The organism is Alteromonas nitratireducens, from assembly GCF_040812025.1.
In the GTDB taxonomy this organism is placed as follows: Bacteria; Pseudomonadota; Gammaproteobacteria; order Enterobacterales; family Alteromonadaceae; genus Alteromonas; species Alteromonas nitratireducens.
On record NZ_JBFNPK010000004.1, the window covers coordinates 1 to 115,343 of the forward strand.

The 115,343-nt window shown below is 52.5% G+C and carries 107 protein-coding genes, 3 tRNA genes and 1 other RNA gene (1 of these 111 running past the window's edge); 20 read left to right on the top strand and 91 right to left on the bottom strand.

All coding sequences use genetic code 11. The features are described 5' to 3' along the window. Positions 1-174 precede the first annotated feature (174 nt). Together AB1N33_RS04965 and AB1N33_RS04970 are read right to left on the bottom strand one after the other, a co-directional pair. Entirely contained in the window at positions 175-3,054 is a 2,880-nt protein-coding gene (locus tag AB1N33_RS04965) for a TonB-dependent receptor domain-containing protein (protein WP_411270439.1), read from the bottom strand. Positions 3,055-3,354: 300 nt separating this feature from the next. Next, positions 3,355-4,473 (bottom strand): tryptophan 2,3-dioxygenase family protein, encoded by a 1,119-nt coding sequence (locus tag AB1N33_RS04970; RefSeq protein ID WP_411270440.1) that lies wholly within the window; start codon positions 4,471-4,473, stop codon positions 3,355-3,357. Positions 4,474-4,604: 131 nt separating this feature from the next. On the opposite strand from AB1N33_RS04970, the gene AB1N33_RS04975 reads away from it, so the two are divergent. Further along, a complete protein-coding gene (locus AB1N33_RS04975) occupies positions 4,605-4,877 on the top strand; it encodes a late competence development ComFB family protein (protein WP_411270441.1) in 273 nt (90 codons plus the stop codon). 21 nt (positions 4,878-4,898) lie between these two features. Here the strand turns inward: AB1N33_RS04975 and ffs are convergent. Both ffs and AB1N33_RS04985 read right to left on the bottom strand, forming a co-directional pair. Beyond that, positions 4,899-4,995, bottom strand: an RNA gene (gene ffs, locus AB1N33_RS04980) — signal recognition particle sRNA small type. An 82-nt stretch (positions 4,996-5,077) separates the two neighbouring features. Then, the gene (locus tag AB1N33_RS04985) at positions 5,078-6,136 is read right to left on the bottom strand and encodes a Glu/Leu/Phe/Val dehydrogenase dimerization domain-containing protein (RefSeq protein WP_411270442.1); all 1,059 of its coding nucleotides are present in this window, start codon (positions 6,134-6,136) and stop codon (positions 5,078-5,080) included. 190 nt (positions 6,137-6,326) lie between these two features. On the opposite strand from AB1N33_RS04985, the gene AB1N33_RS04990 reads away from it, so the two are divergent. Then, positions 6,327-6,794: an Lrp/AsnC family transcriptional regulator gene (locus AB1N33_RS04990; RefSeq protein WP_411270443.1), complete on the top strand. Its 468-nt coding sequence runs from the start codon at positions 6,327-6,329 to the stop codon at positions 6,792-6,794. A gap of 31 nt (positions 6,795-6,825) precedes the next feature. Here AB1N33_RS04990 and maiA read toward each other — a convergent pair whose 3' ends face one another. From maiA to pspA, 7 genes are all read right to left on the bottom strand, one after another. After that, complete coding sequence (gene maiA, locus AB1N33_RS04995; RefSeq protein WP_411270444.1) at positions 6,826-7,482, bottom strand: maleylacetoacetate isomerase; 657 nt, start codon at positions 7,480-7,482, stop codon at positions 6,826-6,828. 27 nt (positions 7,483-7,509) lie between these two features. After that, positions 7,510-8,520 carry a fumarylacetoacetate hydrolase family protein gene (locus AB1N33_RS05000; RefSeq protein WP_411270445.1) on the bottom strand — a complete coding sequence of 337 codons (1,011 nt, stop codon included), beginning with the start codon at positions 8,518-8,520 and terminating at the stop codon, positions 7,510-7,512. Positions 8,521-8,714: 194 nt separating this feature from the next. Then, a complete protein-coding gene (tyrR, locus tag AB1N33_RS05005) occupies positions 8,715-10,271 on the bottom strand; it encodes a transcriptional regulator TyrR (protein ID WP_411270446.1) in 1,557 nt (518 codons plus the stop codon). A 157-nt stretch (positions 10,272-10,428) separates the two neighbouring features. Then, positions 10,429-11,229 carry a phenylalanine 4-monooxygenase gene (gene phhA, locus AB1N33_RS05010; protein WP_411270447.1) on the bottom strand — a complete coding sequence of 267 codons (801 nt, stop codon included), beginning with the start codon at positions 11,227-11,229 and terminating at the stop codon, positions 10,429-10,431. A 162-nt stretch (positions 11,230-11,391) separates the two neighbouring features. After that, complete coding sequence (gene pspC, locus AB1N33_RS05015; protein WP_411270448.1) at positions 11,392-11,847, bottom strand: envelope stress response membrane protein PspC; 456 nt, start codon at positions 11,845-11,847, stop codon at positions 11,392-11,394. Continuing rightward, complete coding sequence (gene pspB / locus AB1N33_RS05020) at positions 11,844-12,083, bottom strand: envelope stress response membrane protein PspB (RefSeq protein ID WP_411270449.1); 240 nt, start codon at positions 12,081-12,083, stop codon at positions 11,844-11,846. The genes pspC and pspB overlap by 4 nt, the downstream gene beginning before the upstream one ends. 82 nt (positions 12,084-12,165) lie before the next feature. Then, the gene (pspA, locus tag AB1N33_RS05025) at positions 12,166-12,867 is read right to left on the bottom strand and encodes a phage shock protein PspA (protein WP_411270450.1); all 702 of its coding nucleotides are present in this window, start codon (positions 12,865-12,867) and stop codon (positions 12,166-12,168) included. Positions 12,868-13,069: 202 nt separating this feature from the next. Here pspA and pspF point away from each other — a divergent pair, with 202 nt between their 5' ends. Genes pspF through AB1N33_RS05055 form a run of 6 tightly spaced genes read left to right on the top strand, consistent with a single transcriptional unit; the run spans position 13,070 to position 19,515 of the window. Further along, on the top strand, positions 13,070-14,182 hold the full coding sequence (pspF, locus tag AB1N33_RS05030) for a phage shock protein operon transcriptional activator (RefSeq protein ID WP_411270451.1): 1,113 nt from the start codon (positions 13,070-13,072) through the stop codon (positions 14,180-14,182). A gap of 8 nt (positions 14,183-14,190) precedes the next feature. Continuing rightward, the gene (locus tag AB1N33_RS05035) at positions 14,191-15,810 is read left to right on the top strand and encodes an ABC transporter substrate-binding protein (protein WP_411270452.1); all 1,620 of its coding nucleotides are present in this window, start codon (positions 14,191-14,193) and stop codon (positions 15,808-15,810) included. Beyond that, a complete protein-coding gene (locus AB1N33_RS05040) occupies positions 15,803-16,834 on the top strand; it encodes an ABC transporter permease subunit (RefSeq protein ID WP_411270453.1) in 1,032 nt (343 codons plus the stop codon). Before AB1N33_RS05035 ends, AB1N33_RS05040 begins: the two co-directional genes overlap by 8 nt. Next, positions 16,821-17,714, top strand: coding sequence for an ABC transporter permease subunit (locus tag AB1N33_RS05045; protein ID WP_411270454.1), 894 nt, complete (start codon positions 16,821-16,823; stop codon positions 17,712-17,714). The genes AB1N33_RS05040 and AB1N33_RS05045 overlap by 14 nt, the downstream gene beginning before the upstream one ends. Next, positions 17,714-18,709, top strand: a complete 996-nt coding sequence (locus AB1N33_RS05050; protein ID WP_411270455.1) for a peptide ABC transporter ATP-binding protein — start codon at positions 17,714-17,716, stop codon at positions 18,707-18,709. The genes AB1N33_RS05045 and AB1N33_RS05050 overlap by 1 nt, the downstream gene beginning before the upstream one ends. Continuing rightward, positions 18,706-19,515 (top strand): ATP-binding cassette domain-containing protein, encoded by an 810-nt coding sequence (locus AB1N33_RS05055; protein ID WP_411270456.1) that lies wholly within the window; start codon positions 18,706-18,708, stop codon positions 19,513-19,515. The genes AB1N33_RS05050 and AB1N33_RS05055 overlap by 4 nt, the downstream gene beginning before the upstream one ends. A 75-nt stretch (positions 19,516-19,590) precedes the next feature. Here AB1N33_RS05055 and AB1N33_RS05060 read toward each other — a convergent pair whose 3' ends face one another. From AB1N33_RS05060 to AB1N33_RS05100, 9 genes are all read right to left on the bottom strand, one after another. Then, a complete protein-coding gene (locus AB1N33_RS05060) occupies positions 19,591-20,721 on the bottom strand; it encodes a sodium ion-translocating decarboxylase subunit beta (RefSeq protein ID WP_411270457.1) in 1,131 nt (376 codons plus the stop codon). Between the two features lie 4 nt (positions 20,722-20,725). Next, positions 20,726-22,537, bottom strand: coding sequence for a sodium-extruding oxaloacetate decarboxylase subunit alpha (gene oadA / locus AB1N33_RS05065; protein WP_411270458.1), 1,812 nt, complete (start codon positions 22,535-22,537; stop codon positions 20,726-20,728). Positions 22,538-22,548: 11 nt separating this feature from the next. Further along, positions 22,549-22,803 carry an OadG family protein gene (locus tag AB1N33_RS05070; RefSeq protein WP_411270459.1) on the bottom strand — a complete coding sequence of 85 codons (255 nt, stop codon included), beginning with the start codon at positions 22,801-22,803 and terminating at the stop codon, positions 22,549-22,551. Between the two features lie 454 nt (positions 22,804-23,257). Beyond that, positions 23,258-23,334: transfer RNA gene (locus AB1N33_RS05075), tRNA-Arg, on the bottom strand. A 51-nt stretch (positions 23,335-23,385) separates the two neighbouring features. Further along, positions 23,386-23,462 (bottom strand) — tRNA-Arg (locus AB1N33_RS05080). Between the two features lie 38 nt (positions 23,463-23,500). Beyond that, positions 23,501-23,591, bottom strand: a tRNA-Ser gene (locus AB1N33_RS05085). A 169-nt stretch (positions 23,592-23,760) separates the two neighbouring features. Beyond that, positions 23,761-23,958, bottom strand: a complete 198-nt coding sequence (gene csrA / locus AB1N33_RS05090) for a carbon storage regulator CsrA (protein WP_411270460.1) — start codon at positions 23,956-23,958, stop codon at positions 23,761-23,763. Positions 23,959-24,094: 136 nt separating this feature from the next. Beyond that, a complete protein-coding gene (gene alaS / locus AB1N33_RS05095; protein WP_411270461.1) occupies positions 24,095-26,692 on the bottom strand; it encodes an alanine--tRNA ligase in 2,598 nt (865 codons plus the stop codon). A gap of 129 nt (positions 26,693-26,821) precedes the next feature. Then, positions 26,822-27,271 (bottom strand): regulatory protein RecX, encoded by a 450-nt coding sequence (locus AB1N33_RS05100; RefSeq protein ID WP_411270462.1) that lies wholly within the window; start codon positions 27,269-27,271, stop codon positions 26,822-26,824. Positions 27,272-27,352: 81 nt separating this feature from the next. Between AB1N33_RS05100 and AB1N33_RS05105 the strand changes: the two genes are divergently transcribed. Next, positions 27,353-28,555: a GNAT family N-acetyltransferase gene (locus tag AB1N33_RS05105; RefSeq protein WP_411270463.1), complete on the top strand. Its 1,203-nt coding sequence runs from the start codon at positions 27,353-27,355 to the stop codon at positions 28,553-28,555. Further along, positions 28,552-30,633: a M13 family metallopeptidase gene (locus AB1N33_RS05110; RefSeq protein WP_411270464.1), complete on the top strand. Its 2,082-nt coding sequence runs from the start codon at positions 28,552-28,554 to the stop codon at positions 30,631-30,633. Before AB1N33_RS05105 ends, AB1N33_RS05110 begins: the two co-directional genes overlap by 4 nt. Before the next feature lie 93 nt (positions 30,634-30,726). On the opposite strand, the gene AB1N33_RS05115 is transcribed toward AB1N33_RS05110, so the two are convergent. The 4 genes from AB1N33_RS05115 to AB1N33_RS05130 form a co-directional block, all read right to left on the bottom strand. After that, positions 30,727-32,340 carry a SulP family inorganic anion transporter gene (locus tag AB1N33_RS05115; RefSeq protein ID WP_411270465.1) on the bottom strand — a complete coding sequence of 538 codons (1,614 nt, stop codon included), beginning with the start codon at positions 32,338-32,340 and terminating at the stop codon, positions 30,727-30,729. 21 nt (positions 32,341-32,361) lie between these two features. Next, positions 32,362-33,006: a carbonic anhydrase gene (locus AB1N33_RS05120; protein WP_411270466.1), complete on the bottom strand. Its 645-nt coding sequence runs from the start codon at positions 33,004-33,006 to the stop codon at positions 32,362-32,364. Between the two features lie 167 nt (positions 33,007-33,173). Next, positions 33,174-34,700, bottom strand: a complete 1,527-nt coding sequence (locus AB1N33_RS05125; protein ID WP_411270467.1) for a SulP family inorganic anion transporter — start codon at positions 34,698-34,700, stop codon at positions 33,174-33,176. Positions 34,701-34,724: 24 nt separating this feature from the next. Next, positions 34,725-35,369 (bottom strand): carbonic anhydrase, encoded by a 645-nt coding sequence (locus AB1N33_RS05130; protein ID WP_411270468.1) that lies wholly within the window; start codon positions 35,367-35,369, stop codon positions 34,725-34,727. A 413-nt stretch (positions 35,370-35,782) separates the two neighbouring features. Here AB1N33_RS05130 and AB1N33_RS05135 point away from each other — a divergent pair, with 413 nt between their 5' ends. Next, the gene (locus AB1N33_RS05135) at positions 35,783-36,736 is read left to right on the top strand and encodes a hydrogen peroxide-inducible genes activator (RefSeq protein WP_411270469.1); all 954 of its coding nucleotides are present in this window, start codon (positions 35,783-35,785) and stop codon (positions 36,734-36,736) included. A 26-nt stretch (positions 36,737-36,762) separates the two neighbouring features. Here AB1N33_RS05135 and AB1N33_RS05140 read toward each other — a convergent pair whose 3' ends face one another. The 17 genes from AB1N33_RS05140 to flhA all read right to left on the bottom strand — a co-directional run bounded on the left by AB1N33_RS05140 (position 36,763) and on the right by flhA (position 56,677). Beyond that, positions 36,763-38,784 (bottom strand): methyl-accepting chemotaxis protein, encoded by a 2,022-nt coding sequence (locus AB1N33_RS05140; protein WP_411270470.1) that lies wholly within the window; start codon positions 38,782-38,784, stop codon positions 36,763-36,765. Positions 38,785-39,096: 312 nt separating this feature from the next. Beyond that, complete coding sequence (locus AB1N33_RS05145; RefSeq protein WP_411270471.1) at positions 39,097-39,687, bottom strand: DUF938 domain-containing protein; 591 nt, start codon at positions 39,685-39,687, stop codon at positions 39,097-39,099. Beyond that, positions 39,677-42,301, bottom strand: coding sequence for a methionine synthase (gene metH, locus AB1N33_RS05150; protein WP_411270472.1), 2,625 nt, complete (start codon positions 42,299-42,301; stop codon positions 39,677-39,679). The genes AB1N33_RS05145 and metH overlap by 11 nt, the downstream gene beginning before the upstream one ends. A gap of 8 nt (positions 42,302-42,309) precedes the next feature. Beyond that, positions 42,310-43,362, bottom strand: coding sequence for a homocysteine S-methyltransferase family protein (locus AB1N33_RS05155; RefSeq protein WP_411270473.1), 1,053 nt, complete (start codon positions 43,360-43,362; stop codon positions 42,310-42,312). Continuing rightward, positions 43,355-44,305, bottom strand: a complete 951-nt coding sequence (gene metA, locus AB1N33_RS05160) for a homoserine O-succinyltransferase MetA (RefSeq protein ID WP_411270474.1) — start codon at positions 44,303-44,305, stop codon at positions 43,355-43,357. The genes AB1N33_RS05155 and metA overlap by 8 nt, the downstream gene beginning before the upstream one ends. A gap of 90 nt (positions 44,306-44,395) precedes the next feature. Continuing rightward, entirely contained in the window at positions 44,396-44,818 is a 423-nt protein-coding gene (locus tag AB1N33_RS05165) for a DUF2802 domain-containing protein (RefSeq protein ID WP_411270475.1), read from the bottom strand. 79 nt (positions 44,819-44,897) lie between these two features. Continuing rightward, entirely contained in the window at positions 44,898-45,389 is a 492-nt protein-coding gene (locus tag AB1N33_RS05170) for a chemotaxis protein CheW (protein ID WP_411270476.1), read from the bottom strand. An 18-nt stretch (positions 45,390-45,407) separates the two neighbouring features. Continuing rightward, positions 45,408-46,175, bottom strand: coding sequence for a chemotaxis protein CheW (locus AB1N33_RS05175; RefSeq protein ID WP_411270477.1), 768 nt, complete (start codon positions 46,173-46,175; stop codon positions 45,408-45,410). Positions 46,176-46,178: 3 nt separating this feature from the next. Further along, positions 46,179-46,946 carry a ParA family protein gene (locus tag AB1N33_RS05180; RefSeq protein WP_411270478.1) on the bottom strand — a complete coding sequence of 256 codons (768 nt, stop codon included), beginning with the start codon at positions 46,944-46,946 and terminating at the stop codon, positions 46,179-46,181. A 34-nt stretch (positions 46,947-46,980) separates the two neighbouring features. After that, positions 46,981-48,108 carry a protein-glutamate methylesterase/protein-glutamine glutaminase gene (locus tag AB1N33_RS05185; protein ID WP_411270479.1) on the bottom strand — a complete coding sequence of 376 codons (1,128 nt, stop codon included), beginning with the start codon at positions 48,106-48,108 and terminating at the stop codon, positions 46,981-46,983. A gap of 30 nt (positions 48,109-48,138) precedes the next feature. Next, positions 48,139-50,403, bottom strand: coding sequence for a chemotaxis protein CheW (locus AB1N33_RS05190; protein WP_411270480.1), 2,265 nt, complete (start codon positions 50,401-50,403; stop codon positions 48,139-48,141). Between the two features lie 12 nt (positions 50,404-50,415). Further along, on the bottom strand, positions 50,416-51,162 hold the full coding sequence (locus AB1N33_RS05195) for a protein phosphatase CheZ (protein WP_411270481.1): 747 nt from the start codon (positions 51,160-51,162) through the stop codon (positions 50,416-50,418). Between the two features lie 34 nt (positions 51,163-51,196). Continuing rightward, positions 51,197-51,580, bottom strand: a complete 384-nt coding sequence (gene cheY / locus AB1N33_RS05200) for a chemotaxis response regulator CheY (RefSeq protein ID WP_262994295.1) — start codon at positions 51,578-51,580, stop codon at positions 51,197-51,199. Positions 51,581-51,619: 39 nt separating this feature from the next. Further along, on the bottom strand, positions 51,620-52,348 hold the full coding sequence (locus tag AB1N33_RS05205) for an RNA polymerase sigma factor FliA (RefSeq protein ID WP_411270482.1): 729 nt from the start codon (positions 52,346-52,348) through the stop codon (positions 51,620-51,622). After that, a complete protein-coding gene (locus AB1N33_RS05210) occupies positions 52,345-53,211 on the bottom strand; it encodes a MinD/ParA family protein (protein ID WP_411270483.1) in 867 nt (288 codons plus the stop codon). The genes AB1N33_RS05205 and AB1N33_RS05210 overlap by 4 nt, the downstream gene beginning before the upstream one ends. Then, on the bottom strand, positions 53,208-54,548 hold the full coding sequence (gene flhF / locus AB1N33_RS05215; RefSeq protein WP_411270484.1) for a flagellar biosynthesis GTPase FlhF: 1,341 nt from the start codon (positions 54,546-54,548) through the stop codon (positions 53,208-53,210). The genes AB1N33_RS05210 and flhF overlap by 4 nt, the downstream gene beginning before the upstream one ends. 29 nt (positions 54,549-54,577) lie before the next feature. Beyond that, entirely contained in the window at positions 54,578-56,677 is a 2,100-nt protein-coding gene (flhA, locus tag AB1N33_RS05220; RefSeq protein ID WP_411270485.1) for a flagellar biosynthesis protein FlhA, read from the bottom strand. 270 nt (positions 56,678-56,947) lie between these two features. On the opposite strand from flhA, the gene nhaD reads away from it, so the two are divergent. Further along, positions 56,948-58,198: a sodium:proton antiporter NhaD gene (gene nhaD, locus AB1N33_RS05225; RefSeq protein WP_411270486.1), complete on the top strand. Its 1,251-nt coding sequence runs from the start codon at positions 56,948-56,950 to the stop codon at positions 58,196-58,198. A gap of 43 nt (positions 58,199-58,241) precedes the next feature. Here the strand turns inward: nhaD and flhB are convergent, their stop codons facing one another. The 21 genes from flhB to AB1N33_RS05330 form a co-directional block, all read right to left on the bottom strand. After that, entirely contained in the window at positions 58,242-59,366 is a 1,125-nt protein-coding gene (gene flhB, locus AB1N33_RS05230) for a flagellar biosynthesis protein FlhB (RefSeq protein WP_411270487.1), read from the bottom strand. A gap of 9 nt (positions 59,367-59,375) precedes the next feature. Next, positions 59,376-60,158 (bottom strand): flagellar biosynthetic protein FliR, encoded by a 783-nt coding sequence (gene fliR, locus AB1N33_RS05235; RefSeq protein WP_411270488.1) that lies wholly within the window; start codon positions 60,156-60,158, stop codon positions 59,376-59,378. Between the two features lie 5 nt (positions 60,159-60,163). Then, positions 60,164-60,433 (bottom strand): flagellar biosynthesis protein FliQ, encoded by a 270-nt coding sequence (fliQ, locus tag AB1N33_RS05240; protein ID WP_411270489.1) that lies wholly within the window; start codon positions 60,431-60,433, stop codon positions 60,164-60,166. Positions 60,434-60,442: 9 nt separating this feature from the next. After that, positions 60,443-61,204: a flagellar type III secretion system pore protein FliP gene (gene fliP / locus AB1N33_RS05245; protein WP_411270490.1), complete on the bottom strand. Its 762-nt coding sequence runs from the start codon at positions 61,202-61,204 to the stop codon at positions 60,443-60,445. 1 nt (position 61,205) lies between these two features. Further along, positions 61,206-61,685 (bottom strand): flagellar biosynthetic protein FliO, encoded by a 480-nt coding sequence (gene fliO, locus AB1N33_RS05250; protein WP_411270491.1) that lies wholly within the window; start codon positions 61,683-61,685, stop codon positions 61,206-61,208. Further along, positions 61,645-62,055: a flagellar motor switch protein FliN gene (gene fliN / locus AB1N33_RS05255; RefSeq protein WP_411270492.1), complete on the bottom strand. Its 411-nt coding sequence runs from the start codon at positions 62,053-62,055 to the stop codon at positions 61,645-61,647. The genes fliO and fliN overlap by 41 nt, the downstream gene beginning before the upstream one ends. A 26-nt stretch (positions 62,056-62,081) precedes the next feature. Next, positions 62,082-63,140, bottom strand: coding sequence for a flagellar motor switch protein FliM (gene fliM / locus AB1N33_RS05260; protein WP_411270493.1), 1,059 nt, complete (start codon positions 63,138-63,140; stop codon positions 62,082-62,084). A gap of 12 nt (positions 63,141-63,152) precedes the next feature. After that, complete coding sequence (gene fliL, locus AB1N33_RS05265; RefSeq protein WP_411270494.1) at positions 63,153-63,671, bottom strand: flagellar basal body-associated protein FliL; 519 nt, start codon at positions 63,669-63,671, stop codon at positions 63,153-63,155. An 86-nt stretch (positions 63,672-63,757) separates the two neighbouring features. Then, a complete protein-coding gene (locus tag AB1N33_RS05270; protein ID WP_411270495.1) occupies positions 63,758-65,713 on the bottom strand; it encodes a flagellar hook-length control protein FliK in 1,956 nt (651 codons plus the stop codon). Between the two features lie 186 nt (positions 65,714-65,899). Next, on the bottom strand, positions 65,900-66,346 hold the full coding sequence (fliJ, locus tag AB1N33_RS05275) for a flagellar export protein FliJ (protein ID WP_411270496.1): 447 nt from the start codon (positions 66,344-66,346) through the stop codon (positions 65,900-65,902). A gap of 5 nt (positions 66,347-66,351) precedes the next feature. Continuing rightward, positions 66,352-67,686 (bottom strand): flagellar protein export ATPase FliI, encoded by a 1,335-nt coding sequence (gene fliI, locus AB1N33_RS05280; RefSeq protein WP_411270497.1) that lies wholly within the window; start codon positions 67,684-67,686, stop codon positions 66,352-66,354. After that, positions 67,679-68,461 (bottom strand): flagellar assembly protein FliH, encoded by a 783-nt coding sequence (fliH, locus tag AB1N33_RS05285; protein WP_411270629.1) that lies wholly within the window; start codon positions 68,459-68,461, stop codon positions 67,679-67,681. The genes fliI and fliH overlap by 8 nt, the downstream gene beginning before the upstream one ends. 20 nt (positions 68,462-68,481) lie before the next feature. Then, a complete protein-coding gene (gene fliG / locus AB1N33_RS05290; RefSeq protein ID WP_411270498.1) occupies positions 68,482-69,522 on the bottom strand; it encodes a flagellar motor switch protein FliG in 1,041 nt (346 codons plus the stop codon). Between the two features lie 11 nt (positions 69,523-69,533). Next, positions 69,534-71,228, bottom strand: a complete 1,695-nt coding sequence (gene fliF, locus AB1N33_RS05295) for a flagellar basal-body MS-ring/collar protein FliF (protein ID WP_411270499.1) — start codon at positions 71,226-71,228, stop codon at positions 69,534-69,536. A 12-nt stretch (positions 71,229-71,240) separates the two neighbouring features. Further along, positions 71,241-71,528 (bottom strand): flagellar hook-basal body complex protein FliE, encoded by a 288-nt coding sequence (gene fliE, locus AB1N33_RS05300; protein WP_411270630.1) that lies wholly within the window; start codon positions 71,526-71,528, stop codon positions 71,241-71,243. 259 nt (positions 71,529-71,787) lie between these two features. Then, positions 71,788-73,131 carry a sigma-54-dependent transcriptional regulator gene (locus AB1N33_RS05305; RefSeq protein WP_411270500.1) on the bottom strand — a complete coding sequence of 448 codons (1,344 nt, stop codon included), beginning with the start codon at positions 73,129-73,131 and terminating at the stop codon, positions 71,788-71,790. Beyond that, entirely contained in the window at positions 73,128-74,258 is a 1,131-nt protein-coding gene (locus AB1N33_RS05310) for a sensor histidine kinase (protein ID WP_411270501.1), read from the bottom strand. Before AB1N33_RS05310 ends, AB1N33_RS05305 begins: the two co-directional genes overlap by 4 nt. Positions 74,259-74,395: 137 nt before the next feature. Next, positions 74,396-75,844, bottom strand: coding sequence for a sigma-54 dependent transcriptional regulator (locus tag AB1N33_RS05315; protein ID WP_411270502.1), 1,449 nt, complete (start codon positions 75,842-75,844; stop codon positions 74,396-74,398). A 141-nt stretch (positions 75,845-75,985) separates the two neighbouring features. Continuing rightward, entirely contained in the window at positions 75,986-76,540 is a 555-nt protein-coding gene (locus AB1N33_RS05320; RefSeq protein WP_411270503.1) for a D-glycero-alpha-D-manno-heptose-1,7-bisphosphate 7-phosphatase, read from the bottom strand. 114 nt (positions 76,541-76,654) lie between these two features. After that, positions 76,655-77,461, bottom strand: coding sequence for a flagellin (locus AB1N33_RS05325; RefSeq protein WP_411270504.1), 807 nt, complete (start codon positions 77,459-77,461; stop codon positions 76,655-76,657). Positions 77,462-77,564: 103 nt separating this feature from the next. Further along, entirely contained in the window at positions 77,565-78,947 is a 1,383-nt protein-coding gene (locus AB1N33_RS05330) for a CDP-glycerol glycerophosphotransferase family protein (protein ID WP_411270505.1), read from the bottom strand. A gap of 86 nt (positions 78,948-79,033) precedes the next feature. Here AB1N33_RS05330 and AB1N33_RS05335 point away from each other — a divergent pair, with 86 nt between their 5' ends. Beyond that, entirely contained in the window at positions 79,034-79,543 is a 510-nt protein-coding gene (locus AB1N33_RS05335; RefSeq protein WP_411270506.1) for a GNAT family N-acetyltransferase, read from the top strand. On the opposite strand, the gene AB1N33_RS05340 is transcribed toward AB1N33_RS05335, so the two are convergent. From AB1N33_RS05340 to AB1N33_RS05360, 5 genes are read right to left on the bottom strand one after another with little or no spacing between them, the layout of a single operon-like run. Then, a complete protein-coding gene (locus AB1N33_RS05340; protein ID WP_411270507.1) occupies positions 79,503-80,741 on the bottom strand; it encodes an HAD-IIIA family hydrolase in 1,239 nt (412 codons plus the stop codon). The two genes, AB1N33_RS05335 and AB1N33_RS05340, sit on opposite strands and share 41 nt — an antisense overlap. Continuing rightward, positions 80,725-81,561: an NAD-dependent epimerase/dehydratase family protein gene (locus AB1N33_RS05345; RefSeq protein ID WP_411270508.1), complete on the bottom strand. Its 837-nt coding sequence runs from the start codon at positions 81,559-81,561 to the stop codon at positions 80,725-80,727. Before AB1N33_RS05345 ends, AB1N33_RS05340 begins: the two co-directional genes overlap by 17 nt. Next, complete coding sequence (locus tag AB1N33_RS05350) at positions 81,558-82,103, bottom strand: dTDP-4-dehydrorhamnose 3,5-epimerase family protein (protein ID WP_411270509.1); 546 nt, start codon at positions 82,101-82,103, stop codon at positions 81,558-81,560. Before AB1N33_RS05350 ends, AB1N33_RS05345 begins: the two co-directional genes overlap by 4 nt. After that, positions 82,094-83,335, bottom strand: a complete 1,242-nt coding sequence (locus AB1N33_RS05355) for a methyltransferase domain-containing protein (protein ID WP_411270510.1) — start codon at positions 83,333-83,335, stop codon at positions 82,094-82,096. Before AB1N33_RS05355 ends, AB1N33_RS05350 begins: the two co-directional genes overlap by 10 nt. 2 nt (positions 83,336-83,337) lie before the next feature. Further along, positions 83,338-84,378 (bottom strand): NAD-dependent epimerase/dehydratase family protein, encoded by a 1,041-nt coding sequence (locus AB1N33_RS05360; RefSeq protein WP_411270511.1) that lies wholly within the window; start codon positions 84,376-84,378, stop codon positions 83,338-83,340. 180 nt (positions 84,379-84,558) lie between these two features. Here AB1N33_RS05360 and AB1N33_RS05365 point away from each other — a divergent pair, with 180 nt between their 5' ends. The 6 genes from AB1N33_RS05365 to AB1N33_RS05390 are packed head-to-tail and all read left to right on the top strand — an operon-like array spanning position 84,559 to position 90,125. Next, positions 84,559-85,482: a GHMP family kinase ATP-binding protein gene (locus AB1N33_RS05365; RefSeq protein WP_411270512.1), complete on the top strand. Its 924-nt coding sequence runs from the start codon at positions 84,559-84,561 to the stop codon at positions 85,480-85,482. A gap of 13 nt (positions 85,483-85,495) precedes the next feature. After that, complete coding sequence (locus AB1N33_RS05370; RefSeq protein WP_411270513.1) at positions 85,496-86,272, top strand: cephalosporin hydroxylase family protein; 777 nt, start codon at positions 85,496-85,498, stop codon at positions 86,270-86,272. Continuing rightward, entirely contained in the window at positions 86,272-87,351 is a 1,080-nt protein-coding gene (locus AB1N33_RS05375; RefSeq protein WP_411270514.1) for an NAD-dependent epimerase/dehydratase family protein, read from the top strand. Before AB1N33_RS05370 ends, AB1N33_RS05375 begins: the two co-directional genes overlap by 1 nt. Before the next feature lie 11 nt (positions 87,352-87,362). Next, positions 87,363-88,523: a DegT/DnrJ/EryC1/StrS family aminotransferase gene (locus tag AB1N33_RS05380; RefSeq protein WP_411270515.1), complete on the top strand. Its 1,161-nt coding sequence runs from the start codon at positions 87,363-87,365 to the stop codon at positions 88,521-88,523. A 1-nt stretch (position 88,524) separates the two neighbouring features. Next, positions 88,525-89,511: a TIGR00180 family glycosyltransferase gene (locus tag AB1N33_RS05385; RefSeq protein ID WP_411270516.1), complete on the top strand. Its 987-nt coding sequence runs from the start codon at positions 88,525-88,527 to the stop codon at positions 89,509-89,511. Positions 89,512-89,525: 14 nt separating this feature from the next. Continuing rightward, the gene (locus tag AB1N33_RS05390) at positions 89,526-90,125 is read left to right on the top strand and encodes an SIS domain-containing protein (RefSeq protein WP_411270517.1); all 600 of its coding nucleotides are present in this window, start codon (positions 89,526-89,528) and stop codon (positions 90,123-90,125) included. Positions 90,126-90,131: 6 nt separating this feature from the next. Here AB1N33_RS05390 and AB1N33_RS05395 read toward each other — a convergent pair whose 3' ends face one another. The 7 genes from AB1N33_RS05395 to neuB form a co-directional block, all read right to left on the bottom strand. Continuing rightward, positions 90,132-91,178 (bottom strand): hypothetical protein, encoded by a 1,047-nt coding sequence (locus AB1N33_RS05395; RefSeq protein ID WP_411270518.1) that lies wholly within the window; start codon positions 91,176-91,178, stop codon positions 90,132-90,134. Continuing rightward, positions 91,179-92,138 carry a Gfo/Idh/MocA family oxidoreductase gene (locus tag AB1N33_RS05400; RefSeq protein WP_411270519.1) on the bottom strand — a complete coding sequence of 320 codons (960 nt, stop codon included), beginning with the start codon at positions 92,136-92,138 and terminating at the stop codon, positions 91,179-91,181. A gap of 8 nt (positions 92,139-92,146) precedes the next feature. After that, positions 92,147-93,112, bottom strand: a complete 966-nt coding sequence (locus AB1N33_RS05405; RefSeq protein WP_411270520.1) for a Gfo/Idh/MocA family oxidoreductase — start codon at positions 93,110-93,112, stop codon at positions 92,147-92,149. 3 nt (positions 93,113-93,115) lie between these two features. After that, positions 93,116-94,183: a nucleotidyltransferase family protein gene (locus AB1N33_RS05410; protein ID WP_411270521.1), complete on the bottom strand. Its 1,068-nt coding sequence runs from the start codon at positions 94,181-94,183 to the stop codon at positions 93,116-93,118. Positions 94,184-94,309: 126 nt separating this feature from the next. Further along, positions 94,310-95,515, bottom strand: coding sequence for a UDP-N-acetylglucosamine 2-epimerase (gene neuC / locus AB1N33_RS05415; RefSeq protein WP_411270522.1), 1,206 nt, complete (start codon positions 95,513-95,515; stop codon positions 94,310-94,312). Beyond that, positions 95,500-96,315: an NAD-dependent epimerase/dehydratase family protein gene (locus AB1N33_RS05420; RefSeq protein ID WP_411270523.1), complete on the bottom strand. Its 816-nt coding sequence runs from the start codon at positions 96,313-96,315 to the stop codon at positions 95,500-95,502. The genes neuC and AB1N33_RS05420 overlap by 16 nt, the downstream gene beginning before the upstream one ends. After that, positions 96,312-97,361, bottom strand: a complete 1,050-nt coding sequence (gene neuB, locus AB1N33_RS05425) for an N-acetylneuraminate synthase (RefSeq protein ID WP_411270524.1) — start codon at positions 97,359-97,361, stop codon at positions 96,312-96,314. Before neuB ends, AB1N33_RS05420 begins: the two co-directional genes overlap by 4 nt. Before the next feature lie 206 nt (positions 97,362-97,567). Between neuB and AB1N33_RS05430 the strand changes: the two genes are divergently transcribed. Further along, a complete protein-coding gene (locus tag AB1N33_RS05430) occupies positions 97,568-98,473 on the top strand; it encodes a hypothetical protein (protein WP_411270525.1) in 906 nt (301 codons plus the stop codon). Between the two features lie 4 nt (positions 98,474-98,477). Here the strand turns inward: AB1N33_RS05430 and AB1N33_RS05435 are convergent, their stop codons facing one another. The 17 genes in view from AB1N33_RS05435 to AB1N33_RS05515 are tightly spaced (at most 34 nt apart) and all read right to left on the bottom strand, a layout consistent with a single transcriptional unit that may run on beyond the window. Next, positions 98,478-99,302 (bottom strand): SDR family oxidoreductase, encoded by an 825-nt coding sequence (locus AB1N33_RS05435; protein WP_411270526.1) that lies wholly within the window; start codon positions 99,300-99,302, stop codon positions 98,478-98,480. Beyond that, complete coding sequence (locus tag AB1N33_RS05440) at positions 99,295-100,002, bottom strand: acylneuraminate cytidylyltransferase family protein (protein WP_411270527.1); 708 nt, start codon at positions 100,000-100,002, stop codon at positions 99,295-99,297. The genes AB1N33_RS05435 and AB1N33_RS05440 overlap by 8 nt, the downstream gene beginning before the upstream one ends. Then, on the bottom strand, positions 99,999-101,033 hold the full coding sequence (locus AB1N33_RS05445; protein ID WP_411270528.1) for a Gfo/Idh/MocA family protein: 1,035 nt from the start codon (positions 101,031-101,033) through the stop codon (positions 99,999-100,001). Before AB1N33_RS05445 ends, AB1N33_RS05440 begins: the two co-directional genes overlap by 4 nt. 12 nt (positions 101,034-101,045) lie before the next feature. Continuing rightward, positions 101,046-102,020: an NAD-dependent 4,6-dehydratase LegB gene (locus tag AB1N33_RS05450; RefSeq protein WP_411270529.1), complete on the bottom strand. Its 975-nt coding sequence runs from the start codon at positions 102,018-102,020 to the stop codon at positions 101,046-101,048. 34 nt (positions 102,021-102,054) lie between these two features. After that, on the bottom strand, positions 102,055-103,242 hold the full coding sequence (locus tag AB1N33_RS05455; RefSeq protein WP_411270530.1) for an acyl-CoA reductase: 1,188 nt from the start codon (positions 103,240-103,242) through the stop codon (positions 102,055-102,057). Beyond that, positions 103,239-104,315 (bottom strand): LuxE/PaaK family acyltransferase, encoded by a 1,077-nt coding sequence (locus tag AB1N33_RS05460; RefSeq protein ID WP_411270531.1) that lies wholly within the window; start codon positions 104,313-104,315, stop codon positions 103,239-103,241. The genes AB1N33_RS05455 and AB1N33_RS05460 overlap by 4 nt, the downstream gene beginning before the upstream one ends. Beyond that, the gene (locus tag AB1N33_RS05465) at positions 104,308-105,708 is read right to left on the bottom strand and encodes an AMP-binding protein (protein ID WP_411270532.1); all 1,401 of its coding nucleotides are present in this window, start codon (positions 105,706-105,708) and stop codon (positions 104,308-104,310) included. The genes AB1N33_RS05460 and AB1N33_RS05465 overlap by 8 nt, the downstream gene beginning before the upstream one ends. Further along, on the bottom strand, positions 105,705-106,472 hold the full coding sequence (locus AB1N33_RS05470; RefSeq protein WP_411270533.1) for an SDR family NAD(P)-dependent oxidoreductase: 768 nt from the start codon (positions 106,470-106,472) through the stop codon (positions 105,705-105,707). The genes AB1N33_RS05465 and AB1N33_RS05470 overlap by 4 nt, the downstream gene beginning before the upstream one ends. Next, positions 106,456-106,695: an acyl carrier protein gene (locus AB1N33_RS05475; RefSeq protein ID WP_411270534.1), complete on the bottom strand. Its 240-nt coding sequence runs from the start codon at positions 106,693-106,695 to the stop codon at positions 106,456-106,458. Before AB1N33_RS05475 ends, AB1N33_RS05470 begins: the two co-directional genes overlap by 17 nt. A gap of 1 nt (position 106,696) precedes the next feature. Then, positions 106,697-107,290, bottom strand: a complete 594-nt coding sequence (locus AB1N33_RS05480; protein WP_411270535.1) for a GNAT family N-acetyltransferase — start codon at positions 107,288-107,290, stop codon at positions 106,697-106,699. Then, complete coding sequence (gene pseG / locus AB1N33_RS05485) at positions 107,287-108,306, bottom strand: UDP-2,4-diacetamido-2,4,6-trideoxy-beta-L-altropyranose hydrolase (RefSeq protein WP_411270536.1); 1,020 nt, start codon at positions 108,304-108,306, stop codon at positions 107,287-107,289. The genes AB1N33_RS05480 and pseG overlap by 4 nt, the downstream gene beginning before the upstream one ends. Before the next feature lie 5 nt (positions 108,307-108,311). Next, a complete protein-coding gene (gene pseI / locus AB1N33_RS05490) occupies positions 108,312-109,370 on the bottom strand; it encodes a pseudaminic acid synthase (RefSeq protein ID WP_411270537.1) in 1,059 nt (352 codons plus the stop codon). Continuing rightward, on the bottom strand, positions 109,360-110,268 hold the full coding sequence (locus tag AB1N33_RS05495; RefSeq protein WP_411270538.1) for a hypothetical protein: 909 nt from the start codon (positions 110,266-110,268) through the stop codon (positions 109,360-109,362). The genes pseI and AB1N33_RS05495 overlap by 11 nt, the downstream gene beginning before the upstream one ends. A 19-nt stretch (positions 110,269-110,287) precedes the next feature. After that, complete coding sequence (gene pseF / locus AB1N33_RS05500) at positions 110,288-111,001, bottom strand: pseudaminic acid cytidylyltransferase (RefSeq protein ID WP_411270539.1); 714 nt, start codon at positions 110,999-111,001, stop codon at positions 110,288-110,290. Continuing rightward, positions 110,998-112,143, bottom strand: a complete 1,146-nt coding sequence (pseC, locus tag AB1N33_RS05505) for a UDP-4-amino-4,6-dideoxy-N-acetyl-beta-L-altrosamine transaminase (protein ID WP_411270540.1) — start codon at positions 112,141-112,143, stop codon at positions 110,998-111,000. The genes pseF and pseC overlap by 4 nt, the downstream gene beginning before the upstream one ends. After that, positions 112,140-113,144: a UDP-N-acetylglucosamine 4,6-dehydratase (inverting) gene (pseB, locus tag AB1N33_RS05510; protein ID WP_411270541.1), complete on the bottom strand. Its 1,005-nt coding sequence runs from the start codon at positions 113,142-113,144 to the stop codon at positions 112,140-112,142. The genes pseC and pseB overlap by 4 nt, the downstream gene beginning before the upstream one ends. 13 nt (positions 113,145-113,157) lie before the next feature. After that, positions 113,158-115,343, bottom strand: the 3' portion of a protein-coding gene (locus AB1N33_RS05515; RefSeq protein WP_411270542.1) for a 6-hydroxymethylpterin diphosphokinase MptE-like protein. The gene runs 1,279 nt beyond the window's last position; 2,186 of the gene's 3,465 nt are visible here — the last part of the coding sequence; the start codon falls outside the window, past its right edge; it ends in the stop codon at positions 113,158-113,160.

The following is a 115,343-nucleotide window of genomic DNA, read 5'->3' on the forward strand; positions in this document are numbered from 1 at the left end:
GTCGACAACCGCCAGTTTAAAGGCCAGTGAATAATCCCGCTGAGTTCGTTTAGTACTTGTATTCATTACACTCTCCAAAAAGAAGCTGGAAAGTGTCAACTTTATTTAGGACGGGTCATGGCGCAAAAAAAAGCCCGGCGTATGCCGGGCTTTTCACTGTAAGACTAGGTCGTCTTAGAACGTTACTGATACGTTAGTAAACAGATAACGACCCAGAGTGTCGTAGAAACCAGCAATGGTGTTCGCATTAGTTGACAGCGAACCACCTACCATTGGAGGCTCTTTGTCAAGGATGTTGTTCACACCAACGCTAACCATTACGTTCTCATTAACGATGTAGTTACCAGTCAGGTCGAAGAATGAGTAAGAAGAAATGTCTCCGGTTACCTCTTCACCAGCACCCTGACCAGTTACAACATCAACACCACCATAATATCTCCAGCGGGCAATTGCCGTCCAGTCGCCAACCTTGTAGTTAGCGGTCAGAGTATGACGCCACTCAGGCTGAGCGAAACAGGCAACAGATACTTTACCAGAACAGTCGTAATCCAGTGACGGATCAGCAAGCAGTGGCTTGAACGTCTTATCCAGGTTCAGTGAACCTACATAGTTCAGTTTCAGGTCACCCGGGCCTACTTCCATGCCGTAAGACATGTCAACGTCGATACCTTCCCAGTTACGGCCACCGATGTTGTCAGACAGGTTGGTGATGAACGCGTTCTGGCTGATCCACAGTGAACCCGCTGCACTACGATTCACATTTTCACAGAACTGACCGGTTTCAGCACACAGGTTCAGGATAGTCTGCGCACCAACTGTACCGATAACTTCTTCCATCTCAATCATCCACCAGTCAATGGCGAAGTTGAAACCTTCAAATGGAGATGCTACCAGCCCTACAGTCAGCGTATCTGCTTCTTCCGGATCCAGGTTCGGGTTACCACCACCGAACTGGTTGTACTGGTCAGCTGGGTTAGGCGTGATGCTACCGTACTGCGCTGCAGTTACACCAGTGTTCGCACACTGTGCCTGAGTGAAGCTTGGTGTTGCAGTCGCACACCCATCAACACCAGACCACAGACCAATGCTCTGTGCTGCGAACAGTTCACCTACGTTAGGTGCACGAATCGCACGGTTGAAGCTTGCACGGAATTTGTAATCTTCAGTGATTACCCAGTCAGCTGCTACTTTGAACGTAGTTGCGTTACCTGACGTGTTGTAGTCAGACAGACGCAGTGCCAGGTCAACAGTCAGGCTATCAACACCTTCCATGTCTTCCAGCAGAGGCACGCTGATCTCCGTGAAGAATTCGTTTACGTCGATAGAACCAGACAGACTTTCTGTTGGGCCACCTTGACCAACCAGAGAACCTTCCTGGTATACCGTATCAGACAGACGCTCGAAGTCAGTTTCACGACGCTCAAGACCGAATACTGCCGCTACCGGAGTAGACGCACCAGGCATTGAGAAGTCGAATTCACCAGTGATAAAACCGTTGTAAACGATGAGTGACGTATTACCAGTCAGTACCGCAGTACCAGACAGCTGCGCCGCCATTTCAGGGGTTACACCAAATGGAGTGTAAACCTGATACAACAGACAGTCACCAGTACATGCACCGGCTCCGCCTGAACGCAGGTCACCAACGCGTGGACCGATTGAAGGCAGGAACAGGTCGTTAACGTATGCAGATGAAGAGCTAGTCTGTGAATACATGTAGCTCACGTCATATGACCAGTAGTCATTGATCGAACCTTCAACACCCGCAACCATACGGAACGAGTTGTGCTCCAGGTTATCGGCACGAGGACCACCTTCTACGTTACGTTTACCGATGTAAGCAACGAACTGATCTGCGTCAGTGTGACCGAACGCTTGCTGGATTTGAGCCAACTGCGCATCAGTCATAACTGGGTTATCGTAATCAAACAGGTATTCTGCACCGTAGAATGTACCAGATTCTGCAATCTGACCCGCAGTGCGGTCGTTCATGTAGTTAGTTTCAAGATAAAAACGTGTATCGTCGTTAATATCGTAATCAACAAATGCACCCACCGAGAAACGTTCGTTTGGACGCATGAAGTGGTTGATTGGCGCGAAGTTGTACAGATTCGTTCCATTGTATGGAGAGAAAGAACCATCAGGGTTCAGGCTCCAGAACAGTTCATTACTGTAATCTACAGCACCAGTTGCTGGATCTACTGGATAGAAGAATGAGTTTGGCAGAACTGCGGTAGATGAGCCACCGCAAGCAGTACCGTTTGAGTTCAGAGCACAAGAAGAGTAGTCACGCTCACCCTGCAACATTTCGTTGTTACGACGCCATGTAGCATAGACCGTTGCGTGGCCTTTACCGCCTTCGAAATCACCACCAGCTGTTACGCTGATGTTGTATGACTCACCGCCGATGCCGTTGCTACCGTCTGGGTAATCGAAACCGCGCGCATCCATCAGGTCCTGGATGTATTCGTTACGGTTGTTATGTTGATATCCAGCCGCACCAGCTTGAATCTGAAGACCAGTGAAGTCAGTATCCATGATGAAGTTAACAACACCCGCTACCGCGTCAGCACCGTAAGTGGTAGAAGCACCACCAGTCAGTACGTCAACACGCTTAACCAGTGCTGCAGGAATTTGGTTTACGTCAGGTGCCTGGCTGTATACACCACCTGGCTGCAGACGACGGCCGTTTACCAGTACCAGTGTACGGTTTGCACCCAGACCACGAAGGTCAAGAGTTGCAACACCTGATGCACCGTTCGCCTGGAATGAAGTCTGTGCTGCTTCGATTTGAGGAAGCGTGTTCATTACGTCTTCGATACGGGTGAAACCAGTAGACTGAATCACTTCTGCATCGATGGTAAGAACCGGGCTGGCAGATTCAAGCGTAGTACGTTTGATACGTGAACCTGTTACCGAGATTTTCTCAATCGGCTCGTCAGTTGCTTCGTCTTCCTGTGCAAATGCAGAAGAAGGTGCGAACGCTGTTGCGGATAATGCTCCGAAGGCACAAGCCAGCTTGACTGACTTTGCCAGTTTAGAGTTCATAAACATGTATTGTCTCCCTGGACCACTAAAACTCTTTAGTGTGTGTTTTTTTAAATCGCTTGGAACGACTTATTATTTGTAAGGTCTAAGCCTCAGAAATGATAATAACCATATCCTGAGCGGGGGGTCAACTGAGATCAGACGAGGTTGTTTGAAAAGTTCAATTTTTTTTCGGTATTCAGACAAATTTTTGTAAAAATTAACTTACAAGCAACAAATTACCGCCCTTTCATTTACAAAAAACACGGCTTTTGCCGTGTTTTTTGCTTATAACTGCCTATTATTTGAGCGCTTTTAGAAAAAACGCTATTTTTGCAGATTATTTTCCTGTTCACTCTCGCTCAGGTAAAAACCTAACTTTTTTGACACCGATTCTGGTAGCGGTGGCAACAGTGATTTTGGCAGCAAAAATGTGGCCATATTAAAAAAGTCCAGAAATACCCGGTTCGATTCTGTTGTCTTTTTCAGATAGTGATGTCCTGACGAACCGCCCGTGCCTATCTTGGTTCCCAGCATCCGCTGAACCATCATGGCATGACGATATCGCCAGATGGTCAGCTTCTCATCGATTTCCGTCAGCGCAGTAATAAGCTGGAATGGCAGATTAAAAATCGGCGCCTCGGAATACTGTTTAATGAAGAGTGCTGACAGCATTGCTTTATGACTCAGGCGAAACGTATCCTGCTGACGCAGCGTCTCGTATTGCTGTGGGTCAAACAGCGCATCAAAGTTTTCCCGTGTTGTCTGCCAGTCATTCAGTTCCTGGCGGCGTTCTTTCTCCGACAGCGTGGTATTGGTTTCTATGGTTTTCCGGTCTTCGCCAAGCAGCGTGTCTGTCGCTTCCTTATAATGCTGCCAGAAATCAAAATCTGCGGTTTTTAATAAAGGCAGACGCGCCAGCCAGCGATCAATCAGGTCGAACAGGCTCGGTTTCTGCTCAAGGCCTTCAAGCAGTTCTCTGTCCTCTTTGGTCAGGCGCTGATAAAAACTTTGTTTGTCGAAGTCGATGCGATACTGACGCTTCAGTCCCAGTGAAATCTCCAGCCGTTTAAACTGAATACTCTGAAAGCCCGACGCGGGTACAAGGTAATCTCTGAAAGCCAGGAATTGCTGAGGCGTCATGGTTTCCATCACACTAATCTGGTCATTCATCAGTTGCTGTATCTGAATGATGCGATTTAAGCGGTGAACAACACCAATCAGGTCGGTATCACTGACTCTGTCCGGCGTGAAGGTGTCAATGACGGCGTTCAGTTCATGCAGCACCTGTTTAAACCAAAGCTCATACACCTGATGAACAATGATAAACAGCATTTCGTCGTGCGCCGCTTCACCATAACGCGCACTCTGCAGCTTTTGCGCCCCCAGAATTTTGTCCAGGTTCAGGTAGTCACCGTAATAGCAGGGTTCTATATTTTTCTTCATAGTTATCAGACTTTCTTTTTTCCCGGGATTCTACCATGCTTATGACGTTGATGCGCGAGCAGCACATCACATGCTGGCATTGCCTGCGTAAAGCACACACTCCGTTATTGAATGCAGATGGGAAGTCTTTAATGAAGCTTGATGATGATATCCACAATTATTATGAACACCTTGTTATTGAGCGCATAAGCGAACTGGAACTGGATAAAACCAAGTCGGCCGATTACATCGCCGATTTATGCTGTCTTGCATTAAACCAGGTGCCGCCCCGCTACATTCGCTTTGAAGTGGACATGGCGTTTTATCTTCCACAAAGCGAACGAAAGCAGATGGAAATGAATGTAGAACACGCCGTCGCGAAAGCGATGAAATATCTTGACCAGGGAAAAGGGAAGAAAAAATAATAACCTAGGAATTGGGTGGCAGGCCCCCAGCCACATCCCGGCACATGAGTCGTCTGCTGCGGCTGCTCCCTTCCGGGCCTGACCGGGTTCACAGAGTATCATTGCGGGAGGACCAGGAGCCCACCATTGAAGCGTGTCGGGTAACCTTTCAGCAGGTGACCCGAGCGCGCGGCGCATTATGACGGGTCACCCTTTAAGTTTCAACCCTTTGCTGAAAAACGTTCTTCCGCAATCATATTTGCAACGCGGTTAGTTGCCGCACGTTCTTTTTCCGCACGAACGAAAATTTCGTTCAGGGTATCCCCAATCCTTTCAAGGTGGGCGCGCATTGCTTCGTTAGACGATGACGGCATGCGCTGATGGAAGATATCAATAACGCCACCTGCGTTAATCACATAGTCAGGTGCATACAGAATACCGCGCTGTTGCAGCAACTCGCCCATCTCTTCGCGTGCCAGCTGGTTATTGGCTGCACCGGCGATCACTTTAGCCTTAATGGTTGGCAGCGTTTCATCATTAATTGACGCGCCCATGGCACACGGTGCAATAACGTCCACATCCAGGCTATAGATATCTTCCGGCGCAACAGCGGTTGCGCCCAGTTCGCTAACGGCCCGCTCAACCCCTTCCGGATAGATATCGGTCACGAAAAGTTCTGCGCCGGCTTCTTTCAGATGTGTCGCCAGGCGGTAACCAACGTGCCCCATCCCCTGAATAGCTACCCGAACACCTTTGAGTGACGAATTCAGTGCATATTCAACAGATGCCTTGAGTCCAACGAATACGCCATACGCAGTTGACGGTGCAGGGTTGCCATCAGCCTCTCCTCCGGCAAAGTGGTACTTGGCGTTAATACCCGCTATGTAGTCTGACTGTGTCGCCATGGTTTTCAGATCGGTGACAGAAATACCCGAATCTTCCGCGGTAAAATACGTGCCGTTGAAGGTGTCGACAAACCGCCCCATCGCTTCCATCATTTCAGGGGTTTTCTGCTTGCGCGGGTCGCCAATAATCACCGACTTACCGCCACCAAGCTCAAGGTTGGCCATCGCCGACTTGTAGGTCATACCTTTTGACAGACGAAGTACATCGGTCAATGCTTCCGCGCTGTTGATGTAAGGCCACATGCGGCATCCGCCTAGTGCAGGACCGAGGTTGGTATTATGAACCGCAATAATTGCGCTGAGGCCAGCCTTCTCGTCATGATAAAAAGATACGTGCTCGTGATTATCAAACTCTGGGTGATCGAATACTGACATTTAACGCCTCTAAACTAGTTAATTTTGCCTTATTTTAGTTCACTCTTCTGAGGACACGCCTTGCAAAGTATTGTTAACAGAATTAACAAAACGGATTAAGAATAAATTGCCTGCCAATTATCTAGGACATATATCCTATAAAGCTTTTTAATATATAATAGCCATCATCATTTTTTCGGAACACTGTGTAATGAAGCTGGACAAATTTGATCGCGAAATCCTCCGGGTACTGCAACAGGACGCCACTGTCTCTATGGCTGATCTCAGCCAGCGTGTCGGACTGTCGCACACACCATGCTGGCGGCGCGTAAAGCGAATGGAATCCGAAGGCATCATCCTGCGGAAAGTGACGCTGCTAAACGCAAAGAAACTCAACCTTGGGGTGTCGGTGTTTATTTACGTGACGCTGAAAAACCATGACGGCGATTCACTCACCGACTTTGAAAATGCGGTACAGAGTATTGACGAGATTGTGGAGTGTCATACTACCAGCGGCGAAAAAGACTATTTGCTGAAAGTGATTGTTGAAAGCATTGAAGAATACGAGTACCTGCTTAAAACCAAACTGACGCACCTGCCACTGGTTGATCACCTGAGTTCGACCTTTGCACTGAAACAGGTGAAAAACACCACGGAATTACCGATCAAAAACCAATAATAAGAAAGCCGCCTTTGAGGCGGCTTTTTTATTACTGTGCATCAGACTGATTTTCAGGCCGGGCCCGGATAAACGCATCGAGCTCCTCGCAGTTATCCGCGATTTTACTGATCAACGGATATCGGGACATATCGACGTTGAACCGGCGCGCGTTATAGACCTGAGGAACCAGGCAGACATCCGCCATGGTAACGTCAAAATCAAAACAATAACGCCCCGCCTGCGTCTGCAACCGTTGTTCGATACCATCAAAGCCTTTTTCAATCCACATCGCCGCCCACCTGGCAACGTCTTCCTGTGACGCGCCAAAGGTCGACTTTAACGCATTCAGAACCCGCAGATTACCTACCGGCTGGATGTCACAGGCGATGTCCTGCGACAGCGCCCTGACACGTGCGCGCTCCAGCGAATGGGCAGGCATAAGGGAAACACCACTGTCCTGATAGCGCTCATCAAGATACTCGATAATGCTGAGCGACTGATTCAGAATGATGTCTTCGTCTTCATCAACCAGGGTCGGCACCAGTCTTGACGGGTTAATCCGCAAATATTCATCCTGGTGTTGCTCACCACCGTCTTTAACAAGATGAACGGGCACGTACTCATACTCAACCTGCTTGAGGTTCAGCGCGATGCGCACGCGGTAGCTGGCAGTAGAACGCCAATAGCCATAAAGCTTGATACTCATTGTCTTACTCCGCCCGTCCGGCCAGCCTTAGGCCAGCGGCTTCACCTGCTGGTCAATTGCGCCAAAAATGCTGTTACCATCAGCATCCAGCATCTCAATGCGAATACGGTCACCAAACTGCATGAATGGCGTGGTAGGCTTGCCATCGCGAATGGTTTCGATCATACGAATTTCAGCAATGCAGGAATAGCCTTTACCGCCCTCGCTTATCGCCGACCCATGCTCGGTCCCCTGTTTATTCGATACCGTACCGGAACCGACGATAGCACCTGCACCAAGGTTGCGGGATTTCGCGGCATGTGCGACCAGTTGACCGAAATTAAAGGTCATGTCTTCACCGGCTTCTGGCTGACCAAACAGCTCACCATTGTAGGTAGAGCGCAGGGGCAGATGGACTTTGCTGTCTTTCCACGCGTCACCCAGCTCATCGGGGGTCACCGCAACAGGAGAGAAGCTTGAGGCCGGTTTGGACTGGAAAAAACCAAACCCTTTTGCCAGCTCACCGGGGATCAGACCGCGTAATGAAACGTCATTCACCAGCATCACCAGGCGAATGCGTTCAGCAGCTTGTTCAGGGGAACAGGCCATAGGCACATCATCGGTTACCACCGCAACCTCACCCTCGAAGTCGATGCCCCAGTCATCGCTTGGCAGAATAATATCGTCACGCGGTCCGATGAAGTCGTCCGAGCCGCCCTGATACATCAGCGGATCGGTCCAGAATGTTTCCGGCATTTCTGCGCCACGGGCCTTTCTCACCAGCTCAACGTGGTTAACGTATGCGCTGCCATCCGCCCACTGATAAGCACGAGGTAACGGAGACTCGCAACGGGTTTCGTCAAATGCTTCTGACTCAACGTCCTGATTGTTCAGGGCCTGATAGCGTCGTTCCATCTGACCAGACAGCGTATGCCAGTTGTCCAGGAGCTGCTGCATGGTTTCGGCAATATCCGCAACACGGCAAGCGCGTGATAAATCTTTAGACACCAGCATCAGCTGGCCGTCACGTGTATCATTTTTATAAGTCGCAAACTTCACTTTCGTCTCCGCTCTTTTGTATTTCTCATCGTGGCGTCATACTAGACACTCTCGCCCACCGGTTGAATAGCCAGCCATCCGTAATACTTACCTGCATGTAAGCTGCCTTGTACAGGTTAACCCGGCGAACCGGCTGTGACCACTGATGCCACGTGTGATGCACCCTGTGTAACGAATTATTAACACAGGCAAAATCAGAGTTTTACCGTAGCCTTATTGATCCCATACTCGCGCAATTTATTGGCAATCGCCGTATGACTAAGACCGAGCTTTTTGGCCAACTGACGGGTGCTTGGGTACGACGGGTAAAGGCGACGAAGCAAATCCTTCTCAAACTTTTTGACTTCTTCGTCGAGCGTCCCCTCAAAGTTTTCATCGATGTAGGTGACACTGGGGGCGCAACTGGGTAACTGAATATCTTCTTTGGTGATTTCGTTACCATCGAGCAACGATAATGCACGATACAAGGCGTTCTGCAATTGCCTGACGTTACCCGGCCACGGGTACTGCTGTAAAAATTCTACACAGGATTTGCTGAGTTTCGCTGGCCGCCTTCCAAGTTTGCTGCTGTGCTGCACAATGAAACTTTCCGACAACGGCACAATATCCGGGCGACGCTCACGCAATGATGGCATCACCAGACTCAGCACGTTCAGGCGATAGTACAGTTCTTTTCTGAAACGCCCCTCTTCCACAAGCTGGCCAAGATCCCGGCAGGTTGTGCAGATAAAACGCACATCCACTTTCACAGGGTCGCGCTCACCGACGCGCCGGAATTCACCATCCTCAAGCACGCGCAATAACTTGGCCTGTAGCTGCGACGACATATCAGCCACTTCATCGAGCAGCAGCGTACCGCCGCGTGCCTGTTCAAGCAGCCCGGGACGCGCGGCCTGCTGACTATAGCTGTCAGCTGCGTAACCAAAAAGCTCGGTTTCAGCCACACTGTCCGGCAGTGAGGCACAATTGAGCGCAAGAAACTCACCACTCTGGCGACGACTGGCCTGATGACAGGCTCTGGCAATCATTTCCTTACCTGTCCCGGTCTCACCGAAAATCAGAATCGGCGCATCCAGGTCGGCAATTTGCTTGGCTTCTTTTACCGTCTTGCCCATTGCTGCTGAGAGGGTAACAAAGCGGTCAAAACTGTCAGTCTGGGGTTGATGGAATGCACTGAATTGCTGACCCAGTCTGATTTCCGACTTCAGCATAATGACCGCGCCCGCCATGATCGTATTGTTGTCTTCATCCGGTACCAGAATGGGCAGCATATCGGCCAGGTAATCCTGTTGAATGAATTTGACTTTAGCTGAAGTGGGTTTGACGTCGTCGCTGTCCATCCAGCGATAAAAATTGAAGCCTTTTACCACATCGCTGATTTCAGTCGATTCAATCTCACTGAACGGCAACTCGAGCCCACTGGTTACAGCCTCGTTACACATCAGGATGTGACCTTTGGTATCGACTGAAAATACCGGATCAGGCAAGGTTCGCAGAATAGCTGACAACTGATTTTTTTCTCGTTCGCCGGGCATAAACAATGTCGTTTTTACGTCATCTATCCCCTGTATACGGCGGATTTTTGGCATCAAATGCTGAAAGTCGGCAAATTCGATATTTGGAAAATTAAGGAATATCTTGCCCGCCGGGTCTATCTCTATTCCCCGAAGGTCGATTTCGTGCTCAACGAGTATATCCAACACGTCCTGAGTAATACCCAGGCGATCCTGACAGCTGATTTCTAACCGCATAACCGATTCACTTGTAAACTAATATTTACAGTCTATCACACTTTGGTAACAAGGAAACTAAATTTTAACTGGTACGCGTGGGAAGCAAGACGGGTTTAGTTACAGAAAAGGCCGCTCGTGTCCGACACGAACGGCCCTGAAGAAGGCGCTGTCAGGATTAGCTGGCTTTTTTCTCTTTAGGTGGAAACAGCGGTTCGAAAAGTCCCAGTTTTTTCGCCTCAGACACCATATGCATAATGTCCATTTCAGCGAGTGAAAACAGATCATCGAACTGATCGAGGATGTAATAGAGTGGCTGCATAATATCGATACGATACGGTGTACGCAGCGCGTCCATTGGATTAAGCGGCTTTCGTACCGGCTTATCGCTGTCCAGCGCGTAGACGGTTTCTCCCGGAGATGACAGGATCCCACCACCGTAGATTTTCAGTTCATCATTGCATCGTACCAGGCCAAACTCCACGGTAAACCAGTAGAGGCGAGCCAGATAGACGCGGTCTTCCTTACTCGCATTGAGCCCAAGCTTCCCATACGTGTGCGTGAAGTGTGCAAACGCGTCATTGGTCAGTAACGGACAGTGACCAAAAACCTCATGGAAGATATCCGGTTCCTGAAGGTAATCAAACTCTTCGCGGGTACGAATGAACGTGGCGACCGGAAATTGCTTGCTGGCGAGCAGGCCGAAAAACTCAGAGAAGTTAATCAGCGCCGGCACCTCGGCGGTTTTCCACCCGGTGGCTGCCAATAACTGGCGATCCAAGTCAGGCAATTGAGGAATACGATCCGGTGACAGGCCAATACGATCAAGCCCTTCGAGAAACTGCGGGCAGGCACGGGATTCAACCAGCGGTAATTGTCTGGCGTACAGCTCTGACCAAATTTGATTTTCCTCATCACTCCAGTGAATGATGCCATTTTCATCTGACGTTCTGGATTGATACTGCGTGGACTTCGCCATAACCTGTCGGCCTCTTTGCTAAACACACCGTGTAGTCTAATGAAAATTGCTGCCGACAAAAGATGTCACTGCTAACGGCCTGTTCAAAGCCGCGTAACAATAAATTTACAAGCAACAAAAAAGGCAGCGCGTGCTGCCTTTTTCAAACCGACCCGGATGGTCTTATAACCGACTGATTTCCCGGTTTAACTCAAATTCCCGCGAAGTGACATACGTTTCCATTTTGCGCAACCGCTGTTCAGCCGCGTTAAACCGCTTAGCAATGTCATGCAGTGCCTGACGGGGTGGCTCACCGGCCTGCCACACCTTGGTTTTCACCTCAACTTTATGACTGCCGGTATTCTGCGGATCCGAGGAGGCATTTCTCCATCCTTTGCCGGGTGCTGAGCTATACAGGGTTTGCGTTACCTCCCCCTCGCCCAGTGGCTTTTTATCCAAAATGAACCAGGCTGCGACGTAAGCTACCAGAACAAACGGCCCTGCCAGCAAAAAGAACCCCGTCACAACCAGGATACGAACCAGCCAGGTCTCGAGCCCGAAGTAGTTGGCGATGCCGGCACATACACCGGCTATGCGGGCATGCTCGGTGTCGCGATAGAGCGTACGTTGAACTTTCATGCGCGATTCCTCCACTCCGGCGCCTCGCTATCCAGAATGGCTTCGAGGGTCTGAATGCGGTCTGACATTTTTTCTGCTTTATCAGCCAGCTCCTGCAGCGACGCATACTCTTCTGCGCTCAGTCCCTGGCTGACCTGTTTCTTACTCCGATAATGGAGAATCAGCCAGATCGGTGCTACAAAAATCATAAAAATGATAAAGGGTGCAATGACCAGTGCTAAAATTCCCTCTTCCATAACCGTACCTCCGGATTCGTTCGTTATGATTTTTGCCTGCACTGATACCGACAGGCAGCAATCTCTTAACTATAGTTGACGCTTACTTTTTCGCTTTAGCAGATGACTTAGGTGCAGCCTTTTTACCGGCGCCCTGAACCTTTGCTTTCAGCGCAGCCAGTTCCTCGTCAACTTTGTCACCGGCTTCCAGCTCTGCAAACTCGTCATGCAGTGTCTTTTTACCCAGGTCGTAGGCTTCTACCTGAGATTCTAAATCATCAATCTTGCGTTCGTACTGTTCGAAGCGGCCCATGGCGGCGTCGACTTTACTGCTGTCCAGCGTCTTTTTGACCTCCAGTCGTGAGCTGGCCGTTTTCTGGCGCATGATAATGGCTTTCTGTCGGCTCTTCGCATCGGCCAGCTTTTCCTGGAGCTGTCCGATTTCATCCTGCAGCTTGGCAATTTGCTCTTCCACAATTGCCAGTTCTTTTGACAGGGCTTCAGCCGCCTCGACACACTTTTTCTTTTCCTGCAGCGCAGCGCGCGCCAGGTCTTCGCGGTCTTTACTCAATGCCAGCTCGGCTTTTGCTTCCCAGTCACTGGCGTCGTGTTCGTATTTGGCAATCTGCGCCACAATTTCCTTTTTGCTGGCTAATGTTTTCGCCGAAGCAGAACGAACCTCAACCAGTGTATCTTCCATCTCCTGGATGATCAGCCGGACCATTTTTTCCGGATCTTCCGCTTTGTCCAGCAAAGCGTTTATATTCGAATTCACGATATCGGTGAAACGCGAGAAGATACCCATAATCTTTACCTCTAGCTCGTTAGATTACTATGCCCGTTGGCATACCATACGGTTGCTTCATACAAATTGCTTGCCAACCTACACATTACCTTTAACAAGCTGTTTTCTCGATACTTTTTTAATTTCTAAATAGTTATCGAATCTGCTTCTTTTTTCCACTACACTACATATTGGTCGAAATGACTAACATTTGAGGGATTTAATGAGCAGATATCGCCAACAGGATAATTTACTGGGACAGGCCAACAGCTTTCTGGAGACACTCGAGCAGATCTCGCAGATAGCACCACTGGATAAACCTGTGCTGGTAATTGGTGAGCGCGGTACCGGTAAAGAACTGATTGCCGCCCGTTTGCACTACCTGTCCAAGCGCTGGGACCAGAACTACATTAAGCTGAACTGTGCGGCACTTAACGAGAGTCTGCTTGAAAGTGAATTGTTCGGGTATGAGGCCGGCGCGTTTACCGGCGCAGCGAAACGGCGCGAAGGCCGTTTCGAAGTAGCCCACAACGGCACCCTGTTTCTGGATGAAATGGCTAACACCTCAGGGCTTATTCAGGAAAAACTGCTCCGGGTCATTGAATATGGTGAGTTCGAGCGGGTTGGCGGTAATAAAACCCTTAAAGTGGATGTCAGGCTAATTGCCGCTACCAATGAAGATTTGCCCAGTCTGGCAGATGCCGGCGAGTTCAGAGCTGACTTACTCGATCGTCTGGCCTTTGACGTCATTACCATTCCGCCGCTGCGTGAACGTCGTGAAGACATTCTCATGCTGGCTGAACATTTCGCCATCAATATGGCGCGTGAACTGGAAATGGAGCTGTTCAGCGGCTTCACCGAAAAGGCCAAACGCACCCTGCTTGATTACCACTGGCCAGGTAATATCCGGGAACTGAAAAACGTCGTGGAGCGGGCGGTTTACCGTACCAACAATCCACATTTGCCGGTTCATGAAATCGTGCTGGATCCTTTTGAATCAGCCTTTCGCCCAACATCCCGGATCAAAACCCGTGACCGCGTGCCTGCCAGCGCGGTGTCGGCACCACCGGTTAAAGAAGCCACTGTGACTGACGCCATCGAGACGGCATCGGAACCTGTTCAGCCAGAACCGCAGAAAGAGAAATTTGACTACCCGATTAATCTCAAAGAGCGCTCTCAGCAGTATGAAATTGATATGATCAGGCAGGCACTGGAAGACAGTCAGTTTAATCAGAAGAAAACCGCTGATAAGCTTAGCCTGACTTACCACCAGTTACGTGGTTACCTGAAAAAGTACAATTTGCTGGATTCGTCTGACGAATCTTCAGAGGCCTGATTTTCGCTATGTTAAATCGCTGTCAGACACTGCTGTTTGCTCTAACTGGCCTGCTGGTCACAGGCTGTTCGCCTGCGCCACAGAATGCTTTTTATCAGTCTGGTGTGATTTACTGTTCCGAGAGTAATCCGGTCTATTTTAATCCTCAGTTAGACACCTCCAGCACGACGACCGATGCAACCTCACACCAGGTTTATGACCGCTTGCTGGATTTTGATCCCGACACCGGTCGCATCGTGCCCGGACTGGCAAGCAGCTGGCTGGTATCAGACGACGGCCTGACCTATACCTTCCAGCTAAGAAAGAATGTCGCGTTTCACAGCACGTCGTATTTCACGCCGAGCCGCGACTTTAATGCCGATGATGTTCTGTTCAGTATTAACCGGTGGCGGCTGCCTTCGCATCCGTACCATGGTGTGTCGGGCGGACGTTATCCCTATTTTGAAAGCCTTGGTCTTGCCGGGAATATTGCCTCAGTTGAACGGATCAACGGATACCGGGTAGAAATCACCCTGCGCCATCGCGACAGTTCGTTCCTGGCCAACCTTGCCACCGACTTTTCCGTTATCCTGTCTGAGGAATATGCTGAACAGCTGATGACAAAAGGCATGCCCGAACGCATTGACCATTATCCGGTTGGCACCGGACCGTTTAAGTTCATTGATCATCGCAAAGACCATTTCATACGCTACCAGCGCCATGACGCCTACTGGCAGCACACGGACTCGGCACAGCGCCTTATTTATGACATTACGCCGCGCAGTTCACTGCGACTGGCTAAGCTGATTACCGGCGAATGTGATGCCAGTGCGTTCCCTGCGCAGACTGAACTGGATGTTATTCGAAACCGCGATAACCTGTTGCTGGCCGAAAAACCAGGCCTGAACATTGGCTTCTGGGCATTTAATACGCAGCGTCCGCCTTTTGATAACCCTGACGTACGCCGCGCGTTAGCCTTTGCGATTGATAAAAACACGCTGCTCGAAGCGGTGTACTTTGGCAGTGCGACACGGGCGAAAACAGTTCTGCCAACTGCCAGCTGGGCATTTCAGGAAGACGCCGACGACACCGCCTATAACCCGGTGCTGGCGCGTAAACTGCTTGATTCGGCCGGCGTAGAGCCGGGATTCAGAATGACGATCTGGGCCATGCCCGTGGAGCGGGCCTACAATCCCAATGCAGCGAAAATGGCCGAACTTATCCAGCGTTATCTTGCTGATGTGGGGATCCAGGCAACGATTGTCACCTACGACTGGACCACCTTCCGTCGTCACCTGCGCGATGGCCTGCATGATTCTGTTCTGATTGGCTGGTCTGCAGACAATGGCGATCCGGATAACTTCTACCGGCCACTGCTTAGCTGCAGCGCCATCCCCTCAGGCACCAACCGTGCGATGTGGTGTAACAGCGACTATGACCGGCTGATCAACGAGGCGCTGCAGACCGAAGACATAGAAAAACGCAAACGTATTTATCAGCAGGCAAACCGGTTGCTGTACGAACAACTGCCTCTGGTTCCGATTGCTCATGCCTACCGCTATCAGGCTTACCGCGACGTACTGACCGGCATGGCGATTAACCCATACGGCGGCGTCAGGTTCAGCGGAGTGAGTAAAACCAGTGATTAGAATTATATTCCGCTACACCGTCCTGTTTGTACTGACACTGCTGGTGCTGGCCGCCTTGTCATTCTTTCTGGCATACCTGTTTCCGGGCGACGTACTGACTAATCTGACCGGACTGGTGCCTGAGAATGAGGCACAACGAGATGCCCTGATACGGCACTACCGACTTGATGCCTCTTACCTGGTGCAGTTTATTCACTATCTGCAACTGCTCGCCAGTGGTGACTGGGGGTACAGCTTTACGTCCGGTCTGCCGCTGCGTGAGGAAATTGGCATCGCTCTGCCTGCGACCATTGAATTGAGCGCCTATGCCATGCTGATGGCGCTGATTGTGGGTATTCCCACCGGGTATTATTCCGGCATGAAGAGTTATTCGGTCAGCGATCACACCATTAACTCGGTCAGTCTGATTTCGTACTCTGTACCGGTTTTCTGGCTGGCTCTGGTATTGATTCTGGTATTCAGTCTGGAGATGGGTGTGGCACCGCTGTCTGGCCGTCTGAGTCTGATGTTTGACGTGCCACGTACAACCGGGTTCGTACTGATTGATATTCTGCTTAGTGAGACGGTGGATACCCGCCTCGCACTGAAAGATGCGCTGCATCACCTGGTGCTGCCAACGCTGGCGATTGGCACAATCACCACCGCAGCGGTTATCCGCATCACCCGCCGCTCTGTAATAGACGTGTTGAATAAGCCGTACATTGCGGCGGCGCGGTCCCGCGGTCTGTCGCGCATCCAGATATTTTTCCGCCATTTGTTGCGTAATGCCCTGCTGCCCATTTTGCCTTTGATGGCATTTCAGATTACTACGCTGATCACCAATGCGATGATTGTCGAAACCTTGTTTTCCTGGCCGGGAATTGGTAACTGGCTGATCCAGGCTATTTACCAGCGCGACTATCCGGCCTTGCGCGTGGGTATGCTGGCGGTATCTACGCTGGTTATTACCCTGACTATCACCATTGATTTGTTTAATCGGATCATCGATCCCAGCAGGGAGAAATTCGAACGTGGCACAATTTAGTCTTTACGACGAAGAATTTCACCCGTCTCCGTGGCAGCGCACATGGCGGGAGTTTCGTAGCAGCCACATCGCCTCACTGGGTCTGATTGTACTGGCGATATTTATTGTATTTTGTTTATTCGCACCGCTGCTGACACCTTATGATCCACTTGAACAGAATATCGACGGCCTCCTTATTCCGCCCGCCTGGGAGGTCAACGGCAGTGTCAGTCACCTGTTTGGCACCGATGCACTGGGCCGCGACGTATTTTCCCGTATCGTTTACGGCTGTAGGGTGACCCTTGGCAGCGCCTTTTTACTGGTTCTGCTGGCCATGACCATCGGTGTTGCGATTGGCGTATTTGCCGGGATCATGACCGGTGTAAAATCCAGTATCCTGAATCATCTGCTGGATGCGCTGATGGCGATCCCGACCCTGCTTATTGCCATCATTATTGTGGCGATTCTTGGCACGGGTCTGGTTAACAGCATGTGGGCCATTACGCTTGCGCTGATCCCTCAGTTTATCCATCACACCCGTAACTTTGTCCGCCAGGCCATGGAAAAAGATTACATTCTGGCCTCACGACTCGACGGCGCAAGCCACTGGCAATTGTTTTATCATTCCATTTTGCCAAACATGACAGAAATGCTGGTAGTTCAGGGTACCCTGTCGCTTTCTGTCGCTGTACTGGACGTTTCGGCGCTGGGCTTTCTCAACCTCGGTGCACAGCCACCGGTTGCTGAACTTGGCGCCATTCTTGCCGACGGTCTGGATGTCGCCTACATCGCGCCGTGGAATGTGGCACTGCCCGGTCTCACTATTTTCCTGTTGGTGCTGGCGATTAATATCGTTGGTGATGGCCTGCGCTCCGCACTCAGAAAAAGGGTACTGCACTAATGCCAATGCTCGATATAAAAAATCTGACCATCGAGATAGACACCGGCGACACCGTCATAAAAGCGCTGGATAAAGTGTCATTGAGCGTGAGCAGCGGTGAAATTCGTGCGCTGGTTGGTGAATCAGGCTCAGGGAAAAGTTTGATTGTCTCTGCCATCTCCGGGGCGCTTCCCCCGCAATGGCGTGTCACAGCAGACCGGATGAGCTGGGAGGGCGACAATCTGCTCAGCATGTCGGTGCCGCAGCGACGTGAAGTGATGCGACGTGACATTGCGGTCGTTTTTCAGGATCCCCTCGGCGCTCTCGACCCTTCCGCCACACTGGGAGAACAGCTAAGAGAGTCCATTCCGGAAGAGTTTGTTGAAGGCAGTTGGTTCTGGCAGCGTAACCAGCACCGCCAGCGCATTGCCATCAGTACATTGCATAAAGTGGGCATTAAGCGCCACGAGCACTACCTGAATGCCTATCCTCATCAAATCAGTGCGGACGTCGCACAAAAGTTCATGATTGCGATGGCGCTGGTTTCTCAGCCCAAACTGCTGATTGCCGATGATCCGACACGCGGCATGGAAACAACGACCAAAACCCAGGTACTCAAACTGTTTACCCGTCTCAATCAGACCCGGGCATTGTCGATTTTGTTTATCAGTCATGACTTACTGGCCATTGCCAGCATGTCGCACACCATGACCGTGCTGTATGCCGGCCAGACTGTCGAATCCGGCAAAATGAAGCATCTTCGTAAGCGGCCATTGCATCCGTACACCAAGGCGTTACTGGACAGCGCGCCGAGTTTTCGGGCAAACCTGCCGCCCAAGTCCACCCTGCCAACACTGGATGGCTCCATTCCGACCCTCCAGCATATGCCCATTGGCTGCCGGCTTGGCCCACGCTGTCCGCGTGCGCAGCGTGCATGCGTATCCACCCCAACGGTGCGACGCATCCATGACCATACGTACAGTTGCCATTATCCGCTGCACATGGAGAAGTTATGAGCGATATCATGCAGGTGCGGGGACTGACATTCCGCCGGGAAAAGAAGAAATACTGGTTCAGTAAACCTCAGGTGTTTACGCTGGGGCCCATTGAACTGAATGTCGGCCGTGGAGAAACCGTGGCAATCATCGGTGAAAACCGCTCTGGGAAGTCCCTGCTTGCGAAATTACTGGTTGGGGCGGTGGAAGCATCAAGTGGTGAGATAATCCTGAATAACACGACGTACGATGCGCGTTACAACAAAACCAGCAAGCGCGCGAGCAGAACGTCGGATATCCGCATGATTTTCCAGCACAGCAGTGATTCGCTGAATCCGGCACTGACGGTTGGCAAAATTCTGGACGAGCCACTCAGACTGAATACTGAGGCCAGTGAAACCGAGCGCAAGAAAATCATTGAAGACACGCTGATTAAAGTCGGTTTGCTGCGCGAACACTACTATTTTTATCAGCACATGCTGTCAGACGGACAGCAACAGCGCGTAGCGCTGGCACGCTCCATCATGCTCCAGCCGAAAGTACTTGTTGCCGATGAGCCCTTCGCGGCACTCGATCCGTCCATCCGATCTCAAACCGTGAATCTGATTCTGCAGTTGCAGCAGGAAATGGGACTGGCGTTTATCTTTATCAGCCACAACTTAGGCATTGTACGTCATATCGCAGATAAACTGATTGTGATGCAGGATGGCAACATTGTTGAGGCAGGAAAAACAGAAACCCTGTTCCGCTGGCCACAGCACGAATTAACCAAAAAGCTTATCCTGGCTTACCAGTCACTGGTTCCCCAGCAAACCCTCAGTGGCTAGCACTGCACTCTGCGGAACGGGGCCGTGTGAATCACAACTTGACGTGACCCCGTCCGTCTGACACGTCGTCGCCTGTTAGCCGACCAGTGCGAGCAGGATCCCGGCGGCAACAGCTGAGCCAAGCACCCCAGCCACATTCGGCCCCATGGCGTGCATGAGCAGAAAGTTATGCGGATTGGCCTCAAGGCCCACTTTGTTAACCACACGCGCAGCCATGGGTACAGCAGACACACCGGCGGCACCAATCAGCGGGTTGATATTGCCGCCGGACAGGCGATTCATCAGCTTCGCCATGAGCACGCCCGCCGCGGTGCCGATGGCAAACGCAATGGCACCTAATGCCAGGATCCCAAGTGTTTCCACCGTGAGGAATTTGTCTGAGGAGAGTTTGGAGCCGACAGACAAGCCAAGAAAAATCGTCACAATATTAATAAGCTCGTTCTGCGCGGTTTTGCTCAGGCGTTCTACCACACCACACTCGCGCATCAGATTGCCAAAACAAAACATGCCCACCAATGGGGTTGCTGATGGCAGGAAGAGAATGGTCAGAAGCAGCACCGCTAACGGGAAAATAATTTTTTCCCGGGAGGTCACGGGCCGTAACTGGGCCATTTCTATCTGACGTTCTTCCTGGGTAGTGAGGGCTTTCATGATTGGCGGCTGAATAATCGGTACCAGCGCCATGTAAGAATACGCGGCAACCGCAATGGCCCCCAGTAAATCCGGTGCCAGACGGGACGCCAGGAAAATAGCCGTCGGTCCGTCGGCGCCACCAATGATGGCAATGGCGCTGGCATCCTTAAGGGTGAAGTCAAATCCGGGCAGAAAGTTCAGTGCAATCGCACCAAACAGGGTGGCAAAAATACCAAACTGCGCCGCCGCACCAAGCAACAGCATTCTGGGGTTCGCAATGAGTGCACCGAAGTCGGTCATCGCCCCGACCCCCATAAAAATCAGCAACGGGAAGACCCCGGTATCAATGCCGACCTTGTAGATGTAGTACAGCAGCCCGCCCGCTTCGCTGAACCCGGCGAGCGGAATGTTGGTCAGCAGTGCACCAAACCCGATAGGTATCAGCAGCAGCGGCTCAAACTTCTTTACAATCGCCAGATAGAGCAACAGCAGCCCCACCAGCATCATCAAAATTTGTCCCGCCTCAAAATGCGCCAGTGCAGTACTGTTCCAGAGCACGCCCAGTTTTTCCATGCGGCTATCCTAATGCAATCAGCGATTGTCCGGATGCCACTGCATCCCCTTCCTTCACCAGAATACCGGTGACGGTTCCTGCGTTGGCACTGCGAATTTCGGTCTCCATTTTCATCGCTTCCAGAATGATAACCACATCGCCTTTGGCAACCTGATCCCCCTCTTTGACCAGCACTTTAAAAACATTTCCCGCCAGCGGCGCATTAACACTGACACTGGCAGCGTCATTCGCTGGTGTGGGTGCAGCCGGCGATGGCGCAGCACCACCTGCGTCGACCGCTGGCGTAATCGAGGTCAGCTCACCTGATGTGGCAACCTCCACCCGATAGACTTTGCCATCTACCCGAACATCATAACTGGCTGGCGCAGCGGCGCGGCTGACCGACGTAGCCGCAGATGAATCCACCGCCTTGCTGTCTTTGGGCTCAGCATGAGGCCGCGGCTCAAAGGCCTCTGAATTGCCCCGGTTCTGCAGAAATTTAAGACCGATTTGAGGGAACAGCGCATAGGTGAGTACATCGTCGATAAGGTCATCTGCCAATCCGATGTTCTTCTCCTTCGCAATCGCTTGCAGCGACTCAGTCAGCGAGGCGAGCTCCGGTTCGAGATTATCTGCGGGCCGGCAGGTCACCGGCTCCGCTCCATCAAGTACCCGTGCCTGCAGCGCCTCGTTCACCGGTGCCGCTGTTGCGCCATATTCGCCTTTCAGTACCCCCGCGGTTTCCTTGGTAATGCTTTTGTAGCGTTCGCCGGTCAGGACATTCAGCACCGCCTGTGTACCCACAATCTGCGATGTCGGGGTGACCAGCGGGATAAAACCTAAATCTTCCCTTACCCGCGGAATTTCTTTCAGTACGTCATCAAACCGGTCCTGTGCTCCCTGCTCCTTTAGCTGGCTCTCCATATTCGTGAGCATGCCCCCCGGGACCTGTGCCAGCAGGATCCTGGCATCCACCCCTTTCAGGCTGCCCTCAAAGCGCGCGTATTTTTTACGCACCTCTCGGAAGTAACTGGCAATCGCTTCAAGCGCCGGCAGGGATAATCCGGTATCCCGGTCGGTCCCCTCTACAATCGCGGCAATCGTTTCGGTTGCCGTATGGCCGTATGTCATACTCATTGATGAGATTGCCGTGTCGAGCATATCAATGCCAGCATCAATGGCTTTCTGATAGGTCGCCGTGCTCAGCCCTGTGGTCGCATGGCACTGCATGGCAATAGGAATGTCGATAGTCTCTTTCAGACCGCGGATCAGTGCTTCACAGTCATAAGGTTTGAGCAGCCCCGCCATGTCTTTAATACACAAGGAGTGGCATCCCATATCTTCAATTCGCTTCGCCATATCCAGCCACAAGGTAAGGTTATGGACCGGGCTGACGGTGTAGGACAGGGTGCCCTGCGCATGTGCACCACAGTCCACCGCAGCCTTCACTGCGGTTTCCAGATTACGCACATCATTCATGGCATCAAAAATACGAAATACGTCAACGCCGTTCTCGTGGGCGCGCTCAACAAATTTTCTCACCACATCGTCTGCGTAGTGGCGATAGCCCAACAAATTTTGTCCACGAAGCAGCATTTGCTGACGGGTTTTTGGCATCGCCGCTTTAAGCTGACGAATACGTTCCCAGGGATCTTCGCCGAGATAACGGATACAGGCGTCAAACGTTGCTCCGCCCCATGATTCAACCGACCAGAAACCGGCATCATCCAGTTGCTTTGCAATCGGCAACATATCTTCGGTTCGCATGCGGGTAGCAAGCAGTGACTGATGCGCGTCCCGTAACACCAATTCGGTTATTGCCAGCGGTTTGGCCATAAACTCTCCTGTTACTCTCGGTTAGACTGGCGGTGCGTATGGATAGCAGCCGCGATAGCAGCAACAATGGCAGGCTCAACGTTGGCCGCGGCTGTCTGGCCAGTGGAGGCCGGAGACGGTGTGTGACCCGGAAAGCGTGCGCAGAATCGGGCGATCAGTGAGACACCAAAAATTAGCAAGGTGAGAAACGCAAATACAAACACCATACCCACCAGCATCAGTGTGGCGGCCTCTGCTAACAAACTCTGGATTGCACCGGAACTCATCACCAGCCCTGAATTAGAAATGATGAAAAAGATGTACCACGGGTATGGGCAAAAAACAACCGCGACATCAGTATGATACTGCGGGGTGACGGAGAAAGAAAAAACCCACCGAATGGTGGGTTTTCTTGTATGGCGCGTGTGGAAGGATTACTCGGGCTCCTGCCCTCGCCCCTGCGGGGCCGCGCTGACGCGCGTTCGACATCGTTCCCGACGATGTCGTCGAACCTCTTGTCGGTTCTCATCCTGCATCAAAGACATATAAAAAAACCCACCGAATGGTGGGTTTTCTTATATGGCGCGTGTGGAAGGATTACTCGGGCTCCTGCCCTCGCCCCTGCGGGGCCGCGCTGACGCGCGTTCGACATCGTTCCGACGATGTCGTCGAACCTCTTGTCGGTTCTCATCCTCCATCAAAGACATATAAAAAACCCACCGAATGGTGGGTTTTCATATATGGCGCGTGTGGAAGGATTCGAACCTCCGACCGCCTGGTTCGTAGCCAGGTACTCTATCCAGCTGAGCTACACACGCGTAAACTGTTTCATCTGTAGTTTACTACAAACAATGGCAATGTAAATTAAGTGGCGCGTGTGGAAGGATTCGAACCTCCGACCGCCTGGTTCGTAGCCAGGTACTCTATCCAGCTGAGCTACACACGCGCAATTCTTTTTGTTGGCTGCCACCACCAACGAATTAGTGGCGGAGAGGGAGGGATTCGAACCCTCGATACGCGTAATGCGTATGGTTCCTTAGCAGGGAACTGGTTTCAGCCACTCACCCACCTCTCCGTAAGTGGGGCTGCATTTTACGGATTCACCGAAAGGAGTCAAACCTTTTTTAGCAAAATCCAAACGCATGCAGAGATTTTAATCAAATTGATGAAAAAGCGATTACTTTCTGACTAACCGCTTCTTTTTTAGTCAAAAAAAAGGCCAGCACCATGCTGACCTCCTTGCTTTATGCTTTTTCAGCAGAGTCGGGTTGTCCGCCCTTTTCAGCCTGTATACGCATATAGATTTCTTCACGGTGCACAGACACTTCTTTTGGCGCATTCACACCAATACGTACCTGATTGCCTTTCACTCCGAGTACAGTGACGGTCACATCATCACCTACCATGAGTGTCTCACCCACACGACGAGTCAAAATAAGCATTCTGTTGCTCCTGTTCCTTAAACCTGAACCTGTCCCTGACCACACGTTCCTTGCATTGGCACGACCCAATCAAGGTGTCAGCGATTCCGTGTTTTTGTGTCACCGCAAAAACCCGCTGAATATTACACTTTGCTAATTATAGCTTATCTGTTAACCAGTCGGTAACGGAATCTAACGCAGATTCAAGGTATTGTGGCTTATCACCGCCAGCTTGTGCCATATCCGGACGCCCACCGCCCTTGCCACCAACCTGTGCGGCGACATGGTTAACCAGTTCGCCGGCCTTTACTTTACCGGTCAGATCGTCGGTTACCCCGGCGATAAGATTCACCTTGGCATCTCCCGCCAGTCCTAATACTACGATGCCAGAGCTCATACGGTTCTTAAGTTCGTCAACCATGTTGCGCAGTGCTTTTGGCTCAACGCCTTCCAGCTTCGCCACCAGCACGCGGACACCATTGATATCCTGAGCCTGCTGCAGCAGGTCAGCGCCCTGCTGACTGGCGAGTTTTTGTTTGGCCGCTGTCAGCGCTTTTTCCAGTTCTTTATTCTGGCTCTGCAGGGCTGACAAACGCTCGCCCACATGTGTCACGTCGGTTTTCAGTGTGGCTGCTATATCCTGAAGCAGGCGCTGCTGCTGCTGAACATAGTCAAGTGCCGCACTGCCGGTAACCGCCTCAATGCGTCGGACACCAGATGCGATTCCGCTTTCTGCAGTAATTTTAAACAGACCAATGTCACCCGTACGGTTGACGTGCGTACCGCCACATAACTCTATGGAGAATGGCCCCATCGACACGACGCGCACTTCGTCGTCATATTTCTCGCCAAACAGTGCCATCGCGCCGGCAGCTTTGGCTTCCTCTAACCCCATTAACCGGGTGGTCAGCGCGTGGTTTGCCTGAATTTCTTCGTTTACCCGTTTTTCAATGGTCTGCAACTGCTGCGCGGTTACCGCCTCAAAGTGTGAAAAGTCAAAGCGCATGCGCTGTGCCTCAACCAGCGAGCCTTTCTGATTTACATGCTCACCCAGCACCTCTTTCAGTGCAGCGTGCAGCAGGTGCGTCGCACTGTGGTTTTTACGGATTGCATCGCGCTTTTCTGCGTCAATTTTTGCGCTGGCCTTGTCACCTTTTTTCACCGACCCGGACGCTTTGCCGTAGTGAGCGAACGCGTTGCCCATTTTTTGGGTATCGCGAACAATAAACTCACCATTAGCAACTTTCAGCACCCCGGTATCCCCTACCTGGCCGCCGGACTCTGCATAAAACGGCGTACTGTCCAGAATAACCACACCTTCCTGACCATCTGTCAGTTCATCGGTAAAGGCGTCGTTTGCAATCAGCTCAATGACATTCGCGTCACCATCCGTTTGTGCGTACCCGGTGAATGCGGTCTCATGTTCTACGTTCAGACGGCTGTTGTAGTCGGTACCAAACTGACTGGCCTGCTGCGCCCGCTCACGCTGCGCCTGCATGGCAACATCAAAACCGTCCATGTCAATTTTTACGTCATGTTCGCGAGCCACGTCATTGGTCAGGTCCGTCGGGAACCCGTAGGTATCGTACAGCTTAAACACGATGTCACCGGGCAGCGTGTCGCCCTCCAGCGATGACAGGGTCTCTGTCAACATCGTCATACCGCGAGCGAGTGTTTTACTGAATTGCTCTTCTTCTACTTTCAGTACTTTTTCAATCACCGGCTGCTGCTCTACCAGCTCCGGATAGGCGTCGCCCATTTCCTTTGCCAGCGCCCCCACCAGTTTGTAGAAAAAGATCGTGTCCGCACCCAACTGATAACCGTGACGGACCGCACGGCGAATAATCCGGCGCAGCACATAACCCCGGCCTTCGTTCGACGGCATCACACCATCGCAAATCAGGAAGCTGCACGAGCGGATATGGTCGGCAATAACGCGCAGTGATTTGTTTTCCAAATCCTGCGTACCAACGATCTCTGCCGCCGCTTTAATCAGGCTCTGGAACAGATCAATCTCGTAGTTGCTGTGAACATGCTGCAGAATGGCAGAGATACGCTCAAGGCCCATACCGGTATCAATAGACGGTTTCGGCAATGGCTCCATGGTGCCGTCTGACTGCTTGTTGTACTGCATGAAGACCAGGTTCCAAATCTCGATAAACCGGTCGCCATCTTCTTCAGGTGATCCCGGTGGACCACCCCAGATGTGTTCGCCATGATCATAGAAAATTTCGGAGCAGGGACCGCACGGGCCAGTGTCACCCATTGACCAGAAGTTATCTGAGGTATTAATCCGGATAATTTTTTCCTTCGGTACACCAATGTGGTTTTCCCAGATAGCAAACGCTTCGTCGTCCTCTGAATAAACGGTCACCAGCAGTTTGTCTTTTGGCAGCTTTAACTCTTCGGTCAGGAAGTTCCAGGCAAATTCAATCGCTTCTTTTTTGAAGTAGTCACCAAAACTGAAGTTACCCAGCATTTCGAAAAACGTATGGTGACGCGCGGTATATCCGACATTCTCCAGATCGTTATGTTTTCCGCCGGCACGCACGCAGCGTTGTGAGGAAACGGCACGCGTATAGCTACGCTTTTCTGTCCCCAGAAAAACGTCCTTGAACTGGTTCATCCCTGCATTAGTGAAAAGAAGTGTCGGATCATCTGCCGGTACCAGTGAAGAACTCGCCACCTGTTGATGACCATGGCGCTTGAAATAATCAAAAAATTTCTGACGAATATCAGCAGTTGAAAATGTCATTGAATTCCTAACTTCCTATTCTGGTTAATGGAAACACTGATGTGCAGAGATAAGGCTGCCTGGCGCAGTCGCGCATGTGTGCGAAAGATACCACGGAACACGAAGCCTTGTTAAGCGACGGGCCTAAAATTAGTCACCGCTGACAGCATAGTTTATATGACTCATTTCAAAGCCCCGGTACTGAAGAAACTGCATTTGCCTGACCCGCTTTTCGTAGGTTTGTGGCAATGCGCGCCCAAATTTCTTTATCCTGACCTCGCAAGCCAGCGCATACCAGTCAACCTCCAAGTCTTCAAAGGCGCTCTCAATGTCCCGTTCGCTGACGCCTCGCTGCATCAGATCAGCGCGTATTTTTGCCGGGCCACTGCCCTTATTGGCCAGGCTTCTGGCGCGGGATTCTGCGTAGCGCTCATTGCTCTGAACCCGTGCTTCCACAAACTGGTTTAGTACAGGTAAAAACGCCTCGTCGGGGATCCCTTTTGCCTGTAGTTTACGTTTAATCTCATCAATACTGTGCTCTCGCCTCGCCAGCATGCGGGTGATCGCATCAATGATGACCTTCTCTTCAAATTCTGACATGGTTTTAATTCGACACAGATTATGGTTCGCAAGTAGCCTGTAACTTTTGTTGCATGTTGCCAGCGCACAGACTGATAACCCATGAGTATAACAATACGATTCACTTCACGTCTTTGTGATCTGCAACAAGACTGGCCTCAACTCAGTCAGGGGGCCGGGCCGTTTGTTGACTATCGTTTTCTGCATGCCCTGGAGGCGTGTGACTGTGTGGGTGAGGATACCGCATGGCAACCTCATCATCTTATCGTGGAGGAAAACGACAAGATCATTGCTGTGATGCCCGGGTATCTGAAATACGACAGCATGGGGGAATACATCTTCGATCATGGCTGGGCCGATGCCTACCATCGGCATGGTCTGCCGTACTATCCTAAATGGATAAGCGCGATTCCGTTTACGCCGGTAACAACACAAAAGTTGCTGGGGATGACGGAGCCTGTCGTTGCCAACCAGGCAGTGAAACTGGCGCTGTCGGCACTTGAGCAACAAGGCGTGTCGTCTGCACATCTTCTTTTCACCGCCAATGAGCACCGTACACTGTCGCAACCAGACTTTCATTCTCGCCTGTCGGTGCAGTTTCAGTGGCACAATTATGATTACGCCACGTTCGACGACTTTCTCAATGCGCTGACCTCACGCAAACGTAAAGATATTCGTAAATCCTATCGACAACTGGCCGCGGCAGATGTCACCGTGCACGCGATGCGTGATAACCAGATAACACCCGACGATATGGCATTTTTCTATCGTTGCTATCAGCAGACCTATCTGAAGCGCAGCGGCCATACCGGGTATTTGTCAGCCGCGTTTTTTGACTACCTCTGTGAGACCTTCAGAGACAGGATGCTGCTGGTGCGCGCCGACCTCAGCGGCACCCCGGTTGCCAGCGCGCTGTTTTTCTATGACGACACCGGGCTGTACGGACGCTACTGGGGCAGTCTCACCGATATCGATGGCCTGCATTTCATTTGCTGTTATCTGGAAGGCATTAAGTTCGCCATCGCAAACAATCTGCCCTTATTTAATCCCGGAACCCAGGGCGAACATAAAATTCTGCGCGGATTCGAACCGATGTATTGTTACTCCATGCACCGGTTGTTTTCTGCCCCTTTTCATGACGCAGTCGGAAATTTTCTAAATCAGGAGCGCCCAATGCTGATTGATTATTTCAATCGGGCACGGGATGCTTTACCTTTTAACAGTCAGTTTACATCACAACTAAAAACCACGTCCGTTACCCAGCCTGAGGCTGGACCGGACACTTACACGAGACAGGAAAAATGAAGTATACGTTACTGGCGACCATGATCGCCGCCACACTGGGCGTAACCGCCTGTAGTCAGCCTCAGCAGACATCAGAACAAGCCAGCACTGAACAGCAACAGGTTCAGAGCGAACAGGGTAAAGCCGAGCTGGGTTCATTTGGCGTCGATTTGAGCGCGCGCGATGAATCTGTGAAACCGGGCGATGACTTCTTCATGTATGCAAGCGGCACCTGGTATCAGAATTACGAACTACCGGCAGATAAAACCCGCTACGGTGCATTCAGTGCCCTTGCGGATCGCAGTGAAGAGCAGGTTAAAACCATCATCGATGAGCTGATGACCAAAGAAAACCTGAATGCAGAAGAAAAGCTGGTTCATGACTTTTACAAAGCGTACATGGACACAGAAGCCGTTAATGCCAAGGGGCTGACCCCGATTCAGGACGTACTGACCACCATCAGTGAGGCAAAAGACGTCACCGACCTGACCCGCATTTTTGGTAATGCCTGGCTGACCGACGCCATTTCACCAATTTGGGGAGGGCTGTGGTACAACCGTCTCAATCCCGACGAGTATCAGTTAAATGTTGGTGTTGGTGGTCTGGGTCTGCCCGACCGCGATTACTACCTCACCGACAGTGAGCGTTTTCAGGGAATACGCGACGCGTACGTCAAGCATATTGAAGAAATGCTGACCCTGGCCGGTGAAGACAATGCCGCAGAAAAAGCCGCCGCTATTCTGGCACTGGAGACCCGAATTGCCGAGGCGCAGTGGCCTCGTGAGAAACGCCGTAACCGTGATTTAACGCTGAACCAGATTGCCCGCGACGACCTGGCAGACAGCTATCCCAATTTTGACTGGGACACCTTCTTTGCACCGTCAGGACTTAAGGTACCGACACTGAATATTGCTCAGCCAGAGCCGGTTAACGATGTTATCGCCATTATCAATGACGCACCGCTGGACGACTGGAAAGCGTATCTGACGTATCACACGGTCAGTAATAACGCCGATCTGCTGTCTGAAAACCTCTATCAGGCTAACTTTGATTTTTATGGGCGTACGTTAAGCGGCCAGCAGGAACCACGTCCGCGCTGGAAGCGTGCAGTCAGCCAGATGTCGGGCACTGAGTCGTTAGGGTTTGCGATTGGTAAGATTTACGTTGACCGCTATTTCCCTGAAAGCTCCAAACAGCAAATGAGTGAACTGGTAGAGAACCTGAGAACAGCGCTGCGTGAGCGCATCACTAACCTTGACTGGATGAGTGAAGACACCAAGAAAAATGCGCTGGCAAAACTGGAGGCATTCCGCCCTAAAATTGGCTATCCGGACGAGTGGCAGTCGTTTGAGGGACTGACCATTACCGACAGTGATCTGGTTACCAACGTAAGAAACCTACGCCAGTTCTTCCAGAATCAGGACGTAGAGCGCGAGCTGCAACCTACTGATCGTGAGCGCTGGGGCATGACACCACAGAGAGTGAACGCTTACTACAATAGTTCGTTCAATGAAATCGTGTTTCCTGCTGCCATTCTGCAGCCTCCGTTCTTCGATCCTAATGCCGATCCTGCGGTGAACTATGGCGCAATTGGTGCCGTAATCGGTCATGAGATGGGCCATGGTTTTGACGACCAGGGTTCAAAGTCTGACGCCAATGGCATTCAGCGTAACTGGTGGACCGATGAAGACCGTGCAGCGTTTGAGAAAAAAGCGGACATGCTGGCGGCGCAATACAGCGAGTATGAGCCAATCGAAGGCAACTTTGTTAATGGTCAAAACAGCCTGGGCGAAAACATCGGTGACGTCGGCGGTCTGTCGATGGCCTACCATGCCTATAAGCTCAGCCTGAACGGAAAAGAAGCGCCGGTTATTGACGGCCTGACCGGCGACCAGCGCTTCTTCCTGGCCTGGGCTCAGGTCTGGAAAGAGAAACGTACCGAGCAAAGCATGCTGAACCAGCTGCGCGCAGGCACGCATGCGCCGGGTCGGTTCCGTGCCCTGGCACCGCGTAACCACGACGCCTGGTACGAGGCGTTCGATGTACAGCCGGGAGACGCACTGTATCTTGCACCAGAAGAGCGTGTACGGATCTGGTAAATACTGAGCCTGCAGAGCAGGCTCATGTTACAGACAGCAAAAAGCCTGCAGAAGCAGGCTTTTTTTCTGACGGCTGGCACGTCATTCCGTTGGTTAAGCCGTCTTTTCAGCAGACTGCCCGCTCAATACCTGCTGAACATGACGCAACGCATCAAGCCGGTTAGTGAACACCGGAATATCCGGGTGATGCTGGTAAAAATCAGCCAGCACTTTTTCAACTCTCTCATTAACACCACAGATAATCAGCTGTCGGCCAGCTGCCTGCGCATCCGATGTGACAGTTTCCACCGCCATGGCAGCGGACACGTCCAGTGTGGGTACACGGGTGAAATCCATAACCATATACAGTGATTTGGGTTTGACTTTCTCTCTGACGCGATGCCCCAAATCGGCCGCCGCCCCGAAGCTCAACGGCCCGCCAAAGCTGAACAGCGTAACGTGCTTCTTGATGGTATCAAACAGGGCCTTTTCTTCGTCGTTGCCCATATCGTCAGGTAACCGGTTTAGCTCTTCAATTTGGATCTGCGCAATCTGACGGACATACGCGAGAGAAGCAAACACCACGCCCACACCAACGGCGGTGATAAGGTCAACGAAAACCGTCAGACCAAGCACCGTCAGCATCAGCACAAAGTCCCAGCGCGGCCCTTTGTGCGCACGCTTCAGGTAACTCCAGTCAATAATATCCAGGCCGACTTTAACCAGAATACCCGCCAGCACCGCATGGGGAATTTTAGCGGCGAGTGGGCCGAGTCCCAGTACAATCGCCAGCAGGATCAGGGCATGTACCATGCCGGACAAACGGGTTTTGCCGCCACTGCGAATATTGACCACAGTCCGCATGGTGGCCCCTGCACCGGCAATCCCGCCAAGTAAACCGGACACCGTGTTACCTATGCCCTGTCCTATCAGCTCTTTATTACTGTCATGCCGGCTACGGGTCATATTGTCAGCGACCAGTGACGTCAGTAATGAGTCAATCGCGCCAAGAAAGGCCAGTATCATCGCGGCTTCCACAATCAGCCACATGTTTGCCTTGTCAAAGACAGGAATGTGGATAGCCGGCAATCCGGTTGGAATATTCCCCAGTACCGGGGTTGTCAGACTCAGACTGACCAGCGTGCCGATGATAAGCGCTGCCAGTGCGCCAGGCACTACTTTACCCAGCGCCGGCGGCCAATTATAGGCAATCACCAGGGTACCCAAACCAAGCGCGAGCGTGACAAAATCGATATCCGCCAGCGCGGTGGGAATATAAGCAAGCGCCCCAATGGTCCCGCCTGGCGGTTCGTGCCCCATCAGCCGACCAATCTGCAAAATAATGATAATGGCACCGATGCCCGTCATAAACCCTGAGATCACCGGATATGGCACAAGCCGGATGTATTGCCCCACCCCGGTCAGACCCAGCAGTATCTGGAAGACTCCTGCCAGCATAACCGCCGTAAAAATAAGGCCAACGTCACCTGACAGACTGGCGGCAAGCCCCGCCAGCACTACTACCATAGGGCCTGTCGGCCCGGATATCTGTGAAGGCGTACCACCGAACAACGCAGCAAAGAAGCCGACGGCGATAGCGCCATACAAACCCGCCATCGGGCCTACGCCAGAGGCCACGCCAAGCGCCAGTGCCAGCGGCAACGCCACAATACCGGCGGTCAGACCGCCCGTGATGTCACCGCGCAGGTGACTTAAGTCAAATTTCATACCGATTCCCTGCTCTCCGGCTTACTCTGCCGCCGACGCCTTGTCCGAATAGACCTTGTCCATCGACGCCCATTGCCCGGCATCATCGTCATAGCAGATCACTTCGCCACGTTCGATGTCATACACCCAGCCATGCAACAGCACCTGACCGGTAGCAATTTTCGCCGCTACCGAAGGATGGGTGCGTAAATGCTGAATTTGCTGCAGCACGTTTTCTTTAGTGACATCGGCAAGCTGCGCCTGACCAAGTTCGCCACAGCGTTCGCGCACCACCTCGGTAGCCGAACGGCAGTGACCCAGCCACTCGCGAACATGTGGCAACCCATCAAGGGCATCGGGATCAAGCGCTCCTTTCATTGCCCCACAATCTGTATGCCCGCAGATAACAACGTGAGCCACACCCAGTGCTGCAACCGCAAATTCAATTGATGCCGTCATGCCGCCGGTCTGGTTACTGTGCGGCGGAACAATGTTGCCCGCGTTGCGACAAATGAACAGGTCACCCGGGTCGGTTTGTGTGACCAGATTCGGATCAATCCGAGAATCTGAACAGGTAATAAATAACACTTCCGGATTCTGGCCGTTGGCCAGCTTTTTGAATGTTGCTTTTTTGTCGGGGTAAATTTCGCGCTGAAACTTTGCCACACCTTTAATGAGATGCTTCATAACCACTCCGGGGTCTAAAAATTACATTATTGTAATTTTTTACACGACATTAACGAAGGGGCTAATAGAAAAATACGTGATGTGATGATAAAAAAAAGCTATCAGCAGTCAGCCTGCCGATAGCTCAACGGAAGAGATAGCGGCAGAACCTGCCGCTGTAGTAGTGTTTACGACTGGAATTTAATCGTCTCGACCTGGATGTTTTTGGACTTGGCGTTATTGATAAAATCTGACACCAGCTCCTTCACATCATAGGCCAGCGCGCGGGTATTCGAGAAATCCAGCACGACCCGGGTATTTTCTGGGATCGCATTCAGTTTTCTCAGAATCACAGGCTTATTGAAGAACGACACTTCTTCAGCCAGCACGATACGGTGTGTGGTCTCACCATTTTCCTCAACCACTTCGTCAGTCACATTAAAGCTGTTTCGGTAGCTGTGTTTCAGCGTGAAGAACACACTGACACCCAGTCCGACCATGACACCTGTCAGCAGGTCGGTAAACAACATCACCAGGATGGTTGTGACAAACGGTAAAAACTGCTCCATGCCGTTTTTATACATCAGCTTGAACATGACCGGTTTAGCCAGCTTATAGCCAACCACGATAAGGATCGCAGCCAGTGAGGCCAGCGGGATCATATTCAGCACACCAGGCAACACCAGAATAGCGGCAAGCAGGAAGCAGCCATGCATGACAGCAGACAGCTTGGTTTTCGCTCCGAATGCGATATTGGCAGAACTGCGCACAATAACCTGGGTTACCGGCAGACCGCCTACCAGACCAGACAAAATGTTACCCACACCCTGCGCCTTCAGTTCACGATTGGTGGGCGTGACGTTACGGGCAGGATCCAGTTTATCCGTGGCCTCGACACACAGCAGCGTCTCGATACTGGCAACGGCAGCCATAACCAGCGCAACCGTGAACACCTCAACCGAGAACATCTGAGAGAATGCCGGGAAAGACAGCTCGTTAGCCAGTCCTGACAGTGACTCCATTGCCGGTAAGGCTACCAGTTGGTCTGCTGCCAGCGGTGAACCCGCCTGCTCAAGGAACAACGACGCCAGAATACCCAGTACCACCACCACCAGTGGCCCCTGGATCAGCTGGAAAATCTTATGTGCCTTAGACAGGTACGCGTCCCACAGGATGAGCAGTCCCAGCGACACCATAGAAATCGTCACCACGACCGGCGACATTGACGTGAAAGCATGCTCTATGGCGGAGAAAGTGTTTTCCCCGTTGACCTGAGAGAACGCTTCTTCACCAAGAAAGTCGGCGTGCCAGCCAAACAGGTACGGCAGCTGTTTCAGCACGATAAGCAGGCCGATACCCGCCAGCATACCGGTGATCACCGACGTCGGGAAAAAATAGGCGATAAATCCCGCTCTGGCATAGCCAAGAATAAGCTGAAATACCCCGGCCAGTACTACCGCAGCCAGAAATACTTCCCAGCTTCCCAGCGTCGCAATGGCATCGAAGACGATGACCGCGAGACCAGCGGCAGGACCACTCACACCAAGTCGCGATCCGCTTAAGCTACCAACAACGATACCGCCGATAATACCGGCGATAATACCCGAAAACAGCGGCGCGCCGGATGCCAGGGCAATACCCAGGCACAGCGGCAACGCCACAAAGAACACCACGATACTGGCGGGCAGATCGTGTTTCAGTTCACTAAACGTCATATCGAATTTCATAAGTAAAGTCCGTTATGCCGATTTAAGATTGTCTGAATAGGCTTTATCCAGCTCGACAAATTCACCCTTGTTATTGTCGTAGCAAAGCACTTTACCCAGCTCGATGTCATACACCCACCCGTGCAGCTCAACCTGACCGGTTGCCAGCTTTGCTGCCACCGCAGGGTGAGTACGCAGATGCTGCAGCTGCTGCAGTACGTTTTCTTTGGTCACTTCGGAAAGATGCTCGGCACCCAGTTCACCGCCGTGCTTTTCCTTCACTACTTCGGTAGCGCAGCGGCAGTGGCCAAGCCATTCCTTAACGTGTGGCAGACTGCTCAATTTCTCCGGGGCCAGTGCGCCTTTCATTGCGCCGCAATCAGTATGTCCGCAGACAACGATATGGCTGACACCCAGCGCTGCGACCGCAAATTCGATTGACGCAGTCATACCGCCGGTCTGGTTGCTGTGTGGCGGCACGATGTTGCCCGCATTACGGCAGATGAACAGCTCACCCGGCTCGGTTTGTGTCACCAGGTTTGGATCGATGCGCGAGTCTGCGCACGTGATAAACAGCACTTCAGGGTTCTGGCCATTTGCCAGTTTTTGGAAAATCCCTTTTTTCTCCGGATAAACTTCCTTCTGAAATTTCGCTACACCAGAAATTACATGTTCCATACATCACCCTCGTTTAAAAAAAATTGAATGGTACCTTTTATAAAATACAACGTTACTGATTAGCTTAATAGAAAGTAATTTCCAGTGGCGATAGCCAACAACTATCAAGAGACCACATATGCCGTTGTCCTGACCATCCCTAAGCCCTTGTAAAACTTTGGTTTACCCACGTCATTCAAGGGTATTCCCGGGTCTTAATTAAAGATTATTCATTCTGTTGTTTTCGTGCGCTTTTGGGGGATTCACGCCAAATAACGGCGGTCAGCTGCATTTTTGCGTCACAGGAATGCGACAAAATTGTTTCTATATTGTTGATACGTAATGAAAAAACAAACAATTTGATAGTTTTATAGAAAATAATCAATATTGGCGATAGGATATGACTATCAAAAGCCTGTTTCTGTGAGTTCCGCATGCAAAATAACGGTAAATATCCTTCTATTAACCAGTTGCGTTACTTCGTCACGGTATCGCGGATGCTGAATTTTCGACGTGCAGCCCAGGCGCTGGGGATCAGTCAGCCGACATTAACCAGTCAAATCAGTGCGCTGGAATCGAATCTTGGCTTAATTCTGTTTGAACGTAGTCGCTCTGGCACGCTGCTATCAGCACAGGGGAAAGCCCTGCTTGAGTACGCGGAAAATGTACTCAAATCCGTTATGCAGTTTTCCGAAATGGCGCAGGCGCTGTCAGAAGGGGAGAAAACCACCTATCGACTCGGGATCCCGCCGACCCTGGGGCCTTATCTGCTGCCTCACATCCTGCCGGATATCCACAGAGCCCGCCCTGGGCTGAAGTTCTATGTTCGTGAAGCGGCGCCAAAACAGTTGCAGGAAGGGTTGCTGTCGGGCGAGTTTGACCTGATTCTGTCGCCAATGTCGAACAAAGATTCGCAAATTCAGGTACAGCCGCTGTTTCTTGAGCCGCTGAAATTTGTGGTGCCCGCAGACCACCCGCTTGCTGGCGAGGCCTTTATCAGTCCCGACGCCATTCGGGGCCATAAAGTGCTGACTCTGGAGGAGCGTCATCACTTTCATTCACAGGTACAGGATGTCTGTTCCCGCCTGGGTGCGGTGATTGACAGTGACTATGAAGGGACCAGTCTCGATACGCTGCGTCAAATGGTTGTAATGGGCATGGGGATGGCATTTCTGCCCGGCTTATATGTGCACAGTGAACTGCACGACCCCGATGCACTGCATGTGGCAGAAATACTGGATATGCCGATTGTACGTCAGCACATGCTGGCGTGGCGCAACACCTCGCCTGCACGCGCGGTATTTCGTGAACTTTCCACCCTCATCCGCTCGGTGATACAGCATCGTCTTGCCAACGCAGTCTCCGTCACCGACAGTCAGACCGTATAAAAAAGGGCGCATTATGCGCCCTGTCTTTATATTTTGAACTGATTAACCAGTTCTCGCAGCTCACTGGCGACGCCGCTAAGCTGCGTCGCCTCCGCTGCCAGAGATTCGGCATGCTGACTTGTTGTGTCGCTCAGGTTAGTAATCGTGACCAGCGACTGATTGATATCTTCGGCCACTACCGTCTGTTGTTCAGTGGCCCGGGCGATATGTTCACTCTGCGACTGCACGGTACCAATCGCACGATTGATATTCTCAAGCGAAGTCACGACCAGCTCGGTTTTTTCCACCCCTCGCTGAGACTTTTCCTTGCCCTGCTGCATCACGGTATCGGTTTGTTCAGCCATGTTCTGCAGTCGTTCGACCATACGACGAATGTCATCAGTTGAATCCTGTGTCCGGCTCGCCAGCGACCTGACCTCATCGGCAACCACCGCAAAACCACGTCCCTGCTCACCCGCTCGCGCCGCCTCAATGGCCGCATTCAGTGCCAACAGATTGGTTTGCTCTGCGATACCGTTGATCACGTCAATCACCGCACCAATATTGTCAGACTCCTGGCTTAAGCCACTCACCACTTTCACGCCCTCATCGATAGACGCTGCCAGAGACCGGATATCTGCCATCGCATCCTCAGCCTGAGCTTTACCCTGACTGACCAGCATATCCGCCTCATTGGCTGCATCACTGGACTGCGCCGCATTTTTAGAAATCTCGACCACGGTGGTCGCCATTTCGGTCACCGCAGTTGACACACTGTCTACCTGATTACGTTCTTTATTCATCTGCGTACTGGTGTCCTGTGACACGTCGCGCAAATGGGCAGCCGCATCAGCGACGGCACTGGTGTGGGTTGCGGTTTGCTGTAGCAAATCACGCAGTTTGTCGGTAAAGCGGTTGAATTCGCCGGCCAGTTCGCCAATTTCATCATTGCTTTCGATGTCGAGGCGCTTGGTCAGGTCGCCGTCCCCATTCGCAATCTCGGCCATAGCCGCTTTCATTTTAATGATAGGACGGGTAATGCGGGACCCGGCCAGGTAAGTGATCAACGCAATAATGGCAATAATAACGACCGATACCAGCGTGGCAGTGGTAATGGCACTGTTGATGGGATCGGTGATCAATGACTCAGGAATAAGGATCCCCAGCGTCCAGTCCATTTTGGGGTTGTCCAGCGACGCATGGCGAAACACCGCAATATAAGACTCGCCACGCCAGGTTACCGGCACCATCCCTTTTGAACTGCGCTTGATGGCCGAGGCCAGGCTGCCAAAACCGGTCGTTTCATCGAATACAGTGTCGAACGATGACACGGCAGAGCTCAGTGGCAGGTCTTTCTCCTGCTTGGGGAAGTAAACAATATTCTGCGCATCGTCGAGCAGAAACGCGGTTCCTTTATCATTATAACGAATGTCGTCGATGACATCTCCCACTGTGCTGATCAGAATATCAACACCGCCGACCCCAATCAGCTTTCCTCGGTGGGTAACGGGGGTCTGAATAACCGCAGAAACACTGCCATCCTGGGAATCGACTGCCGGCGGCGTTACGTAAAGCTTGCCTTGTTTTACCGCGGTCTGATACCAGGGACGCTGCGTGGCAAAATAGCCCTTAGCCGGATTGCCGGCATCCGGGCCTTCCGTATCAACCCCGACCCGGCCAGCTTCATAAAAGTATTCACCGGTATTGGCTGAGCCAAAGAACGCAGACTTAATGTTACTGTCATCATTACTGATGTTACGAAACAGCTGATAGATTTCTTCAGCATTCCTTACCCGCGACTCCGGGGCGCCACGATCGTTATAATCGTGAAAGAAGTCACGCAAAAAAGGACTGCTCAGAAACGCTCTGGCGACGCCGCCATAAACAGAAAAGAAACTTTCCACCGAACTGGCTTCCAGTTCCACCAGCGCGGCCACTTCCTGTTCAACACTCTCGCGGGTTTTGTCACCGATATAGCCAACGACCACAAAGGCGGAAATAAACAGCATGACGGCAATACTGCCGCCCATGATCAACATAAATTTTTTCTGGAGAGACATAGCGCTCATAGTACTTCTCATTATTATTGTGCGTTTAAAAACGCGATGCGTACCTTCACCGCCAGCTTTGGCTTCCAGACAAACTCGCCGGTCTTTTTTGATGAAGTTGCTCGCTGTGGGAGACGACTGTCGCCACACTCCCTGCTAGTCGCCTGCCCCCGAATGCATCCGGGCGTCAGGCATGTTGCTCTTACTTACCTGATATCGACAAGATAACGAATTTTTGAAGCCCGTTATCTGTACTCCTGTTATACCAAACTCATGGCGTTTTAAAAGTGCTGATAACGACAGACGCGACAGGCAACTGCCACACTGGCGTTGTCAGCCAGACTTTTTCCAGACCAGCAGCAGATTATTGGCGGGCATGTCGTGAATTGCATTAAGTACCAGCTTTCCGCGCCATGCCTGCAATTCAGTAATGTCGCGATAGCCTCCCAGCCCCCGCTCGAGCAATGACTGATGAAAGTCACGGTTACTGTCTGACGAAAACACACCATTTTGGGTAAACGGGCCATACTGGCAGAACACACCGCCGTCGGGTAATGCGGTGCTCACGTCGTGCATCAGCCGCTGCACCTCTTCTTTTTGCATAATATGCGCGGTATTGGCAGTAAACACGCCATCAAACTGTGCCTGCGGTATCGCTTCCTCACCAATCGTCAGTGTCAGGGGTAACCGCAGATTTGCCAGACGCGCTTCCTCTGCCCACGCGGTGATCCCTGCGTGATAGTGAGGCTGATCACTGGTCTGCCATGTAAGATGTGGCAGGTGCGCAGCAAAATGCACAGCATGCTGGCCGGTACCGCTGCCTATTTCCAGTACCCGTGTTGTGCGCGCAAATTCGCGTGCCAGATGGGAGAGTATCGGCCCTTTGTTATTCTCACATGCCTGGCTGAAGGGTTTATCTGTCATTGAGGTTCGGCGCTAACCATTTTGCCGCCTCCTCAACAGGCCAGCCTTTGCGGCGGGCGTAATCTTCAAGCTGATCCTGCTGGATACCTGCCACCGCAAAGTACCGGCTCTCCGGATGCGCAAAGTACCAGCCCGACACTGAGGCGCCCGGCCACATCGCATAGCTTTCGGTCAGGCGCATCCCGGTGTGTTGCCCGACGTCAAGCAAATCCCAGATAAGTTGCTTCTCTGTGTGTTCAGGACAGGCGGGATACCCCGGCGCAGGACGAATACCCTGATACTGTTCGCGAATAAGCGCCGTGTTATCCAGCGACTCATCCGGTGCATAACCCCAGTACACTTTTCGGACCTGTTCATGCAGATACTCTGCGAACGCTTCTGCCAGCCGATCTGCGATGGCCTTGACCATAATTGCATTATAATCGTCGCCCTGCTGCAGATAGCTGTCTGCGAGTTCATCCTCACCAATGCCGCCGGTAACCGCAAACGCACCAAAATAATCTGCAATACCAGACTGTTTATCGGCAACGAAGTCTGCCAGACAGTAATTAGGCGCACCCTGTTTGAGCGTTTGCTGTCGCAGAAACCGGGCTACACCAAGGATGTCAGTGCGCGACTCATCACGGTAAATCTCAACGTCATCGCCAATGCGATTGGCAGGAAACAGGCCTATCACGCCTTTGGCGGTCAGCTTACCGCTGTTGATAATGTCATCAAGCATCCGGTTGGCGTCATTAAACAGGGTTGTCGCCTGCTCTCCGACCACCTCATCCTTAAGGATGCGCGGAAATTTGCCGGCCAGTGACCAGGTCATAAAAAACGGTGTCCAGTCGATATATTCGCGCAGTGTCGAAAGCGACACGCTAACCGGTGTAACGCCGGGTTGCGCCGGCGTCACTGGCGAGTAAGTACTGGCCTTGAATGCATTTTCACGCGCTTCGGTCAGCGTTACCGGACGAGACCGGGGCTGCTTTCTGGCGTGCTGGGCGCGAACCGTCTCATACTCTTTGTCTAACTGGCGGGCAAACACATCTCGGGACTCTCGATTAAGCAGCTTCTGACATACACCCACAGCGCGGCTGGCATTAGGCACATACACAACCGGCGCATGGTAATTCTGTTCAATTTTAACCGCCGTGTGGGCTTTAGAGGTAGTCGCTCCGCCGATTAACAGCGGGATATCAAAACCCAGTCGCTCCATTTCCCTGGCAACATGCACCATTTCATCCAGAGACGGTGTAATCAGTCCCGACAGGCCGATCATATCGACATTTTCCTCCCGGGCTGTCTGCAAAATCTTAGCGGCGGGCACCATCACGCCAAGGTCAATGACCTCAAAGTTATTGCATTGCAGTACGACCCCAACGATATTCTTACCAATGTCGTGTACGTCGCCTTTCACCGTCGCTAACAGAATTTTACCGTTACTTTTCGTACCTTCGCTTTTCTCAGCCTCAATGTAGGGCTGCAGGTGTGCAACGGCTTTTTTCATGACCCGCGCTGATTTAACCACCTGAGGCAGGAACATCTTACCTTCCCCAAACAGATCGCCGACCACGTTCATGCCGTCCATCAGCGGCCCTTCGATGACATCAAGGGGTCGGGTTGCGGCGAGTCTCGCGGCCTCGGTGTCTTCAATGATGTAATCGGTGATCCCCTTAACCAGCGCATGCTCAAGCCGTTTATTAACATCCGCCTCTCGCCAGGACAAATCTTCTTTGGCTGCCACTTTGCCGTCACCCTGAAACTGGGGCGCGATATCCAGCAGGCGCTCCGTTGCATCATCGCGGCGATTGAGAATGACATCCTCTACGGCATCCCGTAACTGCGCGGGAATTTCATCATACACTTCAAGCTGACCGGCATTTACGATGGCCATATCCAGCCCGGCACGGATCGCGTGATACAGAAACACCGAATGCATGGCTTCACGGACCGGGTTATTACCACGAAATGAAAATGAGATATTGGATAAGCCGCCGGATACGTGAGCGTACGGACAGGTTTTACGGATCTCGCGCGTCGCCTCAATGAAGTCGACAGCATAGTTATTGTGCTCTTCTATGCCCGTTGCGACCGCGAATATATTGGGATCAAATATAATGTCTTCCGGCGCAAAGCCGACGGTCTCGGTCAGAATACGGTAGCTGCGCTGACAAATCTCGACTTTACGGGCCTTGGTGTCTGCCTGGCCGGTTTCATCAAACGCCATCACCACCGTTGCAGCGCCATAGCGTTTAATCAGTGTCGCCTGTTCAATAAACTGCGCCTCGCCCTCTTTCAGGCTGATCGAGTTAACAATGGCTTTGCCCTGGATGCACTTAAGCCCCGCTTCAATCACGTCCCACTTCGAAGAATCAATCATGATGGGTACACGGGAGATATCCGGCTCAGAGGCGATCAGATTCAGGAATGTCACCATGGCCTCTTTCGAATCGAGCATGGCTTCATCCATGTTGATATCGATTATCTGTGCCCCGTTTTCTACCTGCTGACGGGCGACATCCAGTGCCGCCTCGTAGTCGCCGTTAATGATCAGACGTTTGAATACCGCAGAGCCGGTGACATTTGTCCGCTCGCCGATATTGATAAAGCTTGCTATTGCGTCAGTCACACAACCTCCTAGTGAACAAACGGCTCAAGGCCGGCCAGTCGCATTTTAGGCTCAAACACCGGTGGCGTGCGCGGTGCTACGCCCTCTACGGCTTTCGCGATATCCCGGATATGCTCTGGCGTACTGCCACAACACCCGCCGACGATGTTAACCAGACCAGAGCGCGCCCACTCACCGATATGCTCGGCCATCTCAGGGCCTTCCATATCATATTCACCAAATTCGTTGGGCAAACCGGCGTTGGGATGGGCTGAGACAAGGCATTCGCACACCGAAGACAATGCATCAACATACTGACGCAGTAAATCCGGCCCCAGCGCGCAGTTAAGCCCAAAGGCAACCGGCTTAACGTGACGCATGGAATAATAGAATGCTTCTGTTGTCTGACCCGACAACGTCCGTCCTGACGCATCAGTAATGGTGCCCGACACCATCACCGGCAAACGCAGACCGAGCTTCTCAAAAGTACTCTCTACCGCAAAAGCGGCTGCTTTGGCGTTGAGCGTGTCGAAGATGGTTTCCAGCATGATGATATCCACCCCCCCCTCGATAAGCGCCTCTGCAGATTCTTCATACGCTGCCACCAGCTGGTCAAATGTTACATTACGTTTACCGGGATCATTCACGTCAGGTGAAATAGAGGCGGTCCGGTTAGTCGGCCCCAGCACGCCAGCCACAAAGCGCGGCTTGTCCGGCGTTTGCGCTGTTATTTCGTCGGCGACCTCACGGGCCAGTCTGGCCGCTGCCAGGTTAATCGCGCGTGATTCGTCCTGCATATCATAATCTGCCATCGCAATGCGCGTGGCATTAAAGGTGTTGGTTTCAATGATGTCGGCGCCGGCCTCCAGGTATTCCCGGTGAATCGCCTTGATCAGATCCGGCTGGGTAATCACCAGCAGGTCATTATTGCCTTTCAGGTCACAGTGCCAGTTGGCGTATGCGTCGCCGCGATAGTCCTGTTCACTCAGGGCATGCCGCTGGATCATGGTTCCCATCGCACCATCAAGCACCAGTATGCGTTTTTTGGCTTCCTCTGTAAGGATGTGTTGTGTACTACTCACGTTCGCTCCTGGTTGGTTGTGTTTTTTCAGACAGGGTGGCCAGATCATACGGCGTGGTCTGATAAACATAGTAATTCAGCCAATTGGTAAACAGCAGGCTGCCATGGGCCCGCCAGCGCATCAGCACATCAGTACCGGGCTCGTCATTCTGGTAATAATTAACCGGCACCGCCGGTGCAAGCCCGGCGTCACTGTCGCGTAAAAATTCGTCGTGCAACGTGAGGGCATCATACTCCGGATGCCCTGTTACAAACACCATACGCTTATCGTCAGACGCAACAATGTAAGCACCCACTTCGTTGGATTCTGCCAGCACATCTAGCCCGTCGACACTGGCATAGTCGGCGCTATGAATATGACCAAAGCGCGAATGTGGTGCCCAGAACTGCGGATCAAACCCTCTTAACAGTTCGTTATTTGGCTGACGCACAGTGTGCGAATACACCCCCGAAAGTTTGTTCTGCAGCAGCGTACGTCTGATGCCGTAAAAATGATACATCGCCGCGTGCGCGGCCCAGCACAGGTACAGGGTCGACTGCACATGACGCTGTGCCCATTCAAGAATGGTGGTCATGGTCTCCCAGTATTTTACCTCTTCATAGTCAAGCATAGCGAGCGGCGCACCGGTCACTATCAGGCCGTCGTACTTCTTATGCGCAATCTCAGAAAACGCGTGATAAAAGGCATCCATGTGTGACTGCGGGGTATTCTTCGGTGCCAGATTATCAATGCGGATAAGGTCGACGTTGATCTGCAGTGGTGTATTAGACAACAAACGCAGCAACTGTATCTCTGTCGCGATTTTATTCGGCATCAGGTTCAGGATACCTACTTCAAGCGGACGGATATCCTGTGTCGCAGCGCGATTGCTGTCCATAACGAAAATATTTTCTTCGGACAGCACACCTTGTGCAGGCAGTTGTTCAGGAATTCTGATTGGCATGGGCGCTCCGGACGTAAACAGAGAATACTGTATTGTCGCGAATCACACCGTCATGTCAACATCTTTACGTCTAGACGTCCAAACGTTTTTTTACGTTGCCCGTCTGTGTACGGTAATGAGCAGTTCAGCTTCAGCGCGCGGAATGTCGCAGGCTTCCATCACTTCCTCCATCGAGGCGCCCTGCTTAACCAGCTCCGCTGCACGCTGATACAGGCGCATGGAGGGATCCTGAAGTTTTACATCACGGATTTGCTGCTCGACCGCTTCAAGTTTGTCTTCAAGGGTACTGAGGTGTCGGGTTGCCACTACCACGCGGGTCTGGTCTTCATTTTGCTGGTGCTGAAGCTGGCTCAGTGTCTCGCGCAGTTCACCAAGACTTTGCATGAGTGCATCATTTTTTGACTGCACCAAAGCCACCTGGCGGGAGATTTTTTTAAAGGCAATAACTGTGGCAATCGCAACAAGTAAAAGAACGAGCGTGAGGATGAGCGGGTGTGGTGCAATAGCAGACATGGGTCCGACGACTCCTTTCAGACACTATGCAATGTCAGCGAGCCAATCAGCACTGGCTCGCTTGTCATTGCGGACAACATCAGATATTGCTGATCTCATCCCATTCTTCATCACTGAGCAGCTTGTTCAGGTCAACCAGAATAAGCAGTTCGCCATCCCGGTTACTTACACCCTGAATGAACTTGGCACTTTCTTCTGTGCCCACGTTCGGTGCGCTGTCAATTTCTGATGATTTCAAGTAAACCACTTCGGCAACACTGTCGACCAGAATACCGACAACCTGCTCGTCCGACTCAATGATCACGATACGGGTGTTGTCGGTGATATCTGTGGGCGGTAAACCAAACCGCGCACGCGTATCAATGACGGTCACAACATTACCGCGCAGGTTAATGATACCGAGCACATAATCAGGGGCTCCAGGTACCGGTGCAATTTCAGTGTGGCGCAGCACTTCCTGCACCTGCATGACATTAATGCCGTACGTTTCATCGCCCAGACGATAGGTTACCCACTGAAGGATTTCATCATTGCTGTCTGCTGCGTTGTTGTTCGCTCTTTCATCACTCATGAACCTTGGCTCCCATTCCTATTTCGTCTGGTCGTTACTACCTAAGCCACTACTTAGCATTGCCACTAACTGATTAACATCAATCAGGGCGCACATTCTTTCTTTTACCATGCCGGCCAGCCAAGGACGTTTCCCTTTGGACTCCCGCCATTTTACATCTGACTTCGACAATGTGACGGTATTGACCAGCTTTTCGCATGCCAGTCCCCACACACTGTCACCTAACATCACAAGATACTGATAGTGTAGCGTTTCTGCCAGATTTTGGTCGTATTTTTCAGGCATTACCCATAATGCTGTATCGACCACATTCAGTTTTTCATCGCGATGCAACATTACGCCCTTGAACCAGTCTGGCTTTCCGAACAACGGGCCAACTTTCTCAAGCTGATGTATCCCGCCGAGCGTAATGAGGGGGACTGCCAGTGTCAGGCCTGCCACGTCGAAAAACAGCGCCTGAAATTGTTCATCCAGCATCTCCTGAACCGTCTGTGTCGGCATCGCGACTTCTGGCGCAGTTTTTTCAGGCTGCACGTTCGTTTCGCTGACAACCTCGGTTACCGGTGTGGTAACCGGGGCTGGTGCCTCCACCGTTTCCACCCTCTCCACAGTTTCGGTGGATACAGGCTGTTCCAGCTCAGGAACCTCCGCCAGGCGGAACGTCGCCTGCTCCAGCAATTTTGCCGTTCGTGCGGTGACTTCAGCCGGGTCCTCCGGTGCACGCAGCAGGCTATCAAGATATTCCTGCATGATGTGCTCACGCGCGAACGGTGACTGCTTATTCATCGTTTAGCGCTCCAGTACTTTTAACAACTTCGAGTACGCATAAACACCACGTGTCCCAGGAAACTGAACATTCGCGGGTAACTGCGTCTGACTCGCGTCTCTGAAATGGGTATCGACAGGAATGACCCCGTCCCATACCCTGTCACCGTAATCGGTTGTCAGGCGTTTTTGTGATGCCAGCGCCGCGTTGGTCCGTTTGTCATACATGGTCGGCACGATCAGTGTGTCGAATGCTTTATTGAGCGACTTACCCATAATATCGAGTGTATGCACCATCCGATCGAGACCTTTTAACGCCAGATATTCGGTCTGCGTCGGAATAATCACCTTATCACAGGCTGCAAGGGCGTTAACCATCAGTACGCCGAGTACCGGCGGACAGTCAATCAGTACGTAATCAAATTCGGCTTCAACCTGCGCCAGGGCTCGCTTAAGCACCAGTCCCATGCCCTGCTGTGTGCCCATTTGACGATCCAGTGTTGCCAGGGTCATGGTCGCCGGCAGCACATACAAATTATCTACCTTGGTAGGGCACAGAATGTCCATCACCAAATCTGACGTCAGGGCACCTGAGTGCATAAAAATATCGTACACCGACGACGACAGCGCCTCTGCGTCAATCCCGAAATAGTAACTCAGCGACGCATGGGGATCGGTATCAATCAGCAGCACACGCGCGTTCGCCCGGGCAGCCAGCAAGCCTCCCAGCGTCACGGTTGTCGTGGTTTTGCCTACTCCACCTTTCTGGTTGGCGATCGTCCAAATTTTCACGTCACTTACACTTTACTCTGGCAGTCGTCTCAGACTAACCCACTTCGGTCATGATGCACTGGCTGATATCGTCAATACCGATGCTCTTTTCACTGATACCCGCTGTTGCAACCGCCTGCGGCATACCATAGACGACGCACGAATCCTGATCCTGTGCCCAGATCCGCGCCCCTTTCTCTTTTAATTCACGACAGCCTTCTCGGCCATCTGCTCCCATTCCGGTCAGAATGATACCGAGGACATCACCACCAAACTCCCGGGCTACCGCTCGGAATGTGACGTCCACACTCGGTTTGTAGCTGATATTTCCGTCACTTACGTTATCGGTAATAATCACGCGTTTTTGAGCGCCATGTGACTCAATTAGCATCTGACGTCCGCCCGGCGCCAGATAGGCGTGCCCGGGTTGCAGAATATCGCCGTGCTCGGCTTCTTTTACGGTGATATTACAGTTCCCATTCAGACGCTCGGCAAACGCATTGGTAAACGTGCCCGGCATATGCTGCACCAGCAGTATCGGACAGGGAAAGTTCGCGGGTAGCGGCGCCAGCACTTTTTGCAACGCGACCGGTCCGCCGGTCGAGGCACCGATGGCGACACAGCGGTATTTTTTACCCGATCGGGTCACCGTCGATACGGTAGGTTGCGCCTGTCCGTCCTGACGGCCCGATAATAAGCTGGAGGATCTGAAAAAGGTCTGTTTTGGCGCGGCAGAGGGCATCGGGCGCGCGGTTTCACGCAATGCGGGACGACGAATGCCAATGCCCCGACGGGCAATTAAGCGCACCTTGGTACACAACAGTTGCGCGGCTTCTTTGCGGTTTTGCGCAATATCCTCGAACTTTTTGGGTAAAAAGTCGAGCGCGCCGGCCTCCAGTGCGTCAAGCGTAGCCTGTGCACCATGATGTGTCAGCGAAGAAAACATCAGAATGGGAACCGGCCGCCGCGCCATGATGGTTCTTACCGCGGTAATCCCATCCATGACCGGCATTTCAACATCCATGGTCACAACGTCAGGCGACAACTCTTCAATCTTTTTCAGTGCATCCTGTCCGTCGCGGGCTTCCCCTACGACTTCGAGTTCCCGGTCTGCGTCTAGAATGTCTCGAACGCGTCGACGATAAAACGTCGAATCATCCACCACCAGGACTTTAAACACCATGGCGTTATTTTTCCTTTGTATTGTATTAACTTACTTCAACGCTTTTCTGGCGTAACGTTTTAACAATCCGGGGATATCCAGAATCAGCGCAATACCGCCGTCTGAGGTAATTGTGGCGCCAGCCATACCGGGCGTGCCCTGTAGCAGCGCGTCGAGGGGTTTGATGACCACCTCTTCCTGACCAATCAGTGCATCCACGACAAAGCCCACTTGCTGCGTCCCTATCTGAACAACGACCACGTGGCCTTTCGATTTATCGATCTGCTTCTTACCACGGATTAACCACTCGCCCAGGAAGAAGATGGGAATCGCTTTTGAGCGCACAATCATGGTCAGCTGACCGTCTACGGTATTGGTTTTGCTGATATCCATGTTGATGATTTCACTCACCGCACCAAGCGGCAGCGCAAACGTTTGTTTACCGACCACAATCATCAGCGTCGGCAAAATCGCCAGCGTCAGAGGAACCTTGATATCCAGACGGGTACCTTTGCCCATCTGCGAATCAATATTGATGGTACCGTTAAGCTGATTGATTTTGGTTTTCACTACGTCCATACCGACGCCGCGACCAGAGATATCGCTGATCTCGGTTTTGGTAGAGAACCCTGGAGCAAAAATCAGATTAAACGCTTCCACATCTGACATACGTGCAGCGGCATCAACATCCAGAACCCCCCGGGAAATGGCAATTTCCTTGAGCTTCTCTGGATCCATGCCCTTACCATCGTCTTCAATGGTCAGCAGAATGTGGTCACCTTCCTGGGAGGCAGACAGCTTAACTTTACCCATTCTCGGCTTGCCTGCTGCCTGACGATCATCCGGCATTTCAATACCGTGGTCGACAGAGTTGCGAACCAGGTGAACCAACGGATCGGCAAGCGCCTCAACCAGGTTCTTATCCAGATCCGTCTCTTCCCCTTCGAGCTCCAGCGTAATTTCTTTTTTCAGGCTTCTTGCGAGGTCACGAACAACGCGAGGAAAACGACCGAACACTTTCTTAATAGGCTGCATGCGGGTTTTCATTACCGCACCCTGAAGGTCGCCGGTTACCACGTCCAGGTTTGCTATCGCCTTAGACATGCTTTCGTCGTTGGTGTTAATACCCAGGCTCAGCAAGCGGTTCCTCACCAACACCAACTCACCCACCATGTTCATGATTTGGTCGAGGCGTTTGGTATCAACCCGAACCGTGGTCTCAGCCTGTGGTGCCGCAGGCGCAGCTTTCTTCTCTTCTTTTTTCGCAGCGGCCGGCGCTGCCGCTTTCTGTGCCGCCGGCGCAGCAGGCTTGGCCGCAGACTTGGCCGCCTCTTCTTTCTTCTGCTGCTCAGCTTTCGCCTTGTTAATCTTGTCTGTGGCGTCGTTATCCACTTTCACCCGAGGCTTTTCAGATGGGGCTGGCGCGGAAGCGACGTCATCGTCTTTTGATGTAGTTGGTCCCTGACCGCTGCCATGCAGCTGATCAAGCAACGCTTCAAATTCATCATCAGTAATTTCTTCATCACCGCCTGCACTTACTGCATTGTCTGCGGGCTTGGTGTCTTCAGGCTTCACATCATCAGCCGCCGCCTTAAACTGACCTTTGCCATGCAACTCGTCCAGCAAGGCTTCAAATTCATCGTCAGTGATGTCTTCATCTCCTGACGGCGGGGTCGGTTCTGACGTTTTCGCAGACTCAGTTGGTGCTGCCGGGCGCCCTGGCGCACCGTCACCGTGCAGTTCATCCAGCAGGGCTTCAAATTCGTCTTCAGAGATATCATCGATAGAGCCATCTTCCTGCTTCACACTGACGGCGTCCTCTTCAGGTGAGTCCGGCTCATCTTCAATAATCAGTTCTTCTTCCGGCGATTCATCCGCCTGTGCAACTGGTGCGGCGGCATCATCAAAGATACTTTCGTCGGGCGATTCGGGCTTGCTTAACTGTGTCAGCAGATCGACGAGCACAGGATCGGCAGGCTCCAGCGGCTCTCTGTTCTTTACTTTTTCGAACATCGCTACCACGACGTCCGTGGCCTGCAGAATGACATCCATTAATTCGGGGGTCAGGTTACGCTGCCCGTTGCGCATGACGTCAAAGACGTTTTCCGCACCATGACAGATTTCAACCAGCTCTGTCAGTGACAAAAAGCCGGCACCACCTTTCACCGTGTGATAGCCACGGAAAATGGCATTGAGCAAATCCGCGTCTTCCGGATTATTCTCTAAATCGACGAGCTGCTCCTGCAACTGTTCAAGGATCTCTCCGGCCTCAACCAAAAAGTCCTGTAATATTTCCTCGTCAACATCAAACGACATGCGCCCGCTCCCCTAAAAACCTAAGCTCGACAGGAGGTCATCCACATCATCCTGGCCTGAAACAACATCATCCCGGTTCTGTGCATCGATGATTGGTCCTTCTGCTTCAATCTTATCGGTAACTTTTTGAGATGGTTTAGTTTTTACCTGTGCATCCGGCTCACCAAACATGGTCAGCATGTTTACCAGGCTGTCTTCCACCTCTTTGACGAGATCGATCACACGACGGATAACCTGACCGGTCAGGTCCTGATAGCCCTGCGCCATCAGCACTTCCGTCAGCAGGCTGGTCAGCTTGCTTGACTGTACTGACGCATCTTCAAGCAGCTGATCAATATCCGTGCACAGCGCCTTAAACTCACCCAACTCGATTTCACGGTTCATGAGTTTTTTCCAGTCTGGCATCACCTTGTCGATGCGCTCAGACAGCGTTTCGGCAATAGGCATACTGGCTTCGACGGCATCCATAGTGGTATTTGCCGCCTTTTCCGTTTCTTCAATAACGTATGTCAGCCGACTTTGGGCGTCGGGAATATCGTCGTTGGCAAGATTGACGATTCGCTCATCAAGCTGAAAATTGTTCAGGGCGTCATGAAGCTGACGCGTCAGCTTACCCACCTCTTCAAACAGCTCTATCGACTCTTTCATCGAGGCTGCTTCCAGGATGGCATTGGCCGACGCCGTGTCGCCCGCTTCCAGATACGCAACAAGCTGTTTAGCTTCATCCAGCGTAATCGGAACGTTTACCTCTTTGGACATTCGGACTTCCTCATTCTTTTCAGGAACGCCTGAATCAGCCTAAACGTTCAAAGATTTTGTCGAGTTTTTCTTTGAGCGTAGCTGCCGTGAAGGGTTTAACAACGTAACCGTTAACGCCTGCCTGCGCAGCCGCAACAATTTGTTCTTTCTTCGCTTCTGCCGTTACCATCAGGACAGGCAGATGCTTCAGTTTGTCATCACCACGGATGGCGCGCAGCAGGTCAATACCCTGCATACCCGGCATATTCCAGTCGGTCACAACAAAGTCAAAATCGCCCTGCTGTAGCATTGGCAATGCCGTATTGCCGTCATCCGCTTCCTGGATATTGGAAAAACCCAAATCTTTGAGCAGGTTCTTTATGATACGTCTCATGGTAGAAAAATCGTCAACCACGAGAATTTTCATATTCTTGTCCAAAATGGCCTCCAGTGAGGGTGTAATTAATGGTTTGTCTGGTTATTCATCAGCCTGCCACGACTTCATTCGTGATTTGAGTTTTAACATGGCCTGACTGTGTATCTGGCTGACTCTGGATTCACTGACTTCAAGCACTTCACCAATTTCACGCAGGTTCAGTTCCTCATCATAGTACAGAGACAGCACTATCGCTTCCCGCTCGGGTAACGTAGTAATAGCATGCGCAAGTGCTTTTTGGAAAGCGCCTTGCATCAAATCTTCCAATGGCGTGTCATTTCCCCGGTTTTGTTCGGTCGTAATGACATCTTCAGACACGCCAAGATCTTCAATTCCTACCAGTTTTCCTGCATTCACCTCGTTCAGCATCTGGTGATAATCCTGCAGGCTGACATTCATTTTTGCGGCAATTTCCGCGTCACGTGCATCGCGACCGGTCTCACCTTCCACCTGTGCAATGGCATCCGTAATCGCACGGCTGTTGCGGTGAACAGAACGCGGTGTCCAGTCACCTTTTCGTATTTCATCTAACATCGCACCACGAATACGAATACCAGCAAAGGTCTCAAAGCTGGCACCTTTACTGCCATCAAAATTCCTGGCCGCTTCTAATAATCCGATCATGCCTGACTGAATAAGATCATCGACCAGTACACTGGCCGGTAATCTTGCCATCAGGTGGTGTGCAATCCGTTTCACCAGCGGCGCGTGTCTTTCGACAAGTTGCGACTTATCAGTTTGTTGCTGATACGCTGCTGCTTTGCTGTTCAACGTTGATTTCCCGCTACTTTACCTGAAACCAATTGTTCAATGAAAAATTCGAGATGTCCACCAGGCTGCTCAGGGATGGGCCAGGACATCGCTTTAGTCGCCAGTTGTGTAATGGCGACAGCCGCTGGCGACCCCGGGAAGGCATCCACAATCGCGGTTTGTTTACGCACCGCACGCCGGATGTTTTCATCGAACGGGATGGTAGCAACCAGTTCCAGTGCAACATCCAGAAACCGGCCTGTGACTTTTGACAGCTTACTGAATAATTCCTGGCCTTCACGTACGTCGCGAACCATATTGGCGACCACTTTAAAACGGAATACACCGTGCTCACGATTGAGAATTTTGATCAGGGCATAAGCATCGGTCAGCGATGTGGGTTCGTCACACACCACTACCATAATGTCCTGAGACGCTTTGGAAAAACTCAGCACCATGTCTGAAATGCCTGCTGCCGTATCGACGATCAGCACATCAATTTGCGAACGCAGTTCACTGAATGCTCTGATCAGCCCGGCGTGTTCTGTCGGAGACAACTCCGCCATTGACTGCGTGCCCGACGTCGCCGGTGCTATCTTAATGCCGTGAGGGCCGGTGACCAGCACCTCATCAAGCGTGCATTCACCCGATAACACATGAGACAGGTTTTTCTCGACCCTGAGGCCCAGCATGACGTCTACGTTGGCAAGTCCAAGGTCAGCATCCAAAACCATCACACGCTTACCCTGCTTTGCCATGGCAATAGCGGTATTCAGCGTAATATTGGTTTTCCCTACGCCTCCCTTACCTCCGGTGACTGCTATAACTTTGATTAACCTTGATTGCTTCATCTTTCGTAAGCTACTCGCTTGATCGTCGATCATACTGCTTGTGCTGCGTTAACTTCATTATTAGCACTAGTATGATTCAAACCATACTTTTTATAAAGCTTTGCAGCCGCAGATACGAGAGATTTTGCATCTGCAACTTTAATATCTTCAGGTACTTTCTGACCATCCGTCACATAACTGACCGGTAACTGATGTTCTATGGACGCACTCAGTACTTCCCCGAGTGAATAACACTCGTCCAGTTTGGTGAAAATACAGCCATCCAGTTTGACCGGATCGTACGCATGAATAATCCGCTCCAGCGCCGGATACTGGGTATTCGCCTGAGCAACCAGGTATTTTTTCACCGGCTGCATCTGACCGCTGTCAAATTGTTTCAGCTGCTTGATCAGGCGGCTGTCACGCTGACTGAATCCGGCGGTATCAATCAGTATCAGACGCTTATGACGTAACTGGAACAATAGATCAGCCAGCTCTTCAGTACTTTGTGCCTTGCGCACTGTACAGCCAATAATCTTCCCGTAGGTCGCAAGCTGTTCAAATGCAGCGATGCGATACGTATCGATAGTAATCATTGCAACGGTATCGGCGCCGTATTTCTGCGCGTAGCGTGCAGCCAGTTTTGCCACCGTTGTGGTTTTGCCGGTACCGGTCGGGCCCACCAGGGCAACCGCGCCGGTCTGACTGAGTATATCGTTGCCGGTCACGTTGATGCGATTAGACAATAGATTAAGAAGATATACCCAGGCTTCACGCTCGTTGTATTCGCGCGGCACATAGTGCATTAACTGACTTGCCAGGCGAGCGCTCAGGCCCATGTCTGTCAGCCGGCGATGTAAGAAGGCATGCACCGGCTGCTGACGCTGACGTTTCGCTTCCATCAGGTCAGCAACCTGATACTGAAGCACACTGCGCAGCGACGCCAGTTCTGCTTTGATATCTGCCAGTTCGTCGTGAGAGGCTGGTGCGTTGGAGGCCCCGCCCTGTGCTGTGTTTTGTTCAGCGGCAGTGTCTTTCAGCCAGGCCATTTCAGCGGGCTGAACCACGCTGGCTGGCGTTTCGTTATCAGACTGGCTGACGGGCGCGGCGGACTGACGGGGCTGCTGACCATGCTGCTTCTCAAGCAACGCGCGCAGGGTATCCGGTCCGTCATCACCGATGATTTCACTCAGGCTGGGGGTAGGCTTGCCCGCACCCTGCGGCTTTTTGCGTGTCAGCGGTGCGTCAGTTTCCTTATCGTACGCAGCGACCAGTTCAATCCCGTCGGCCATTTTGCGGTTTGACATGATCACCGCATCTGAGCCCAGCTCGGCTTTAACCTGGCTCAGCGCCTCACGCATATCTTTGCCAAAGAATCGTCTGATTTTCATTTCAACCTCTACTCACACCGGGCGTCAGATTATTGACCCACAGAACTGACTATTTTTATCTGTTTGTCGTCAGGAATTTCCTGATAGGACAGCACATGCAATCCAGCGACAGAATATTTAAGGAAGCGGGACAGTACCGGACGCAGCAGACCTGACGTCAGCAGTACTGCAGGTTCACCGGCCAGCTCCTGATTCTGACTCGCCTGCTGCAACGATTTCTGCAGCTTGTCAGCCAGTCCGGGTTCAATACCGGCGCCGTCTTCGCCCCCTGCCTGCAGTGACTGGTGCAACATTTGTTCCAACTCAGGCGCCAAGGTTATGACGGGTATCTCGGCGTTGCCTGCAGCGATTTCCTGCACAATCAGACGCTTAAGTGCAATTCGAACGGCAGACACCAGAACGTCAGGATCCTGACTGCGCGGGCCATATTCACTCAAGGTCTGCACAATCGTGCGCATATCGCGAATAGGCACCCCTTCAAACAGGAGTGTCTGCAGCACTTTCACCACCGTAGACAGTGGCAGAATATCGGGAATGAGGCCCTCAACCAGTTTCGGGTTGTGTTTGGCCAGCATGTCCAGCAGCTGTTGGGTTTCCTCATAACCCAGCAGTTGGTAGGCATTATTGGTCAGCAACTGGCTAAGGTGGGTAGCAACCACTGTCGCAGCATCAACAACCGTATACCCGAGCGTCTGCGCATGTTCACGTTTTCCGGGTTTGATCCACACCGCATCCAGACCAAACGCCGGATCTTTCGTAGCACGACCTTCCAGCTTGCCAAACACCTGGCCCGGATTGATCGCCAGTTCTTCGTCATGGCTGATTTGCGCATCACCAATGGTGACCCCGAGCATGGAAATCTCGTAGGCGTTAGGATCGAGATCGAGGTTGTCACGGATATGCACAGGCGGCACCAGAAACCCAAGTTCCTGAGAGAGTTTCTTACGAACCCCTTTAATACGGGTCAGCAACTCGCCTCCCTGTGACTTATCCACCAGCGGAATTAAGCGGTAACCCACTTCAAGCCCAATGGTGTCTACATGCTGCACATCATCCCAGCCCAGTTCTTTGATTTCCGGCGGGGTAAGTTCGTCTTTATTCACCTGTGCTGGCACCGGTGGCTGCGCCTCTGCCCGCTTTTGCTGAACGCCACGCCAGTAGGCATAGCCTGCCGCCATCGCTGAAAAGCTCAGGAAAGCCAGGTGAGGCATCCCCGGGACAATTCCCATCACAAACAGAACAGCCGCCGCAATATACAGTGCCTGCTGATTCCCCAGTTGGTTATTGATCTCTTTGCCCATTTCCTGGGTTTCGTTTTCACGGGTAACGATAATCGCGGTGGCTACCGACAGCAGCAGTGATGGGATCTGAGCAACCAGACCATCACCGATGGTAAGAATGGTGTAGACCTCAATTGCGTCACCAAACGCAAGATCATGCTGAATCATACCGATAAACAGGCCACCGATAATATTAATCAGCATGATGAACAGACCGGCAATCGCATCCCCTTTGACGAATTTTGACGCACCGTCCATTGAGCCGTAGAAGTCTGCCTCGGCAGTGATCTCCTCGCGCCGGGCGCGGGCCTGATCCTGATCGATATAGCCAGCGTTAAGGTCGGCATCAATGGCCATCTGCTTGCCTGGCATCGCATCCAGGGTAAAGCGCGCTCCGACTTCCGAAATACGACCGGCACCGGCAGTAACCACTTTAAAATTGATGATAAGCAGGATCGCAAAGACCACGATACCCACTGCATAATTGCCCCCGATGACCACCTCGCCGAAGGCTTCAATGACTTTCCCGGCCGCATCGCCACCTTCGTGCCCATAAAGCAGTACCACCCGCGTTGACGCCACATTCAGCGCCAGTCGCAATACCGTGGCAATCAGCAGCACCAGTGGAAAGATGCCAAAATCAATCGGGCGCTGGGTAAATACCGCGACCAGAATAATGACCAGTGACAGGGCAATATTAAAACTAAACAGGATATCCAGCAGAAATGGCGGCATCGGCAGGATGACCATTCCCATAATGGCCAGCAGCACAATGGGCGCACCGAGGCCGTTGGTAACGTGCTGAAACTGACTTTTATCAAATCGCTGAAGAACACCGGAAAGCTGCATGGTTTATTTTGTCTCTATCAGATTTTTGACGCTTTTACTGCTGTGACAGAGACATTACAAACACCGTGCCAGTTTGCTTTCACTGTGCAGGTAAGGAACGAAAGTAAGCAGAAAAGTGCGGGTATGGCAGGCCTCCCACTGATAGCAAAGCGCTATCACCTCAATTCATATTGAATATCAGTAAAATGACCGCAATATGACCCCGTCGGTCATTTATTCCCTGTAATTAAGGGGCTAGAATGCCGCCACCTACACTAAGATGCTCTCATCATGCTGGATATCGCGTTAGTCGGCATCGCCATCCTGGCGCTGCTTGGTGTTATTTTTGAAGAAGTACTGCACGTCAACAAAGCGAAAGTGACGCTGTTTTTCGGTACGCTCGCCTGGATCCTGCTTTTCATGGATGCCAGCCGTGGTCCCGCCATGGCCCACGTCAGTGAATCGCTGGAGCGAAACATCACAGAAATTTCGACACTGTGGCTGTTTCTGGTTGCAGCGATGACCTTTGTGGCCTATCTGAACCGGAAAGGACTGATAGAAAGTTTGCTGAATGTCATCATGCCACGCCAGATCAGTCTGAAAAAACTGCTGTTTATTACCGCCTTATTCAGTTTCTGTTTTTCATCGCTGGCTGACAACATTACCGCCACGCTGGTCTCCATTGCACTGGTACTCAGCCTCTCATTGCCGTTTAACCAGACCATGCGTTTTGCGGTTCTGGTGGTGTTTGCCGTTAACTCAGGGGGCGTCAGCCTGATCACGGGTGATGTCACCACCCTGATGATATTTCTGGAAGACAAGGTCACCATTACTCAGTTACTCTGGTTGTTGCTGCCGTCGTTTACCGGCGTGATGGTGCTTGCGCTGATGTTAAGTGTCGGACTCAAGGGACAGGTGAAAATCCTCAAAACCCGGCACGATATCCAGCCGGTTGACTATGTCATTGCGTTTACGTTTCTGTCGACGATCATCCTCACCCTGCTGGCCAACATCGTTTATGGTATTCCGCCGATGCTGAGTTTTCTGGCTGGTATGTCGGTGATGTTTCTGATTGCCACGTTTATGGGAGATGATGACCGCAATGATCCCATCCTCGACTACATCCGCTACATCGAGTTCGACACCCTGCTTTTCTTCCTCGGTGTACTGCTTCTGGTCGGCATGCTTGAGCATATCCATGCACTGAATGCGCTACTGAGCGTATACAACCTGTTCCCACCCGTGCTGGCCAATTATGTGATGGGTGTACTGTCGTCGATGATAGATAACGTCCCACTGACGGCTGCGCTGCTAAAGGCCAACATCAGCATGAGTACGTCTGAGTGGATGTCGCTGACCTATGCCGTGGGTGTGGGCGGTTCGCTGCTGATCATCGGTTCTGCCGCCGGCATTGTTGCGATGAGCAAGATCCAGGGCATGTCATTCGGACGTTACAGTAAATATGCGCTGCTGCTACTGATAGCGTACAGTTGTGGTTACGCTGCAGTGCTAATGGTATCGCAGCATCTGATGCCGCATTAACGCGATGCCATACAACCTGCCCTGCATTTGCGCAGGGCATTGGTTATCTGCGCAGCTCCGGTGGTATGGGCAAATCTTTCTTAAGCGGCTTCGGCCGTTGTCCTTTACCTGCTCTATAGGCTTTAAGCTGGTATACATAGGCCAGTACCTGTGCCACAGCCATAAATAGTTTCTGAGGAATTTCCTGGTCGACTTCGGTGGAGTAATAGATCGCCCGCGCGAGCATCGGAGACGGCAGCAGCGGCACGTCATTGGCCGTAGCAATTTTCCGGATGTGCATGGCCAGCTCATCGGTCCCTTTCGCCAGTAGTACAGGGGCTCTGTTGCCATTTTCATCGTATTTAATAGCCACCGAGTAATGGGTCGGGTTGGTTACGACCACATCCGCATTCGGCACTTCCTGCATCATACGGCGCGTTGCCGCCTGATACTGTAACCGACGAATACGCCCTTTTACCTGCGGGTCCCCTTCCGCGTTCTTACGTTCATCCTTCACCTCCTGCTTGGTCATTTTCATTTCTTCGTTATGTTTGTAGCTCTGGTAGGGCACGTCAAACAGAGCGATTGGGATCATACCGCAGGCCAGCAACAGGAACGCCCACTCGAGCATGTTAAGCGCATGGAAAATGTTGCCGGGGAACATTTCCTGGTCAAGGTGCAGCGCTTCATCCTGAAAAAACACCATCGCCAGCAGGGCCATGCCGGCTATCACGAAAAATTTTGCGATCGCTTTCAGCAGTTCCACCAGACCGTTCATGCCGAACATGCGTTTAATACCATTAACCGGATTCATCTTGCTGAACTTTGGCTCGGCCGACTGCCAGGTAAAGTTATACCCGCCCAGCGCAATGGACCCATAAATACCCGCAATCATGGCTACGACCATATACAACAATACCGGTGCACCAATCTCGCCAAATGCTTCTCCCCATGCCGAAAACATATGCGTAGTGTCATAGGTTTCATCGCGGGACAATGTAAAGGTGCGCTGCATAACCCTGAACAGGCCCTCTGCCACCCAGCCTCCAACAAGGAAAAACATCGCGGCGCTGCCAACCAGCACAAGGGTGGTTGACAGCTCTCTGGAACGGGCGACCTGGCCTTTTTTTCGGGCTTCTTCGAGTTTTTTACTCGTGGGGTCTTCTGTTTTTTCGTGCGCGTCAGCCATCGTAATTCCTTAACTCGGACAAATACGTAACAGCTCACACATAAACTGCTGGGCACGTTCCCACTGAGCAGCAAAGTGTGCGGTGAAATTACCCAGCGTGATCCAGATAATGATCAGCCCCATCATCTGGGCAATAGAAAAGCCAATACTGAAAATATTCAGCTGTGGGGCCGCTTTGGTCATCACGCCAAAGGCCAGATTTACAATCAGCAGTGAAACAATGGGCGCCAGCGACAACGTAAGCGCCGCAACAAACATCCAGCCGCCCCATAACGCAATTTCACGCAGATTATCCTGCGAAAACCATGCATCACCTATGGGCAACGCATGAAAGCTCATCACTACCATTTGTATCATTGCAAGGTGACCGTCCAGCGCCCAGAACAGCAGTGTCGCCAGAATAAGGTAGAACTGCCCGACCGCAGGGACGTTAATCCCGTTCACCGGGTCGACAATTGACGCAAAGCCGAGGCCGGTCTGCATGGCGATAACCTGTCCGGCCAGCACAAAAGTGTTCAGCACCATCGTAGAAATAAAACCAATCGCAACGCCAATCAACACCTGCTGAATACCTAAGATAAACGTCCCCAGGTTGACCAGATCCGTCACGGGAGAAGGCGGTATAACCGGAATAATCACCAGCGAAATAGCGATCGCGAGCAACCCCCGGGTTTGCGGAGAGACTGACCTGGCACTCAGCCCAATCATGGCACCAAACAGCCCCGAAATACGCAAAAACGGTAGCAGCAAATCGGCAATAAACTGGTTGATGGTGGCAAGTTCAAACGTCATCGCGACTAGCCCACCACCTGTGGAATCAGGTCAACCATGTGAAAGGTAAAGTCCATGACCTGCTGCACCAGCCAGTTCCCCCCCCAACTGAGTGCCAGCAGCGTCACGATAAGACGGGGCAAAAAGCTCATGGTTTGCTCGTTAATCGATGTTGCGGCCTGAAATACCGCCACAATCAGACCCACAATAAGGCTTGGCACGATCACGGCAGACACCAGCAGAATCACCATAAACATGGCGTCGCGCAGTATTTCAACAAAGACCTCGGGTGACATATCAGCCTCCTACACGCCCATGCCAAAGCTGTTCGCCAGGGTGCCAAACACCAGGCTCCAGCCATCCACCAGCACAAACAACATCAGTTTAAACGGCAGCGAGACAATCATGGGTGACAGCATCATCATCCCCATGGCCATCAGAATCGATGCAACCACCAGGTCGATAATCAAAAATGGAATAAACAGCATAAAGCCAATCTGAAATGCAGTTTTCAGCTCGCTGGTGACAAACGCTGGGATCAGAATGTTCATCGACACTTCCGACGGGTCTGCGTACGTGTCTTCCTCACCGGCAATTGAAACAAACGTTTCCAGATCTTTAACCCGTGTCTGCGACAGCATGAACGCGCGCATGGGCTCTTTCGCGGCGTCATACGCGTCTTTAAATGTCATCTCTTCGGCCAGATAGGGCTGCAGGGCCCGGTCATTAATTTCATCAAACACCGGTTTCATAATAAACAGCGAGAGAAACAAACTGACGCCAATCAGGATCTGATTTGAGGGCGACTGCTGCAAACCAATAGCCTGACGTAAAATTGACAGCACCACGATAATGCGGGTGAACGACGTCATCATCATGATAAAGGCCGGGATCAGACTCAGCGCGGTCATAATGAACAGCGCCTGCAGCGTCATGGTGTAATCCTGTGATCCATCCGGGTTGGTGGTCACCGTCACAGCGGAAATCCCCTGTTGTGCGAAAGCAGGCATCGCACCAAACAGCGCCAGCAGCGTCAGCGAAATGAGCAGAGAATAACGTTTAGTCATCCTATTTCTCCCCTTTCACTGCCGGGTTAATTTTACCCGCCATGGCACTGACGAGCTTTTGCCGGAACTGTTCGCCAGAGCCCTTATTGCCACTTTGGGGCGTGGCTTCCAGCGGGTTATCCAGTTTACTTAAATGAGAGATATGGTGACTGGTGATCCCCACGAGGTGCTGTTCATCACCAACCTGAATCACCATAATTTTTTCTTTGGTACCTGCGACCATACTGGCCACGACTTTCAGTTGCCCGTTACCTGCCTGAGTGACAGTAAACCGACGCATCAGATAAGCCAGCGCAAAAATAATCCCGACCACCACTAAAAGTGATAGGAAAATTGACAGTATGTTTCCGGCGCTGTTGTACGTGCTGCTGCTCTGAGCGTGTGAAAGCGGAGAGAGGAACAGGGAGAGCAAAGCGCATCCCCCTGTTTTAAATAGGTTTTTACCTGAGTTTTTTAATTCTTTCGATTTGACTAATAACATCCGTTAACCGAATACCGAACTTATCGTTGACCACTACTACTTCTCCATGAGCAATCAACGTGCCATTTACCAACACATCAAGTGGTTCGCCGGCAACGCGGTCCAGTTCAACAACGGATCCCTGGTTCAGCTGAAGCAGGTTGCGGATACTGATCTGGCTGCGCCCTACCTCCATCGAGATAGTGACAGGGATGTCCAGAATGGTATCCAGCTTTTTCTTTTCTTCGCCGGATATCGGCGTTTCGTCAGTCAGTTCGTCCAGTTCAGGGGTCTGAACGTCACCATCGTCGTCAGACTCGGCAGCGTTTTCAGCCTCTTCCTGTTCAGCCATGGCTGCTGCCCAATCGTCCATTTCATCATTATCACTCATGGGTATACCCCTTCATCTTTACCCTGTTACAGGTCTTCTTCGAGTACTTGCAGCTCAGCATCATTGTCAATAATGCGGCCGCCGCGGGTTAATAACTGCAGTTCAGACTTAACCGATGTTGGCCGTGGGATTTTCTCGGTAATTTTCAGCGCGAGGTTATCCCTTGACCGCCCCAGCTTCGCACGGAAGGTCGGCAGTTCTTCAATCAGTACAGTAATGGTTTCCGGCATATCAACCGGAATTATGTCACCGGCTTTCAGCTCCATGATCCTGCGTAGTGGAATATCCACATCCAGCATGTGCGTCGTCAGCTCGACGTTAACGTCCATAATTTCGTCACGCAGCGCCTTACTCCAGCGCAGATCGGTATCTTCTTTATCGCTCTGAACACCCGCATCCAGCAGTTCCCGGATAGGCTCCAGCATGCTGTAGGGCAGTGACACATGGAAGTCTCCACCGCCACCATCCAGCTCAATATGGAACGAACTGATGACCACTACTTCGGTCGGGCTGACAATGTTGGCCATCGCCGGGTTCACTTCCGAGTCAAGGTATTCAAATGAGACATCCATCACAGGTGCCCAGGCTTCCTTGTAATCCTCGAAAATAATTTTGAGCAGCATCTGAATAATGCGTCGTTCGGTAGGTGTAAATTCCCGCCCTTCGATCTTCGCGTGGTAACGGCCATCGCCACCAAAGAAGTTATCCACCAGGATAAATACCAGTCGGGCCTCCATGGTGATAAGGCCGGTACCTTTCAGCGGACGGAAACGCACCATATTCAGACTGGTCGGTACAAACAGGGTGTGAATGTACTCACCAAACTTGATCATCTGAATGCCGTTAATCGACACTTCAGCGGAGCGGCGCATCATATTAAACAGACTGACACGCATGTGCCGGGCAAAACGCTCGTTAACAATTTCGAGCGTAGGCATACGCCCACGCACGATTCTGTCCTGTGAGGAGAAATCATACTCGAGTGCCGACGAATCCGATTCAGATTCGCCAACGTCTTCTTCTTCGACATCATCGACGCCATGCAACAGCGCGTCAATTTCGTCCTGAGATAATAAATCGCTCACAGTCTGTTCCCGTTATTGCATTACAAAACCGGTGAATAACACGCGCTCAACCACGTCTTTACCGGCAATTTCATTCATTACCCGCTGTACTTCCTTGACTGACTGGTCACGCAGTTCCACTTTGCCAGCTTCGGTCACCAAATCATCGGCATTCGCTGAACTGAACACCTGCAGCAGGGTTCCCTCTATCAGCGGAATATGTGACTTAGCCACTTCTTCGTTTTCTGAACCTCTGACCATCAGTTGCACTTTGATCTGAACCAGTCTGTCACGTCCGGCACCCGGTACATTGAAAACAAATGGCCGGGGCATTGCGACGTAGAGTGCGGTTCCTACCTCTGCGCTTTGGCGAGGTGCTACCGCGGCCTGCTCCGGATCGGCAGCAAGCTGCTCCGCAGCGGGCGCTTCGTCGCCACTAAAAAACAGAAAATAGGCAGCAGCACCACCAACCACCAGTACCAGGGCAATGATGATGATCATCAGTTTGCCTTTCTTACCGCCTTCTTCTATTTGTAATTCTTCTTCTGCCATGACAATCCCTAGTTAACTTTGTCGGGCTTATTATCAGGGTTCACGCGCAAATCGCAATCCTGCTTTCGACGAAAAATGACGTTGTTCTATGCATAATAGTCTATGCCACCGAGTTCATTGCGGGTAAGGCGTTGTTCGCTCGCCGGCATTTCGTCCTCGGCATCAGCGGCAAATTCGCCATTGCCACCGCCTGCTGAACCATCTTCGGGCGATGCTCCCTGATCCTGCTGCTCCTGACTGACGAAGGACTCACCCAGCGTTACGCCCTGCTCCGCGAACATCTCACGCAGGCGCGGCATGGCGTCATTCAGGGCATCTCTTGCCTGTGCCGACTGCACCACAAAGCTGACGCTCGCCGCATCCCCGTTCATACTGACCCGTACCTGCATACTGCCAAGTTCTGGCGGGTCAAGACGGATCTCGGCCAGACTGGTACGACTGTTAACCATCCAGCGAATTTTCTCCTGTAGCTGCTGTTGTCCCTCAGCTTTGTGGATGTTCACCGGTTTATCAGCCAGGTCGCCACCATGCAGCGCTTTACCGCTTTCCGCTCTGACCTGACTGTTCTCCTGTATTACCGTATCGGCCGAGGCAACCTGATTCGCCACTATCTGTTGCAGTGACTGTTGTGCCGCGGTCACAGTCTGATGGAGTTGTGCCGCCTGCTGCTCTATCTGCGTCACGACGGCCTGCGCCTGTGACTGAGAAACGCCCGCCTCTGCCAGCGCCTGCTGAATCAGCACTTTCAGATCAATGCCCGGCTCATGCCCTTTGGTGAGTTGCTGCTGCATTTCGGTCATTCCGGCAGTCAGTGATGCCTTCACTGACTGTTGTACCTCATCGCTGGCACCGGCCAGTAACGAGGTTACAGCCGTCTGAAGGGTATCTGTCACGGTCTCGACTGACGCAGAGGACAATGTCATCAGGTCTTCGGTCAGCACCTGCAGCGGCTCAGTCGCTGACGAGGGTGCCCGGGAGACTGAATCTGGCAGCGACGCTCTGGTTTGTGTATCGCGCGGCGCTGTCGCTCGCTGACTTAGCGCCAGCAGTTCATTGGCAATGAGCGCAGCCGTCTCAGATGATGCCTGTTCACCGCTATCCTGAGAAATGGATTCTGCATGGGTGATTGCCGTCAGCATATTGTCGATAATGCGGCGTTGCACAGACCCTTGTTCGGTCTGACTCTTTAGCGACTGCAGCGCGGTTTTCAATGTCTCCGGCGTTGGTTTTTGGACTGCACGGCCAGCTGATGTCAGCGCGTCATCCAGTGCCTTCATGACGTCCAGCAGTGTCTGGTCCTGTTGTTCTGGCAACGCCGAAAGTGTACTGCTTTCCATTACAGCGTTGTCATTCATCTGTTCATCCGGATTTACCCCAGTGTCGTTTTTCGTCGCGCTCAGACTCGCCTCTTCTTCTGAGTTGACGGTCACCACAGGTTCGGAGTCTGATTCAGCATTTACATTTTGTTCAATTACTACTCCAGCAATCTCAAACTGTTCGGAGTACGACACACTTTCACCAATGACGCTGTCATCAAGCGTCGATACCGGAGTATTCGCATCCAGTTTCTCACTGGCCGATTTAACGGCATCCACATAAGCCAGCCAGTCCACATCGGTATGTTCATCAGACACCAGCTTTTCAAGTTCATCGTCGCTCGGCACATCGGCAGTTTGCGTGCCCTCAGGCTCATCCTGGGGTGCTGCTTTCGCCTCTGTTGGTTTCTGCCCGGTTTTCGATACGGGTACTGACGGCTCATCGGACCGTTCTGCTGCCTCGGCTGCTTCTGATTTCACGTGCGAGTCAGTATGATGCAGCCGGTCTTCTTTCGGGCCGACAACCTCCGCACTTTTTTTTGTGTCGGCAGGCAGGGCTTTGCGACTCACCGCAGATGAGGCAGCAGATGCTTCACGATACACGTCGCCAAACCCAGCATGGCTGCCTTCTGGCTGTGGCACCTGCAAGAGTGACACCGGGGTATCTTCCTTCCCGATACCCAGACCGGCAATATCTGATTGTTTAGCGGCAAGTTGTTGCATCATGGTGTTTATCCTGTGACGCTATTAGCGCGTCCTGTTTGACTTCAATCTGGTTGCAGCCCTTGATTTCACTGCGTTTGCATTCTGCCGCTACCCCGTTAGCACGTTGCCGGATAAGGCAGACTATATAAACTTCAGCAAAAGCTGTTCCAGTTTGACGTTTTTAACAGGATTGATGATGAAGCGCGGTCAGAATGCTGACTTTCTGGCGCGGAAAAACCGTTGGGTCGCAAACTCGTCCATCATTGCCTGCTCCTGACGGGCTTCTTTTTTCTGTTTAACCAGATGACGCTTTTCCAGCAACAGTTCAACGGCTTTGCACCGCTGCTGCTGGGCAAGCCACTGCCGCTTGCGCTGGTCAGCGGCAAGCACGGCACGCGAAATATGTTGCTGCTGTTGCTGACAGGCACTGTCGAGTTTGCCGACAAAAGACAGATGCTGATGATAGTGTTTAGCGCCGACGCCGGCTTTGCCATTGACCTGAATACTGCGCAGGTACTCCAGCCGGTATTGTTCCAGATTCGACAGCTTCTGACGCTGTTGTGTTACAAACTGTTGCGCCTGCTGAAATGCCTGGGCTGCCTGCTTTTCTCTGTCGCGCTCGTACTGCGCAACACGTTCGAGTTGATCCGTCATACGCGTTATCCGTTACCCAGACCTTTCGCCAGCGCACTCATACTTTCCAGACTTTCGTCATATGGCAGCACATCACGCATGCCCTGCTGAAGAAATGCATTGATGGCCGGCTCGGCACGAATTGCCAAATCGATACGCGGATCAGCCCCCTTGGTGTAGGCGCCAATGGCAATCAAATCTTTGTTCTGCTGATAATTAGAATAAACCTGGCGGATCCGCCGTGCCTGCATCAGGTGCTCGTCACTGACGACGGCCGGCATAACCCGGCTAATTGATGCCTCGATATCGATAGCGGGGTAATGCCCGCTGTCAGCCAGGCTGCGAGACAGCACAATATGGCCGTCAAGGATAGCGCGTGCCGCATCTGCGATGGGATCCTGTAAATCATCTCCCTCTGTCAGCACGGTATAAAACGCCGTAATTGAGCCCTGACGGTCCGAGCCATTACCGGCACGTTCAACCAACGCAGGTAACCGCGCAAATACCGAGGGCGGATACCCTTTGGTTGCCGGCGGTTCGCCGACGGCCAGAGCAATTTCACGCTGCGCCATCGCGTAACGGGTCAGTGAGTCAATCAGCAACAGTACATTCATACCCTGATCACGGAAGTATTCGGCAATGGTGACAGCGGTTTCACACCCCTTCAGGCGCATCAGCGGCGAGGTATCGGCCGGCGCGGCCACCACAACAGCGCGCTCGCGCTCTTCCTCGGTCAGAATGTCGTGAATAAATTCTTTCACCTCGCGGCCTCGCTCACCGACCAGACCGACCACGACGACATCAGCCTGACTACCGCGGGTCATCATGCCAAGCAATACGCTTTTGCCCACACCACTGCCCGCGAACAGACCCATACGTTGCCCCATTCCCACGGTATTCAGTGCATTGATGGCGCGTACGCCAACATCCAGCGGTCGGGTGATAGGTTTTCTGATAAGCGGGTTGATAGGCGGTTTAATTGTCGCCACCCGTGCACTGGTTTCAATAGCACCCAGTCCGTCAAGTGGCTGGCCATTGCCGTCAACAACACGGCCGAGCAACCCCATTCCAACCGCCAGCCCGCTCTGACGGTTCAGTGGCAGAACCCGGCTGCCGGGCACAATGCCCCGCACTGCTTCAGTTGGCATCAGATACGTGATGTCATCGCCGAATCCAACCACTTCTGCTTCAATTTCGCCGTCAACAGTCTGAACCAGACACTGGCTACCGACCGGCAACTGACATCCCACCGCTTCCAGGGTCAGCCCAATTCCCCTGACGAGCTTGCCTGCTGCTACCACCGGCGGCGTCGTTACCTGGCCGTTCAGTTCAGTAAAATAAGACTGCCAGGGGCTAGTCATCGCTTAAACCCTGTTGCGTCAGAAATTTGTCGAGCACGTCACGACAACGACGCTCTATGGATACATCCACCGCGTTGTGGGTGGTGGTGATGTCGCAGCCACCGCGCTGCATGTTGTCAGACGCCACCAGCTGCCAGCCCCGCTCTTTGATGACATCATCACCGTAGTGGGCCGTAACCAGTTCAATATCGTCCGGGTGCATGTGGATCCGGTAGGTATTTTCATTCACAGGCAGCACGCTCAGCCCTTCGCTAAGCGCTTTCAGAATGACTGCCTCTGAGGTGGTTACCTCAGTACGGATTACTGCGCGGGCCAAAGCGACGGCCAGTTTGACCATTTGCTCGCGGGTTTCGTCGTTTAACTGATTTAACGGTGAATGTACGTGGTTAATCAGTTGCTGCCACTGCTCAGCCTGTGTATCAATAGCCTGCTTACCGGCGTCCAGGCCTTCCTGATGACCAGCCTCGTAGCCTTCCTGGTGTCCGCTTTCCCGGCCTTCTTCCTCACCCTTCTGACGGCCTTCCTCAAACCCTTTTTGGTAACCTTCCTGATGCCCTTCTTCCTGTGCTGCCTGTCGAATGGCCTCGATCTCTTCGGCAGTAGGCGGCAGAACCTCTTCTTCCTCTTCAGGCGGCTCATATTTCCAGTCTGAACGCTTATTCAGCGCATTGGTTCTTTGCGCAATTTCCGCTGCGTCCTTGTCTTCAACGTAGGGCAGATCCCAGGTCTTCACATCGCCCTGGTCAAACTCGCTGAATGGTCTGTTGGCCATTATACGGACCTCAAACTACGTGGTTAGACAAACTCTTCGCCGCCACCGCCGCCAAGCATGATCTCACCAGCATCAGACAGACGACGTGCCACGGAAAGGATTTCTTTTTGTGCCGTTTCCACTTCAGAGATACGCACTGGACCGAGCGCCTCAAGATCATCCTGCAGCATTTCTGCCGCACGCTTCGACATGTTTTTCATGATCTTGTTCTTCAGTTCCTCGTCGGCACCTTTAATGGCTTTAAGCAGCGATTCCTGCTGAACCTCGCGCAGGATCGTCTGGATACCACGATCGTCCACGTCCACCAGGTTGTCGAATACGAACATCAGGTCCTGGATTTGCTGGCTCATCTCTTCGTCCTGCTCGCGGATTGCATCCATTAGCTGTCCTTCGATAGCCGTATCCAGATAGTTCATAATATCGGCCGCAGATTTCAGGCCGCCCATCTTGGCTGCCTGCGTCCCTGCCTGACCGGCAAACTGTTTCTCCATAATTTCATTAAGCTCCTGCAGTGCGGCGGGCTGGACTTCTTCCAGGTTAGCGATACGCATAAGCAGATCCAGGCGCACTTTTTCAGGGAACTGCGCGAGAATTTCGGCACTCTGTTCAGGCTCCAGATACGACAACACAATGGTCTGTATCTGAGGGTGTTCGTTGCGGATGATACTGGCCACCTGTTTGGAATCCATCCATTTGAGTGAATCCAGGCCTTTAGCGCCGGTTCCCATCATGATCTGGTCAATCAGATTAGCGGCTTTATCTTCACCTAAGGCGGCGGTCAGTGCCCGTCTGACGAAATCCTGGCTCTGGAAACCGATGGTGCTGTAATTCTGAATTTCTTCGATGAAATGTTTGTGCACTGCCGTGATTTTGGCCTGCGTCATATCATCAATTTTGGCCATTTCCGTCCCCAGCTTCTGTACCTGCTTAGGCTCCAGATGCTTGAGGATTTGGGCTGCATCTTCTTCGGACAGGCTCAGCAACAGAATGGCTGCTTTTTCCACCCCTTCCAGCTTGCTGACGTCATAACCGACATCTTCTACTTCTGCTAAATCTTGTGCCATGACTTATCCCCTTACTCGTCCTGCAGCAGCCAGCCTTTCACTACCTGGGCAGAGAGTTCAGGCTCGTTAGCAACCAGTGCGCGCACTGCTTTCAGCACATCTTCATCTTTGTGTAAATCCGGCAGCATCAGCGAACCGTCAGGTGCAAAACCAACCTGTCCTTCATCGAACTCACGAGAGAGCATGTTAATGGTTTCGTCACCCAGATCCAGTCTTTCATCGATATCAAAATCTTCACTGTCCTTGGTATCATTCGGGTTAAGAAGCCGACGAAGCATGGGGCGGATGACGAATACGATCAGCACCATAATCACCAGACCACCTATTACCAGTTTAAGTATAGGCAGGAAGTCCGGGTTCTCCCACAGTGGCGGCTCTTCAAAATCACCGGCTTCGACCCGGGTGAATGGCACACTGACAACCTCAAGCGAATCACCACGGGTGACGTCGAAACCGATCCCGCCCTGTAGCAGACGGCGAATATTCAGCAAGGCTTCCTGAGAACGCGGCTCAGTGGTGACATTGCCTTCCTCATCCATGCTACGTACGTGATCGACCGCAACAGACACACTCAGGCGACGGATCACACCGGTTTGTTTCTTGGTATGGCTGATGGTGGTATCGAGTTCATAGTTACGCGTAGACTCTTTGGAGCTGCGACCCGGCATGGCCTGCTGGTTGTTGTCAGCCAGTGCATTTTCCGGAATTGATGACTCCAGCGGCGGCTGATTCGACAACGCGCCGGGGATCCCGCCAACGCCACCACCTACGCTGTTCTCTTCAATCACCATTTCACTGCGAACCGCAGGCAGATCAGGATTGTAGCTTCGCTGTGTCTGTTCCATGGCGGTAAAGTCCATGGTCACGTCGGCCTGTGCCGTGTAGTTTCCAATCCCTAATACCGGGATAAGAATAGCGTCAATTTTTTCGAGGTATTCTTCCTCGCGCTTGCGCTCTATTTCATATTCTTTGCGGGCCCGGGCACTCATGGAGTCCTGCGAGCCAGAGTTCAGCAAACGACCGTTAGAATCGGTTACCGTGACTTTTGACGGCTCCATCCCCTGAACGGCTGACGCGACAATATCGACCACCGCATCCACTTCTTCACCCGAAATCACCGCGCCGCGCTTGGCCGTCAGTACGACCGTTGCAGAGGCTTTCTTCTCACGGCGTGAAAACACATTTTCTTTTGGCATAGCCAGCAGTACGCGGGCCTTCTGAATGCTTGAGATGTCCTCGATTGTGGCGGCAATCTGCTGTTCGCGCGCGTGCTTCAAACGCTCCATTTCGACCCGCTGACTAACACCAAACCCCATATCCTGCATGATGATGTCGGTGCCGTTATCTTCTGAACGGGTCAGCCCCTGACGCGCCATGCCAAGACGAATATTCTGAAATTCATCGGTTCTGACGTAAACCGTATTTCCCTGAAGCTGATAGTCAATTTCATTTGCGTCCATGTAATCGAGGGTTTCGATCAGCTCCTGGGTATCCATTTTGGCCAGCGGGCGGTATTCCGCTTCCTGTGACCAGATCAGAATAAACACCGCAATCGCAATACAGATAACCAGCACGACCACCAGCGCCATCTGACGCACCATGTCAGCGCTACCCAGTGTGTCCATAAAGCCGGCTTTGTTCTCCGGCTCGTTATCTGATGCGCCCTGGTCGGGAATAGTGAGGTTAGTACCTGTTGCTTCAGCCATGGGTTACTCCGATCACACCGGCATATTCATAATTTGTTTGTACGCTTCCAGTACCTTGTTGCGCACCTGCATGGTCGCCTCAAAGGCAATACCGGCCTTTTCCTTAGTCAGCATGACCTGAGCAAGGCTGAGCGATTCATCACCCATTTCAAAGCGTTGCTGCAGCGATTTTGACTCAAGCTGCATACTGTTGACGCCATCGATCGCGTTTTTCAGCATCACGGAAAAATCAGACGACGACCCGCCTGCTGCATTCACGCCGAGTTCACCACCAGGGGCAGGTGTCACCGGTTCAGGCATTTTTGCCTGGCCAATCATGTTCTGCATTTCCTGATATAGGCTGTTTGCATTCACTTCCATAACTGTACCTTCAAGGTCATTGCCATTCTGAGGCGTTTTTGACGTTTACCAGATTTAAGGCAAATACTGCACCAACTTTTAAAAGCCATTAAATATCATTAAGTTACGATAAAATGACGACTTCTTGACGGCCGGCCGACTGACCAGAGAGGAAGGCATAAAAAAAGGGGCAGCAATGCTGCCCCGAAAGGGTAGGTGATCACGCAGGTACGTCGATCCCCTCTTCACGCATTCTTGCCAGTTTGTAGCGCAGTGTGCGCGGGCTGATGCCCAGCTTCTCGGCAACGTCTTTACGTTTGCCATTACACAGCGCCAGTGTATCCAGAATGATTTGGTGTTCCTGATGACGCAGCTCCGAACCGAGCCGGCTGTTTTCTTCCGGCGGCTCGACTGCGCTCACCGCAGGTGTCTCAAACCCCTGCATATCGATCATCAGGTCATCGGCGTCTATTTGTCCGTCCTCACACAGGATCAGCGCACGCTGGATAACATTTTCCAGTTCCCTGACGTTACCCGGCCAGGCGTACTGGTTTAACTTGTTACGGGCAACGGCACTCAGGTGCACATTCCCCATTCCCTGCGCAGCGGCATGACGCTGGATCAGATGTTCAGCCAGCGGCACGATGTCTCCCGGACGCTCGGATAGCGGACGCCAGGTGATCGGGAACACGTTCAGACGGTAATAAAGGTCCTCACGAAATTCACCGGCTTCCACGGCTTTACGTAAATCGCGGTTGCTGGTCGCAATGACCCGCACATCCAGCTGCACGGTTTTTCTGCCACCAAGACGCTCAACTTCACGTTCCTGCAGCACCCGCAACAGTTTGGCCTGCAGCGCCAGATCCATTTCGGTAATTTCATCCAGCAGCAGCGTGCCGCCCTGGGCCTGTTCAAATTTGCCGGGACAGGCCTGAACCGCGCCGGTAAAGGCCCCTTTTTCATACCCGAACAGGGTTGCTTCAAGCATATTTTCAGGAATTGCCGCACAGTTTATAGCCACAAATGACTCATCCTTGCGGGCTGACTGATCGTGTATATAACGTGAGAGCACTTCTTTACCCGAACCGCTGGGGCCCAGCACCATCACCGTAGCGTCAGACTTCGCAACTTTGCGGGCAAGATTGAGCAACTGCAGGCTGCTTGGATCGGCAACAACCGGGGTACGCGACTCAATTTTCTGCGCTGGTGCATAACGCCCGACCAGATTCAGCAACACCTGTGGTGCGAACGGCTTAGACAGATAATCTGTCGCCCCGTCCCGCATTGCCTGTACCGCGTCATCAATCGTGGCATAGGCGGTCATCAGCAGCACCGGCATGCTGGCAAACTTGGCCTTAATACTTTTCAGCAGTGACAGTCCGCTCATTTCGCCCATCTGGATATCACTGACCACCAGATCAACCGGCTCTTTTGCCAGCGTTGCCATCGCCGCCTCTGCACAATCCACGGCAAGTACCCGGTAATTGGCGAGCAGCAGGGTGTCTTCCAGCGCTTCGCGCAAACCGGCATCATCTTCAACAATCAAAATGGTGGTTTTACTCATGAAGCCTCTCCTGTTCGAACATCGTGGGCTGTCTGGCAGAGCGGCAGAGACAGTGTGAAGCACGCGCCTTTGCCGGCCAGATTCGCTACCGACAGCTGGCCTTTGTGTGCTGTGGCAACGGACTTAACGACAGCCAGTCCCAGACCAGTGCCATTTGTTTTTGTCGTAAAAAATGGTTCAAAAATACGTTCAGCCAGTTCAGCAGACACGCCCGGCCCTTCGTCACAGACCGACAGCGCAACATGATTGGCAACGCGGGTCGCCTTGAGCGATATGGTTGCGCCGCTGGCACTAACCTGGCTGGCATTGTGAATAAGATTAAGCAGCGCGCCCTGTAAGGCAGCAATATTGCCGGTAACAAACGCCGAGTCAGTAAAATTGGTAAACGTGAGGGTTTGTTCTGTCTGCTGAACAATCGATGCCGCGCTGCCCTCAACCGCCGCCTGAATATCGGCCAGTGACAACGTAGAAACCACCTGCTCTTCACCCGACTTGGCAAACAGCAGCATGTCATTCACCTGATTTTCCAGCTCCTGCAGACGATCATACAGCTTGCCGGCAAACTGCTGGCCTGCCTCAGCAGGCAATGATTTGCGCTTTAGGTTGGCCGCGTAAAGCATGGCTGCAGAGAGTGGCGTGCGAATTTGATGCGCCAGCGACGCGACCATTTTTCCCAGCGAGGACAAACGCTGCATATGGCTGACCCGCGCCTGTAAACGGCGTGTTTCGGTCAGGTCTGTCAGCACAATCAGCTGCCCCGGCTCTTTCTCGAGCGGTGTAATCGACAGCTTGACGCGCCGACCATCGGTCAGCGAGACCTCGTGACCATCGTCTGGCTGCGGGCGGAACGAGCGTGAAATAATAGTACGCCAGATCTGACCTTCCAGTGGTTCGCCCAGCAGATCCCGTGCCTGGTCGTTAGCCTGACGCACAATCCCTTTCCCGTCGAGCACGATGACGCCGGCTGGCATCACATTGAGCAAGTGCTCCATTCGGCTGGCCTGCCGACGCAATGCGGTTAGTTCGTCATCACTGTGGGTGGACTCGCGTAAATAAGCTAAGTCAGCAACCTCGCCAGGTTCCTGGTGATAAGCATTTTCTGCGAATATACTGCTGTCGTATGCCATGCGGTCCTCGTCAAAAAGCAGACGGAATCATCTCTGACATACATAAAGCACAAGACGTGCCAGCTTATAAAAGCTTTATTTAGCAAGTGGTTAGAATGGAAATGAGCGTCAAATCAGGCTGTCAAAACTCTGACATCTCAGGTTTCGTCACCGCGCTGGATATCGTATTTACGCATTTTTTCAACCAGGGTTGTGCGTCGCATACCCAGCTTGTCAGCAGCCCTGGCCACAACCCAGTCCTGCTGTTCAAGCGCCTGACGGATAAGCGTAATTTCCAGTTCTGAGAGGTACTCTTTCAGGTTGACGCCGTCCTCAGGCAGCGACGATGATACGACCTCATCTGCCGTTTCCTGTTCAGCCCGTTCCTCGGCCGCCGCAGACTCGGCAAAGAGCTGATTAAACGCTTCACGTTCCAGCAACTCCTCAGGATAGTCTGGTTCATAAGGCTCAACGTCACCGTACTGGTATTTAGCTGGCAAATCCTGAATATCCACAATGTCGCCAGGATAAAGAATCGACAATCGTTCAACCAGATTGGACAATTCGCGCACGTTACCGGCCCACTCATGCTCCATCAGCGACGCAATCGCCCGCTCAGTAAAACGCACACCTTCGACACCATCGCCCTGGATCCGGCTGTTCAGTTCCTGTAACAACAGAGGAATATCATCACGACGCTGACGCAGTGCCGGGCTGTCGATTGGAAAAACATTCAGACGGTAGTAAAGATCTTCACGGAATTTGTCTTCGCGGATCATCGCCTCAAGATCACGGTGGGTAGCCGCTATCAGCCTGACATTGCATTGCAGGGGGCGATTGCCACCAACCCGCTCGTAGGTTCTTTCCTGAATAACGCGCAGCAGCTTTACCTGCATCTGCATCGGCATATCGCCAATTTCATCGAGGAATAACGTGCCTCCCTCGGCCAGTTCGAAACGGCCTTTGCGCGCACTGATTGCACCGGTAAATGCCCCTTTTTCATGACCGAACAGTTCACTTTCGAGCAGTTCTCCGGGGATCGCGCCGCAGTTTACCGGAATAAAAGGCCCGTCACGACGCTCTGACATAAAATGCACGTTACGCGCAATCACTTCCTTGCCAGTGCCTGATTCACCCAGGATCAGTACCGTCGCATCGGTCGGTGCGACCTGCTCTACCAGCCTTCGCACAACCTGAATTTGCTCACTTTTCCCGACCAGGCTTCGAAACAGACGGGTTTTCGTCGACCCTGACTGGCGACGGCCCGGACGATGCTTGCCATACTCCTGACAGCGGTGAATAGCCTGGGTGAGTACCGGATAGGTTACCGGCAGGGTGATTGCACTGACCAGGTTCTGGCCGGTGGATACCTGTGCATCTTCATCACAAATCGCAATAAAAGGGACATGGGGAAACGAGCGGGTCAGTGAAGCGGCCTTATCTGCCTGACTGTAATCAAGCAGCACAGCTTCAGCATCGTTATCGGATAACTGACGATGAGCATCATTAAAATCAGATACCCGACAGGTCTCACCTAAAAACCGCAAAATGGTTTCAAGGCTGCCAGTCAGATTGCTGTTATCACTAACAAGCAGAATTTCCTTCATCAATTCCCCGATAACGCGTTGTTTTTATATAGTTTAGCGCATCTGCAAATTGTAACGACAAACCGTTTGAGCGCAACTACAAGTTCTAATAATACGGCGTCTTTTCAGTCTAGCACGCCAGACAGGGTTCACGGCAAGGATTCAGCCGTGTTTCTGATACCAGTCGATAATCATCGGCACTGCATCAAGCAGCGAGTCAGCATAACCAACGGTGGGTTTTGACGCGTCATCGCCGTTCTCATCATCGCCCAGTTTCAGTCCCTGGACACCGGCATTGCGGGCGGCAACCATATCACGGGGATCGTCTCCGACATAAATGAGGTCGGATAAGGTCAGACCGTGTCGGTCGGCAAGCGTAGTAAACATCCCGGGTTTCGGCTTTCGGCACTGGCACGATTCGGTGAAATGTGGACAGAAAATAATATCGTCGATAGCGATGCCGTGCCCGGCCAGTTGCTCACACATGTAGCGGTGCAGCGTATTCACCTGCGCTTCGGTGTACAACCCTTTGGATACACCGGCCTGATTAGTAATCACCATGAAGCGGAAGCCAGCCTGGGTCAGCAGCGCAAGTGCATCAATCACACCGGGTAAAAATTCAAACTGGGAAGGCAGATAAATGTAACCGTGACCCGGCGCTTTCACGTTGAGCGTTCCGTCACGGTCCAGAAGAAGGACTTTTTTGTTACTCACCATTTGTCTCTACTGCGATTTCTCGGGGTACAGGGTAGCATTTACCGTCGTGTCTTTACACGGACAAAAAAATAGGCGCCCAAGGGCGCCTATCTTGCGTTATCTGATTGGCGTGCATTAGCTGAGCAGTGACAGAACCTGTCCTTGCTGCTGATTAGCCTGAGCCTGTACAGAAATGGTTGCCTGATTCAGAATGTCGTTACTGGCCTGCTGCGATACGGCCTGCGCATAGTCGGTATCCTGAATACGGCTTCTTGCTGCGGCTGTATTCACGTCCGCCTGTGACAGGTTTCGCGCCGTGCTTTCAAACTGACTCTGCACAGCACCTAAGTCTGAGCGTGCTCCACCCACTGTTTCGATGGCTGCATCGGCTGCTGCCAGCGCATCATCGACACTGGTGCCGCTGGTCAGGTCAATCGACAGGATATCGCTAAGCTGGCTGCCAATGTCAGTGGTGGTGACATCTAACGACTGGTTTGCATTCGCGCCAACCTGGAAACTGAGTAAACCATCCTGAGACAACAGCGGCTTACCTGCAAACTCAGTACGTTCAATGGTCTGCGAGATATTATCCTGCAGTTGGGTAATTTCAGACTGAATCGCCTGGCGATCGGCATCGCTCAGGATCCCGTTGCCTGCCTGAATAGTCAGTTCACGGATACGACTAACATCGTCATTAATACCCGACAATCCGCCTTCGGCTACCTGCGCCAGCGAAATCCCGTCGTAGGCATTACTGATAGCCTGACGGTTACCTTCAACCTGCGATGTTAAGCGGTCGATAATCTGCTGGGCTGCTGCACCATCAGCAGCGCTGTTGATGCGCTTGCCACTGGCCAGTTTTTCAGCCAGGCTGGTCTGCTTTTCCTGGATTTGCTGCAGTAGCGAACCCGTTCCGGCAATGCCTGAATTGATGTTGTTCATAATTTCACCTCTCTGCGTGAAGTATAGCAGAGGCATGATGTATCTCAACTGCAGGTATCACGTATCACACCAGCCATTCATACCCCGGTATTGTTTTTAATACCTAACACAGCGAGTCGAGGTACCTGACCAGCGCCGGACAGGCAGGCTCGGCCACCATCTGATACCGCTGACGCAGCGCTTTGCGCTGTTGTGCACCACTATCCCCCGTCAGCTCAGAGGTGATAACCTCAATCAGACTGTTCGCATCACGCACCATGGGCCCGGCCATAAACGCTGTCTGTTCTATCACATACTGCCCGCGTACCGCTGCGTAATGTTCATAGTCATAGCAGTAGTGAATAATGGGTTTGTCACACAGCAAAAAATCCAGCGCAACCGACGAATAATCGGTAATCAGCAGGTCAGCCTCGGCCAGCCACGGATAGATGTTCATGCGGCCGGGATACACGGCAATACGTTCACAGCCCGGCATCGCCTTAAGCACATTATCACCGCACAAAAAGGGATGGGTTTTCACCAGACAAACTGCGTTAATCGCCGCCAGTGTGTTGTCCAGTGCCCGCCAGTCAATGGGATAATCATTGTTGCCGTCATCACGATAGGTTGGCATATAAACAAGCAGTTTGCGTCCACGGACAAAGCTATCCATCACCCCTTCATCCACACAGTTCAGCCAGCAGCGTTCGGATCGTGTCTGCAGCAAAGCATCGTTTCTGGGATACCCCAGCGCTTTGTAGTGCTGCGCCTTAAACATCGACGGGAAGACGTTGTCGTTGAACCAGGCCGAACTGGACACAAACGTGTGATCCATCACGTGCGCAAAATGCCGGTTACCCGCCAGATATTTAAACGGCAGGCCATGCCAGAGCTGAATGACCGCTTTTTTAGTGCGAAGATGGTTAAACACCGGATCGGAAAACTCGTGGTCGACCACCAGTACCTTAGCCCGTTGCAACAGCCAGCGGCATATCAGTGGGTGGCTGTGCTGAGCCGGATGCTGTTTATCCACTGCATTTTTTACCACCAGGCTGACACGGTGGTTGTGACGTACATGAAAATCAAAGGCTACCAAAATATTGGTATCTGCAGCCCCCTCAGCATAATAAACAATGCCGCTGGCGGGCAGACAATCCAAAACCTTGCTCACCCATTTTCGCCACGTTCGGCTGAGACGTTTCCACAGCGATAGCGGGGGCACAGCACTTACGCTGACAGCATCGCTGCGGGTGGCCAGTAACACGGTGTTTTTATTAAATCCTCTGGCAATGAGGCCCTCGGCAATCGCCAGCTGGTATTCGCCCGGCGCCACAACAACCGCATCGTACTCTTCAGCCGTTTCGGGGCGGTTAATCACGCCAGGACCGTGTTTCAGATTATCAACCCGACCAAGCACCTGTGCGCCTTTTTCAGTTAAGGTCTGTGACAGAGCACGACCGGCAGGATTATCCGGCGCAACATACACCCGTTTGTTTTGCCAGGTCATGGTTGTGTTGGTCTTCGCGTTCACTGTTTGGCTTTTACCGGTTAACTGATAGTATCAGTGTAAAGTTAAAAATGTGATTGATGCACATGTCACAGACCATCCGGCCTATCTCTTACGAATTCTTGTCCGGCGATGCGTTCCGGCGCTTTTTGTCCCGTTTCGATGAAGGCTTCAAGGAAAACACGCGGCTTGATGCTGCCCCGTGGCGCTATTTTACCCTGCCCCATTTCCGATTTTTCATGCTGGGCTCTGACACCGACGTCCAGGCAGTCATGGTCACCAGTGTGCATGATTCCAGCGAACACCTGAACTTTTTGTACGTCGATGCTGCGCAGCGCAGTCTGGGCCTAGGTGAAACGCTGATGACATTCTGGCAACAACAAGCCAGCCGGCCACTGTTAACCATCCACGTGAAGCAAGATCTGCAACGCACCCAGGCGTTTTACGCCTCGCTGGGTTTTGCCGTTGCCGATCTTTCCGATCCGCCGGCAAACCTTCGCCCCTGGATAGATAAAGCCCTCGCCTTTTCTGCCGACACGTATGACGATGCTGTACTTATGTGGCGCCAGGCCGCTGAGCCTGATAAAACGCGATAATATCATCCACCGCATCGGTCAGCCGTGATACCGTTCCAAGCGACGCATCCACAGAAGGCATATCATCGTCACCATTGTGCAGGAAGAGCCCATGGGTACCCGCATTTTCCGCCGCCTGCATGTCCCTGGGATCATCACCAATATAAATCACATGACGCAAATCAAGCTGATGCTCACGCTCACAGCGCAGGAACATGCCCGGCGCGGGTTTTCGGCAATCACACTGCGCGTCCCAGTGGTGAGGACACAGGTACACCGCTGACACTGTCACACCCTGTCCGGCGAGCTCTGTTATCATTCTGTCATGCAGCCGGTCAACGTCCTCACGCTGATATAAACCTCTGCCAATTCCGGCCTGATTGGTGATCACAATAAACTCGAATCCCTGTGCTGCCAGGCGCTTCATCGCGGTTACGGTATCGTCGATAAAGGTAAAGTCTTCCCACCGGTAGACATATTCGCCGCGCGGCGCTTTCTGATTGATGGTGCCATCGCGGTCAATCAGAATCACTTTTCGCGGTGTCAGATAGCGTGCCAGCAGCTTCAGCCGGTCAGGATCAGAAATACTGAAATATGCTGGCTGCGTAATCGTCGCACTGGCTTTACCGTGACGGATAGTGTCAACAATCACTTCGTTAAAGTTTTTGGTACTGGCGCTGATGTGTGGCGTCAGTTGTTGCCAGTCGACCAGCATGAAACCAAGCTCAACATAGCGGGCCTCGGGGTCCTTGCGGCTGCCGTCATACCGCATCACTCTGCCCTTTGACAGCACCAGATTTCCCGGACTTTTCGGGTGAACCAGCAAATGTAATGCGGCGTCTGGCGAGGCGTTCTCCAGGTGCCTGGTAAAGCTGAAGCGCGAATAGTTGTCGGAATACATCAGCATAAACTGCTCATCAAACAGTGCGCGTGCGGCCCATACCCGCTCCCCCGTGTCTGCGCTTTCCGGCAAACGGGAATAATCAATCTGCAGTGAGCCGTACTGGCTGCCAAAGTAATTCTCTATCTGTCCGGCCAGGTAGCCTGTGAGCAGCACTACCCGCTCAATCCCATAGCCCGGTAACTCGTCGAGTAACACCTGCAAAAAAGGGATGTCGTTCACTTTCACCATAGGTTTCGGGCAATGGCGGGTCAGCGGCATCAGACGTGTGCCTCGTCCTCCGGCAAGAATGACGGCTTGTTTAATGGTTTTTGACATACTCTACCCATGCGCGTAACGCCTCACGCATCTTTGTATCAGGCGCCCAGTTAAACGTCGTTCTGAGTCGGGTCAGGTCGGCAAACATCCCGGTTTGTGCGGCTTTAGGGTCTGTCAGTGGCAGATCATGCCAGAGCGCATATAACCAGTCTGCAATTTGTTGCACGCGGATTAAACGCCCCTGCCCGAGGTTATAACAGCCGCTTTGTGCCGTGGTCTCCAGCATGTTCGCCAGTCCCCGGGCTACATCACTGACGTGCACAAAGTCCTGCGCCGCCTGAGGATTGTTAATTTCCGGGCGTTCGCCTGCGGCAATGGTAGTCAGCAAACTGGGAATGAGCGAGCCCGCACGCTGACCCGGTCCATAGACATAAAACGGGCGCGCCCAGAACAGAAGACGGTCGGCCAGCTGTTGCTGCGCCTGCGCGTAAATTCGCAGCTTGGTTTCTCCGAAGCGATCAAGACTGGTACCAACCTGCGCTTCATTCACTGCCCCACTCAGTCCACGGTATTCCATGCAGGTCCCGGTGATAACAATACGACGACAGTCGGTATGGCGAATCGCTTCAAACAGATTCATGTGCTGCTGATAATTGCGCGCACACATCGCTTCGCTGAAATCCGGGATCCCTTCCCATGCCAGGTTTACCACTGCATCAGGCTGTTCCTGCTCAAACAGGGCAAGCACCTGGTCACGGTCATTCAGGTCGAGCGGCGAAGCGTCATCGGCCCGGGAAGGGGTAATACAGTCGTGATGCGCCAGCAAAGGCAGCAACGCACGACCGATAAATCCACTCGCGCCGGTTATCAGCACCTTCACGAAATAATCCCCGCCTCTCGCAGGGTTGGCAGCGCATCGTCGCGTTCTGAAATCAGGGTGACAGGTTCGGGCCACGGCACTGCCAATTCCGGATCGTTATAATGAAATCCGCGGTAGGAGTCAGGCTGGAACGCTTCCGACATATAATAGTGCACCAGCGTGTTATCCCGCCGCGTCAGAAACGCATTTGCCGTACCCGCCGGGATCAACAGCGATTTCCGGTCCTCTGCTTTTAGCTTGCACACCTGATACTGTAAAAATGTCGGTGAGTCAGGCCGTAAATCCACGGTCACATTCCACAGTTCACCGGATAGCACAGTCAGGATTTTTTGTTCGGCATACGGGGCCAGCTGGTAGTGAAAGCCGCGCAGCGTGCCGCGTGTCGGATTCTCAGACAGGTTACCCTGTGCTACCTGAAAATCGATACCCTGTTCGCGCAAGGCGTGCTCACAAAAATGACGGCGGAAAACGCCACGCTCATCACTGAAAGGCTCTCCCCATATCAGATACATACCATCGAGCGATTGCGGTACTACTTGCATTTCACACTCACTTCATAGGGTAATGGCTGAATAATGTCGCCGTTAAAGTCCAGTTCGTCACGTAAGATAGCAATGATTTCGTCGGCAAAATTCCACGCCAGCAACAGCACAACATCGGGACGGACTGTATCCATCACCTCAGCTGGCGCGCCGATTGGAATATGCGTTCCGGGCGTTAGCCGGTTATGTTTCATTGGGTTCTGGTCGGCAATACGTGCAATCAGGTGATGATCGAGCCCACAGTAATTCAGCATGGTGGAGCTGCGTGCTGATGCGCCGTACCCGACAATCACCGCGCCGTCTTCAACATAACGACTGACCGCATCATACAGCGCGGCTTTATGCTGTTCACAGGCCAGGGCGAAAGTCTGCCAGCTTGCTGCACTGTTAGTTTGCGCCTGTTTTTCTGCCGCCAGATGCGACAATAATGCGTCACTCTTTGCGCGCTCTGTATGGCTGAAATACACCACCACAGAGCCGCCACTGATTGGGCTTTGCGTGATATCAAAAATACGCAGGCCGTGACGGGCAAGCAGATTTTCCAGCGTCGTCAGCGTGAAATAGAAGAGGTGTTCGTGATAGACCGAATCATAATGCAGTTCTTTCTGAATGATGCTGGCATCGTGGAACTCAATCACACCGGTGCCATCCGCTTTCAGTAAATGCGCCATGCCGGCAATGACATCGTTCACATCGGCAACGTGCGGAATGACGTTACGGGCAATCACCACATCCGAGGGGCCGTTTTGCGATAACACATGGCTGGCCGCAGCCATGCCGAAAAATTCTGCATAGGTCGGGATCCCGGCTTCTTCCGCCATCGCGGCAATGTTGCGCGCCGGATCAATTCCCTGTACCCGATGTCCGAGGCTGGCAAACGGTTTAAGAAAGGTCCCGTCATTGCTGGCAACTTCGCTGACATTCAGCACTGTGGCACCGGCCACCCGGGCAAGGACTGACTGACAAAATGTGTTGGCATAATCGCGCGTCGTCTGCGCCGTTCCTGACACCCAGACGTAGTCACGGAACAGGACATCAGGCTGAACCGTTTCGGTCAGCTGAACCAGTTCACAGGCCGGACAGTGACTGAGTTCGAGGGGTACCCTGGGTTCATCGTCGGTTAACGACGACAACAGGTTATTTGCCAGAGGCTGGCGGCCAAGATCTAAAAACGGTGCCGGCAATGCGGTATCGCAGACCCGGCAGTGTGTTATGCGCGTTGCAATACTCACGCTTATCTCCACGTCAGTGATTCATCAAGCTGACTGTCTGCCAGCAGGGACTTCAGACAATTCAGGCGGTTGGTTTTCACACCGGTAAAATCCGCCTCACTGAAACCGTATTTTCTGAAATTCGCGAGCATGTCCTTACCACCATCTGTCAGACTCCAGCGTGGCTGATAGTAGTCGCCCAGTTCATCATTGATTTTATTAAAACAGACCCGGTAGGTGCGGCTGTCATTGCCGTGTTCGCCGGTGAACACCAGTTCACTGTCGGGCAGCAGTTCATGCACCGCCTCAGCAATGTCTCTGACCCGGTAATTCACATTGCGAATACCGACATTAAAAGACTGCTTCTGAATCAGCGCAGCCGGTGCTTCAAGCCCGGCGATAAACGCACTGCATACATCCTGGACGTGGATCACCGGTCGCCACGGTGAGCCGTCACTTTTTATCTCGATACGCCCGCGGGTGTACGCACAGCACAACAGGTTATTAAAAACGATGTCAGTGCGCAGGCGCGGACTGAACCCGAATACCGTTGAAGGCCGGAAGCAGACAACCTCAAAGCTGTCGTCTGCCATCTCCAGCAGCGCCAGTTCGGCATCCCACTTAGTGCGCGCATACGCGGTAATAGGATTTTTCGGCGCCTCTTCATCGAGTTCGCCTTTGGTGTCGTCGGCGATGCCGTACATGCTTTGCGACGATGCATAAACGAAGCGCTTCACGCCTGCGGCTTTTGCCAGCGTTGCCAGGCGCACGGTGGCGGCATAATTTATTTGCTCGGTCAGCTGCGGTGCCAGTTCGCCGAGCGGGTCATTGGACAATCCTGCAAGGTGGATGATCGCTTCGATACCTTCAAGATCAGATGCACTGACATCCCGGATGTCTTTGTTGATTGAGGGATAATCATCAAATGTCGGCGCAATTGCCTGCGCGGCATAGTAGCCGGTGTCAAAGCCGGTGATTTTATAATCACGTTCGGCCAGCCGGGAGGTCAGTACCGAACCGATATAGCCTTTATCACCGGTCACCATCACCGATTTAAACGTCATTTTTTACTTTCCTTTCAGTTAGATATATGCCTGGCTGTGAGTTTGATTAAATACTAAAGAACTGCCAGAATACGCCGATACCTTCGTAAACATACTATCGCACAAACCGAGCAAAACTTTATGATAATTTCCCGTACTCCTTTACGAGTCAGTTTTTTTGGAGGAGGGTCAGACCTGCAGGTGTATTACAAGAAATCACCTGGTCTGGTCTTAAGTACGGCAGTCGATCAGTTCATCTACATCACCGTTAATAAAAAGTTCGACGACCTCATTCGGGTCAGCTACTCCAAAACTGAAATTACCGACAGTGTCGATAAAATCGAACACAACATCATCCGGGAAGCGCTAAAGCTGGTCGGTATCGAGAAAGGCATTGAAATTGTCTACATGGGCGACGTCCCGCTTGGCAGCGCAGGAACAGGGCTCGGTTCATCCAGTGCGCTGGCGGTTGGCGTGCTTAATGCGTTGTATGCCTACACGGGTCAGCATATTGACGCAGAAACACTGGCGCAGCAGGCGTCACAGATTGAAATTGATATTCTTGGCAACCCCATGGGCAAACAGGATCAGTACGCCAGTGCCTACGGTGGTCTGAACTCCATTCAGTTTAATGCGGACGAGTCGGTGTTTGTTGATCCGGTGATCTTCTCACAGGAAACCAAAAACATTCTGGAAAGTAAGTTTCTGATGTTTTATACCGGCATCGAGCGGCTTTCCAGCTCAATTCTGGGTGATCAGCAATCTAACATCAAAGATAACTACGCGCAGATAAGTCAGGTCGTCGAACTCGCCCGTCAGGGTATCGATGCCCTGCGTCAGAACGACATTGCGTCGATCGGCCCGCTGCTGCATGAAAGCTGGCTGCTCAAGAAGCAGTTTGCTCAGGGTGTGTCCAACCAGGTGCTTGATGACATCTACGACGCCGCAATGAAGGCAGGCGCAGCCGGCGGCAAGCTGCTCGGTGCCGGTGGCGGAGGCTTCTTCCTGTTTTACTGTGAACCTGAGTATCAGGAGGCAGTGCGTCAGGCGCTTGGCCATTTGAAAGAAACCAAATTCCGCTTTGAGCCTCAGGGCAGCAAGATTATTTACGTCAACAATCCGTAACGGAGTCAGAACAGTGAAATACACCCTCGATGACCAGGCTGGCACCATTGTTAATGAACAAGGTGAAACGCTCGACATGTATTCTCCGCAGGGGCTGGCTCTGCTTTCAGACTGGTGGCTGAAGGTATCATGGGACCAGAAGCACCTGTATTCCTTTACCTGGCTTGGCCGTCCGATTATTCAGCACCCTGAAGATCTGGTCAGGATCCAGGAAGTGATTTATCAGCAAAGCCCGGATGTGATCATAGAAACCGGCATTGCGCACGGCGGCTCACTGGTGCTTTCGGCGTCTATTTGTAAGGCCATGAATAAAGGCCGCGTGATTGGCGTCGATATTGAAATTCGTCCGCACAACCGCACGGCTATCGAAGCGCATCCACTGGCGGACCTGATCACCATGTATGAGGGCAGCTCCATTGATGAAGCGCTGGTGAATGACATTAAAGCCTCGCTGAATCCGGATGACCGCTGCATCGTGATCCTCGATTCGTGTCATGATTATGATCATGTATATCGTGAACTGGAGCTATACAGCCAGTTTGTTCCTGTCGACGGTTATATTGTGGCCACTGACGGTTCCCAGGAATACCTCAACGTGACACCGCGCGCGAAAGTTGATTATCCGGCCTGCGGTGACTGGGATAAAAACAATCCTAAACGGGCTGCCGAAGACTTCGTGGCTGCGCATCCTGACTTCGAACTTTGCGAGCCGGACTTTTTGTTCAATGAAGGCAATATCAACTACCGTATTACCCACTGGCCTTCTGCGTTCATTCGGAGAATTCGCTAATGGCGCAGGCGAAACGCATTCTGGTTACCGGCTCGCTGGGCTACATCGGGTCGCGGCTGGTACCGTATCTGGTTGAACACGGCTATGCTGTGACGGCAGTCGACACCGGCTTCTTCCGCGACTGCCTGCTATACCCGGAAGCGTCGCGCGGCGACTTCACCTACTTGGATGTGCGTGATCTTGATCGTGAGGCACTCAACAACGTTGACGCGCTTATCCATCTTGCCGGTATTTCCAATGATCCGTTTGGTGATCTGATGCCGGAGCAGGTGTACGACTCATCAACCCGTTATTCTGTTGAACTGGCGCGCTGGTGTAAGGAACTTGGGGTTCGCTATGTGTTTGCGTCGAGTTGCTCTATTTACGGCAGCGCCACTGAGCCAGTGGTAACCGAGTCGTCGGTACCGAACCCACAAACCTTTTATTCGCATAACAAACTGGATATCGAAAATGAAGTTGGCGCCATGGCAGACGGCTGCTTCCAGCCGGTGTTTCTGCGCTTTTCAACGTTATTTGGTCCGTCCCCCCGTATGCGATTCGACATTGTGGTGAACATGCTGACCGCCATGGCATTTGCCAATCGCGCCATCATCCTGAACTCTGATGGCATGGCAAACCGCCCGTTCGTTCACATTGAAGATGTCTGTCAGTCGTTCCGATGTGCCCTGGAAGCACCACTTCAGGGAGACCAGCCTGTCATCGTGAATATTGGCAGCGACAGTGAGAACTATCGCATCATTGATATCGCACGCATGATCTGTGAGATGGCCGGCAACTGTGAATTACGTTCCCTGGCTGATGTCAGCAGCGATAAGGACCGTGAATTATTCAAAGACCGGAAGCTTCAGGACGGTGTTGACAGCCGCGACTACCGGGTCAGTTTTGATCACCTGAAAACGGTGTTCCCGGACTTCACGCCACGCTGGACGCTTCGGGCCGGCATTGAGGAATTGTTTGCATTGTTTGATCGCCTGTCACTGACTGAGGCGATGTATAAATCGCCACAGTATTATCGGCTGCAGACCATGGATGCCCTGTATACCGGTGGCCGTATTGACGATAATCTGCGCTGGCGATAAGCGGGGTGAAAATGCTGTCACCGTCTCCAAAACGAATTCGTTCTATAGCCCCTTCCATCACCCAGCAGGAAATTGACGCCGTCACCGACGCCGTTACCCACGGCTGGTTTGATAATATGAGCATGCACCTTGACCAGTTTGTTGAGGAATTTTCTGCGTACTGCGGCAAAACCTATTGCCTGCCGGTGAGTCATGGCACGGCGGCAATCCATCTGGCTCTGCTTGCTGCGGGTGTCGGGCCCGGCGATGAAGTGATTGTGCCTGACAGTACCTGGGTGGCATCGGCCAGTCCGGTACTGCACATCGGGGCTACGCCGGTACTGGTGGATGTTGAGCCTGACACCTGGTGCCTGTGTCCTGATGCCTTCGAACGGGCAATCACAGAAAAAACCAAAGCAGTAGTGTGCGTCGATTTGTTTGGCAGCATGGTCGATTTCGAGCGCATTATCCCGCTTGCCCGCGCCCATTCAATCGTCGTCATTGAAGACGCCGCAGAGGGGCTTGGCAGTCGCTACCATGGCAAACCTGCCGGAGCTCTCGGTGATATCGGGGTATACAGTTTTAATGCGACCAAACTGATCATGGGTGGTCAGGGCGGCATGCTGGTGACCGACAACCCTGACTGGTTCGAAAAAGCGAAACGTCTGTCTCATCATGGCATTGATATGCAGGCCAGCGGCAAATACTACTGGTCGACAGAGCTGGGCTTTAACTATAACTGGAGCAATATCAACGCGGCACTCGCGCTGGCACAGTTACGCCGGGTGGATGAGCTGATTGCCCATAAACGCGCTGTGTTCCACGCCTACCAGAGCGGACTGGCTGATTGCCCGTATGTAACGCTGAACAGCGAGCCTGACGGCGTGTTTAACTGTTACTGGATAACCTGCGCGGTGGTAGACCCTGCGCTCGGGCTGACGAAAGAGGCACTGAAAACCAGGTTTGATCCCTACAATGTGGATGTTCGGCCATTCTTTTATCCATTAAGCGCCATGCCTCCCTTTGCGGACACCAATCCCGACGCCGAAAAGCGTAACCCGCACAGCTATGCCTTGAGTGAGACGGCCATCTGTCTGCCCTCAGGCTATGACCTCACCATGGAGGATGTGGGCTATGTGTGCGAACTGCTCAAGCACCTGCTGAACACACAGGCCAGGACACTGGAAGGATAACATGAACAGGCTGCCCGTTACGGTCCTTATCCCAACCCGAAATCGCCCGGCGTACCTGGCCCGGTGTCTTAGCTACTACGCGCCACACCTTGACGAGCTTGATGTCCTGGTACTGGACTCAAGCGACGATGGCGAGAGCGAACAACTGTGTGCCGACATCGAGCGTGTACGTTATCAGCGTTACGACGCCGCGACTTCGTTTGCCGGTAAACTCGCTCACGGCGGCACCCTGACCCAGGCGCCGTTTGTCACTGTCTGTTCCGACGATGATTTTATTTTCGTCGAGGGCATCGCGGCATGCGCACGCTTTTTGGCAGACCATGACGACTTCAGCTGTGCACATGGTAAATACCTGCGCCACTGGATCGAAGATGACGGTGAACTTCGGTTTGCGGAAACCTACCGCGGTCACTACGCTACCCTGCTGGATACTGACCTGCCGGCCATCACACGTCTGCAGTGTCACGTCAACGATTATGTCCCGACATTCTATGCGGTGACCCGCACGACTGTCTTCACCGATATCTACGGCGCCACTGATCATGCCGGGGTCGAGTTTGGATTGTCTGAGGTTCTTCCGTCGTTCTTAAGTGTGATTGCCGGCAAAATTGCGCGCCTTCCTGTGATGTACGCGAGTCGTGAATCTCACCGTCACAACTGGGTAACTGAGGAACGCAAACAGCAAATGTACAGCGCCGATAAGATCGCCGTCGCAATCGCGTGGTTATCACAGCGCTTGCCTGCACAGGACACAGAAAGCCTTCAGGCGTTATTAAGTGTGGGTAAAGGCATGACCGCCGTACCATTAGCGTGTAATATCGAAAAAATGCGGACTGAAAAAACAGCCCGTGATTACCACACACTCAAAATAACTAAAGAAGAACTTGACTGGGCCGTTAATGTATTAACAGACCTGTTGCTGACCAAACAGGCCTACAGCCGTCAGGAAATGATAAAGCTGCGCGAGGCACTTTATCTGAAAGTATAAATGGTGAGGTTTCCATGAACACATTGCAGCAGTATTCCCACGATTTAAAAGCCGCACTGGATAAGCTCGACTATGAAACCCTGGAGATACTGTCGCAAAATCTGTTTGACCTGTGGCGTTCCCGTCGTCGTCTGTTTATTTGCGGTAACGGTGGCAGTGCAGGTAACGCGATTCATATTGCCAATGACTTCACCTACGGTATCAACCCGCACGGACTTGCGCTGGATGTTGAGGCCCTGCCTGCCAACCCGGCGGTTATGACCTGTCTGGCCAATGACATTGGTTATCAGAATGCGTTTTCCCACCAGCTGAAAGTAAAGGCGCAGTCCGGCGATATCCTGATTGTGCTCTCCGGCAGCGGAAACTCACCGAATATCGTCAAAGCGCTCAGGCAGGCTAAGCTGATGGGCGTCACCAGTTTTGCGATTGTTGGCTTTGACGGGGGGGAAGCAAAGCACCTCGCTGACTACGCGATTCATGTTGATCTGAATGACATGCAAATCGCCGAGGATATTCAGGTGATCATCGGTCACATGATGATGAAGTCGCTGTTCAAAACGATTTCGGATTATCAGAAAGTACCGCTCGAACAACTCTCTAAAAAGGCTCGCTAACGTCTGTTACAGCAGTAACGTCTCAATTCGCGGGTCGGTTTTAAGGTAGTCCAGCAATAGCGAAATTATCTGCAAATTGTCTGTGCCAGGCATGTGAAAGACATGCGCATGCCGTGCGGCCTCCCAGGCGCTGATATCTGGCGTGGCACTGACCACATGGATCGCAGGAAAGCACAGACTGCAGGTCGACAGCGCGGCTGAAAAGAAACTGACCAGGGTCGCGGGCGGACAGTCATGCCCGGCAAGCCACACCTCTACCGGGCAATCCAGGCGTTTAACCGTAAAGCCGGTTTCGCGTTCAATCACATCTAATAACGCCTGCGCAGTGATCCGGTGAGGCTGATAAATAAACTGCTTGCCCGGAAATCGGGCGGCAATGCCATTCAGCAAACGGATGTACTCTTCCAGAGAGATGTAATCAAGGGCTACAGCTCCCGTTCCCATTATCATCACCTGTTCATCATTAACATGATGATGGTCAACCCGCATCAGGGACATGGGGTTTGGCACAATATCCAGCCAGGGAAGCGGCTCAAGCTTAAAAATAGTAAACAACGTAAGGTGACGGGGTTGTTCTGTGCTGACGCCAAACTCTTCCCTGACTTCATTAGCCGCAGTCACCCGCTGAATATCGTTATCAACCGGGAAATCAAAAAACAGCCCCTGCCTGAAACGTAACGCGTAGAGCATGACGGTGGAGTTACCATCGTCCATCAGAACGGGGGACTGAACATCCAGGCTACACACAATATCCCGTTGCCAGTGCTGACGGATATTGGAAAAAAAGACATGGTCGTAGTGTTGCGCTTTAAGCCAGGGAAGATGCCGGGCATACGCAGCAACGCGCGCTCTGATATCGCCCTCTATGCGGGGTACATTGATTAACCGTCCGGGATTCAGCCTTGTTAACTGTTGCTGCAGCTGGGCATAGCCGTCTGCCCTGGAGACATCAACCGTAATAATGTCGTAGTGGTCGATGCTGAACACCTGCAAGGCTTCCTGCAGGTTGCTCACCTGCATGGGGGTATCGATGACAAACAGTGCCTTAGTCATTTAACTGTGCACCCTTGTATCGTGCGAATAGTTCCCCATCTTCTCATACCATGCCAGACGGAAAATCTGTTCACTGAGGGTACACAGTGCGCGGCATTCACCAGCAACAAATGCCCTTACCTGTTGCAGTAAGCCGGGCTTAAAGTGCATGTCAGCGTCATCATCGATTGCAACCGGCTCCCAGGTAATTTCACCACGTCGTTGCTGCCTGAGTTGTTCCATCGGTGACAGCTGTAAACTGCGTTCAGCGGTACTGACCACTACGCCCCACCGTCCGGCTGATTGCCAGTTACCCTGATAACTGAATAACGCACCAGAGGTTGTATTGCCTGCGCCTGTCATTATTGCAGCGGAGCGATGCCAGGCGAGCGAACCGGCCTGAAAACATTGCATGGACACAGGCTCACCACCGAGGTAAAACGCAGCGTCTATAACATGCGCAGTGTTAGCGATAAGCCAGCGCTGTTTGACGTCGTCGGGCAAATCCAACGGCGCAATTTTATGCGCCCACTCAGTCATTTCAATGTCGAAAGACAGGGCGCCGCCGTCCTGCTCAATGATAGTTTTCGCTGTCTGTACCGAGGCAAAAAAACGGCGGTTATACGCGATATACACCTGCGCCCGGGCCTTTTTGGCTCGGGTTTCTAATGCGCGCAATTGCGAGGCATACAGCCCGCCGGGTTTTTCCAGCAGGATCTGCCTGACGCCATAATCAATAAGCGTCTGACAAACATCAGGCAGTGCAATGACATCAACCGCCACGATAGCGCGCTCCGGCAGTTCAGGCTGCGTCGCCAGAAACGATTCGAGGCCCCCGGCCTGCACTTCAACACCGCATGCCTGCGTAAATGCAGAGGCTGACGCGTGTGAACGACCTACCACCGTCACGGGCAACTGTAAATGGTTGAGAACATGGCAGTATGCCTGGGCCATTGCGCCAGCCCCAATAAGCCAATTCATATCATCCCTTATGTTATCGGACAGGCAGCATCCGCCGTCTGTGTCAGACCAAATTGCGGCAGCAGCGCCGTAATGAGTGGTTCATGCAAAGCGGCTGATTGTGCGTAAGACGGCAACGGGCAATCTCCCGTCGCCATTAACTGCGTGATCACTGTCGCGGTTAACTCACTCTGATAAGGCGGACGAGGGCCGCTACGAAGACAGTCACCGTCCCGATTATCCCGATAAACCCGGCCGGTGGCCTCATCTATCTCCCAGTCGAGGCCGGACTGATTGATGGCCACGGAATACGTATTGTACCTGTCCTTGTCTGACTCACAGTGCAGCGTCAGCTCGCTGCCATTTGCAAACTGGCAACGAATTGTGCCCATTAATTCCTGATAACCGTCACGTTTACTGGCAAGCGGCCCGGATGTTGACTGCACCTCCACGTTCTTGAGCGCTTCACCGCTTAACATCGCGACCAGATCAATAAAATGAATACTGTTACACGCCAGCCCCCAGTCTGCGCCGGAGACTGTTACCTGCAATGGCGCAGGCGACAGCAATGCTTTCACATCCTGATACAGGGCATACAAACGACGCGGGCAATTCACATAGGCCTTGATACCGTGCTGCTGCAATGTGTTTTGCATGGCGGGGAAATCACGCAGGCGTTGGAACAACACCTTTTCAAAAATCAGGTAGGTCGTGCGACACACACCAAGAACCGCCATGGTTACGTCATAGCGAATGGCCGCATTGGTTGCGATGATTATCACATCATACGCTGGTTTAAGGTTACTGACCGCGGTGAAAAACCGAACCTCCCGGGCATGGTTTTGAACCTGCGCCATCCGGTCGGCGGCGCGCCTGGCCGACAAGGCGGAGGGTTCCAGCACATCAATTGCTGCGCCCGCGACAGTGACCAGCGACTGTAAATGCCGCGACCCTAATTCACCTGCACCAACTAAAAGAATTGTGGGTCCTGCCACGTATTAAAAATCCCGCAAGGTTTCACTGACTATCTGACGCGCTTTTTTAAAATCATCCAGCCGTCCGATATCCAGCCAGTCCTGTTCAAGCTTAAAATGATTAATCTGGCGCTTTTTGTTGAGTTGTTTACTGATCAGTGCTGGCATATCGAGATACTCACCCGCTTTGATTTGTGCAATAAGTTCAGGCTCCAGCACATATATGCCCGCGTTGACGAAATAATGCTGAATCGGCTTTTCGACAATCCTGGTAATGGCATGTCCCTGCGTATTCACTACGCCATAAGGGACCTGATATTCGAACTGTCTGACACACATGGTTGCATCGCCCCCCTGCTCTTCATGGAATGCCAGCAAGGAAAGAAAATCCGTATCGGTAAGCAGATCGCCATTCATGACAAACATCGGCTCATTAATCTGCTCTTTCGGCAACAATCCTAATGCGCCGGCAGTACCTAACGGTTCGTCTTCATGCACGTACTCGATAGTGACGCCCCACTTACTGCCATCACCAAAGTGACTGACTATCTGCTCAGCCATATAATGGGTTGAGATGAAAAAGCGGTGAAAACCTGCCTGAATAAAACGCTGCATAATAAGCTCCAGAATGGGCTTATCCCCCAGCTTAAGCATGGGCTTGGGGCAACTTTCCGTAAGCGGACGCAAACGCGTACCGAAGCCGCCCGCCATCAGGCAAACTGCATTGTCCAGCCGGGGCTTTTGCAGCAGATCATACAGAAACTCAATTGATAAAATCTTGTTATCGTCATCAACGACAGGCAGTAACAGAAGCTGATAGCGTTCCATACAGGCAAGAATACGCGTTGTGCTCCAGTCTGCAGTAGCCACAATGGGTTTACTGTGCATGATACTGTCGACACGATCGCTCAGCTGGATGCCGCGAATAAGCGCCCGGCGCAAGTCACCATCACTGACAATGCCCAACAGATGCTGGTCGGCGTCTGCCACCACCAGGTTACGTTTGCCTTCAGCGTCCATCTGCTGGATCGCATCGGACAGCACCATGTCAGGTGCCACCAGTATTTTTTGCCAGTCATTAACCTTACGCATTGCACTTACCCTACCGTTACTCTTTGTTGTCGGAGCATCCTGCGCGATATCCTCTGATGCACCAGCGTCTTATGCACCGGTACTGTTACTGACTGTATCGACCAATCTCTGCTTACCTTAACCCTGTCACGTCTGCTGAGTTGCTGTAAACAGGGTTTTCTTCGCTATCAGGGCGTTATCCAACGCAACCGAGCACAACACGTCGACAATTTGTCTGGCGGCGGTACCATCACCGTACGGGTTATGTGCACTAAAACAGCGCTGTCTGAATGCGTCATCAAACAGGCATGTCTGGACAGCCGCCAGAATCGCCTGTTTATCATACCCAACATCTATCAGGTTTTCAGCCCTCAGGCGCCCATCCTGACGCGACCCGATATTCACTGTCGGACAGCCAAAAATCGGGGTTTCCTTAATTCCGGAAGAGGAGTTACCGACACAGGCGACACGCCGCTGCGGATCTCTGGCAAGGGCCAGCATACCGTGGTAGTAGTAACTGCCCATAGATGGCGTGAGGTACACGTCTTTAGTATGTTGTGAGGCAAAGTCCGTTAATGCCTGAATGATCCGTTTGCCGCCCGCGTCATTGTTTGGATACGTTAAAAACAGCTGTACGCCGTTTTCCAGCAAACGCGTAAGTGCACCTAATGATGCCAGGATCTGTTCTTCTGCTTTATCAAACTGTGTCGTCACCGAATGCTGGGTAAACACCACAATCGGACGGGACAAATCAACCGGCCAGCGCGTCTCAATTTCATGTTCAGCGGCGAGTTTTCCCTGCACTATCGCATCGATGGACGGCAGGCCGACGTTGAAAACCCGCCAGGGCTCTTCGCCCAGTTGCTTTACATTCAGGCTGGCAGCATGATTTGTGGTGAAATGCAGGTGCGATAACTTCGTCATGGCGTGACGTACACTGTCATCGAGCGCGCCTCCCTCGGTCACGTCACCCCCTTCAATATGTCCAACCGGAATACGCATTTGTGCCGCCGCAATGACCGCAGAAAAGCCTTCAAAGCGGTCTGCATATACTAACAGCATGTCCGGCCTGAGCTTCTGCAACGCGCTGGCAACCCCCTGTATGCCGTCGCCAATGGCGAGCGCGGTCGAATACAAATCGTCATCGGCAAGATCAATGGCAATTTCTGCAGCAATATCCAGTTGATTGTCATGAATGACGTCGATAGTCCGCCCGAAATTCGGATCAAGATGTGCGCCCGCCACCAGTAACTGTAATTCCAGTTTGTCACTCGCGGCAATCTCCTGAATCACCGGCAACAACAGACCAAACTCCGCCCTGTTACCGGTAAATACTGCTATTTTTCTGCGCATGGCTGGATCCTTACTAACCGTTCAATTCCATCGGCAATCGCGACAGCGGGCTGCCAATTGTAACATTTCTGCGTCTGTGCAGAGTCTAGCACCACGCAGGAAAAAGGCTGTGGTGCACGTTCTGTCACCGTAAAGTCATGGTTACCGGCAAACTGTGTTGCCAGCGAGACCAGTTCACTGACGGAGGTGCCGACGCCTGTACTGACATGGTGGATCCCCGTGTTCTGCGTGAGTGCCATGGTCACCAGAATTTCAGCAACATCTTCCACCCAGATATAGTCACGCACGGCGCTCAGGTTGAAGACCTCTATCGCCCTGGCCCGGCATTGTGAGAGCACCGCAGAAACCGCATTATTCATTGCCATACCGGGGCCATAGACATTGCTTATACGCGCAACCGTCCCCCCTGCATGGGCAAAAATTTGTTCATTGTCCAGTTTATTGCGCGCATAGAGATGAGAAGCAAATGGCGCTTCTGCAGACACGATGGGTTTGGCGGATGGTGCATAAACGGCCGCCGATGAGGCGTAAACGCAATGCGAGAACCCTGCCTTTGCCAACGCGTGACTAACCCGGCTCTGGTGACGGGCTTCCTGCTCTGTGAGCGCGCCCAGCGTGCGCGTTTCTGCAAGATGGATCAGGCAGCCGTCGCGAGGAATACTGGCATAGTCTTCACACTGAACAATGTTACTCAGCAGCGGTGCTGAGCGACTGTAGCCGATGACATCGAGTTGGTGTTGCAGGCAGTAACGCAATACTGCCTGACCGATAAACCCATTGGCGCCGGTAACCCGAATCACTGCTCTGCTACATCCTCAAAGGCCAGCAGAGCATCGTCTTCGATATCACGTGCAGCGGTTTTGCCCAGCAGTTCTTCATACGATTTAGCTTTGAAGTCGCCCACACCGGGTCGCTTCACCCAAAGGTTATCCCTGGTGAAAACGTCACCTTTTTTGATCGGGGCGGTCGTGACAACCGACGCATAGGCAAAATCGATGGTAGGCTGCTCTGCCTCAACAGCACCTTTACTTCCACCACGTTCCAGCTTAAGAATTTTCGCCCCTTCAATCAGCTCGCTGAGTGCTTGAGGATCCATTGAGCAAACGATGTCCGGCCCTTCCCGCTCCATCGTGTCGGTGAAATGCCGCTCCAGAATAGACGCCCCCAGTGCAACCGCGCCCAGGCAAGCCAGGTTATTGGTGGTGTGATCTGACAAGCCGATTACCGCATCCGGAAAAGCCTCTGCCAGTTCCTGCATTGCCCCTAAGCGCACCAGCTCCGGTGGCGTAGGATAGACATTGGTGCAATGCAACAAGGCAAATGGCGTACGATACTTTCGCAGGATCTCTACTGCCGGACGCACCGACGCGATTGAGTTCATTCCGGTGCTGAGAATAACCGGTTTCCCGAATTGCGCGATGTGCTCAATCAGTGGATAGTTATTGCATTCACCAGAGCCAATTTTATAGGCCGCCACATCCATTTTGCGCAAACGGTCTGCTGCAGCCCGTGAAAACGGCGTGCTGATAAATATGGCGCCTTTTGACTCCACATAGGCTTTCAGCGCAATCTCATCGTCTTCAGACAACGCGCAGTTTTCCATAATCTCGTAGATAGACTCTTTGGTGTGGGAGGGAATGACATTTTTAGCAACCTTGCTCATTTCGTCTTCCACTACATGAGTCTGGTGCTTTATGACTTCGGCACCGGCGCTCACCGCAGCATCCACCAGGGCTTTGGCCTGTTCCAGTGAGCCGTTGTGATTGATCCCGATTTCTGCGATCACCAATGGATCGTACCGATAACCAATCTTACGACCGGCAATGTCAAATTCATTGTTAATCACTTCGCCCCCTTGCACAGCGCATATTGATGTGTGGCATAAAAATTCAGTATTCGGTCAATAAATCGGCCATGGGGCCGATATGATTGGCATTAGGTAGGCAGACACCACTTTTTTTGGGTACCATCATCTGATGTAACCTGTTTTTGTTGTTTGCCTTAGTAACTACCCGATAAACAACAAAAAAAGCATCGGAGTACCCATACGACATGGCCGCACTAACACCGCAAGATTCTACTAAAGATATTGAAATTTCCCCAGACTTTCAGCAAGTAAAGGAGAAATTGTCCGGCTTTTCAGTCGCCAGCTTCAATGATCCTGAACAGGTTAACCGCTATGTTGATTGTTTTGATTTACGCACTCTCTGCCAGCAGGTAGAGGCCGATCGTCTGGCCAGTCAGCATTCAGCCCTGTCCCGGACTGTATCGGCATTTGAGGAAAAACCTTTTGAGCCAGAATATGACGACCTGTGTCGCCTGCACTATCTGGTGTTGAGCAGAAAGTGTGTGAATATTATGGAATTTGGCAGTGGCTTTAGCACAGTAGTCATGGCCCATGCGGTAAAACTGCTGCACCAGCACTTTGAGGGCTTTGCGCGCGCGCACTTTCGTGCCAACCAGTTTTTCCACGTCTATTCGGTTGAGGAAGAACAGCGTTTTCTGGAAATTACTAATCAGCGCCTGTCATCCCGGTTTTCACCGTTTGCAACAGTAAACCGCAGTTCGGTAGAAATGATTACTCACGATAACCGTATTGCGACGATTTATCGTTCGCTACCGGACATCTCACCAGACTTTATCTATCTGGACGGCCCGTCATTGTTTGGTACGACGGCTGAAATCAACGGTTTCACGATGACTAACCCGTGCCGTATGCCGATGTCCGCAGATATTCTGCGTTTTGAGTTCTTTTTAGAGCCCGGCACACTGATCCTGGTGGATGGCAGAACGGCGAATGCCCGTTTTCTCAGGAGCTATCTGCGTCGAAACTGGGCGTATCACCACGACAAAGATGGTGATATTCATTACTTCGAGCTACAGGAAGATGCGCTCGGCAAAATAAACCAGACGAAACTGGACTTTTGTCTGGATAACACCTGGTTATTGCCGCTGTAGGCAATTACCAGGCTGTTAAGCCCCCGTCTACGATAAACTGCTGACCGGTACAGTATCGCGACGCGTCACTGGCAAGAAAGATGACCATGCCAATCAGATCATCTCTGTCCGCCATCCGCCCCATTGGCGTGCGGTTGGCATAGCGTTCAACAAAGGCCTCATTATGGCCGTTGTACACGCCACCCGGCACCAGGGTATTCACGCGAATGCCCTTTTCCCCCCAATAGGTCGCCAGCCATTTTGTCAGGCCGTGTACGCCTGCTTTACTGGCGGAATAGGCCGGGAATGAGCTAAACGGCATACCGTCGTAAACCCGGTGGTCAGGCGCCACGACACCATAAATACTGGACACATTGATCATGCTTCCACCGCCACTGGCCAGTAAAGCTTTGCCCCCTTCCCGCGCCACCAGAAAGACACCGGTCAGGTTGGTCTGCATCACTTTTTCCCAGACCGACAGCGGGTAATCTTCAAAAGCAGAGAAAACATCGCCGGCTTTCATCAGGTGTTCACCTGTCGCAGCCGCATTATTCATAACCACGTGAACCGCGCCAAAATGGGACTTGGCGGCAGCAAACAATGCCTCGACAGAGGCCTCATTGCTCACGTCGCAATTCATACCGAGAACCTGAGCCCCGGTTTCCCGTGCCAGTTCTGCCGCGCGCTTTTCAGGCTCTCGCTCTGCCAGATCGGCCATGACCAGTTTGGCCCCGCGCAGGGCAAACGCTTTGCAATAGCCTGCACCCAACACACCGGTACAGCCGGTTATCACCACAACACGGTCGGTTAAATCAAAACGTAAGGCTTCCTGACTGGCTGCATCAGACACCGCGGCTCTCCTGTTTTTTACGCATCAGATATTCAATTAAGGTGAAGTCAAATTCACTGTCGACATCGAGACTTTTGTCAGCACCAATATCATAGCCCTGAGTTTTGCCACTCAATAACCCCGTACCGCGGCGCAGGTACGCAGGGTCGAGTACATAAATAGACGCCACATGCTCAAACACTTTCGGCGCATCCTGTCGCCTGACGATAGGCGCAGGCAGCTTTTTGCTGATTTGCAGCGTGCCATCCTGTATTTCCAGCATATTAAAGTAGGGATTTTTACGCGCCTCGCAAACTGAAAACACGGCATCAACGTTTGCCGCTTTAAACTGCGCGATCGCTCGGGAGATATCCTCAACGTCGCGCAGCGGCGACGTACAATCGAGGTCGACGTACAGGTCAATGGGTTCATCATAGTGGGCATCACAGGCTTCCAGTGCATGCTGCCAGACCTCCCACTTGCCGGCCTTGTCGTTGGCCAGGGGTTCAGGCCTCATGAACGGAACGTCTGCGCCAGCGGCCATCGCAGCATCAGCAATCGCCTGGCTGTCGGTTGATACAACGACCCGGTTAATCTCCGGGCAGGCCAGAGCCTGTTCAACGGTCCATGCAATTAACGGCTTCCCCAGTAACGGGCGAATATTTTTACCCGCCAGCCCTTTTGAGCCGCCCCGGGCACCGATAACACAAGTAATATTCACGTAGTTAACTCCTCAAGGGAACAGGTAGTTGCTATATCGGCGGGACAGACATATCGCTTAGCCGCCGCCGACAGATGTGCTGCCAATGCCACACGTAAGGCCTGCTCACTGTCAGACAATGAACTTGCCGGAGGCAATGCTGGCGACTGAATGCGTGCCAGAAAGTACTGCATGTGTTCGAGAAACATCTGGTTGCGCTCAAACCCCGTGTCCACCTGATGAACACATTCAGGGGCAACGCCGGGACGACTCAGTGTAACTGTACCGGCACTGTCATCCCACACAAGGACGCCACGGCTGCCTACGATTTCCAGTGTGCGATGATACAGCGGACGCACATAGTCCATATGCACCTGCGCAACAACACCAGACTGTAATGTCAGCCCAACCTGAGCAATCGCTTCGGTTTCTATTTCAAGCGCATCCCAGTGGCGGGTCATTGCCACTACCTGCTCAGCCCGCCCTCCCAGCCACTGGATGGCATCCAGTTCGTGGACAAGATCAAGAATAACGCCGCCACCGCAGGCACGCTTAGCGCCATAGCCCTGACGATGATCCGTATCCGGACGCCAGTCAGGTAACCACTGCCCAACCGCAGCACGCAGATAGGCAATCTCACCAATCATGTCCTGTTCAAGCGCACGCTTTATCCAGACCAGATTTGGCTGGAAGCGCAGCATGAAGCCCGCTTCGACCACGCAGGCATTCACGTTAACCGTGTCAGTCAGTGTGGCAACACCCTGCAACGAAGCGCCGAGGGGCTTTTCGATGAATAGCGGCAGACCAAGTTCTGCAGCCCGCTGCGCAACCTCGATATGCTGATGGGTGCTGTTCGCCACGACAATCGCGTCAAACTGCCGCATTACGCTGTCATCGAGAGACTCACAACGCGTCACTCCGTTAGGCAGACTCACCACAGACTGACCGCGCTGAGCCCGGTAGCTGAAGGCTGAAACCTGCTGCCCAAGTGCCAGCAGATTCCGACAATGCCGCTGACCGATAGAGCCGGTTCCGACAACCAGGACGTTCATGAGCCACTCTGGTCAGACATTGTACTGGTTCGCTTTATAGTGCTTAAGGTTGTCAGCGTTGGTAAACCAGTCGATGGTCTGCCGCAGTCCGTCACGAATAGAATAGCGCGGAGCAAACCCGGTCAGCTTTCTGATTTTGCTGTTGTCGCCCCACAACCGGAACACTTCAGATCCCGCCGGGCGCATTCGCTGCGGATCGGTAACAAACTCGACGTCGCTCCCCATCAGGTCACGGATAAGATTGAGCGTATCAGCCACCGAGATTTCATCATTCGTGCTGATATTCACTGTTTCCCCGACGGCCTCGTCACATTCAGCCAGTGCGATGAAACCTCCGCAGGTATCCAGCACAAAATTGAAATCGCGCGTAGGCGAGGTGTCACCTAACTGAATCTGCGTCATACCACTGGCAATCTGGCTGATAATCGTAGGGATTACCGCACGCGCCGACTGACGCGGTCCATAGGTGTTAAACGGACGGGCGACGGTGACCGGAAGTTCAAATGCATTGAAATAGCTCATCGCCATGGCGTCTGCGGCAATTTTAGAAGCACTGTAAGGCGATTGCGGTTGCAGTGGATGCGCCTCATCAATAGGCACGTATTGCGCCGTACCATACACTTCACTGGTTGAGGTCTGAATAAAGCGCCTGACGCCATGTTTCAGCGCCGCCTGACACATATTCAGGGTACCCGTCACGTTGGTTTCAACATAACTCTGGGGAGCAATATAGGAATAAGGAATAGCAATCAGCGCGGCCAGATGGAAGACCACCTCGATGCCGTCACACAGGGTGTCACAAAAAAACGGATCGCGGACATCGCCCGCAACTACCTCAAGACGGTCGTGCTGACAGCCCTCAAGCCAGCCCCAACTGTTGAATGAGTTATAACAGACCAGCGCTCTCACCGAATGACCTTTGGCCAGTAACAACTCGGTCAGATGCGAGCCAATAAAACCATCTGCACCGGTAACCAGGGCTTTCATGTGTGTATCCTCATTGTTTCGTTGCCGTCGCGGCCTACGCGACAGTCACCCTTCTGCTTAATTCACTGAACAGATCGTAACCATCCCATACAGGCGTAAAAGTCAGCGCCTGTCCAAGTGGCACAATACGCTCTACCCCGTTTATCGACGGCGCCTGCATAAACTTGATCCAGTCCGGCTTGTCAATGCCGGCATAGCTGATGGTTTGCACCTTGTCGCGCAGTAGCCCCGCCAGGTCAGACAGCTCAGCCAGTTCCTGCAACAGGACAATATGGTAGCCCGGATGCTCGTCAATTATGGCGTCTGCACGGGTAGTCGGGAGTACCCATAGCGCCCCGGATGTCAGCGGACGGTCAGCGCTGCCACTGGCCTGTAACCACTGGCTGAACACCAGCTGTTCATTGGTTTGATTGGCCGGACGTGCCTCAGCGGCGGCCAGTTGCTCCACCTGTTCGAACAAGCGCTGTTGTAACTCCGTATCACCCAGCCAGTAGACTATCCGCGGTGACGAACAGGCCTGCTGCTGGTACGGCGCGAGATCACGCCAGAGCGCCTGGGAAAGCGAGAGCAGGTTGTCGCTGGTCAGCGTGTCACCGTGGATCACACTTACCGAATAGCGGTCAGCAAAACTGATATCCCGGCAACGCGGACGCTGCGGCAGCGAACGGATCTGGCGAACACTGTCGTCGCCGCCCCAAATCACCCTGCCATCAGCCAGCATGCTGAGCGCTTCGCCAGTATGCGCATCCTGTTTGTCATAAAAAATAAACTGATTTGCCAGCGCAACCGGCTGCCACTGAGGTTGCTGCAGTAACGACGACAGCGTGTCCAGCAGAGCCTGCTTGGCAAGACTGGCTGCCTGACTCAGCCTGACAATGTTGCGGTTGCCCATCAATAAGGCGCAGACCCAGCTGTAAACAAACATGGTATCCACGTTCGCTGGCGTGTAATGCACTACCAGACCCAGCGGTTTGCGTAATCCACTTGCAGACGCGTCCAGCATTTGCTCAAGCTGTGCCGGACGCAGCCAGAACCCCAATGCGACCAGCTCAGGAAACGCTTTATTCCCAGGTTGACCAAGCAGTGCCCGGGACAAGGCTTGCAAAAAGTCGAGTACCAGGGGATCCCGAACCATGGCATTGTCGCTGGTAACGGCGGGGAGCTGTGCCGGACTCTGGCATTCGGTGTTACCGGCAACCGGGATGATCAGTTCGATTGTCATACGCTCCCTCCGGTATCGCTGCAGCCCCTGATTTCTGCCTTCGGCAGCCGTCCGGTCACGTGGAAGTATCTCCCCGGCCTGCCGCAGGCGCAATCATCAGCGCCAAGCACATAGCCAAGATCTTCTGTCAGCAGGCTGTGACCGGGATAACTGGTTGGAATGGCAGACAACACCTGAATGAGCCCGGTTTCGCCTGTTTTTGCCACTCTCAGCGTAACGGGATCACGCACAATCACATCAGACAACCCCGAGGCATGTAAATGTCCCTGCTCGCATTCAACAAACACGCTGCCGACCTGTTCTGCCATGCCATAAAAATTGTGCACAAACGGCACGCCGGTCACCGCCTTTAGGGTTCGCTTGAAGGTGGTATTGTCGACCTGCTGATCAATAAGTTTTTTCCAGCCGCCGCTGTGTATCAGACGCCCTTTTGTCAGTGACAGCGTCATGCCCTCACGCTCAAGTGCCTGCACAAAGTGCAGCCAGACCATGAAGGTGAAACCAAAAATAAGCACCGCTTCGTGCTGGTGTGCTTCACAAAAGGCGCTGACCGCCTCAACATTCAGGCTCATGTCTTCATTAAGCGCATACACAGGCTTACGTCCGAAAAACGCCATGCCCTGAATTCCCGCGGCACGGGCCGAAAACGCAGGGTTCCTTACCACGTCAGGGCTGTCAATAATCAGCATGGGCAGGCGCTGCTTACCAATAAACTGCTGCATAATGGCCACCAGCGCCTTACTTTGTCTGGCACTGGTTTCACGATCCAGGGTGATCCGCGCGGGTGTCTGACCGGTGGTACCCGATGAGGTAAGTGTTCTGAATACCTCATTGTCCGGTATGCTGCTGAGGTGCATCAGCTTAAACAGCCGCACCGCAAGATAAGGGACTTCGGTCAGGCTGGCCGCAGGGGCGGCATCACCCACAATGCGCGCATAGGCATCACAGTGCTGTACATGATGCTGCGTCAGACTATTCAGACAGCGCAGCAATAACGCACTTTTTTGCGCCTGAGCCTGCGCAAATATGCCGGCGTCCAGCAAGGCCGCATAGGCGTTTTCATAGTCAGTCATGCGCACCTTCTCCCTGTGACGCAGTACATGACGCAAGCACACGATAATCGGTCTTGCCGTTACTGAGTAACGGCCAGGCATCCACCTCGGCGATGCGCACCGCTTTGGGCGGACAGTTGACGTATGCTTTTACCGCCTCGCCAGCCATGCTGGCCTGTCCGGTCAGACAACAGACGGTAAGGGCGTTATCCTGACCGTAGCACTTCACATCCAGACCAGCATTAGCCAGCAGACCTTCCAGCCCATCCAGATTTACGCGCTCGCCAAACAGCTTAATAAAACGGGCTTTGCGCCCTACCACATGATAATCCCCCTCGTCATCGCGACACGCGATATCACCGGTCTCAAGCCAATCGGGGGGCGTAAACGTGGCCAGGTCATCAACGCTATGAACATACCCGAGCATCACATTTTTTCCTTTAAAACACAGTTCTCCCGCCACGCCGGAACAGGTAACCAGTTCGCCGGCCTCATCACGCAGGGCAAATTCTCCGCCCGGTATCGCCTGGCCAATGGCTTCAGGCTTTGTCAGCGCCTTATCGGGGGACAGATACGCCATGCGGGCCGTCGCTTCTGTCTGTCCGTACATAATATACAGTGCCATATCGTGGTTATCGGCGTAACGCGCGAACTCCTTGACGAAGCGCGACTGAAGGCGACCGCCTGCCTGTGTCATGTAACGCAATGAAGGGAACGCTTTGCGACAAAAACCAAGGCGGGCAAGCATTTCATACCAGTGTGGAACGCCCGCAAGCGACGTGATTTGCGCCTCACTGAGCAAGTGCCAGAAATCACGTTCCATCGGCGAGCGTTGCGTCAGCGTTAACTGTGCCCCTTTCGCCAGGTGCGTATGTAGCACCGACAACCCGTAAGAGTAGGAAAACGGCAGACTGGCAAGGGCATTATCCTCTTGCGCGATGGGCAGGTAGGCCAGAATCGAGGTGGTATTGGCGTTGATATTGTCATGCGACAGCGCGACCCATTTGCCGCCGCCTGTTGAGCCTGAAGTGGACAACAGTACGGCAAGTCTGGGATCCATATCATGCACCGCGGTATGTTCAGCATGACAGCGTGTGTCCGTAACAACCAGGTGAGGAGGCAGACGATGCCGCAGTTCATCACGCGCGGCGGTGCCGACCTGCTCGTTAACCATCATCACCGGCCACTGATTCGCCAGGCAGGTGAGATAATTGATGACCGTCGTTATACTCTGCCGGCACTCCAGCATAATCAGCGGACGTTCAACCGGGATAAGCTCACGCCAGGCTGTCGTCGTACTGTCTATTGCCTCGGTCAGTGCCGTATAGCTAAGCGAGGTGCCGCTGTCGTCACACAATGCCGGTCGTTCCCCGAAGGATGACAACGCCAGGACAAAGTCTACCTGCCTGCTCACGGACAAAACATCCCGTCGACACTCAGCACCTGACCGGTTATGTAGGCAGACTGGTCACTCAGCAAATACTGAACCGCGTTTGCGACATCTTCTGCGCGACCGGCGTGTCTCATCGCAATGCGGGACAGCACTTTTTCCCTCGCACTCTGGTCATAATGTCGCGTCAACGACGTGTCGATAAAACCCGGCGACACCGCATTCACGCGAATGCCCACGGCTGCCAGTTCCTTCGCCAGTGAATAGGTTGCTCCGGTCAGCGCGGCTTTACTGGCTGCGTAGGCACTCATGCCGGCACTGCCGAGTTCGCCAACCTGAGACACCACGTTCACAATGCTGCCGGAGCGCGCTTTCATCATCAGCCGGCTGGCCAGTTGCATGTGCTGATAGGCAGCCAGGTAATTGACATCGAGATGAGCCTGAAGCATCGCCCTGCTGGTGACCGCCAGCGCCGATTCTTTCATCATGCCGGCGCAGTTAACCAGCCCGCTTAGCGAACATGCAGGCATGGCCGACAGCGTCTGCTGCAGGGTACGAAATGCGGTTTTCACCGCCGCTTCATCACACACATCGTAACAAAGCGGTATCACTGCATCACCATGCTGAGCGACAAGTGCGGCTAATCTGTCGTCGTCGCGTCCCGCGCAAAACACAGACACGCCGGTGCTCACCAGCCGTGACACAATCGCCTGGCCAATATCCCCGGTCGCCCCGGTGACCAGCACAGCGGTCCCGGACGTGTGTTCGTGCTCAGAAGGTGATGTCATACTTCGTCAGAATGTCTTTCGCCTTCGCCACCGAGCTCATATCAATGATATCGTCGGTATCCAGCATAATATCAAAACGGTCTTCCAGCTCTGCAACCAGAATCATGTGCGCCGTCGAATCCCACTCTTTGATGGTGTTGTAGGTCAGCGAGTCGGTGACGTCATCGGCACTGATACCGAGTGCGTCCACGAAAACCTGAACCAGTTTTTGCTGATTATCCACACTATCCCCTTTTCTTATTGTTGCTGCGTGGCCGCGAAAGCAGTTGCCTTAACGCGCTAGTTTGCCGCTGATACGCATCAGCGTGCAAGTGCAGCTCAACTAATTCGCCCTCACTTACCACGTCATACCCCAGTTGCCTGTTGTATTTAAGGGCGGCAAGGTTATCTGCCTTTACCACCGCGCGAAAACGTGCAGTGCCGAGTTCCCCGAAACAGTAATCATACAATGCCAGCGTTGGCGCAAACGCAAGGATATTTCCCTGATAGGCAGGATCGCCGATGTACAAACCGGGTTCCAGCACACGTGCATGTTCAACAGCGGTCTCACCGTCGGCTGACTTCACGTTGGTTGCGCCTATTGGTTTGTCGCGATATTCCACTACCCAGTGCTGCTGACTGGGTAACGCGGCGATAGTAGTAAACCATTGCTGCTGTTGTGCCTCACTGATATGCGCGGTAGACAACATCTGACGCGCAACAAACTCACTGTTACGCCATGTCCGTAAGGTGTCGAGATCCGTCGATGCGACGGGGCGAAGTCTGACCTGATAGCCCTCAATCACTACGCCGTTCTCAGTATTTTTTTTGCTGATCATCGGGTGAGCTCCATCATTTTTTGCAGCACACGCGTCGCCCCCTCGGCATCATAATGCCCGGCTGCATTATCAGACATGTGCTGCAATAAGGTCGTGTCTTCATACAATGCCAGCGCCCGCTTGGCGAGCGCTTCACAGACACCTTCATCATGCCCGTTAACACTTTCACACCAGCCTTCGCTCAGTGCCTGCGCCGTGGCGTTACGCTGATTATCCGCAACCACGACAAGAATAGCCGGGGTCTGACAGACGCCCAGTTCAAACTGACTGCCCCCTGCGGCACTGACCGCGAGCCGTGCATGCTGCCAGACCGCTGCCATATCCTGACAATTATGGATATGCTGAACCGGCAACGCGGTTGCAGACAGCCAGTCCTCAAGCTCCCGGCGATACGGATAGGCCGCGCCGGTAATGACTCTTACCGGCATATCCTGGGTCAGCTGCGCCAGCGCCTTAAGCAGCGGCAGGGTCAGATTACAGGGGTCGCTGCCGCCGAGGCTCACAACCAGGCCATGGCGCTGGGCGATGGGCAGTACGCGGCCAAGCGCAAACTCTCTGCGCAACAAGCGGTACGCGCTGCCGGTAGCACACACAATACCCGGACGTGCCGCCTGATAGGCTGCATCCAGGCTGACTGTCGCAGGATTAACAACCATATCCGCATAGCCAGATAAGGTCTGTTGGCCATCATCCATCACCACTACGGCGGTCTTTTCACGGTCTATTGCGCTGAGTATGACTGGCGTGAACGCGTAACCATCCACCACCAACACGGCGGCGTTTTCCTGTGCCAAAAATTCAGCCAGCCACTGTCCCTGCGCGACTTCATTCAGGACCGGGGGCAGTATCTGAACCGGGTAGTGCCAGTCATGTCTGGCTTTCGCCAGGGTCGCGGCCTCATCATCGAGAACAAACTGTACCGGGAACTGCGCCTCATCTGCCGCCTGAGCCAGTGCCAGGCAACGCATTAAATGCCCCAATCCGGTACGGGTACCGGCAGCAACACGAAAAACCACAGGCCTCACTGACGAATATGCTCCCAGCCCAGTGCGGTGCCCTTTTCCAGATCGACTGCCGCGGTTTTTCCAATCACGTCGTCCCAGTACATTGGCGCAAGTCCAAACGCTGGCCGGACAATTTTGAGGTTCTGTTCGCTGAATGTCTCTCCCGCTCGCACCGACGCGGCGACATAAATTGAGCGTCGGTACTGCTTGGCAGCTTCTTCTGCCTGACTACCGCCATATCGCACCTGCCCCATGGCCTTCCAGGCACGCGCCGTTTCCTCTACCAGTAACGCCAGTTCTGCCGGCTCCAGAGAAAAGGCCGCATCGACGCCTCCGGCCTGCCGGTCAAGAACGAAGTGCTTTTCGATTACCGTCGCGCCCAATGCCACCGATGCCACGGCGGCACCCACACCAGCCGTGTGATCGCTCAGCCCGACCTGACAGTTAAACGCGTCGCGCATATTGGGAATGGTTTGTAAATTGGTATTACCCGGGTCGGCCGGATAGGTGCTGGTGCACTTCAGCAAAATAATATCATCGCAGCCATGCTCACGCGCGCAGGCAACCGCCTGTTCGATTTCAGCCAGTGACGCCATGCCGGTAGACATGATCAGTGGCTTGCCCTTTTCTGCCGCTTTACGAATGAGTGGCAGATCGGTTAACTCAAACGAGGCAATCTTGAAGCACGGCACGCCAAGACCGTCGAGAAAGTCAACCGCGTCACCGTCAAATGGCGAGCTGAATGCCAGCATGCCAAGCTCTGCCGCACGTTTAAACAAGGGGGCGTGCCACTCATAGGGTGTCGCCGCTTTCTCGTACAGGCTGTGCAGGTTCTCACCAAACCACAGGCTGTCTTTTTCCTTGATCATGAACTCATCACGGCTGACATCCAGCGTCATGCTGTCCGCCGTATAAGTTTGCAGCTTGATTGCATGTGCGCCGCATCGTGCGGCCGCCTCAACCATAGCCAGTGCCAGATCATAATCCTGGCTGTGATTACCACTGAGCTCCGCGATGATAAACGGCGGCTCGTCCGGGCCAATAATTCGGTTTCCTATCCGTACATTATGCTTCATGGGAACCTCGCATCAGGGAAACAATGCCTTCACTCAGGACTTCAACAGGGGTAGGCGTCAGCGCAGGTTCTGCAGCATAATCCGGCATCAGCACACGTGGCTCGAGTTCACCCGGTACCAGCAGCGTCGCCGTATCCATTGCGCGCGCAAGCCAGAAACTCAGCGCCGGCTGGGTGACCAGCAGCCGGCTTTGCTGTATGCCGGTCAGCGCATCATGACGAAGTGCATCTGCGGGCACACTGAATGTGTCAATACCGGCCCGGGCAAGCGAGGCCATCAGGCTGTCAAGATAAGGATAGTCGGGCAGGTACACTGCCACCGTGTCACGTTTTACCTGCGCAGGCAGAGGCAGTTGCATGTCCACCCTTATAGCGGAAAAGCCACAGCAGCGGCGCAAATAAAACTCGGCGTAGCCATAATCCGGCGGGGTCATGTTTGCCCACCATTCGGTATGCCACTGATGCATACTCAGCCAGCTGCTTTGCAGGTAATTTTCAGCTGAATTCACAAAATCCGCGGTCAGCGTCTGACGCTGAATAGCATCAATCAGATCCGGTACTGCCATGCTCAGCCAGTTACCTGCTACGGTCTGTCCGGCATCTTTTAAAAATCGCGCAAGAAAACACGGCAGAAAGGCCGTATCGAGATTGATGATTTGTGTATAGCCTTCATTGATAATGCCTTCTGCAGTATCAAGAAACGCTTCCATTCCCTGCAGGAAGTCATCAGGCCAGTTGCCGCCTGAGAGTTGTCGGAGTGGTACCGACGGCTCAGCCAGTTGCATAATTCTTACGCCATCCCCATGAGTGAGTACATGCACCTCTGCACCGGGTGCATTGTCTCTGACAAAACGCAGCGCAGGCACACCAATACTGAGTACGTCGGCAGCCTTAGTCATTCTTATGAGAAGTATTTTTTCAGCGTGTTTCATCGTGTTCTTTTTGTGCCTTATACATCAGCTCTGCACGCACCCAGTCTTCCTCGGTATCAATATCCTGTACCAGGTGACGCGGTAAAATAACCGGGATACTGTGATGCTGAAATACCCCTTCAGGTCGCGCAAACGCGTCAGCCCGTCCCCAGTAAAACTGCCCGGCATCGTGATAGCAGTCTTCGAGGTCCTGCGAGCGTTTTCCCATCATCTCAGGGTTTACCGGCTCAACGCCTGGCGCGTCTTCCTGCCCGACAATACGGATGGCGCGCTGGATTGGGAAAGCAAACGAGGTAACCGAAAACGCATACTGTTTATTCGGGTGACGTCGCAGTGCATCAAGCCCCTGCTGAAGATAACGGGCCTTAAGCATGGGCGCGGTAGCGTATATGCAGCACACAAAGTCTGGTCTGGCGCCTTGTTCAACCATAACCCTGAGGGCATGCCGTACCACTGGCGTGGTACCCGTAAAATCATCGGCCAGTTCCGGTGGACGCATAATAATGTCGGTCGCACCATATCGTCTTGCCGTGTCGGCAATCTCCCTGTCATCCGTTGATACCACAATGTGATCAAAGACCCCGCTTTGTTGCGCGGTCTCGATGGAATACACTATCAGGGGTTTGCCGGCAAATTCACGGATATTCTTTTTCGGTATACGTTTACTCCCGCCACGCGCGGGAATAACAGCAATGTTCAAAGTAAAACCTCTCGCAACGCCTTCACTACGGTATTTTGGTTATCGGCAGACAGGTCAGGATATAAAGGCAGTGTGATTGCCGACTGGTAATACGCTTCGGCGACCGGGAACTGACCAGCATGAAACCCGAGTTGCTGGTAGTAAGGATGCAGGTGTATCGGAATATAGTGCACGTTCACCCCAATGCCTTTTTCACGCAACTGATTAAACACGTGTGTGCGATCATGCTGTGTGACTTCCACCATGTAGAGATGCCATGCGCTGTTAGCGTCCCATACCGGCAGTTTGAGAGGCAGGTCGGCCAGTGCCGACTGGTACGCTTTCGCGCGTTCTCGACGTGCGTCGATAAACGCTGTCAGGCGCATCAGCTGAGAACATCCTAACGCGGCATGCACGTCACTCAGACGATAGTTGTACCCCAGTAACTGCTGTGCGTAAAACCAGGGCTCGTTTTCATGGCCCGGAGGCAGAGCGTCGGGATTGCGGGTAATTCCATGGCTGGCAAAAAGCCGAAGTTTAGTTGCAAGTTCCGCGTCGCAAGTCAGTACCGCACCGCCTTCGGCGGAGGTAATTGACTTCACCGGATGAAAGCTCATGACGACCATATCGGCATAACGACAGGCCCCAACCTTATTTCCTTCCGCGTCGCTTGCGCCGAGTGCATGCGCCGCATCCTCAATAAGATGAATGGCGTATGGGTCGGTTAATGCCGCAATCGCTTTCATATCGCAACTGCTGCCGGCAAAATGCACTACCACCAGCGCCTTAGGAAGACGTCCCGTGCGTTGTGCATCCTTAAGTTTTGCCTCCAGCGCGGACAATGACAGGTTTCGGGTGTGCGGATCAATATCGACAAAGTCGACATCGGCCCCGCAGTAGCGAGCGCAGTTTGCAGACGCGGCAAACGAATTGGGAACCGTCCAGACAAGATCGCCGGGACCAATATCTAACGCCAGACAGGCGATGTGTAACCCCGATGTTCCGCTGTTAACCGCCACCGCCGCTGTCGCCCCGGTGACCTCACACAACGCCTTTTCAAAGGCAGGCACCATCTTACCCTGGGTAAGAAAACCGTTCTCCAGTACGTCAGTCACCGCCGCAATATCGTCGGCCTGTATAGAGTGTTTGCCGTAGGGGATCATTGGGTCAGTTTGTCCAGCTCGCGTAATTCCTCAACACTGAGGAAGTGCGGGTTTTTACCTGAATGATACTCAAAGTTTTCTTCAACCGGCTTACCGGTCTCACCGCACTTATTCTTCGCATAGTTGATGTTCTTGTCGAAGAACGTGATAGCAGGTGCAATAACATAGTGATCGTCAAACTCAACGGAGTGGTGCGCCATCTCTTCCGGCACCATCACCTCGTGCATTTTTTCGCCCGGACGAATGCCGATGTTTTCATACTCGTCGCTGCCGCTCATGGCCTTTACCAGGTCAAGAATACGGATAGACGGTATCTTGGGAATAAAGATTTCCCCGCCCTGCATACGCGAGAAGTTCTTAACAACAAACTCCACCCCTTCTTCGAGCGTGATCCAAAAGCGCGTCATATTCGGGTGTGTTACCGGCAGCCTGGTGCAGCCCTCCGCTAACAGGCGACGGTAAAACGGCACAACCGAGCCGCGCGAGCCCACTACGTTGCCGTAGCGCACTACGGAGAAACGTGGCCCTGTGGCGCCTGAAATATTATTGGCAGCGACAAACAGTTTGTCGGAGGCGAGCTTTGTGGCGCCGTACAAATTTACAGGGTTGGCGGCCTTGTCCGTCGACAGTGCAATGACCTTGGTCACATTGCAGGCAATTGCAGCGTCAATCACATTCTGCGCACCGTTAATGTTGGTCTTTATGCATTCGTTCGGGTTGTACTCTGCTGCAGGCACCTGTTTCAGTGCGGCTGCGTGGACAACAAAATCCACTTGCTTCATTGCCGTAATCAGACGCTCCTTGTCGCGCACATCACCAATGAAATAACGCATACAGGGTTGGTTAAACCTCTGCTGCATTTCAAACTGCTTGAGTTCGTCACGAGAGTAAATAATGACTTTCTTCGGATTACCGTTTTTTATCAGGTGATCGACAAAACGCTGCCCAAAGGAGCCGGTGCCGCCGGTGATGAGAATGGATTTATTATTAAATAGCGTCATTATCTTCTCTCTTTTAACGAGGAAATTGTTCTTTTAGCTTTGCTTTTTCCTGCTCCTGACGTTCAAGGTTCAGCTCGCCAACCACTAAATGCCGCTCTCTGACATGTGGTAAATAACGTAAACGATCACCTGATCCCATAAACATTTCATCACTGGTAAGCATTTGTGTTGAAAAGCCAATAAAATCATAGCACTCATATGCATATAAGCCTTCAACTAAATCCAGATTATAATAATCACTTACCTGCTGGGTTTGGCAATCTAAACTGACTTTGGGCCAGATATAACGAATTTTGTCACAGCATGTGGTTGCCAGCAGCGCAACATATAACCGATAGAAGTCGTTACAGACCGGAGATATGCCTGGCTGTGCTGCGTCCCCTGGCAGGTACACTAACGCTTGCCCACCGGCGACCTCAACAAACTCCTCTTCACTTCTCGCTATCCAGATTGCCCTGTTCCCATCGCTGTCAGGTAACGATGTCTGACCATCAAGCAACGCCACAGACCAGGACTGTCCGGATTGCGAAGGGGTATAGTCTAACGACTGCAGTGCATAACCGGCTAACATCACATCGAACAACGTCTCCGTCTCAGGATGGTTAATCACAATGCCATGATCGTTTTCGGCAAAATAGTGCAACAACGAGACCCGTTGACGCTGACGAATGAAGTTAGGGATAAAATCAAATCCCATTTCATCGAACTCAAGCGCAGCGGAGATGTCACTGAATGCTGTTCGCCAGTATTCCAGGATCTGGTTATAAGCCGCAATGCACACTTCATCATTGTCAACGTTCATCACTTTACTTAAGGCTGAATTCACAAAGTTCAGTGTGCCGTTGAGGTAGAAAAACAGAAGGCTCTTTTTGCGCGCAAAAGAAGATACGGTAAAGTCACGTTGCCGGTTGATCAGCGCATCCGCGTCATCACGCGTCATCACCTCCCCGGCAATCAGCGGGGTAAAAGCATGTAGCTCTTCCACCAGTGCCGCGTACTGATAACGCTGATTAAACCGCGAAGAAAAATCATCCAAATCAAAAGAAGCAAATGCGTTATCGTGGATGGCCTGCAAAGTCTGTTGTTTCAGGCCCGGCTCAGCGAGAATCAACACATTGTCCTTTTTCAGGGGCTGTGTGCCGATAATTTTTGCACCGTCATTGAGGTTGTAAATCTCCGCAGTGCTTTTCTGTAACGTCCGCTCCATCACCATTTTTGACATTTTAAACTCAAACTTGGTTTTCACGAAGGGACGGAAATTGCCTTCTATGACCAACGAGGTGTCGTTTCTTTTGGCGTAATCATAGAGCTCTTCGCCATTAAGTTTATAGTATCCTGAACTCTTCGAATGATGGTACTTCTCATCGACAAATCCCATATCGATACCCAGTAGGTATATCTGAGAAAAGCCTAAGGTTGTGAACATATCAGTGGCAAAATTCGACACTGTTGGATAGGCATAATTTAGTAACGCGTAGGGATGATTTTTGTACAGCTCAGTGACTGTTACGGTGGATGACTCACCTTGTTTGAAGGCCAGCAACGTATTGCGATAAAGACCACACGTGTCAGGATGAATGCCATTACAACTTATCAGCGTGATCTGCTTTAGATAGTCCGGATCGCCAATTCGCGTTGCCCAGTCGTAGGTCGCACGATTAATTTCAATTTCAGCATGAAAATCTGGCGTTATCCCATGTCGGTGAAGCGTCTGCAACGCCGTACCACATGACACGATGATAGCGCTATCCTGATACTCCTGAATTGTATCCAGAAGGCTGTCAAGCGAGGGACCATTCCCGACCAAAAAAATGGGAACTTCAAGTTGTTGAGGGGTCAGCCTCTGACTGACATCATTGCGCAAAAAGGGGATACCTTGCTCAATCGACCAGCGGGTATGAGCAATACCGTGTTTAGAGTGGTCAAAATAATCCCCCATCGAAATGATTACCTGCAACTGCTCACGCAACTGTGCCACAGCACTCACCAGAGTCGGGTTGTAATAGCCCTGATAGAAGTAGGTGTTTGCTAATACATAGGGGCCAATAGAGTGAAACTGTGTCAACAGGTCGTTGATTAAATGGTTGCCATCATCACCAATATTCAGGTAAAGCCGCCCTTTGCTTTCGTCCACTTTTTTCAGGATAAGCGCCCAGTCAATGGCATATAACGAGGCATAAAAGAAATCGCGATTAGGCT

Excerpts from the sequence above, each read along its gene's own strand:
- AB1N33_RS04965 (WP_411270439.1), bottom strand. The coding sequence starts at position 3,054 with ATGTTTATGAACTCTAAACTGGCAAAGTCAGTCAAGCTGGCTTGTGCC.
- AB1N33_RS04970 (WP_411270440.1), bottom strand. The coding sequence starts at position 4,473 with ATGAAGAAAAATATAGAACCCTGCTATTACGGTGACTACCTGAACCTG.
- AB1N33_RS04975 (WP_411270441.1), top strand. The coding sequence starts at position 4,605 with ATGAAGCTTGATGATGATATCCACAATTATTATGAACACCTTGTTATT.
- AB1N33_RS04985 (WP_411270442.1), bottom strand. The coding sequence starts at position 6,136 with ATGTCAGTATTCGATCACCCAGAGTTTGATAATCACGAGCACGTATCT.
- AB1N33_RS04990 (WP_411270443.1), top strand. The coding sequence starts at position 6,327 with ATGAAGCTGGACAAATTTGATCGCGAAATCCTCCGGGTACTGCAACAG.
- maiA (WP_411270444.1), bottom strand. The coding sequence starts at position 7,482 with ATGAGTATCAAGCTTTATGGCTATTGGCGTTCTACTGCCAGCTACCGC.
- tyrR (WP_411270446.1), bottom strand. The coding sequence starts at position 10,271 with ATGCGGTTAGAAATCAGCTGTCAGGATCGCCTGGGTATTACTCAGGAC.
- phhA (WP_411270447.1), bottom strand. The coding sequence starts at position 11,229 with ATGGCGAAGTCCACGCAGTATCAATCCAGAACGTCAGATGAAAATGGC.
- pspC (WP_411270448.1), bottom strand. The coding sequence starts at position 11,847 with ATGAAAGTTCAACGTACGCTCTATCGCGACACCGAGCATGCCCGCATA.
- pspB (WP_411270449.1), bottom strand. The coding sequence starts at position 12,083 with ATGGAAGAGGGAATTTTAGCACTGGTCATTGCACCCTTTATCATTTTT.
- pspA (WP_411270450.1), bottom strand. The coding sequence starts at position 12,867 with ATGGGTATCTTCTCGCGTTTCACCGATATCGTGAATTCGAATATAAAC.
- pspF (WP_411270451.1), top strand. The coding sequence starts at position 13,070 with ATGAGCAGATATCGCCAACAGGATAATTTACTGGGACAGGCCAACAGC.
- AB1N33_RS05035 (WP_411270452.1), top strand. The coding sequence starts at position 14,191 with ATGTTAAATCGCTGTCAGACACTGCTGTTTGCTCTAACTGGCCTGCTG.
- AB1N33_RS05050 (WP_411270455.1), top strand. The coding sequence starts at position 17,714 with ATGCCAATGCTCGATATAAAAAATCTGACCATCGAGATAGACACCGGC.
- AB1N33_RS05055 (WP_411270456.1), top strand. The coding sequence starts at position 18,706 with ATGAGCGATATCATGCAGGTGCGGGGACTGACATTCCGCCGGGAAAAG.
- AB1N33_RS05060 (WP_411270457.1), bottom strand. The coding sequence starts at position 20,721 with ATGGAAAAACTGGGCGTGCTCTGGAACAGTACTGCACTGGCGCATTTT.
- oadA (WP_411270458.1), bottom strand. The coding sequence starts at position 22,537 with ATGGCCAAACCGCTGGCAATAACCGAATTGGTGTTACGGGACGCGCAT.
- AB1N33_RS05070 (WP_411270459.1), bottom strand. The coding sequence starts at position 22,803 with ATGAGTTCCGGTGCAATCCAGAGTTTGTTAGCAGAGGCCGCCACACTG.
- csrA (WP_411270460.1), bottom strand. The coding sequence starts at position 23,958 with ATGCTTATTTTGACTCGTCGTGTGGGTGAGACACTCATGGTAGGTGAT.
- alaS (WP_411270461.1), bottom strand. The coding sequence starts at position 26,692 with ATGACATTTTCAACTGCTGATATTCGTCAGAAATTTTTTGATTATTTC.
- AB1N33_RS05100 (WP_411270462.1), bottom strand. The coding sequence starts at position 27,271 with ATGTCAGAATTTGAAGAGAAGGTCATCATTGATGCGATCACCCGCATG.
- AB1N33_RS05105 (WP_411270463.1), top strand. The coding sequence starts at position 27,353 with ATGAGTATAACAATACGATTCACTTCACGTCTTTGTGATCTGCAACAA.
- AB1N33_RS05110 (WP_411270464.1), top strand. The coding sequence starts at position 28,552 with ATGAAGTATACGTTACTGGCGACCATGATCGCCGCCACACTGGGCGTA.
- AB1N33_RS05115 (WP_411270465.1), bottom strand. The coding sequence starts at position 32,340 with ATGAAATTTGACTTAAGTCACCTGCGCGGTGACATCACGGGCGGTCTG.
- AB1N33_RS05120 (WP_411270466.1), bottom strand. The coding sequence starts at position 33,006 with ATGAAGCATCTCATTAAAGGTGTGGCAAAGTTTCAGCGCGAAATTTAC.
- AB1N33_RS05125 (WP_411270467.1), bottom strand. The coding sequence starts at position 34,700 with ATGACGTTTAGTGAACTGAAACACGATCTGCCCGCCAGTATCGTGGTG.
- AB1N33_RS05130 (WP_411270468.1), bottom strand. The coding sequence starts at position 35,369 with ATGGAACATGTAATTTCTGGTGTAGCGAAATTTCAGAAGGAAGTTTAT.
- AB1N33_RS05135 (WP_411270469.1), top strand. The coding sequence starts at position 35,783 with ATGCAAAATAACGGTAAATATCCTTCTATTAACCAGTTGCGTTACTTC.
- AB1N33_RS05140 (WP_411270470.1), bottom strand. The coding sequence starts at position 38,784 with ATGAGCGCTATGTCTCTCCAGAAAAAATTTATGTTGATCATGGGCGGC.
- AB1N33_RS05145 (WP_411270471.1), bottom strand. The coding sequence starts at position 39,687 with ATGACAGATAAACCCTTCAGCCAGGCATGTGAGAATAACAAAGGGCCG.
- metA (WP_411270474.1), bottom strand. The coding sequence starts at position 44,305 with ATGCCAATCAGAATTCCTGAACAACTGCCTGCACAAGGTGTGCTGTCC.
- AB1N33_RS05165 (WP_411270475.1), bottom strand. The coding sequence starts at position 44,818 with ATGTCTGCTATTGCACCACACCCGCTCATCCTCACGCTCGTTCTTTTA.
- AB1N33_RS05170 (WP_411270476.1), bottom strand. The coding sequence starts at position 45,389 with ATGAGTGATGAAAGAGCGAACAACAACGCAGCAGACAGCAATGATGAA.
- AB1N33_RS05175 (WP_411270477.1), bottom strand. The coding sequence starts at position 46,175 with ATGAATAAGCAGTCACCGTTCGCGCGTGAGCACATCATGCAGGAATAT.
- AB1N33_RS05185 (WP_411270479.1), bottom strand. The coding sequence starts at position 48,108 with ATGGTGTTTAAAGTCCTGGTGGTGGATGATTCGACGTTTTATCGTCGA.
- AB1N33_RS05190 (WP_411270480.1), bottom strand. The coding sequence starts at position 50,403 with ATGTCGTTTGATGTTGACGAGGAAATATTACAGGACTTTTTGGTTGAG.
- AB1N33_RS05195 (WP_411270481.1), bottom strand. The coding sequence starts at position 51,162 with ATGTCCAAAGAGGTAAACGTTCCGATTACGCTGGATGAAGCTAAACAG.
- AB1N33_RS05210 (WP_411270483.1), bottom strand. The coding sequence starts at position 53,211 with ATGATCGACGATCAAGCGAGTAGCTTACGAAAGATGAAGCAATCAAGG.
- flhF (WP_411270484.1), bottom strand. The coding sequence starts at position 54,548 with ATGAAAATCAGACGATTCTTTGGCAAAGATATGCGTGAGGCGCTGAGC.
- flhA (WP_411270485.1), bottom strand. The coding sequence starts at position 56,677 with ATGCAGCTTTCCGGTGTTCTTCAGCGATTTGATAAAAGTCAGTTTCAG.
- nhaD (WP_411270486.1), top strand. The coding sequence starts at position 56,948 with ATGCTGGATATCGCGTTAGTCGGCATCGCCATCCTGGCGCTGCTTGGT.
- flhB (WP_411270487.1), bottom strand. The coding sequence starts at position 59,366 with ATGGCTGACGCGCACGAAAAAACAGAAGACCCCACGAGTAAAAAACTC.
- fliR (WP_411270488.1), bottom strand. The coding sequence starts at position 60,158 with ATGACGTTTGAACTTGCCACCATCAACCAGTTTATTGCCGATTTGCTG.
- fliQ (WP_411270489.1), bottom strand. The coding sequence starts at position 60,433 with ATGTCACCCGAGGTCTTTGTTGAAATACTGCGCGACGCCATGTTTATG.
- fliP (WP_411270490.1), bottom strand. The coding sequence starts at position 61,204 with ATGACTAAACGTTATTCTCTGCTCATTTCGCTGACGCTGCTGGCGCTG.
- fliO (WP_411270491.1), bottom strand. The coding sequence starts at position 61,685 with ATGTTATTAGTCAAATCGAAAGAATTAAAAAACTCAGGTAAAAACCTA.
- fliN (WP_411270492.1), bottom strand. The coding sequence starts at position 62,055 with ATGAGTGATAATGATGAAATGGACGATTGGGCAGCAGCCATGGCTGAA.
- fliL (WP_411270494.1), bottom strand. The coding sequence starts at position 63,671 with ATGGCAGAAGAAGAATTACAAATAGAAGAAGGCGGTAAGAAAGGCAAA.
- AB1N33_RS05270 (WP_411270495.1), bottom strand. The coding sequence starts at position 65,713 with ATGATGCAACAACTTGCCGCTAAACAATCAGATATTGCCGGTCTGGGT.
- fliJ (WP_411270496.1), bottom strand. The coding sequence starts at position 66,346 with ATGACGGATCAACTCGAACGTGTTGCGCAGTACGAGCGCGACAGAGAA.
- fliI (WP_411270497.1), bottom strand. The coding sequence starts at position 67,686 with ATGACTAGCCCCTGGCAGTCTTATTTTACTGAACTGAACGGCCAGGTA.
- fliG (WP_411270498.1), bottom strand. The coding sequence starts at position 69,522 with ATGGCACAAGATTTAGCAGAAGTAGAAGATGTCGGTTATGACGTCAGC.
- fliF (WP_411270499.1), bottom strand. The coding sequence starts at position 71,228 with ATGGCTGAAGCAACAGGTACTAACCTCACTATTCCCGACCAGGGCGCA.
- fliE (WP_411270630.1), bottom strand. The coding sequence starts at position 71,528 with ATGCCTGAACCGGTGACACCTGCCCCTGGTGGTGAACTCGGCGTGAAT.
- AB1N33_RS05305 (WP_411270500.1), bottom strand. The coding sequence starts at position 73,131 with ATGAGTAAAACCACCATTTTGATTGTTGAAGATGATGCCGGTTTGCGC.
- AB1N33_RS05310 (WP_411270501.1), bottom strand. The coding sequence starts at position 74,258 with ATGGCATACGACAGCAGTATATTCGCAGAAAATGCTTATCACCAGGAA.
- AB1N33_RS05315 (WP_411270502.1), bottom strand. The coding sequence starts at position 75,844 with ATGAAGGAAATTCTGCTTGTTAGTGATAACAGCAATCTGACTGGCAGC.
- AB1N33_RS05320 (WP_411270503.1), bottom strand. The coding sequence starts at position 76,540 with ATGGTGAGTAACAAAAAAGTCCTTCTTCTGGACCGTGACGGAACGCTC.
- AB1N33_RS05325 (WP_411270504.1), bottom strand. The coding sequence starts at position 77,461 with ATGAACAACATCAATTCAGGCATTGCCGGAACGGGTTCGCTACTGCAG.
- AB1N33_RS05330 (WP_411270505.1), bottom strand. The coding sequence starts at position 78,947 with ATGACCTGGCAAAACAAACGGGTGTATGTTGCGCCGGATAATCCTGCC.
- AB1N33_RS05335 (WP_411270506.1), top strand. The coding sequence starts at position 79,034 with ATGTCACAGACCATCCGGCCTATCTCTTACGAATTCTTGTCCGGCGAT.
- AB1N33_RS05340 (WP_411270507.1), bottom strand. The coding sequence starts at position 80,741 with ATGTCAAAAACCATTAAACAAGCCGTCATTCTTGCCGGAGGACGAGGC.
- AB1N33_RS05350 (WP_411270509.1), bottom strand. The coding sequence starts at position 82,103 with ATGCAAGTAGTACCGCAATCGCTCGATGGTATGTATCTGATATGGGGA.
- AB1N33_RS05360 (WP_411270511.1), bottom strand. The coding sequence starts at position 84,378 with ATGACGTTTAAATCGGTGATGGTGACCGGTGATAAAGGCTATATCGGT.
- AB1N33_RS05375 (WP_411270514.1), top strand. The coding sequence starts at position 86,272 with ATGGCGCAGGCGAAACGCATTCTGGTTACCGGCTCGCTGGGCTACATC.
- AB1N33_RS05380 (WP_411270515.1), top strand. The coding sequence starts at position 87,363 with ATGCTGTCACCGTCTCCAAAACGAATTCGTTCTATAGCCCCTTCCATC.
- AB1N33_RS05385 (WP_411270516.1), top strand. The coding sequence starts at position 88,525 with ATGAACAGGCTGCCCGTTACGGTCCTTATCCCAACCCGAAATCGCCCG.
- AB1N33_RS05390 (WP_411270517.1), top strand. The coding sequence starts at position 89,526 with ATGAACACATTGCAGCAGTATTCCCACGATTTAAAAGCCGCACTGGAT.
- AB1N33_RS05395 (WP_411270518.1), bottom strand. The coding sequence starts at position 91,178 with ATGACTAAGGCACTGTTTGTCATCGATACCCCCATGCAGGTGAGCAAC.
- AB1N33_RS05400 (WP_411270519.1), bottom strand. The coding sequence starts at position 92,138 with ATGAATTGGCTTATTGGGGCTGGCGCAATGGCCCAGGCATACTGCCAT.
- AB1N33_RS05410 (WP_411270521.1), bottom strand. The coding sequence starts at position 94,183 with ATGCGTAAGGTTAATGACTGGCAAAAAATACTGGTGGCACCTGACATG.
- neuC (WP_411270522.1), bottom strand. The coding sequence starts at position 95,515 with ATGCGCAGAAAAATAGCAGTATTTACCGGTAACAGGGCGGAGTTTGGT.
- AB1N33_RS05430 (WP_411270525.1), top strand. The coding sequence starts at position 97,568 with ATGGCCGCACTAACACCGCAAGATTCTACTAAAGATATTGAAATTTCC.
- AB1N33_RS05445 (WP_411270528.1), bottom strand. The coding sequence starts at position 101,033 with ATGAACGTCCTGGTTGTCGGAACCGGCTCTATCGGTCAGCGGCATTGT.
- AB1N33_RS05450 (WP_411270529.1), bottom strand. The coding sequence starts at position 102,020 with ATGAAAGCCCTGGTTACCGGTGCAGATGGTTTTATTGGCTCGCATCTG.
- AB1N33_RS05455 (WP_411270530.1), bottom strand. The coding sequence starts at position 103,242 with ATGACAATCGAACTGATCATCCCGGTTGCCGGTAACACCGAATGCCAG.
- AB1N33_RS05460 (WP_411270531.1), bottom strand. The coding sequence starts at position 104,315 with ATGACTGACTATGAAAACGCCTATGCGGCCTTGCTGGACGCCGGCATA.
- AB1N33_RS05470 (WP_411270533.1), bottom strand. The coding sequence starts at position 106,472 with ATGACATCACCTTCTGAGCACGAACACACGTCCGGGACCGCTGTGCTG.
- AB1N33_RS05480 (WP_411270535.1), bottom strand. The coding sequence starts at position 107,290 with ATGATCAGCAAAAAAAATACTGAGAACGGCGTAGTGATTGAGGGCTAT.
- pseI (WP_411270537.1), bottom strand. The coding sequence starts at position 109,370 with ATGAAGCATAATGTACGGATAGGAAACCGAATTATTGGCCCGGACGAG.
- AB1N33_RS05495 (WP_411270538.1), bottom strand. The coding sequence starts at position 110,268 with ATGACTAAGGCTGCCGACGTACTCAGTATTGGTGTGCCTGCGCTGCGT.
- pseC (WP_411270540.1), bottom strand. The coding sequence starts at position 112,143 with ATGATCCCCTACGGCAAACACTCTATACAGGCCGACGATATTGCGGCG.
- pseB (WP_411270541.1), bottom strand. The coding sequence starts at position 113,144 with ATGACGCTATTTAATAATAAATCCATTCTCATCACCGGCGGCACCGGC.